Here is a 110925-nt window from a genome sequence, read left to right as displayed (position 1 = left end):
CAGCCGCAGGATGTTGTTGAGCATGGCGCGTTCGCCCGGCGAAAAGGATTCGACATCGCTCGTCGTCTCGGCGAGCGCGCCGGCGATCTCCTCGCGCAGGCTGGTTCCGTTGCGTTGCCTGAACAGGCCCAGAACGCGGTTGAACAGGGAAGGCCCGGCAGGCGACGGCTCACTGGCAGCGCTGCCGGTGTTGGCAACGCCAGGGGTAATGGTACTCGGACTTGATCCCTCTTCCGACGTATCGGAAGCCTTGGTCGCACTGCCGGCGTCGGGGCGGACGGCAGTTTCAGGTTTGTCGTTCATCTTCGTCCGTCAATTGGTGTTTTGTAGTTACGCGTAGGGATCGGGAATGGCAAGTCTGGCGAGCGCGGCGCGCTCGACGGCCTCCATCTCCTCGGCCTCGGCATCGGTCTCGTGATCATGGCCCATGAGATGCAGCAGGCCGTGGATGACGAGATGGGAAATATGGTTCTCCAGCGGCTTGTCTTCCAGTCCCGCCTCGCGCGCCACCGTCTCCGCGGCCAGCACGATATCGCCGAGCATCGGCGGCAGGGGACCGCCCTTGGGGAAAGGAAAAGCCGGAAAAGACAAGACGTTGGTCGGCTTGTCCTTGCCGCGCCAGCCGGCATTGAGCGCCTGGACATGGGCATCGTCGGAAAAAACGACGCTGAGTTCGGAATGGCCAGCCGCACCCGTCTCGGCGAATGCCGCGGCGGCGGCGGCGCCGACCAGCCGGACAAGCTCGGCTTCGTCCGGCCAATGCCCGGCCTCGACCGTCAGATCGATGTCGATGGGCAGCGGCGGAGCCGGCCCGTTCGGCGTTTCGGGCTCAACCATGAGGTCGCTCGATCAAATCAGCCTTCGGTCCCCAGGCCGCGGGCGAGCTTGCCGTCACGGTCGTAGGCCTTGACGATCTCGGCGACCAGAGGATGCCTGACGACGTCGCCTTCATTGAAGCGGACCGTCACCATGCCGGTCACACCGTCGAGGATCCGGAGCGCCTCGACAAGGCCGGACTTGGTGTTCTGCGGCAAATCGATCTGCGTTGGGTCGCCGGTGACGATCATGCGCGAATTCTCGCCCAGACGGGTCAGGAACATCTTCATCTGCATCGGCGTGGTGTTCTGCGCCTCGTCGAGAATGACGGCGGCATGCGCCAGCGTGCGGCCGCGCATGAAGGCGAGCGGTGCGATCTCGATCACCTCAGCGGCGATGGCGCGTTCGACCTTGTCGGCCGGCATCATGTCATAGAGCGCGTCGTAGAGCGGCCGCAGGTAGGGATCGACCTTCTCCTTCATGTCGCCCGGCAGGAAGCCCAGCCGCTCGCCGGCCTCGACGGCAGGCCGCGACAGCACGATGCGCTCGACCATGCCGCGTTCGAGCAGCATCGCCGCATGCGCCACCGCCAGGTAGGTTTTGCCGGTACCGGCCGGGCCGATGCCGAACACCAGTTCCGAGCGCTCCAGCGCCCGCATATACGCGTCCTGCGTGAGCGAGCGGGCGTAGATCGTCTTCTTGCGCGTCGATATCTGGGCGGCCGAAACCTTGCCCTTGCGCTCCAGCGTCGGCAGCGTGAGCTGGTCATCGGCGGCGACCGCCATGCGCACGGCGCCGTCGACATCGGACTGGCCGATATCCACCCCCTTCTGGAGGATGCCGTAGAGGTTGTCCAACGCGCGGCGGGCCTGCTCGGCGGCGGAAGCCGACCCCTTGATGGTCAGCTGGTTGCCGCGCGAGCGGATGTCGACGCCCAGTTTCTGCTCGAGCCGGGCGAGGTTCTCGTCGAACTGGCCGTAGAGGGCGCTGGCAAGCTTGTTGTTGTCGAAAGTCAGTACGATGTGCGCCATGTCAGAAGCCCCAGATGCCGGTACCGGGGGCAGGTTCTTCAGCTCCGCTGCGCTCAACCGTCTCTCCTCATCTGCCGAGGTCATCAGACCAATTCGGCGAACAGGCTATTGTAACCCGTCTTCGTGATTCGCACCTGGATAATGTCACCGATTTCGCCGGCCTTTTCATCAACAATAACGGGCTGAAGCCAAGGTGAGCGTCCGACCTTCTGGCCGGCCTGGCGACCGGGCTTCTCGATCAGCGTATCTATGGTGCGGCCGACGAGACTCAAGCCGAAATCCTGCTGCTGCTTCAAAAGCAGCGCCTGGAGCCGCTGCAAACGCTCGTCCTTGACCGCTTCCGGCACATGGCCGGCCATCTCGGCGCCCGGCGTGCCGGGGCGCGGCGAATATTTGAACGAGAAGGCCGAGGCGTAGTTCACCTGGCGCACCAGCTCCATCGTCGCCTCGAAATCCGTCTCGGTCTCGCCGGGGAAACCGACGATGAAATCGCCCGACAGCGCGATATCGGGCCGCACGGCGCGGATGCGGTCGAGCAGCGCCAGATAATCAGCCGCCGTGTGCCTGCGGTTCATCGCCTTCAGGATGCGGTCGGACCCGGATTGCACCGGCAGATGCAGATACGGCATCAGTGCCGGCAGGTCGCGATGGGCCGCTATCAACTCGTCGTCCATGTCGCGCGGGTGGCTCGTGGTGTAGCGCAGGCGCGCCAGCCCGGGAATTTCGGCCAGCCTGAACAGAAGGCGGCCAAGGCCCCATTCCTCGCCGTTTTCGCCTTGTCCATGCCAGGCATTGACGTTCTGGCCAAGCAGCGTCACCTCACGCACCCCGGCTTCGGCCAGGCGCTCGGCTTCGGCGACGATCTGTGCCACCGGCCGCGACACTTCGGCCCCCCTGGTGTAGGGCACGACGCAGAAGGTACAGAACTTGTCGCAGCCCTCCTGGACGGTGAGAAAGGCGGTGACGCCGCGCTTGATCACCTCGGCGCGCTTCGGCTGCGGCAAGTGCTCGAACTTGTCCTCGATGGCGTAGTCGGTCTCGACGATCTTCTCGCCGCCGCGCACCCTGGCCAGTACGTCCGGCAGCCGGTGATAGGTCTGCGGGCCGATGACCAGGTCCACGGCGGGCGAGCGGCGGATGATCTCGGCCCCTTCGGCCTGCGCCACGCAACCGGCGACGCCGATTAGCAACTCGCGGCCGGCGGCGGCGCGTTCGGCCTTCATCTCGCGAATGCGACCGAGCTCGGAATAGACCTTTTCAGCCGCTTTTTCCCTGATATGGCAGGTGTTTAGCAGCACCAGGTCGGCTTCGCCGATGGTCTGCGTCGCCGTGTAGCCGTCGGCGGCCAGCGCATCTGTCATGCGCTGCGAATCATAGACGTTCATCTGGCAGCCATAAGTCTTGACGAAGACCTTTTTCGCCGCCGCGGAAATTACTGCCTGCTCTCCAGCCGCAGTCCCGATGTCGTGGCTTTCAACCGTGTTCAAGTCCATCCGGCGGCTTCTAACGCCTTTCCGCGACAAAAAACAGACGATTCTGCCTGGGGGCCTTCGGGATTCAGCGGCTCGGGCGCGGCGCGGCCAGTGCCGCCTGCATCATTTCGCGCACGCGGCTTTCCATCAGCTTCGCCGTTTCCTTCCGGTTCGACCCCTTGGCGAAGGCAATCGGTTCGCCGAAATGCACCTCGACATCGAGCGCGCCTTCCGCCATCAGCACTTTGAGATGCGGCATCAGGTCCTCGTCGCCGATCCACGCCGCGATCGGCCGGTGCCGGCGGCCGAGCGGCACGCCATGCAACCGGGTATAGGCGATCGCTACCGGCTGGATGAAGACCTGCTCCGCCGCGCCCTCCGAAATCGCCATCGAGGCGGCACCGAACAGCGTGCTCTTGAAGGGCAGGACGATGTTGCCGTCGCCCGTCGAGCCCTCGGCAAACAGCACCATGGCATCGCCCTTGGCCATGCGGTTGGCGATCTCGCTCGCCTGGTCGCCGGACGAGCGCTTGCGCTCACGCTCGATGAAGACGGTGCGCTGCAGCTTCGACAACATGCCGATCAGCGGCCAGCCTTCCATGTCGGCCCTGGCGATGAACTTCACATCGGCAAAAGAACCCAGCACCATGATGTCGGTCCAGGAGATGTGATTTGAGGCAATCAACAAGGGGCGCTGGTTGGACATCGTGCCGTTGACATGGATGCGCATGCCGAGCGCCCTGACGATCAGCCTGTGCCAGATCTTGAGGATGAAGGTTTCCGGCCACCAGCCGGTCTTCATCGACAGGACCTGCAAAGGCACTAGGATCAGCGAACCGGCGACGACCAGCCCTATCGCCAGGAAAACCCTGATTTTTCCGATCATCGCTCCACCCCGAAAACCTGGCTAGCGAAGATCGCGGCGCATGACAAGCGCGCCGGTCGGTCCATGCTCGGGCGACCTGTAATAGTTGGGGCGCTTACCGACCTCGCGGAATCCGAGACGCCTGTAGAGGGCGATCGCGGCGACATTGGTCTCGTCGACCTCGAGGAAGAGCGCTTCGGCGCGTTGCGCGTGCAGTTCGCGCAGCACCGCGTCCATCAACTGCCAGCCGAGCCCCTGGCGGCGATGCGACCGCGCCACCGCGACGGTCAGGATCTCGCCCTCGCCGGCCGCCAGCCGGGCCAGCACGAAGCCGACCGGCGGCTTGGCGCCCTGCCCGGTTTCGCGCGCGGCATAGCCGAACACGGTGTCCTGTTCGAGCAAGGCCGCGAACTCGCCATCGGTCCATGGGCGGACGAAGTCCTCGCGGTGCAGGAGCGAGACCGCCGGACTGTCGGTGGTCCTGAGCGGTTCGAGCGCGTAATCGCGGCGGCGCGGCTGGAGAAAAGGTATGCGCATTATTTCCCTTGCCTGGAAAGTATGAACCCGGCCTGCGGCTTGGCGTCGGCGCCGCGCAGATAAAGAGGTTTCGGCCTCTCGCCGTCGCCCTTGGCGACCGCCAGGCGGGCGTAAGTGAGAATGTCCGCGGTCGCCGTCTCGGGTCCGATGTCGAAGGAGCGTCCGGCGGATGCCGCGATCCGCGTCGCGGCGGTTCCGGCGAGCACCGAAGACCGCTCGCTCGCCATGGCCACGGCATCCGCCAGCGTGACCACGGCCGGACCGTAAGTCAAAACCGACATCTCATCATAGAGAGCGGCATGGATCTCCTCGCGTCCGGCATCGAGTGCGGCCAGCACGGCGCGCCCGGGAAATGCCCGTGCCGCCTCGGCTGCCAGCGCCTCGAGCGTCGTCACGCCGATTGCAGGCACCTTGAGCGCCAGCGCCAAGCCGCGCGCCGTGGAAACCCCGACGCGCAGGCCGGTGAAGGAACCGGGGCCGACGGAGACGGCGATGGCGCCAAGACCGGCATAGGCGGTTGCACCGGCCTTCAGCGCCTCGGCGATGACGCCCATCAGATGCTCGGCATGGCCCTTGCCGAGATCGAGCACCGCGCGGCCGAGTTCCTGCCTCGCCCCGGCATCATAGACGCAGGCGGCGCAGAGGTTGGCGGCACAGTCGATGGCGAGCACTTTCATGAAACGACCGGTTCGAAAAACAATTCCCTGTGCCTGCCACAGCGCGCCACCGCAAGGGGATAGCGCATAATTTGTTAAGCGGCTTCGTTCCGGCACAGCGGGAACGGTGTCTATGCGGCAGGCGCTATGCGCAGCATGTGGTTGTCCCAGACATAGTCCGGTTCGGACCGTGTCGCGCCATTGCCCTCGACGATTTCGCCGGCTCCGGTGGTAGCCATGAAACCCGTCCCGTCGGGCGCCACGCCGCAGACCTCGACCAGTGCGCTTGACGAGACGAGCCGCCCGCTCGCCGCATCGATCACCACAAGCGAATTGCCTTCCGGCGAAGAGACGGCAATGGTGCCGGCAACCGGATTGGCGGCGACGGAACCGATATAGTTGCGGAAGCCGGACAGGACATCCCGCGGCATGTCGAGGAGCTGCAAATCCTTGCCGCGCGCCGCGCGGCCGACCAGCAGCGGACGGTCGGTGCCGGGTCCCCGGTACTGGCAGCCGAACCAGACGGTGCCGGTCTGGTCGGTGTCCATGTGGCGGATCGACAACTGGTGCAGCGCCGCCGGCAATTCGTGCTTCTCGACCAGATCGCCGGTGACACGGTCGATGAGTACATAGGATGGCTTCATGGTGGCGATGTTGAGCTCGGCGCGGCCATAATCGGGATGAGTCTCGATGCCGCCATTGGCAACGGCGATCGTCCTGCCGTCGCCCAGGAGCAGAAGCTCGTGGGGTCCCATGCCATAGGTCGGGAATTCACCAAGGCGCTTGAATTTCGCCCGCGCGTCGTAGACGCCGACGACGCCGGCCGCGTTGTCGAAATCGTTCTCGGTGGCATAAAGCAGGGCGCCGTCCGGGGAGAACACGCCATGGCCGAAGAAATGCCGGCCGGTGATGCTGGCGATGGTCAGCGGTTCATCGCGCCCGGCGTGATCGAAGACCACGGCGAAGGTGCCGGGCTGGCGGGCGAACACCACTGAGCGCTTCGATATGGGATCGAAGGTGACGTCGTGGCCGCGGTCGGGCAAGTCGATCGCGTGCAGGAGCTTGCCGGCCTCGGACAGGATTGCGGCGCCATAGCTGCCGTCGCGCTTGACGAAGGCGGTGGCGAAGACGGCATCGGCGGCAAGCGTATTTGCCCAGGCCGGCGGCGCCATCGCGGCGGCAAAACCGATGCCCGCGGCTCTCAGGAAATCGCGACGGTCAATGAGGGAGGTTTTCACGCTCAGTCCCCATCCAGCGAGGAAAAACCGGCGGTCAGGCCGAATTCGGCGGTCAGCCTGGTGCCGAACAGGGTCGACAGGCTGGAGGTGATCAGCGCGAGATGCTCGAGCTTTGCGCGCAGCGCCGGGTCGGCGAGCGCCATGTCGATCGGCCCCTGGACCGACTTCGCGGTGGCGAAGCCGTTGACCAGCTGGATACGGATCGATTCCGCCATCCAGCGCGCATCGGCCGGCAGCGCATCGCCGAGCTTCGAGGCCTCGAACAGCCCGTCGATGCCGGCAAGGTTTCCGGCCAGCGAATTGGTGGTGTTTTGCGAACGCCAGTAGATCGCCTGTTTCGGCTTGTCCGCCTCCGGCTTGCCGCCCAGGAAGCCTTTCAGGCGCACGTCGCGAACCATTTCCAGCTCGTTGATGAAGATGCCGACCAGTTCCGTCACCGCTTCCGTGCCGTCGCGATAGAGCGGATTCTGCGGCCCCGGATTGGCCCAGAGCGCCGCAAAGCCGTCCGACTTGTTCCAGGCGTCGGCGACATCGCCGGCCATGGTTTCGATGTTGCCGGCAACCGCCGCACCATAGGCGCAGCGATAGGGATCGTTCTTGCCGGCAAGCGCATCGGCGCCGTCACCGTAGAGCACGAACTCCAAGGCGCCGAGCCCCTGCATGGCGACGCTCTTGCCGGAAAGCTGTGCCGGATCGGTGGCGCTCGGGTCTTGGGCGGCCAACGCGGCCTGCACCTGTTTCAGGCCGATGCTTTTGCGATCCGGCCAGAACAGCATTCGCTCCAGCCGGTTGTTTTCCTTGACCGGGCCGAACCCGATGATCTCGGCCGAAGACCAGGCATCCACCGTGCGCGAGAATTCGGCGCGTGCCGCATCGAGATCGCCCTTTGAGGGTTTTTCGCAAAGCGCGTGCATCGCCTTGTTCAAGCCCGCCGCGCGGTCGTGCAGACTGGCGTAGGCCGGCCGGACAAAGCCGTCGATTGCCCGCTGGATGACGTCGGTGGCCTTCACCGCCGCCGATGCGGGGGTGGCGCCCAGCAGGGCCAGAGGAAGAAGGATTACCAGCGCGGAACGCTTCAACATCACAGGGACTCCAGGAATTTGACCAAGGCATCGCGGTCGGCCGCATCGGCGGCGGCGAAGCGGTCGCGCGATTTCTGGCCCTCGCCGCCATGCCAAAGAATCGCCTCGACCAGGCTGCGGGCGCGGCCATCGTGCAGATAAAAATTGTTGCCGTTGACCGTTTCGGTGAGGCCTATGCCCCATAGCGGCGGCGTGCGCCATTCGTTGCCCGTCGCCTCGCCCACCGCCTGGCCGTCGGCAAGGCCGGGGCCCATGTCGTGCAGCAGGAAGTCGGAATAGGGCCAGATAAGCTGGAAGGCCTGCGCCTTGTTGGGCGCGTCGCGGCGGGTTACGAATTTCGGCGCGTGGCAGGAAACGCAGCCGATCTCGTAGAAGAGTTTCTTTCCGGCGAGCACATCCGGGGCGCCGAGGTCGCGGCGCGCCGGCACGGCCAGGTTCTGCGAATAGAAGGTGACGAGGTCCATGACCGGCGCCGGCGCCTCGGCCGGACCGAGCCGCTCCTGCACGCCGTCCGGCATGGCAAGGCAATCCTTCTCGGCGGCGGTGCAGTCGCCCCAGTGTTTGGGCTCCTCCGGCGTCGAGATGCCGATGTCGCCGGCAAAGGCATCCGCGGCCTGCTGGCGGATTGACGCGGTCTGCGCCTTCCAGCCGAAACGACCAAGAGCGAGCGCGCCGCTTATGCCGTCGCGCACGATGTTCGGCCTGCCGGAAATGCCGTCGCCGTCCCGGTCGTCCGGATCGGCATGGGCGAGTATATCAGCAGGCGCGATCTGCTCGATGAGGCCGAGCCCGATCATCGGCGGCGTCAGACGCGGCGACAGCGTGGTGCGCGGATCGAGCGGGCCGTAGGCCAGATCATCGACCGCGTAAGCGGGCTTGCGCAGCGAAACCACGGCGCCGTCGCCGAGCCCGACCTTTTCCTCGATATAGTCGACGCGCATCCGGCCCTCGCCGCGCAGGCCGGGGACGGCCAGGTCCTGCAGCTGCGAACCGTAGACCGGATCGGGGATGTTGAGCAGCCTGTGGTCGGCAAGCCCAGCCTTCTCCTCCTCGGTGCTCGCCTCTCGCGCCAGCCGCAGGAACATCGACGTGCTGCCGGTGCCTTGCGGCGGACGGCCGCGGCCGTCCTTCAGATGACAGTTCTGGCAGGCGCGTTCGTTGAACAGCGGTCCGAGCCCGTCGGAAGCCTGCGTCGAGGACGGCGACGACACCCAATTCTTGCGAAACAGGGCGTTGCCCAGCTTGAAGGTGCCTTCCTCCTCGAAGGTGATGTTGGCCGACGATTGCGAGAAGGAATCGCGGTTGACGTCCTTCCTGGACGTGCCGGCGCCGCCTTGCATCAATTCGAACTGCTCGGGTTTCGAGAAGTCCTTGGTCGGCCTGGTAACGGCTGCGACGCGCGCCTGATCCTTCGGGCTGAGGTCGGTGCGCGTGGCGGCGAAATTGGCGGGCTGCTGCGAGCCGGACCCGCCCGTGGCGAAGGCCAAAAGGATGATGACGGCCGAACCGGAAAGCACGACGCTTCCCGGTTTTCTGTTTGACGAGAGGCCTTCGGCCCGCCGCCAGCGGCGCAGCAATGCTAGGGTGCGCCGCATTCCCGCATGCCCTTACTCCGCCTCGTCCGCCGATGCGGCATTGAGCTGGCCGTATTTTTCCTCGCCGATCGAGGCAAGCAGATCGAGCTGCGTCTCGAGGAAGTCGATGTGCCCCTCCTCGTCGGCCAAGAGTTCCTCGAACAGTTTCATGCTGACATAGTCGCCAGCTTCGTTGCAGACCTCGCGCGAGCGCTTGTAGGCGGTGCGAGCGTCATACTCGCCGGCAAGGTCGGATTCGAGCACTTCCTTCACGTTCTGTCCGATACGCAGCGGCGCCACGGACTGCAGATTGGGGTGGCCTTCCAGGAAGATGATCCGGGCCACGAGCTTGTCGGCATGGTGCATCTCCTCGATCGATTCGGCGCGTTCCTTTTTGGCGAGCTTGGCGTATCCCCAGTCCTCCAGCAGACGGAAATGGACCCAATACTGATTGACGGCACCAAGCTCCAGGAACAGAGCCTCGTTAAGCCGCTCGATGATCTGTGGTTCGCCTTTCATGGGTTCTGCTCCCGTATTGGACGCGCAGGCCTCTGACGCGATCCAGATGTGAAACGATGTCAACGCCGCTCGCCTGCGAGCGGGCGTGGTAGTTCTCGGTGACCCGAATGATCGTTTCGACCACATTTGGGAAGCAGCCGCAACAGCGACCGCGCTTGTGCATGGCGTGATAGACTTTTGCCGGCACGATGAGCTGCCAGGGATCCTGGTCCAGCAGCCCGACGATCGTCTGCTCAATCTCCTTCTCGGTGATGATGTTGCAATGGCAGATCAGCATAAACTTGCTCGGATGGCTGACGGCGCCTTCCGCGCCGTGTGGCTTGACCCTATCTTCACCGCGCCGAAGCCTTTGTGACTTCGGCCCGGGCTTCCAGGCTTCGACGCTTACTGGAACACCTTGTCCGGCGCATCAAGGCTGTCTGAACCCTCAAAGGCTATGGCGTTGAGCTTCAGCGCGCCGACGGCGCGTTCGACCGATTTGGTCTGGTCGATCAGTGCGTCGATTGCCGCCTGCACTGTGGCGTTGCCCTCGGTGTTGCCTTCGGCGATCTGCTGGTCGTAAGCCTCGCCACCTTCGGCGCGGGCCTTGATCGCCTCCATCTTGGCGACGGTGACATCGAGCTTGTCAGACAGTTCCTTGTCGATGGCCGGATCAGCCGCCTTGACCATGTCCGCCACCGACGGCCCTGAAATAACGGTGCCGTCCAGCCTGGTGTAGCTGGCGTGATAGGCGGCGCGGATGCCGACGGCGTCATAGAGATGGGAATTGTAGGTGTTGTCGGAGAAGCAGTCATGCTCCTCTTCCGGATCGTGCAGCAGCAGGCCGAGTTTCATGCGCTCGCCGGCGAGTTCGCCGTAGGAGAGCGAGCCCATGCCGGTAAAGATGGCCGAAATGGCGGCGTTCGGCTCGCCGTCGACCAGGTTCCTGCGCGCAGCGCCGCCTTCCTTCCAGTCGCCGACCATCTCCTGGAGGTCGGACACCAAAAGCGTGCTGGCTGACTTCAGATATTCCGCGCGGCGGTCGCAATTGTCGCCGGTGCAGTTCTTGAGATCATAGTCGGTGTAGGGGCGCTCGCCGGCGCCCGGTCCGGTGCCGTGCAGGTCCTGACCCCAGAGCAGGAACTCGATGGCATGGTAGCCGGTGGCGACATTGGCCTCCACGCCGCCGGCCTCCTGCAGCGTGCCGGAGAGGAATTCCGGCGAAAGCTTCGAGGCGTCCACCTTCTTGCCGTTGATCTCGATCTCCTTGTTGGCGATCACATTGGCCGTGTAGAGCGAATTCGCGTCGGATTCTGTGCCGTAGCTCTTGGCGACATAATCGATCAGGCCTTCGTCCAGCGGCCAGGAATTCACCTTGCCTTCCCAGTCGTCGACGATCTTGTTGCCGAAGCGGTAGACCTCGGTCTGCTGGTAGGGAACGCGCGATGCCTTCCAGGCCTCGCGGGCGGCATTGAGCGTCTCGGCCGAAGGCTTGGCCAACAAGGTATCGACCGCCTTGTCGAGCGCCTGCGCGGTGGTCAGCGAATCCTCGTATTTGGCAAGCGCGATGTCGGCATAGGTCTTGATGACCGACTTGGGATCGCTCTCGGCCTTGGCCGGCAGCACGAACACCGCCGCCGTCAGCAGCGCCGTGGCACTGACCGCCGCAAGCCTGCTGCCATGTCGTGCCGTCATTATCACTCTCCAGTTTTTCGGGAATTTTGTGAACGGCGCGCGCGACAACCGGCGCCAGGCCATGTGCAGGCCGTCATTCGCGGGGCACGCCGCGCTGTCGCGCGGATCGAAGAAGAAAGACACCAAAATGCCTCCAATCGAAAGGGTTCAAGGCCCAGACATCAAAGGGATGCGCCGATGCGCGAGGCCCCATAAAGCTTCAGGACCGATGGAAGTCAACGAAAATCGACAGGAAAACTCAATCTAAACAACAGTTTAGAATTATTCTAAACTGCGATAGTCAACTTTAGCCGCCTGCACCGTGTGCCGAGTTCGTCACCGAACTGTCCGATTGACAGCCGCCGTTCCGGGTGCGACCCGCAAATGCCCCCTTGCGGCGGCGCCGAGACAATTGCCACGTGGCGAGACATCCTAAAATCAAGTTCGGGATCGGAATGCGATGAAGAACGGCGTGGTCATTGTCGGTGCGGGACATGCGGGCGTGCAGTCGGCGGCAAGCCTGCGCGAGGACGGTTATGACGGGCCGGTGATCCTCGTCGGCGATGAGAACGAGCTGCCCTATCACAAGCCGCCGCTGTCGAAGACCTTCATCAAGGATACCGAGGCCAAGCCACAACCCTTGCGTGGCGAGGCATTTTACACCGGCAGCGCCGTCGACTACCGGCCGGGCGTTCGGATCGACCGCATCGATGCCGGACGTCGCCGTTTGGAGATATCAGGCGGCGGCGAACTTGCCTTCGATCATCTGATCCTCGCCACCGGCTCGCGCCCGCGCCTGCTGCCGCTGCCCGGCGCGGATCTGTCCGGTGTAGTGTCGCTGCGCTCGCTTTCCGATGCGCGGCTGATCCGGGACTTGAGCGCACGGAGCGAAGACGTCGTCATCCTCGGCGGCGGCTTCATCGGGCTGGAGATCGCGGCGACGCTGCGCGCGGCCGGCCGCACCGTAACGGTCGTGGAAGCGGTCGACCGGCTGCTTGGCCGCGCCGTGGCGCCGATCGTGGCGGGCCATGTCCGCCAACGGCTGGAAGCGACCGGCGTGCACATTCTCACCGGCACCACGATCGCAAGGCTCGAAGGCGAAAACGGCCATGTCACGGCAGCGATCACCTCGTCTGGCGAAAGGCTGCCGGCGCGCATGGTCGTCGTCGGCATCGGCGCCGTGCCCAATGTCGAATTGGCGCAGCAAGCCGGCCTCACCATCGCCAACGGCATTCGCGTCGACCACCAGATGCGGAGCTCGGTGCCGGAAATCCTCGCCATCGGCGACGCCGCCTCCTATCGACACTGGTTCACCGGGGGCGACGTGCGGCTGGAATCGGTACAGAACGCTACCGACCAGGCGCGGCTTGCCGCGCGCACCATAACGGGCCATGCCGACGCCTATTCGGCCGTGCCCTGGTTCTGGTCCGACATCGGCGACATGAAGCTGCAGATGGTCGGTCTGACATCCGGCGGCGACAGCCATGTCGTGCTGGGCGATCTCGCCGACAACAAGTTCTCGATCTACCACTATGCCGCAGACAGGCTGCTCGGCATCGAATCGGTCAACCGCCCCGGCGACCACATGCTCGGCCGCAAGATGCTGAGCGCCGGCTTCTCGCCGGCGCCACAGACGGTGGCAGCGGGGCCGGACGGATTGAAAGCGGCGCTGGTCGCGTTCCAGAACAAAGAGTCAGCCGAGGCCAGTGCCTAAGATTGCCAATTTTTGCCATAGGCTATAAAATGCCTGAATGAGCACCATGAACATCTCCCTGCCGGAAAGCTTGAAGCATTTTGTCGATCAGCAAGTGACCGATCGCGGCTATGGCACGAGCAGCGAGTATGTGCGTGAATTGATCCGCCGCGATCAAGATCGTCAGCTTCTGCGCGGCTTGCTCCTTGAGGGCGCATCGTCCGCCCCGGGCGCTCCGGTTGACGACGACTATTTCGCCGCGCTGCGGAAACGGGCGCAGGGCCAATAGAGTAAGTGCCCATAAAGGCGATCATTCCTCGAAAACTAGCCCTGCGGGATGTCGAGGATGCTGTCGATTACTATACGCGAGAAGCTGGTTCGCGCGCGGCATTGGGCTACATCGAGGAGCTTCAAAACGCCTACAAACTGCTAGCCAGCCATCCCGCATCGGGCTCTCTGAGATATGGCTACGAAATTGGATTGCCTGGTCTGCGTAGCGTGCAAGTCAGGCGCTATCCATACCTGATTTTTTATCTTGAACAGACCGACCATATCGATGTTTGGCGGGTGCTGCACGCCAAGATGGACATTCCAGCCTGGTTACAGAATCCGAGCTCCTGACGGCACGTTCACCGGGCTCAGTGTAAGCCGTCAGGAGAAATGGGCGCCGGCCCTTCAGGCAGCGCGAACCTCGCGGATCGAGCTTTCCAGAATGTCGAGCGCCTCGGTCATGATGCCGTCCTGGATGGTGAGCGGCGCCAGGAAGCGGATGACGTTGCCGTGGACGCCGCAGGTGAGCAGGATCAGCCCCTTGTCGAGTGCCTTCAGCCTGACCGCATTGGCCATCTCCGCCGATGGCAAGCCCTTCCTGACGTCGTTGAACTCGACCGCGTTCATGAAACCGGGGCCACGGATGTCGACGATTTCCGGGACGTCGTCGCGGATCGATCCCAGACGCTGCTTCAGCCTGGCGCCGAGCGAGTTGGCGCGGTCGCACAGCTTCTCTTCCTCGATCACGTCAAGCACCGCGTGCGCGGCGGCAACGCCGATCGGGCTGCCGCCATAGGTGCCGCCCAGCCCGCCGGGGCCAGGCGCATCCATGATCTCGGCGCGGCCGGTGACCGCCGCCAGCGGAAAGCCGCCGGCCAGGCCCTTGGCCATGGTGGTGATGTCGGCGGTCACCTCATGATGCTCCATGGCGAACATCTTGCCGGTGCGGGCAAAGCCGGTCTGCACCTCGTCGGCAATGAGCAGGATGCCGTGCTGATCGCAGATCTTGCGCAGCGCGGTCATGAAATCGCGCGGCGCCTCGTAGAAGCCGCCCTCGCCCTGCACCGGCTCGACGATGATGGCCGCGACCCTGGCCGGATCGACGTCGGCCTTGAACAGGCGATCGAGCGCGGCAAGCGAATCGGCCACCGACACGCCGTGCAGCGGCACCGGGAACAGGGCGTGGAAAACGTCGGCCGGCATGGCGCCGAAGCCGACCTTGTAGGGCACGACCTTGCCGGTCAGCGCCATGCCCATGAAGGTGCGGCCATGGAAGCCGCCGGCAAAGGCGACGACGGCCTGGCGGCCGGTGGCATTGCGGGCGATCTTGATGACGTTCTCGACCGCCTCGGCGCCAGTGGTGACGAAGATCGTCTTCTTCTCGAACTTGCCCGGAAGCATGCCGTTCAGCCGTTCGGCCAGCCTAACATAGCTCTCATAGGGCACCACCTGGTGGCAGGTGTGGGTGAAGCGGTCGAGCTGCGCCTTGACCGCCTCGATGACCTTGGGGTGGCGATGGCCGGTGTTGACGACGGCGATGCCGGAGGAGAAATCGATGTAGCGGCGGCCCTCGACATCCCAGATCTCCGAGTTCTCGGCCCGGTCGGCGTAAATCTGCGTGGTCATACCGACGCCGCGCGAGATCGACTGGCTCTTGCGTTCGGAAATGGCTGAGTTCTTCATGATGTCCCTCATAGGGCCGGCGCCCGTTCTGCTTGATCAGATGTCTTCTGGGCTTATTTCATGCTTTCCTCAAGTCGGCACCGCCGGCAGGCGATTGGGCCTGAGGTATCGCGCCTGACCAGCCGGCGATATCCGTACCAGGCAACGGACTGCGTAAACGGGTTCGGAGCCTTCGCGGCGCGCTGTTGAGGATCATTGAGCGGAAAAACCGCCTGTGCGGCGGGTCCCTTGGCGCAACTCAGCACCATGGCTGAATATCTACCATAGTTGCCTTCACCCCGTCAAGAAAAAATTCCTATCAGCAGAAACCGACACAGCCGGACTGGCCGTCGTCAGGCCTTTGTCAGTCCGAAATTCGGAGCCCTGATGCGTGTGCGAGACCGGTTTTCTTTTTCGGGAGATCGACTATCGTGCCGGGATCCGCGAGGCATCGCGATCGGCGAGCGGCCCGCGGCTGAGGGAGCCCATGAGCAGGAACGCTACATCGTCTGTCTCGCCGCCATCGGCCAAACCTTCCAATTTTTTGACCTTTCCCATCGGCGCAGCGCTTTTCACTTGCATGGCCGCCCTGCTTTTGGCCGGCTGCCAGAAACAGGAAGCCGCCGCAAAAAAACTGCCGATCATGGTGCGCACCGAGACCGTTGCTATGGCCGACTATGCGCCGAGAACCGCGCTGACCGGGGTGATCGCGGCGCGCACGTTGAACAATCTGTCGTTCCGGGTCGGCGGCCGCGTCGCCGAACGGCTTGCCGATGTCGGCCAGCATGTCGACAAGGGCGCGGTGCTTGCCCGCATCGACCCGCAGGAGCAGGAATCCGATTTGCGCTCGGCGCAGGCCGATCTCGACGCGGCGCAAGCGCAGTTGACCCAGTCCGCCGCCGCGTTCGAGCGGCAAAAGACGCTGCTTGCCCAGGGTTACACCACCAGGCGCGACTATGACGCCGCCGACCAGGCATTGAAGGTGGCGCAGGGCAGCCTCGAAGCGGCGCAGAGCGCGCTCGCCAATGCCAAGCAGAACCTGTCCTTCACCGAACTCAAGGCTGGCGCCGCGGGCGTCATCACCGCCCGCCAAGTCGAAACCGGCCAGGTGGTGCAGGCTGCGCAGACCGTCTTCACCGTCGCCGAGGACGGCGACCGCGACGCGGTGTTCAACGTCCAGGAGACGTTGGTCGCCAGGACCCCGACCTCGCCGGCGGTGACGATCACGCTCCTGTCCGACCCGCAGATCAGGGCAACGGGCAAGGTGCGCGAAATCTCCCCGGCGGTCGATCCGGCGTCGGGCTCGATCCGGGTGAAGGTCGGCATTGCCGATACGCCCGCCGGCATGCCGCTGGGCGCGGCCGTCATCGGCTCGGTCGGCGCCAAACCGGCCAAGGCGATCCTGCTGCCCTGGCAGGCATTGACGTCCAGCGCCGGCAAGCCGGCGGTCTGGATCGTCGATCCCTCGACCGGTACGGTGACGATGGCACCGGTCGAGGTGCTGGCTTTCAATTCCGGCACCGTCGTCATCGCCAGGGGATTGGAGGAGGGCCAAAGCGTCGTCACCGCGGGCGGACAGCTGCTCAGTGCGGGTCAGAAAATCGAGATATCGGGAGCGGGCCAATGAGCCGGCTGCCGCGCCTCCTGCTTGGCGTGATCGCGCTTGGCGCGCTCGCCGCCTGCTCGAAATCGGAGGAGAAGCCGCCGGAGATCATCCGGCCGGTGCTGTCGGTGGTGGTCGAGCCGCGCACCACGCAGGTCTTCGGCTTCGCCGGATCGGTCGAGCCGCAGGTCAGCGCCGATCTCGCCTTTCGCCTGCTCGGCCGGGTCGTGTCCCGCGACGTCAATGTCGGCGACATCGTCAGCAAGGGCACGACGATCGCGGCACTGGACCCGACCGCCTTGGAGCTGTCCGTCCAGGCGGCCAAGGCCGAGCTCTCCAATGCCGAGGCACAGTTTGCCAACGCCGCCGCCAGCGAGGAGCGCCAGCGCCAATTGCTTGCCAGCGCCAACACCACGCAAGCCGTGTTCGATGCCGCGCAGCAGGCGAGGAAGGCGGCCGAGGCCAGTGTCGAGCGGGCCAGGGCCTCGCTGGCCAAATCGCAGGAGCAGCTCGGCTATGCCAGGCTGTTCTCGGATTTCGACGGCGTCGTCACCGCTGTCGGCGCCGAGGTCGGCCAGACGGTCTCCCCCGGCCAGACGGTCGTCACCGTGGCGCGCTCGGACCCGCGCGAAGCGGTGGTCGATATTCCCGACCAGTTGACCGGCGATCTCACGGCCGGCACGCCGTTCCAGGTCATCCTGCAATCGCTGCCGACGATCCGGACCGAGGCCAAGCTGCGCGAGATCGCGCCGCAGGCCGAGGGCTCGACGCGCACGCGGCGCGTGCGGCTGACGCTCACCGATCCGCCGCAGGCCTTCCGGCTCGGCTCGACCGTGACGGCAACGCGCATGACCACGGTGGAGCCGACGATCGAACTGCCGCTGTCGGCGCTCTTCCAGAGGAACGGCTCCGACAGGGTGTGGGTCGTCGATGCGCAGACATCGAGCGTGAGCACGCGCGAGATCAAGGTTGCCTCCAGGAACGGCGGAACCTTCACGGTGGCTCAGGGGCTGGAAGCGGGAATGCGCGTCGTCACCGCCGGCGTCCACAGCCTGACCGAAGGTCAGAAGGTCAAACTGCCCGCGGGAGGGGCCTCATGAAGGGCTTCAACCTTTCCGACTGGGCGCTCAACCACCGCTCGATGGTCTGGTATTTCATGCTGGTCTTCGTTGCGGCCGGCATCTTCTCCTACCTCAACCTCGGCCGCGAGGAAGACCCCGCCTTCACCATCAAGACCATGATCATCCAGGCCAATTGGCCCGGCGCTTCGGTCAAGGAGACGGTGCAGCAGGTGACCGACCGCATCGAGAAGAAGCTCGAGGAACTCGACAGCCTCGACTACACCAAATCCGTCACCACAGCCGGCCAGACCGTCATCTTCGCCAACCTGAAGGACACCACCAAGGCGCGCGACGTCGTGCCGAACTGGATTCAGGTGCGCAACATGGTCAACGATATCAAGGCGCAGTTCCCGCAAGGCGTCCAGGGACCGTTCTTCAACGACCGTTTCGGCGACGTCTACGGCAACATCTATGCCTTTACGTCGGACGGGCTGACGCCGCGCCAGCTGCGCGACTATGTCGAGGATGTCAGGACAAAAATCCTGACCGTGCCGAATGCCGGCAAGGTGGACCTGGTCGGTGCCCAGGACGAGGCGATCTACCTTGAATTCTCGACCCGCCAGATCGCGGCCCTCGGCCTCAACCAACAGGCGATCGTGGCAAGCCTGCAAGCGCAGAACGCGATCACGCCGTCCGGCGTCATCCAGTCCGGCCCGGAACGCATCAGCGTGCGGGTCGGCGGCCAGTTCACCTCCGAAGACAGCCTTCGCGCGATCAATCTTCGCGTCAACGACCGCTTCTTCCGGCTGAGCGACGTGGCGACGATCACGCGCGGCTATGTCGATCCGCCAACGGCACTGTTCCGCTTCAACGGCCAGGACGCGATCGGGCTCGCCATCGGCATGAAGCCCAACGCCAACCTGCTCAAATTCGGCGAGGCGCTGCATGAGGCGATGAACAAGGTGCTGGCCGACCTGCCGGTCGGCGTCGGCGTGCATCTGGTCGCCGACCAGCCGGTCATCGTCGAGGAAGCGGTCTCGGGCTTCACGCGCGCCTTGTTCGAGGCGGTGGCCATCGTGCTGGCCGTGTCCTTCATCAGTCTCGGCATGCGCGCCGGCTTCGTCGTCGCGCTGTCGATCCCGCTGGTGCTGGCCATCACCTTCACGGTCATGTCCTATCTCGGCATCTCGCTGCAGCGCATCTCGCTCGGTGCGCTGATCATCGCGCTCGGGCTTCTGGTCGACGACGCGATGATCGCGGTCGAGATGATGGTGGCGCGGCTGGAGGTCGGTGATAGCCTGCGCAAGGCGGCGACCTATGTCTACACATCGACCGCCTTTCCGATGCTGACCGGCACGCTGGTGACCGTCGCGGGCTTCATTCCGATCGGCCTCAACAACAGCGCCGCCGGCGAATACACCTTCACCCTGTTCGTCGTCATCGCCGTGTCGCTGCTGGTGTCGTGGATCGTGGCGGTGCTGTTCGCGCCGCTGCTCGGCGTCACCATCCTGCCGGCGGCGATGAAGACGAAGCATCACGACCAGCCGGGCCGCTTCACCTCGCTGTTCCGGCGTGCCCTTGTCGGCTCGGTGCGCCATCACTGGCTGACCATCATCGCCACGGTGCTGTTGTTTGCCGCGTCGATCGCCGGCTTCGGCCTGGTGCAGCAGCAGTTCTTCCCGCCCTCGGACCGGCCGGAGCTGATCGTCGACTGGAACCTGCCGCAGAATTCCTCGATCGCCGACACGCGCGAGCAGATGGAGCGGTTCGAGCAGCGGGCGCTGGTCGGCAATCCCGACATCGACCATTTCTCGTCCTATATCGGCCAAGGCGCGGTGCGGTTCGTGCTCGCCTATGACGTGCAACCGGCCAATCCCTATTTCGGCCAGACGGTCATCGTCACCAAGAGCATCGAGGCGCGCAACCGGGTGAAGCCGGCGCTGGAAAAGCTGCTGCGCGAGGAATTCGTCGGCACCGATGCCTTCGTCAAGCTGCTCGAACTCGGACCGCCTGTCGGCCGCCCCGTGCAGTACCGCGTCAGCGGACCCGACATCCAGACGGTGCGCGCGCTGGCGCAGCAATTCGCCGGCGTCATCTCGGCCAATCCCAAGCTCGCCGCGCCGACCTTCGACTGGAACGAGCCGCAGCGCGTGCTCAGGGTCGACGTGCTGCAGGACAAGGCGCGGCAGCTCGGCATCACCTCCTCCGACATCGCCAGCGCGCTCAACAGCACCGTCGGCGGCGCCACCATCACGCAAGTGCGCGACGCCACCTACCTGATCAACGTCGTGGCGCGCTCGCGCGAGGCCGAACGCGGCTCGATCGAGACTTTGCAGAACATGCAGCTGCCGACCAGCACCGGCGAGGCCATCCCGCTCGCGGCGGTGGCCAACTTCCGCTACGAGCTCGAACAACCGACGGTATGGCGGCGCGACCGCATCCCGACCATCACCGTGCGGGCCGGCCTGGTCGGCGACGTTCTGCCGGCAACAGTGGTCAACGAACTGAAGCCATCGGTCGATGGCTTCATCGCCAAGCTGCCGCCGGGCTATTCCGTCGAGACCGCCGGCTCCGTCGAGGAAAGCGCCAAGAGCCAGGGGCCGATCGCGGCCGTCGTGCCGCTGATGCTGTTCGTGATGGCAACCATCCTGATGGTCCAGCTGCAGAGCTTCCAGCGCCTGTTCCTGGTCGTTGCGGTGGCGCCGCTCGGGCTGATCGGCGTGGTGGCGGCCCTGGTGCCGAGCGGCGCGCCGCTCGGCTTCGTCGCCATCCTCGGCGTGCTTGCCCTGATCGGCATCCTGATCCGCAACTCGGTCATCCTGATCGTGCAGATCGAGGACCTTGTCGCGGAGGGCAAGGACCGTTGGGCCGCCGTCATCGAAGCGACGGAACACCGCATGCGGCCGATCGCGCTGACGGCCGCCGCCGCCAGCCTGGCGCTGATCCCGATCGCGCGCGAAGTGTTCTGGGGACCGATGGCCTACGCGATGATGGGTGGCATCATCGCGGGTACTGCGATCACGCTGCTGTTCCTGCCGGCGCTTTACGTGACGTGGTTCAGGATCAAGGAGCCGAAGCGTCGGGATGAGCCGCCCGCCCTGGAGACCGGCGAACCGGTGCAAGCTCAGACCTGAGACATTGCCGAGTCATTCGTTGTCGTTGGTGGGTGTGGGACGCGATTTGGCCCGCTGCCAAGGTGACGATTTTGAGCTGCGCCAGGCATGCCAGCCTTCGGGCAAGTCGGCCAAGATCTGGATGCTTTCATCCCGCTGCAAAACGCTTTGCAGGCTCACGATCATTATGTCGCCTTCTTCAACAGGTCCGGTTTCGCTGTTGTGGAATTGCCAACTGCCGTCGTCATCGTCATACGAGACATATGCGATCCAGTCGCCCCGGGTTACTATGCCCCTGTCCAAAAACACCCCGACGTTAGGAGGATCTGCAAACTGCCATTCCTTCATGACGTCCCCTAAGACGATCGGTTCGCAAGACAAGCGAATTCAAATAGCTCTCACAAACCCGTCGCTGGCCCGCAAGAGATTGCGCGTGTAATCCTTCGTCACGCGCCGCTCGACCAAGTCACCCGCCGTCAAATTCTCCACCGCCTCGCCGCTTTGCATCACCATCAGGCGCTCGCACATATGGGTGATGATGGCGAGGTCGTGGCTGACCATCAGGAAGGTCAGCTTGCGCCGCCGGCGTACCTCCTCGAGCAGGTTGAGCACCTCGGCCTGCACCGAGGCATCGAGCGCCGAGGTCGGCTCGTCGAGCAGCAGGATCGACGGTTCGAGGATCAGCGCGCGCGCGATCGCCACGCGCTGGCGCTGGCCGCCCGACAATTGATGCGAGTAGCGGAAGCGGAAGCCGTTGCCGAGGCCGACCTCGTCGAGCGCCCGCTGGATGCGCTTTTCGCCGTCGGCAAAGCCATGGATGGCGAGCGGCTCCTGCAGCAGGCGGTCGATGGTCTGGCGCGGGTGCAGCGAACCGTACGGATCCTGGAACACCATCTGCACTTCGCGGTAAAAGGCCTTGTCGCGGCGCGCGCCGAGCTTCTTGCCGTTGACCGCGATGCTGCCCGAAGCGACCGGCGCAAGGCCGGCGATCGCCCTGAGCAGCGTCGATTTGCCGGAGCCGGATTCACCGACCAGGCCGAAGGATTCGCCCGGCTGCACGTCCAGGCTGACGCCCTTCAGTGCGCGAAAGCGGTCGAAGATGACCTCCAGCCCGTCGACGGCAATTGCTGACGTCATGCCGCCCACTCCGGCTTGCGGTCGAGCACCGGCAGCGGGTGACGATCGGCGCCGATCTTGGGCATGCAGTTGAGCAGGCCGCGCGTGTAGGGATGCTGGGCGCGACCGAGTTCGGAGGCCTTGAGCTGCTCCACCACCTTGCCGGCATACATGACGATGACGCGGTCGCAAAAGGACGAGACCAGGCGCAGATCGTGCGAGATGAAGATCAGCCCCATGCCGCGCTCGCCGACCAGCCGGTCGAGAATGCCGAGCACGTCGAGTTGCACGGTGACGTCGAGCGCCGAGGTCGGCTCGTCCGCGATCATCATTTCCGGCCCGGCGATCAGCATCATGGCGATCATGGCGCGCTGGCCCATGCCGCCGGAGACCTCGTGCGGATGCAGGTCGAAGACACGCCGGGGGTCGCGGATCTGCACCGCCTCCAGCATGGCCAGCGCGCGCTCCCGCGCCTCGGCCTTGGAGACCTTCTCATGGGTGCGCAGCGTCTCGACGATCTGGCGGCCGATGCTCATCACCGGGTCGAGCGAATATTTCGGATCCTGCAGGATCATGGCGATGCGATTGCCCCGCAGCGCGCGGCGCTCGCGCGCCGAGACGCCGAGCAGGTCGATGCCGTCGAAGGCCAATTTATTGGCTGATATCCGCGCCTGTGGCGGCGTCAGCCCCATGATGGCACGGCCGGTCTGCGACTTGCCCGAGCCGCTCTCGCCGACAATGCCCAGCCTTTCGCGGCCGAGCGAGAAAGAGACGCCGCGCACGGCCTCGATCAGCCCGGTGCGCGTCGGGAAGGTGACGCGCAGATCGTCGACTTCGAGCAGAGTCTTGCTGTCAGCGTTCATTGGTCGCCGCTCCGGGGGTCGAGCGCGTCGCGCAGGCCGTCGCCAAGCAGGTTGAAGCCGAGGCTGACGATCAGGATGGCGAAGCCAGGCGCGCCGGCCACCCACCATTGGTCGAGCACGAAACGGCGGCCCGAAGCGATCATCGTGCCCCATTCGGGCAGCGGCGGCTGCGCGCCGAGCCCGAGGAAGCCGAGGCCGGCGGCGGTGAGGATGATGCCGGCCATGTCGAGCGTCACGCGGATGATCAGCGAGGAGATGCAGAGCGGCATGATGTGGCGCAGCACGATGCGGAAGGGCGAGGCGCCCATCAGTTCCACTGCCTTGATGTAATCGGAATTGCGCACGGTCAGCGTTTCGGCACGCGCGATGCGGGCATAGGGCGGCCAGGAGGTGATGGCGATGGCGAGCACCGCGTTCTCGATGCCGGGGCCGAGGGCCGCGACAAAGGCCAGCGCCAGGATCAGCTTGGGGAAAGCGAGGAAGATGTCGGTGATGCGCATCAGTATGGCATCGGTCCAGCCGCCGGCATAGCCGGCGACGGTGCCGACCACGAGGCCGATGGGGGCGGCGATGATGGCGACCAGGATAACCACATAGAGCGTCCAGCGCGAGCCGTAGAGAATGCGCGAGAGGATATCGCGGCCGAGATCGTCGGTGCCGAACCAGTGCTCAGCACCTTGGCGCTAGCAGGCGCGCATTCTTCAGATCGCCGAAAGTCGGCGAATAAGGCGCCAGCACCCCTGCAAGGGCGGCAATGACCAGCAGCGCGATGATGATGAGCAGGCCGAGAAAGGCCAGCCGATTGGCGGAAAAACGCCGCCACGCGACATAGGCGCGGCCGAGCCTCGCCTGCATGCGCGAGGCCGGCCGCTCGCTGAGCAGCCAGTCGCGGCGGGAGAGGGGGCGGCGTCGGAGGCGGTCATGACGATGCCTCATGGCGCTGTCGGCCCCCACTCCGGTCTGCTTCGCAGACCAACTCTGCCCCGTTCGACGGGGGAGAGGAAAGGTGGCCCGAAGGGCCGGGGTGGGCCGCAGCCGAGCCTGAAAGTGGGATTCCTCTGCTCATCTTACCTTGGTCCTCGGGTCGAGCACGCGGTAAAGCAGGTCGGACAGAAGATTGATGGCTATGAACACCGAGCCGATGACGATGGTGCCGCCGAGCACCGCGTTCATGTCGGCATTCTGCAGCGAATTGGTGATGTAGAGGCCGATGCCGGGCCAGGAGAAGACCGTCTCGGTCAGCACCGAGCCTTCCAGCAGCCCGGCATAGGAGAGCGCGATCACGGTCACCATCGGCACGGCGGCATTGCGCAATGCATGAGCCCAGATGATGCGGGTTTCCGACAGGCCCTTGGCGCGCGCGGCGACGATGTATTCCTGGGTGAGTTCGTTGAGCATGAAGGAGCGCGTCATGCGGCTGATATAGGCGAGCGAGAAATAGCCGAGCAGCGAGGCCGGCAGGATGATGTGGCGGAAGGCGTCCCAGAAGACATCCCACTGCCCCTGCATCGCCGAGTCGAGAAGGTAGAAGCCAGTGATCGGCGTGAAGGTGTATTCGTAGACGACGTCGAGCCGTGCCGGGAAAGCAACCCATTGCAGCTTGGCGTAGAACAGGACGAGCCCGAGCAGGCCAAGCCAGAAGATCGGCACGGAATAGCCGATCAGGCCGATGACGCGGACGACCTGGTCGATGAGGCTGCCGCGCCTGACGGCGGCCAGCACACCCAGCGGCACGCCGAACAGCGCGCCGATCAGTGTCCCCAACGTCGCCAGTTCCGTCGTTGCCGGAAGGGCGCGGCGGATGTCGGTCATGACCGGATTGGTGGTCAGCACCGAGGTGCCGAAATCACCATTGAGGGCATTTTTGACGTAAATGTAGAACTGCTCGACCAGCGGCAGGTCGAGACCCATCTCGCGGCGCGTGCGTTCCACGACATTGGCCGGCGCCCGGTCGCCGAGCACGGCCAACACCGGGTCGATGGGGATGACGCGGCCAATGAAAAAGGTCACCGCGAGCAGACCGAGATAGGTCGTGATCGCGATCACCAGGAAGCGGCCGATCGATGAGAAAATGGCGACGGCACGGGCGCTGCCGCGCCCTGCCGCCGCCTGATTTTCAGCTACGCTCATCCGCCGGCGCTATTCCTTGGAAACCGGCCCAACGAAATTGGTGTCGAAGCTCGGGCCGAGCGCGAAACCCTTGAGGTTCTTGCGCAACCCGGCGACTTCCAGCTGCTGATGGATGATGACGAAGGGACTGGTGTCCAGGATCTTCTGCTGCAGATCCTTGTACATGTCGGCGCGCTTGCCCGAATCCTTCTCCAGCAAAGCGGCTTCGGTTTGCTTGGTCAGGTCCGGAATATCCCAGGCGTTGCGCCAGGCCAGCGTCTTGGACTTGCCCTCATCCGAATTGTCCGGGTTCGAGGCAAAGGTCTGGGCATTGGAGTTCGGATCGAAATAGTCCTGGCCCCACTGACCGATATAGATGTCGTGGTTGCGGGCGCGGTACTTGGTCAACGTCTGCTTGCCGTCGCCGGGAATGATCTCAAGCTTGATGCCGGCCTGGCCGAGCGTCTGCTGGATCGATTCCGCCATGCCGGTTGTCGGCTGGCCGGTGCGCACATCCATGGTCACGCTGAAGCCGTCGGGCAGGCCTGCCTTGGCCAGCAGTTCCTTGGCCTTGGCGACGTCGAGCTTGAACGGGTTCTTGTCCAGTTCTCCGAGCACGCCCTTGGGCAGGAAAGTCTGGTGGATTTCACCGATGCCCTTGAGGATGGTCGAGCTCAGCGCGTCATAGTCGACCAGATATTTGAAGGCCTGACGGACTTCGGGCTTGGCGAGGTTCTGGTTCTTCTGGTTGAGGCTGATGTAGTAGACAGTTCCCTTCGGCGCACTGGTTGTGGTGAGGTCGGCGTTCTTGGCAATGGCGTCGAGGTCGTTCGGCTCGAGATTGCGGGCGACGTCGATGTCGCCGGCCTCAAGCGCCAGGCGCTGTGCCGAGCTTTCCTTCATGTTGCGGTAGATGACGCGGGCAAGCTTTGCCTTTTCGCCGTAGTAATTGTCGTTCCGTTCGAGCACGACGGCCTCGTTGGCGCGCCACTCACGCAGCTTGTAGACGCCCGAGCCGGCATAGCCGGTCTTCAGCCAGGCATTGCCGAAATCATTGTCCCATTTGTAGTCGGCGCTCGGCGTGACCGCCGCGACATGTTCCTTGACCAGCTTGGCGTCGACGACCGAGGCGACGGTGGCCGACAGGCAGTTCAACACGAAGCTCGGCGCATAGGCCTTGTCGACGATGAACTGGAAGGTGGTGTCATCGACCGCCTTGGCCTTTTCGGCGACATTGTCGCCGCTGATCCCGAACTGGTCGATGATGAAGGCCGGGCTCTTGTCCAGCTTGACGGCGCGTTCGAACGAATAGGCGACGTCGGCCGCGGTGATCGGGTTGCCCGAGGCGAATTTCAGGCCGGGCTTGAGCTTGAACGTGTAGGTCAGGCCATCGTCCGAGACGGTCCAGCTTTCGGCGAGGTCGCCCTTGACCTTGGAGGTGTCGCTGAGGTCGAGCCGGACCAGCAGGTCATAGGTGTTGCCGGTGACCTCGGCGGTCGACAGCTCGAATGCCTCGCCCGGATCCATGGAGATGATGTCATCGATGGCGAAGCCTTCGACCAGCGTGTCGGCTGGCGTGACTGCGCCAGCCGGCGCTCCCGCCAGAAGCAGCGCCGACATTGCGGCACCCGCAAGCAGAATGCGGGATCGTAGAGCAAGCTTTTCCATCATCATGGTGATTGTTCCCTGTTTTGTTGACCTGAGTTCCCGGCTCAGGGTTGCGGTGTTTTTCCAGGCCGACAAGGGCCCCCTTTGACCACTTACCGTCGTGGTTTTTGTCCAGTTGGTCAACAGCATATCCGGCGGCCTCGCGGCGGGCAACGAGCATTTATGCGTCGGCTCACTGGATCATAGTGGCAGGCGGGCGAGCCGGAGCATGCGAAGGCCAACAGAGGCCCGCGTTCGAGAAAAACCCTGACGTGGGAGTTACTTCAGAGCAGCGATCAGGCCGGCATCGGGGAAGCAGGTGGCGGGCTTGCCGTTCTTTTCCTGCCAGGCGCCGATCGAGCGGCGGGTCTTGAAGCCGGGCAGTCCGTCGGCACTGCCGACATCGTAGCCCTTGGCCTCCAGCGCCCGCTGCAGGGCGGCGATGTCGGAGCGGTGGAGGTCACCGACCGCACCCCAGCTGCCGGAAAAATTCGCATCGCCATGGGCGATGCGGTCGGCGCCATGGCCGATGAAGAGGGCATAGAGGTCGCTGGTGTTGTATTGCTTCAGCACGTAGAAATTGGGCGTGGCGATGAAGGCTGGGCCGCTGCGGCCGGCCGGCATCAGCAGGAAGCCCTCGGCCTTCAGCTCGCTCGCCGGGAATGGCTTGCCGCCGACAGGCTTGATGCCCATTGCGGCCCATTGCGAGATTGTCTTGCCCTGGTCGGGGCCTTCGAGCGAACAGGAGACGCTCTCGGGCACGGTCACCTCGAAGCCCCAGCCACGTCCCCTCACCCAGCCATAATGGACGAGATAGTTGGCGATCGAGGCGAGCACGTCAGGCGTCGAGCTCCAGATGTCGACACGCCCGTCGCCATCGAAATCCACCGCATGCTTGAGAAACGATGTCGGCATGAACTGCGGTTGGCCGAGCGCGCCGGCCCACGACGATTTCATCGCATCCACCGGGGCCAGCCCACGCTCGACGATCTCGAGCGCCGCCAGCAACTCGGTGCGGAAGAAGTCCTTCCTCGTCGACATGAACGCCTTGGTGCCCAGCACCTCGAAGGCGTCGTAAGGCATCTTCGCCGCGCCGAACCCTGTTTCGCGGCCCCAGATCGCCAAAAGGACCTCGCCCGGCACGCCATAGCGCTTTTCGATCGCGGCGAGCGTCCTGGCGTTGGCCGCCTCGCGCGTCCGCCCGCCCGATGTGACCGCGCGGATGGTCTTCTCGGCGAAATAGGCGCCGGGCGAGCCGAACTCGGCCTGATGCTGCTTCTGCGGCGTCTTCGGCTTCTCGCCGGGCATGACAAGATCGGGCAGCTTGAGATTGGGGTTGACGCCGTCGAAGGCGGCATCGAAGGTCTGCTTGGAAATGCGCTTGGCCTTGGCGTCAGGCCACAGATCGCTCCGGAGCCAGGCGCGGAACTGGTCGTCGATCTTGGCGGCCGAGGCGGGGGTGGAGAGGAACAGTGCAGCCAGTATCGCCAGGAAAAACGCAAAGCAGAACTTGCGGAGGCCGCGTTCCTTGGCGCCCCCTCTGGCCTGCCGGCCATCTCCCCCTCAAGGGGGAGATCGACTGTTGTCTCTGCCTTCGCCAAACACCGCCGTTGAAAAGGAGATGCCGGCTGCGAAATTGCCAATCTCCCCCTTGAGGGGGAGATGTCCGGCAGGACAGAGGGGGCGCCACGGAACGCCAACTTTTGAGGATGCGGGATCATCGTGACAAGCATCCTTCCCCGCAATCGCGTCAAAACGCCGTCCTGGAGCGCAGCGCTGCCGCCAGCGTGCCTTCGTCGAGATAATCGAGTTCGCCACCGACCGGCACGCCGTGGGCCAGCCGCGTTATCTTCACCTCGAAACCGGACAATTGATCGGTCAGGTAATGGGCCGTGGTCTGGCCCTCCACAGTAGCATTGACGGCCAGGATGATCTCCTTGACCTCGCCGCCGGCGACGCGGTCGACCAATGAGCGGATGTTGAGCTGATCGGGGCCGATGCCGTCGAGCGGCGACAGCGTGCCGCCCAGCACGTGGTAGCGCACGTTCATCGCCGCCGCCCGCTCCAGCGCCCACAGATCAGAGACGTCCTCGACGACGATCAGCGTGCCGGCGTCACGGCGCGGATCGGTGCAGATCATGCAGGGGTCCGACGTGTCGACATTGCCGCAGGTGGAGCAAATGCGCACCTTGTCGGCCGCCTCGCCCATGGCGGCGGCGAGCGGCGACAGCAGCTGTTCCTTCTTCTTGATCAAATGCAGCGCGGCGCGCCTGGCCGAACGAGGACCAAGCCCCGGCACTTTGGCCAGGAGCTGGATCAGGCGTTCGATCTCGGGACCCGCGATTCGCTTGGACATTGCCCTGATCTAGAGCAATTCCGCGAAAAGTGCGAAGCGGTTTTGCGTCCGGACCGCATCTCCAACCAGCACCGGCAGGCCGTCAAGTGCGGCCCGCCTCAGTTGGTTTCGAGCGGACGGCTCTGGCTGACGATCATCGCGCCGATGGCATCGGTGTTCTCAGGCGTCGACTGGAATCCCATCGCCGCTTCCTGCGGCGCGCCCTGCACCGAGGAAATGACCTTCGTGTTCAAGGTCCCGCCAAAACGAGCGGCGTCCGGTTCCTCCATCGGCTCCTGCATCGCCACCATCGTCGGCTTTTCCTGGACGCGCGCAGACTTTGCGGCCGGCGCAGCCGATGCCGTCACGTAGGTCTGCTGGGCCGCCTTGCCGGAGCGCATCGGCTCCGCCGCGGCAGTCACGTAGGCCGCAGCGGTGCGATCGGATGTCTTGGCCGCCGGCTCGGCGGAAGCAACACGAGTCGCGGCAACTCCGGGCAGGGCTGCTGGCTGCTCGGCCGAGGCGACCGCGACCGTCGGCTCGTCCGGCAGCGGCTGCCAGTTGCGGCCGCGCTTCTCGTAGAACGCATTGCCGCCGGCGACCATGGTGTAATGCATGTTCTTGTAGGGGAAGCGCAGGCCCGCGGTGTGGAAATACATCGTGTTCTTGAGCTTGGCCTTGCGCTCGCCCTTGAGCACGGCGTCGGCGGCTTCCTCGACATCGGGCATGGCACGCGAATTCATCGGCCTGGTCATGACGCCGGGCGCGAACTGGCCGCGCTCGCCCACCACCGCGCAGATGGTGTCGCCATGCTTGCCGGAGCGCAGCCGGTTCATCACGACAGTGCCGACGGCGATCATGCCATCGCGGCTCGACCGGTTGGATTCGAAGAACATCGCCCTTTCCAGGCATTCCCTGTCCTTCGGCGTGTGGTAGCCGCGGGAGCTCAGGAAACTCGGCGTAATGGCGTCGGTCAGGCTGGACATGCCGTGTGACGCGGTCTGGCTGCAAGCGGCCAGGAACAGGGGAGACGTGACGACGCCGAGCAACAGCGGCGTCTTCCATCGCGTGGCAATCAACAGGTAACCCTCTCACTTCGATGCCCGCCCCCAGGCTGCGGCAAGAATGAGACACTTTCGGGCAAAATGATGGCTAAAACGTTATTGGTGAGATGCTGTTGCCAAACTGGCACAGTTACGTGGCAAGATCCGGGCTTCAAGCCTTTGTTTTATGCACGCCCTTGTCCAGGCCGAGACCGCTTTTGGACGACATGCATTATCGCCCGGCTGAAATCGCTGCCGGCCGTCCTGGCTCAATTTCTTCGAATTTCTCCGAGAACAGCCCGCGCTTCAGGAACAATGCTCGCGCATTGCGGGCGACCGGCGCGATCTTTCCCGGCCAGTCGCTGTCGATGAACTCGGACCTGGTGAAATCGGGGTTGGCCTCCCCGGCAGCCTCCAGGAAATCCGCGATCTCCAGCACGATGGCGCGTTCTTCCTTCGAGAGCGCCGAAGTGCCCGCTTCGATCGAGGGGCGATGCACGAAATCCTCGAACAGGTTGAAATAGCCCTTGATGCCGACGAGATCGACGCCGGCATCAGAATCGGCCAGGATTTCCAGGATCTCGTAGATCCTGTTGCGGATACGCTGCTCGATCAGCCTTTCGGACGGCTCTTCGGCCATGGCCAACTAGTCTTTGGCTTTATGCATGTCGTTATCCCCAAAACCGTCGCACACTCTTGGGCGACATGCATCTAGAACGGCAGTTTCATTCCCGGCGGAATCGGCAGGCCGGCGGTCAGCGCCTTGGTCTTTTCCTGCATGATCTGCTCGACCTTGGCCTTGGCGTCATTGTGAGCGGCCAGAAGCAGGTCTTCGAGGATCTCGACCTCATCCTCCTTGAACAGAGACGGGTCGATCTTCAGCGACTTCATCTCAAACTTGCCGGTCAACGTGACAATGACCAGGCCGCCGCCGGCCTGGCCGACGGCTTCGACCGTGGCGATCTCGTCCTGCATAGCCTGGAACTTGGCTTGCATTTCCTTCGCCTTGCCCATGAGGCCGAGAAGATCTTTCATGGTCCGATCCTTTGCAGAGTCGTGGTTTCGTCAGGGTTCGTCGTCGTCCGCCGGCGGCTCGACCGGCACTTCGGCTTCGACCGCGTCGGCTTCCGGCGCGTCGGGAATGCGCACGTCGATGATCCTGGCACCGGGAAACCGCGCCAGGATGGCGGCGACCGTCGGATCGCTCTTGGCATCGAGCAAAGCGTTCTCGCGCCTGGTCGATTCCATTTCGGCCAGCGTCTGGCCGCCCTCTTCCTTCGACAGCGACACCAGCCAGTTGCGACCGGTCCAGGCGCGCAGCTTGGTCGTCAAATCGTTGAGCAGCATTTTGGGCGCATCGTCGGTCAGGCTGACGTCGATGCGGCCGGGCTCGATGCGCACGAGGCGGATGCAGCGCTTGACCAGCACCTTGAAGGCGATGTCGCGCTGCGCGTCGGCAAGGGCGACAATATCGGCCAGCGATTTCAGCGATATTGGCTGCGCCTCCGGCGCCGGCTGCACAGGCGCAATGAAGGCGGCCGGAGCGGGCGCGGCTTCGACCAGCCGCATGGTCTGCGCGCCGCCCGACCCGCCGGGCATGCGCGCCTGCGTCACTGCGCTGGCGCCGTTGCCACCAGGAGCGCCGCCATTACCGGGGCTCGCCGGCGCGCCGTTCGAACGCGGCGCGGCGCCCGGCGCCGGCAGGCCGTTCTCCAGCGACCTCAATGCCTCGTCCAGCGTCGGCAGGTCGGCCGCGTGTGCCAGCCGGATCAGCACCATCTCGGCAGCACTTACCGGGCGGTTGGAGGACTGCACCTCCGGGATGCCCTTGAGCAGCATCTGCCACGTCCGCGACAGCACCTTGATCGAGAGCGTCCGCGCGAAATCTGCGCCGCGCTCGCGCTCGTCCTGCGACAGCGCCGCGTCGTCGGCGGCGGCCGGCACGAAACGCAGCCGGGTGACGAGATGGTTGAATTCGGCAAGGTCGGTCAGCACGGCGGCCGGATCGGCGCCGGTGTCGTATTGCGCGCGCAATTCCGCCAGTGCCGCGGCAACGTCACCTTTCATGACATGTTCGAACAAATCGACGACGCGGGCGCGATCGGCGAGACCCAGCATCGCGCGCACGGCTTCGGCGCTGACCGCACCGCCGCCATGCGCGATGGCCTGGTCGAAAATCGATTGAGCATCGCGCATCGACCCCTCGGCCGCGCGCGCGATCATCGCCAGCGCGTCGTCTTCCGCCTCGATGCCTTCCAGGCCCGCTATCCGGGCGAGATCAGCCTTCACCACAGCCGCATCGATGCGCCTCAGGTCAAAGCGCTGGCAGCGCGACAGCACGGTGATCGGCACCTTGCGGATTTCGGTGGTGGCGAAGATGAACTTGACGTGCGGCGGCGGCTCTTCCAGCGTCTTCAACAGGCCGTTGAAGGCCTGCGTCGACAGCATGTGCACTTCGTCGATGATGTAGACCTTGTAGCGGGCCGAGACCGGCGCGTAGCGCACCCGTTCGATGATGTCCCTGATGTCGTCGATACCGGTGTGCGAGGCGGCATCCATCTCGATGACGTCGACATGGCGGCCTTCCATGATCGCCTGGCAATGCTCGCCGAGCACGGCAAGGTCGACGGAAGGCTGGTCGATTGTTGCCGTTTTATAATTCAGGGCCCGCGCGAGAATGCGCGCCGTCGTGGTCTTGCCGACGCCGCGCACGCCGGTCAACATCCAGGCCTGGGCGATGCGGCCGGTGGCGAAAGCGTTGGTGAGCGTGCGCACCATCGGCTCCTGGCCGACCAGTTCGGAGAAATTCGCCGGACGGTACTTGCGCGCCAGCACGCGATAGGCGCCAGCCTTGCCTATCTCCAGGCTTTTTGGTCCCGAATTTCCGGCTTCGCTCATTCGCCCGCAAAACTCCAAATGGCCGCGCCAAAAGGCGGCCGATTCCTGCGCATAGTTTCGCCCGCGCTGCAATGCGTCGTCAACGTCGCGAGAAGGGCCGATGAGGTGGGAGGCTGGAACAATGACCCGTTCCGGGCTCGTTAGGGCTGCTTCCTTCCGGACCTGACCCGGTTGGCGAGTGGATCGTCCACCACCAACCTCCCGCCGTCCATATCGGCAATTCGGCGACGAAATGCAAGGGCGCAGGCAAATCGGCTGCACCAGCCACGAGATTCGCTTGCAGCCTCGATGCAGCCGCTCTAGCGTTCATGACTCTGAGGAAAACACCAAAAGCAAGGGAAACGCCGATGCTGCCGGGCCTGAAGGCCGGATTCACGCTGGATACCCGGCTGGAGGCGGACAGCGAGCAGTTGATGTGGCTTGGGCTGTGTGAACTGCGCGTGATGAACGACCGCCGCTGGCCATGGCTGCTTCTGGTGCCGCAGCGGCCGGGCGTGGAGGAAATCCACGACATGACGCCGCTCGACCAGACAATGCTGACCTTCGAGACCAATATGGTGGCGCAGGCGCTGAAGAAGGTGACCGGCTGCACCAAGATCAACACCGGCGCGCTCGGCAACATGGTGCGCCAGCTGCACATCCACGTCATCGCCCGTTCGGAAGGCGATCCCGGCTGGCCCGGCCCGGTGTGGGGACACGGCCTGCGCGAGCCCTATCAGCGCTCCGAGCTGCGCCAGTTTGCCGAAACGATAAGGGCGGCGCTATAAGCCTTCCCGTGTCCATCCCGAACGTGTCCATCCCGAACGCCCAGAGTCCGCATGAGCTTTAGCCTGTTTGACGCGCCCTTGCGCGAGCCGAGCCAATTCGTCGGCTTCGCCGGCAACAGTATCGACCGACAATCCGAGAACCGCGCCGACGATTCGGTCGACAAAGCGCTCGCCGATCCTGGAACCAGGCTGCTTTTGATGCAGGGCGGCCGGCTCTACCTGAAGGTTCGTGACGGCAGCTTCGACCCCTGGTTCGGCGTCGCCGAAAGCCTGCCCTTCCAGACCTTGCCCGGCAGCGGCGTGCTGCTTGGATTCTCCGACCAGGGCCCGGTGCTGGCGGTGACCGCCGGCCTCGAGCCGGAACAGCTTCCCGAAACGGTCAAGGCCATCGACTACCGCTCGGTCTATATGCAAGGCCTGATCGACGAAGCGGCCGCCGGAGCGATGGCGCAGGGCGCCGCGCTGCTCGCCTGGCACGCCAGCCATCGTTTCTGCAGCAAATGCGGGACCGAGTCACAAATGCGGGCCGGCGGCTACAAGCGCCATTGCCCGAATTGCGGCACCGAGCATTTTCCGCGCACGGATCCGGTGGCGATCATGCTGACGGCGACGCGCGAGAAATGCCTGCTCGGGCGCGGCCGGCATTTCGCGCCGGGCATGTACTCCGCCCTTGCCGGCTTCATCGAGCCGGGCGAAACGATCGAGGCGGCGGTGCGCCGCGAGACGCTGGAGGAGGCGGGCATCCGGCTCGGCCGCGTCGTCTACCACGCCAGCCAGCCTTGGCCATTCCCCATTTCGCTGATGATCGGCTGCTTCGGCGAGCCGCTCAATGAAGACATCCAGGCCGACCTCAACGAGCTGGAAGACTGCCGCTGGTTCTTGCGCGACGAGGTCCGCCTGATGCTGGCCAGGGAGCATCCGGGCAATCTGATCACGCCGCCGAAGGGAGCCATAGCGCATCACCTGATCCGCGCCTGGGTCGACAGCGAATAAGGGAAATCAGGAGAGGGAAATGATCCGCCATACCGTCGTCTTCACGCTGAAGCATCCGCCGCACTCGCTGGAGGAAAAAAGGTTCCTGGTCGACGCCAGGAAAATCCTCTCGGCGATCAGGGGCGTCACCCATTTCGAACAGCTGCGTCAGGTCAGCCCCAAGAACGACTACCAGTTCGGCTTCTCCATGGAATTCGCCGACCAGGCCGCCTATACCAGGTACAACGACCATCCCGACCACGTCGCCTTCGTGCGCGACCGCTGGATTCCTGAAGTCGAGACCTTCATGGAGATCGACTATGTGCCCCTTGGCTGGTAGCTCAATCCGCTACCTTCCACTGCTCGCGTGACTCACTCGCCGGATAGACGCCGAGGATCCGCACCTCGCGCGAGAAGAAGCGAAGCTCGTCCAGCGCCAGCTCGACCAGCGGATCGTCGGGGTGGCCCTCGATGTCGGCATAGAACAGTGTCGCCGTGAAGGCGCCGAGTTGGTAGCTCTCGAGCTTGGTCATGTTGATGCCGTTGGTGGCGAAACCGCCCATCGCCTTGTAGAGCGCGGCCGGCACGTTGCGGACGCGGAAGATGAAGGTCGTCATCATCTTGGCGTCAGGCGACGGGCGTTCGGCCCACTGCTTGTTCTTGGTCAGGACGACGAAGCGCGTGACGTTGGAATCGGTGTCCTCGACATTCTCCTCGATGATGTCGAGTTCATAGAGCGTTGCGGCCAATGCCGGGGACAGGGCGGCCATGGTGCGGTCCTTGACCTCGGAGACCATCTTGGCCGCGCCCGCCGTGTCGCCGGCGACAACCGCCTTCCAGCCATTTTTGCGGACGTATTTGCGGCACTGGCCGAGCGCATGGATGTGGCTGTGCACGGTTTTGATCTCGTCACGCTTCACACCTGGCAGCACCATCAGCTGGAAATGGATGGGCAGGAAATATTCGCCGACGATGTGCAGCCTCGATTCCGGCAGCAGATGGTGAATGTCGGCGACGCGCCCGGCGATGGTGTTCTCGATCGGGATCATGGCGAGATCGGCCTTGCCGGTTTCGACCGCGTTGAACGCGTCCTCGAAGGTCGGGCACGGCAGTGGCTGCATCGAGGGATAGACGTTGCGGCAGGCGGTGTCGGAATTGGCGCCGGGCTCGCCCTGGAAGGATATTCTGTTGGTCTTTTCAGGCATGGCCAATTCTCGATTGAAGGGGGTCTTGGCTTCGAAGCTCAGTTTGACAGGATCGTCCTGGCACGTTCCAGGTCTTGCGGCGTGTCGACGCCGAGCGGCAGCGAACGCACGATCTCGGCGTCGATGCGCATGCCGGCCTCCAGCGCCCGCAGCTGCTCCAGCCGCTCGCGGCGTTCCAGCGGCGACGGCTTGAGCGCCACGAAGCGCTCGAGCGCCGAGCGGCGATAGGCATAGAGGCCGATATGATGATAGAGCGCGCCCTCGCCCCAGGGCGCGGTGGCCCTGGTGAAATAAAGCGCCCTCAGCCTGGTGGCCGACAATGGCGAGCCAACGATCTTGACCACGTTGGGATTGGTCTTTTCCTCGTCGCGCTCGATCTCGACGCCGAGCGTTGCGATGTCCACCGCCTTGTCCTCGAACGGCCTGAGCGAGGCCACGATGATCGCGGGATCGATGGTCGGCAGGTCACCCTGCACATTGACGATGGTTTCGACCTTGTTTGCCGGATCCAGCACCGTCAGGGCCTCGAATATCCGGTCCGAACCCGATTCGTGGTCCGAGCGCGTCATCACCGCCTCGAAACCATGCGCGCGCACCGCTTCCGCCACGCCTTGCGTGTCGGTCGCCACCACCACACGGCCAAGCCCGGCCTCGGCGGCGCGGCGCGCGACATGGACGATCATCGGGGCGCCGGCAATGTCGGCCAGCGGCTTGCCCGGGAGCCGGGTCGAGGCCATGCGGGCGGGGATCAGGATCAAGGTGGACATCGGTTTGGCGGGCGTTCGAAACGAGGAGGGGAAAGTGGCAAAAGGTCTCACTGGAAGCGCCCTTATAGGTGTTGCAACGCCGGAGCAAAAGACCTAGTTTCCGCGCGATTTGACCGGCTCTGGAGGGCAGGTCTCGATACCGACGGACGGAGTGGACGGATCGGTCCGCCGGAAAAGGGAGCAAGGGGCGTATGGATTCCAACGAAGTCAACAAGCTGCTCGCCGGATTGCTCGGAACCGTTTTCGTGGTGTTCTCGGTCGGCATCGTGTCGGACGCGCTGTTTGCCTCGCCCGCTCCGGAAAAGCCCGGCTTCGCCATCGAGGCCGCCGAGCCCGCCGAGGGCGGCCCCGCCGCTCCGGCAGCCGCCGAAAAGCCGATCGCGGATCTTCTGGCCAACGCAAGTGCCGAACAGGGCGCTGCCATCTTCAAGAAATGCCAGGCCTGCCACTCCGGCGAGAAGGGCGGCCCCAACAAGGTCGGCCCGGATTTGTGGGATCTCATCGACCGTCCGGTCGCCGAGCATGAGGGCTTCGCCTATTCGGCCGGCATGAAGGAGTTTTCCAAGGGCGGCACCGAGAAGTGGACCTACGACAACATCAACCACTTCATCACCTCGCCGAAAAAATTCGTGAAAGGCACGGCGATGGGCTTTGCCGGCCTGCCGAAGGAAGAAGACCGCGCCAACGTCATCGCCTATCTGCGCACGCTGTCGGACAATCCCAAGCCGCTGCCCGCGCCGGGCGCTGCCGCCGATGCATCCGCCCCCGCCAAGCCCGCCGAAGGGGCCGCACCGGCCAAGCCGGCCGAAGGCGCAGCTCCCGCCAAGCCGGCGGCGCCTGCGGCTCCCGCCGCACCAGCTCCGGCCGCCCCGGCACCGGCGCCTGCTCAATAAACCGGATATAGTCTCGACGACCTTGAAAAGCCGGGTTCAGCCCGGCTTTTTCGTTAGGAAAACCGCCTCTACGGCGACAAAGCCGCGCATGGCGGTTTTCACGCGCGGCAAATCATCTAGATTGCCTTTCTGGATGATGGCACGCATCGCGAAGAGGACAGTGGATGACGCTTGGCCGAGTGCTTCTCAAATCGTTGCTGGCGGCGGCCCTGCTGGCCGCGGGGTTGCAGGCGGCCCTGGCCGATGAGTGGCGCACCACTTCATCGCTGATCGGCGAATCCAAATATGGCGACAATTTCCAGCACTACGACTACGTGAACCCCAACGCACCCAAAGGCGGCACGCTGAATTCGGTGGTACTGGGCACTTTCGACAGCTTCAATCCCTATGTCGTGCAGGGTTCACCGGCCGCCGGCCTGGTCGGGTTCGGCGGCGGCCTGCTCTACGACACGCTGATGGAGCAGGCGACCGACGAGGGCAGTGTCAGCCATCCGCTGATCGCCGACGCCTACAAATACCCGGCCGACTTTTCCTCGGCGACTTACCGGCTCGATCCCCGCGCGAAATGGCATGACGGCCAGCCGATCACCGTCGATGACGTGATCTGGTCATTCCAGGTGCTGAAGGCCAACAGCCCGATGTACAGCCGCTATTTCGAGAACGTCACGGATGCCGTGGCCGTCTCGGATCGCGAAGTCGAGTTTCATTTCAGCCAGAAGGGCAACCGCGAGCTGCCTAAAATCCTGGGTGACCTCGCCGTGCTGCCGAAACACTGGTGGGAAGGCACGGATGCCAACGGCAAGAAGCGCGACGTCACCAGGCCGACGCTGGACCCGCCGCTCGGCTCCGCCGCCTACAAGATCGCCAGCTTCAAGCCTGGCTCGGAAATCGTCTGGCAGCGCGTGCCGGACTATTGGGGTGCCAAGCTGCCGGTGAAGGTCGGCCGCGAGAATTTCGACAGGCAGCGTTTCACCTACATCCTTGATGACAATGCCGCCTGGCAGGCCTTCACCAAAGGCGGACTTGACGACATCAAACCGGAAAACAGTTCGAAGCGCTGGAAAACATTCTATGATTTCCCGGCGGTCAAGTCCGGCGATGTCATCAAGCAGGAATTCAAGACCACCTCGCCAGAGCCGATGCAGGCTTTCATGCTCAACCAGAGGCGCCCGCTGTTCCAGGACCGCCTGGTGCGGGCCGCGCTGACCTATCCTTTCGACTTCGAGACGATGAACCGTACGCTGTTCTACGGGTTCAACACCCGCACCAGCAGCTATTTCCAGGGAACTGAACTGGCCTCCAGCGGCTTGCCGCAAGGCAAGGAGTTGGAAATTCTTGAACAGTATCGCGACAAGCTGCCGCCCGAACTGTTCACCCAGGAATTCAAGCTGCCGGTCTACGATTCGCCGCAGGCCGAGCGGAAATACCTGAAGCAGGCAGTCGACCTCTTCGCCAAGGCTGGATGGGTGATCAAGGGCGGCAAGATGATCAATGCCAAGACCGGCGAGCCGTTCAAGTTCGAGATACTCGGCTGGAACGACACCGACCAGGTCATCTCCAGCCCCTATATCGCCAATCTGCGCAAGATCGGCGTCGACGCCACGTTGCGCATCATCGACCAGACCCAGTACGTCAACCGCGTCAACAATTTCGACTACGATGTCATTATCGGGCAGCTCGGCCAGTCGGAATCGCCTGGCAATGAGCAGCGCGACTTCTGGAGTTCCAAGGCCGCCGACCGGCCGGGGTCGCGCAACTACGCCGGCATCAAGAACCCGGTCGTCGATGCCCTGGTCGATCGCATCATCTTCGCCACCGACCGCGAGGACCTGGTTGCCGCCACCCACGCGCTCGACCGCGTGCTGCTGTGGAACTACTACGTCGTGCCGCAGTACTATCGAGCCGTGGTCTGGCTGGCTTACTGGAACAAATTCGGAATTCCCGCCAAACAGCCGAGCTATATCGGCGCCGACCAGAATTCCTGGTGGATCGATCCGGAGAAGGAAAAGGCGCTGGCGGCCAAATACAAGGGCGACAATTGATGGCGGTGCTGCCCCGTCGCGATTTCCTGGGCCTGGGCAGTGCCGCCGCTGTCGCCGCCCTGTTGCCCGGAAAAGCCTTTGCCAATATTGCGACCGGCACCAGACTGCACGGCCTGTCCGCTTATGGTGACCTCAAATACAAAGCGGATTTCGCGCATTTCGACTACGTCAATCCGGACGCACCCAAGGGCGGCCAGATGAATTTCGCGCCGCCGAACGCCACGCTCAACCAAAGCTTCCTGACCTTCAACACGTTGAATTCCCTGGTGTTGAAAGGAGATGCGCCGCCGCGCACCGAACTCTGTTTCGATTCCTTGATGGCAAGCGCGCTCGACGAGCCGGATGCGGTCTACGGCCTGCTTGCCGAGTCCGTCACCTTGTCGCAAGACCGCAACGGCTTCCGCTTCGCGCTGCGACCGCAAGCGCGTTTCCACGACGGCTCGCCGCTAACCGCCGAAGACGTCGTCTTCGCGTTGAAGCTTTACAAAGAGCAAGGGCATCCGAACCTTTCCCAGGCGTTGCGGTATATGACCGACGCGGTCGCCGAGGATCCGCTCACCCTCAACCTTACCTTCAACGGCGAACAGTCCGCGCAAAACATCCTCAGGATCGTGGCGATGCCGATCGTGTCCAAGGCCTTTTATGCGGTCAATGATTTCAATGCCTCGACGATGACGCCGCCGCTCGGCTCGGGACCATACAAAATGGGGCGAGTGGCCGCGGGACAGACAGTCGAATATGAGCGCGTGGCCGACTATTGGGGCCGCGACCTCCCGGTGAATCGCGGCCAGTATAATTTCGACCGTATCCGCATCGACTTCTATCTCGACCGGCAGGCGGCGTTCGAAGCCTTCAAGAAGGGCGACACCCATTTTCGCGAGGAGTTTACCGCGCGGGTCTGGGCGACCGGATACGACTTTCCGGCGCTCAAGGACGGCAAGGTCGTCAAACGGGAATTTCCCGGCGAGAAGACGCCAGACATGCAGGGCGTCGCACTGAACCAGCGTCGTGCGCAATTCCGCGATGAGCGGGTGCGACGGGCGATCGCCCGGTGTTTCGATTTCGAATGGATGAAGCGGGCGTTGTTTTATGGCTCTTACGAGCGCTCTCAATCGAACTTCGAACGGTCGGATTACAAGGCCGAAGGCTTGCCCTCGCCTGAGGAATTGGTCCTGCTGGAGCCATTCCGGGCCGAGTTGCCACCGGAGGTTTTTGGCGAAGCCGTGACGCAGCCTCTGTCCGACGGGTCAGGCCATGACCGCAAGCTGCTGGGCGAGGCTTCGAGATTGCTCGCGCAAGCCGGCTGGAAGCGGGCGGGCAATTTCGTCGTCAACGACAAGGGCGAGCGGCTGCGGGTGGAAATGCTGACGGAGGATGACGGCATCGTTCGCATCTACACCCCATGGTCCGAGAATATGAAGGCGATCGGGATCGACGCTTCGATCCGACAGGTCGATTCGGCGCAATATGAACAGCGGCAGAGCGATTTCGACTTCGATCTTACCGTGCTGCATTGGTCGATCGGGGCGACGCCGACTGACGACAGCCTGGAGATGCTCTATGATTCTCGAATGGCGAAAATCCCGGGGCAGCGCAACTACCCCGGAACAGAAAGCAAGGCCATCGACGCGTTGATCGTGGCAGCCGGCAAGGCGCAAAGCCGGTCCGAACTCGTCACCGCGCTCAGAGCGCTCGATCGGGTCTTGCGCGCGCGGCTGGACTGGATTCCAACATACTATCTGGCGAATCACCGCGTCGCCTATTGGGACATGTTCGGCTTCGTCGAGCAAAAGCCCGATTTCGGCTTTCCGGTCGAGACGCTGTGGTGGTTCGACAAGGGCAAGGCGGCAAAAATTGGCAAAGGCTGAATTTCTTGCGGGCGTAAGCACCGCCCCTCACCTGCCTGCCCGTCCTCCGCAGCAGCTGCGCCGCAGCTGCGGAGGGTGGACCGGCATCCTCGGCCCGTATAGTGACGGGGAAAGAGGCGCGTTCATCGACGGTTTCGTCAATCACATGCGTCGGGAGGGCACCATCTGATGGGCGCCTATATCCTGCGCCGCATCCTTTTGATGATCCCGACCCTGTTCGGCATCATGGCGATCTCGTTCGCCGTCATCCAGTTTGCCCCCGGCGGCCCGGTCGAGCAGGTCATCGCCAAGCTGACGAACCAGGGCGGCAGCGATCGTCTGGGCGGTGGCGGCGGCGATGCGGGCGGTGGTAATTTCGATGCCGCCGGCGACGTCGGTTCAAAATATCGCGGCGCGCAGGGGCTCGATCCGGAATTCATCAAGAAGCTGGAGAAGCAGTTCGGCTTCGATAAGCCGCCGCTCGAGCGCTTCGGCCTGATGCTGTGGAATTATATCCGGTTCGATTTCGGCGACAGTTATTTCCGCGACATTTCGGTGCTCAACCTGATCCTGGAAAAAATGCCGGTGTCGATCTCGATCGGGCTGTGGATCACGCTCCTGTCCTACCTGATCTCGATCCCGCTCGGCATCCGCAAGGCGGTGAAGGACGGCAGCCCCTTCGACATCTGGACCAGCGGCGTCGTCATCGTCGGCTATGCCATTCCGGGTTTCCTGTTCGGCATCATGCTGATGGTGCTGTTTGCCGGTGGTTCGTTCTGGGACTGGTTCCCGCTGCGCGGCATCGTCTCGGACAATTGGGACCAGTTGTCATGGCCGGCCAAGATCGGGGACTATCTCTGGCACATGACCTTGCCGCTGACGGCGCTGGTGCTGTCGGCCTTCGCCACGACGACGTTGCTGACCAAGAATTCCTTCCTGGAGGAAATCCGCAAGCAGTATGTGGTGACCGCCCGCGCCAAGGGCCTCTCGGAACGGCAGGTGCTCTATGGCCATGTCTTCCGCAACGCCATGCTGATTGTCATCGCCGGTTTTCCCGGCGCCTTCATCTCGGCCTTCTTCACCGGTTCGCTGCTGATCGAAAACATCTTCTCGCTCGATGGGCTCGGCCTGCTCGGCTTCCGGTCGGTGGTCGAACGCGACTATCCCGTGGTGTTCGCCAACCTCTACATCTTCTCGCTTCTCGGCCTGTTCGTCGGATTGCTGTCCGACCTCATCTACACCTGGGTCGATCCGCGCATCGATTTCGAGCGGAGAGACGTTTGATGTCGGAGGCAAGTGTTACCGCCGGGGTCGTGCCGGAGCGGATGCCGCGGCCGTTTCTGTCGCCGCTCAACAAGCGCCGCCTGGAGAACTTCAAGGCCAACCGGCGCGGCTACTGGTCGCTGTGGATCTTCCTTGTCCTGTTCGTGCTGTCGCTGTTCGCCGAATTCATCGCCAACGACAAGCCGATCATCGCCTCCTACAAGGGCGAGATCCTGTTTCCGGTGCTGGTCGCCTATCCCGAAGAGAAGTTCGGCGGCTTCTATGCCGTCACCGACTATCGCGACCCGGTGATCCAGGACGAGATCAACGCCAATGGCTGGATGATCTGGCCGCCGATCCGTTATTCCTACCAGACCGTCAACAACGCCATTCCCGAAGCAGCCCCGGCCAAGCCGTCCTGGCAGTATGACGCCAAGACGCGCTGCAACCAGTACCCGAAAGGGGCTGATGATCCGGCTTGCACCATCGGTAACTGGAACTGGCTGGGCACCGACGACCAGGCGCGCGATGTGCTGGCGCGGGTCATCTACGGTTTCCGCATCTCGGTGCTGTTCGGACTGATCCTGACCGCCGGCTCGGCTCTGATCGGCGTCGCGGCCGGCGCCCTACAGGGCTATTTCGGCGGCTGGACGGACCTGCTGTTCCAGCGCTTCATCGAGATATGGTCGGCGATTCCCGTGCTCTACCTCCTGCTCATCGTCGCCGCCATACTGCCGCCGGGCTTCTTCATCCTGCTCGGGCTGATGCTGCTGTTTTCCTGGGTGGCGTTGGTCGGCGTGGTGCGGGCCGAATTCCTGCGCGCGCGCAATTTCGAGTACGTCAACGCGGCGCGCGCGCTCGGCGTGCGCAACCGCACCATCATGTTCCGGCACCTGTTGCCCAACGCCATGGTGGCGACACTGACCTTCCTGCCGTTCCTGCTCTCAGGCTCGATCTCGACGCTGACCTCGCTAGACTATCTCGGTTTCGGCCTGCCGCCGGGCTCGGCCTCGCTCGGCGAATTGCTCAAGCAGGCGCAGCGCAATCTGAACGCGCCATGGCTCGGCATTTCCGGTTTCGTGGTCATCTCGCTGATGCTGTCGCTGCTGGTCTTCGTCGGCGAGGCGACACGCGACGCCTTCGATCCGCGCAAGACGTTCCGATGAGCGAGCCTCCCCTGCTCTCGGTCCGGGACCTCAGCGTCGCCTTTGCGCAAGGCGGACAGCAGTCGCTGGCCGTCGATCACATCTCCTTCGACATCGCCAAGGGCGAGACGGTGGCGCTGGTTGGCGAATCCGGCTCCGGCAAATCGGTCTCGGCGCTGTCGGTGCTGAAGCTCTTGCCCTACCCCAGCGCAAGCCACCCCTCGGGCAGGATCCTGTTCCAGGGCGCCGACCTGCTCGCCATGAACGAGAAGCAACTGCGGCAGGTGCGCGGCAACAAGATCACCATGATCTTCCAGGAGCCGATGACCTCGCTCAATCCGCTGCACACGATCGAGCAGCAGATCGTCGAGATCCTGAAGCTGCATCAGGGCATGGCCGACCGCCCGGCCAAGGCGCGCACGCTGGCCCTGCTCAACGAGGTCGGCATCCGCGATCCGCAGAAGCGGCTCGACGCCTACCCGCACCAGCTCTCCGGCGGCCAGCGCCAGCGCGTCATGATCGCCATGGCGCTGGCCAACGAACCGGAACTCCTGATCGCCGACGAGCCGACGACGGCGCTCGACGTCACCGTGCAGGCTCAGATCCTCGAGCTGCTGGCCGGCTTGAAAAGCCGCAAGGGCATGTCGATGCTGTTCATCACCCATGATCTCGGCATCGTGCGCAAGATCGCCGACCGGGTGTGCGTGATGACCAAGGGCAAGATCGTCGAGATGGGGCCTACCAAGGACATCTTCGCCAATCCGCAGCACGCCTATACGCGCCATCTTCTGGCGGCCGAGCCCAAGGGCAAGCCACCCGCGGCCAACAGCGCCGCGGCGCCCGTGATGACCGGCAAGGACATCAAAGTCTGGTTTCCGATCAAGCAGGGCTTCTTCCGGCGCACCGTCGACCATGTGAAGGCGGTCGACGGCATCGACGTCACCGTGCGGGCCGGCCAGACGCTGGGCGTGGTCGGAGAGTCCGGGTCGGGCAAGACCACGCTCGGCCTGGCGCTGGCGCGGATGATCTCGTCGAGCGGAACCATCCAGTTCAACGGGCGCGACATCAACCAGCTCTCGTTCAACGCCATGCGCCCGCTCAGGCGCGAATTGCAGATCGTCTTCCAGGATCCTTTCGGCTCGCTCAGTCCCCGCATGTCCATCGCCGAGATCATCGAAGAAGGCTTGAAGATCCACGAGCCGAAGCTGTCGCTCGACGAGCGCGACGACAAGGTGGTCGACGTGCTGAAGGAAGTCGGGCTCGATCCGGCGACGCGCAACCGCTATCCGCACGAATTCTCCGGCGGCCAGCGCCAGCGCGTCGCCATTGCTCGCGCCATGGTGCTCAACCCGCGTTTCGTCATGCTGGACGAGCCGACCTCGGCGCTCGACATGAGCGTGCAGGCGCAGGTGGTCGACCTCCTGCGCAGCCTGCAGGCCAAGCATGACCTCGCCTATCTCTTCATCAGCCACGACCTCAAGGTCATCCGGGCCCTGGCCAACGATGTCATCGTCATGCGCAATGGCCAGATCGTCGAAGCCGGTCCTTCCGAACAGATTTTTGAAAAGCCGCAAACCGACTATACTCGGGCGCTGATCTCGGCCGCCTTCAAGATAGAAACCGCCCCGACGGGGGTCGTCAGCGAGTGACTCCTTCCTTCGCAATTCCGGTCGGAAAGCCGCCTTGCGCCTTTCCCGCAATTGCTCCAAACCGAACAACAGGACAAAATCCATAAATGGAAAAAGGCAAAATCCTGCTTGCCGTCACCGGCTTTCACCCGCAGCGCTGGCGCGAACTGCTGTCCGCAGAGCGCGAGGTGGTGCTCGAGCCGGACGGCGCCAGCGATCCTTCGATCACCTATGCGGTGGTGTGGAAACAGCGGCCGAACCTGTTGGGGTCGCTGCCCAATCTGCGCGCCATCTTCTCGATCGGCGCCGGTGTCGACCACATCTTCTCCGATCCCAGCCTGCCGGACGTGCCGATCGTCAAGGTCGTCGCCGGCAACCTGGCCCAGCACATGACCGAATATGTCGTCTGGCGGGTGCTCGATCATCACCGCCAGGGCCTGCTGTACCGGTCGCAGCAGCCGAAGAAGATATGGCGCGAGCCGGCGCAGCGCACCGCTGAAGATATCTCTGTCGGCATCATGGGGCTCGGCAGTCTCGGCCGCGCGGCGGCGTCGGCGCTGCTGTCGCTCGGCTTCGCGGTCAATGGCTGGTCGCGCACCGACCGGCCGATGGAAGGTGTCGCGACCTATTGCGGCGAGGCCGGGCTGATCCCGTTCCTCAATGCCACAGACATACTGGTCGTGCTGCTGCCGCTGACGCCGGATACCAAGGGTATCATCAATTACGGCGTGCTGAAGGAATTGCGCAAGCGCAACGGTCTTGGCGGCTCGGTGCTGATCAATGCCGGTCGCGGCCGCCTGCAGAAGGATGCCGACATCGTGCGCGCGCTGGACGACGGCACGCTGAAGGAAGCGAGCCTCGACGTGTTCGAGGTCGAACCGCTGCCGAAGACCAGCCCGCTATGGGCCCATCCGAAAGTATTCGTGACGCCGCATGCCGCGGCCACGTCCGATCCCGTCCACCTGGCGCCGATCATGCTGCGCCAGATGGACGCCTTCGAGCGGGGCGAAAAGCTGGAGAACCTGGTGGACCGCAAAGCGGGATATTAGGCCGCTGGCATGTGGTCATCGGGATCGCCTTAGGCGACATGCGTCAGCCGGGCAGAGCGAACTTCTTCTGCTTGTCCGGCTTGCCGCAATCGCGGCGCTCGATAGACCGGTTCATGGCGTCGATCTCGCCGCTTGCCTTGTCGGCATCGCGCTTGGTCTTGGAGCGGATATCCGGAATGAACGGGCCGAAGCCCATCGCGGGGTTGGAGAATGTCGGCTTGGCCTGCTGGGACAGATTGTATTGCCGAGCCAGGGCGTTGCGTTGCGCCAGCAACTGGCCGCAAGGCACGCTGTCATATTGCAGTGAAGACTGGACGTTTTCGTCCTGGCGCTCGGACATGGAGTTGCCGACACAGCCCGCCATAACGAGGCAAGAGGCCAAGGCCATCATGTTCCAGCGCATGGAAAATCCCTCCGTACGACACTGCCCCGACATAATCCGGCATGCGATTGGGGCTTTTTCGCAGCAGAGGCACCCACAGGCCTCAGACCGCGTCGCCTGACTGCTGCCCGGCGCTTGGCTGTAGGCCGAGTCAGCAGTCTCTTGCAACAGGCTTCCCGCGCCCGAATTAGCCACTATCTTGGAACAATGAGCGCCAGCGACCTGCTCCATCCCCGGCCCGAGGGGCTTTACTGCCCGCCGGGCGACTTCTTCATCGACCCGGTGCGGCCGGTCAACCGGGCGCTGATCACGCACGGCCATTCCGACCACGCACGCTCCGGCCACGGGTCGGTGCTGGCGACGCAGCAGACGCTGGACATCATGGAACTTCGCTATGGCGAGGGTTTTGCAGGCACGACACAGACGGCAGGACTGGGCGAGCGAATTGCCCTCAACGGCGTCGACATCAGCTTTCATCCGGCCGGCCATGTGCTGGGCTCGGCGCAGATCGCGGTCGTGCATCAGGGCATGCGCATCGTCGCCTCCGGCGACTACAAGCGGCAGCAGGACGCGACATGCCTGCCGTTCGAGCCAATCGCGTGCGACGTCTTCATCACCGAGGCAACATTCGGCCTGCCGGTGTTTCGCCACCCGCCGGACGAGGAGGAGATCGCGCGGCTCCTGAAATCGGCGGCGCAGTTCCCCGAACGCTCGCATCTCATCGGAGCCTACGCGCTGGGCAAGGCGCAACGGGTGATGCGTCTGTTGCGCGACGCCGGCTACAACAGGCCGATCTATATCCACGGCGCGCTGGCCAAGCTCAGCGACTACTACCAGAGCCAGGGCATCGATCTCGGCACGCTGGAGCCGGCGACAGTGGAGAGCGCCAGCAAGGATGATTTCACCGGCGCCATCGTCGTCGGTCCGCCGGCCGCCTTCGCCGATCGCTGGGCGAGGCGCTTTCCCGATCCGATCTCCTGCTTCGCCTCGGGCTGGATGCGCATCCGCCAGCGCGCCAAGCAGGGCGGCGTCGAGCTGCCGCTGATCATTTCGGATCATGCCGACTGGGACGAACTGACCGCCACGATCAAGGAGACCGGCGCAGAGGAAATCTGGGTGACACACGGCCGCGAGGAGGCGCTGGTGCGCTGGTGCGAACTCGAAGGCATCGCGGCGCGGCCACTGCATCTGGTGGGGTATGAGGACGAGGGCGATTGATGGCATGAATCGCTTCGCCGAACTGCTCGACCGCCTTGTGCTGACGCCGTCGCGCAACGGCAAGCTGACGCTGCTGACTGATTATTTCCGCAGCGTCGAGGATCCCGATCGCGGGCTGGCGCTGGCTGCTATCACCGGCGATCTCAACATCGCCGCGATCAAGCCGGCGATGCTGCGCATGCTGGTGACCGAACGCATGGACCCGGTGCTGTTCGGCTATTCCTACGACTATGTCGGCGATCTCGCCGAGACCGTGTCGCTGGTCTGGCCGCAGACGCCCGGAACCATACCGAACCGTGAGCCGACGCTCGGTGAGGTGGTCGCGAAGCTGCAGGCGGCGAGCCGCTCCGACGGCCCGAAAGTGCTGTCAAACCTGCTCGACAGTGCCGGCATCTCGGCCCGCTTCGCCATCATCAAGCTGGTCACCGGCGGGTTGCGCATCGGCGTGTCGGCGCGGCTGGCCAAGCAGGCACTGGCGGATTTCGGCAAGGTCGACGTCGCCGAGATCGAGGAACTCTGGCACGGGCTGTCGCCGCCGTACACAGCCTTGTTCGCATGGCTGGAAGGCAAGGCCGCAAAGCCCGAGAGGGCCGCGCGGGCACTGTTCCGGCCGGTGATGCTGTCCAACCCGGTCGGCGACGGCGATCTCGAGAGGCTCGACCCCGCCGATTACGCGGCCGAGTGGAAGTGGGACGGCATCCGCGTCCAGGCGGTGTCGGAAGGCGGCATCCGCCGGCTCTATTCGCGCACCGGCGACGATGTCTCCGGCGCCTTTCCCGACCTCGCCGAGGCGATGATTTTCTCGGCCACGCTCGACGGGGAATTGCTGGTCGGCGATCCCCGGGAAGCGACAGGGACATTCTCGGATCTCCAGCAGCGGTTGAACCGCAAGACGGTGTCACTGAAGATGCAGCAGCAATATCCGGCTTTCATGCGTTGCTACGACCTTTTGCAGGTCGGCGCGGAGGATTTGCGGGGATTGCCCTTCCGGGAGCGGCGCGTCCGCCTCGAAAACTTCGTGAAAACGCTCGACCCGAGCCGCTTCGATCTTTCGCCATTCGTCGCGTTCTCGGACTGGCAGGCGCTGGAGGAACTGCGCCGGGCGCCGCCGCACCCGATCATCGAAGGCGTGATGCTGAAGCGCTGGGATTCGCCCTATGTCGCCGGCCGGCCGAAGGGGCCCTGGTTCAAATGGAAACGTGACCCGCACACGGTGGACGCCGTGCTCATGTACGCCCAGCGCGGCCACGGCAAGCGCTCGAGCTTCTACTCCGATTACACGTTCGGCGTCTGGTCCGGAGCGGAAGGCGAGGAGGAATTGGTGCCGGTCGGCAAGGCCTATTTCGGCTTCACCGACGAGGAATTGAGGCAGATCGACAAATATGTCCGCGACAACACGATCGAGCGTTTCGGGCCTGTGCGCTCGGTGCGCGCCGACCGTGACAACGGGCTGGTGCTGGAAGTCGCCTTCGAAGGGCTCAACCGTTCGACGCGTCACAAATCCGGCGTTGCCATGCGCTTTCCCCGCATCTCGCGGCTGCGCTGGGACAAGCCCGCCAACGAGGCCGACCGCATCGAGACGCTGCAGGCGCTGCTCGATCGTTGATCGCACCCTCTCCGGTGCCGGCGCTCAAGGCTCGACGGAGACGCGTATCTCGTAAATGTTGACCGCCTTGCCCTGCTTGTCGAAATCGGAGTTGATGGCGATCGTTCCGGCCGAGCCGGGCCGCTTGTCAGGGAATTTCACGTCGAAGAGATATTCGTTGCGCTGCTGGCCGACCGCATAGCGTTTGCGGCCGCAATCACCAAGCTCGCCGAAATTGCAGTCGACCGAGATCTGCGTGTCCTTGCCGTCCTCGGCGCGGGCGACGATATCGAACACGGCGTGCTTGCCGGCGAGCTTCTCCAGCACGCCTTGCCCGACATCGAAGCTGATCGCCGAACCGGAAGCGCCGGACTGGATGCGCAGGAATGGCCCGGAATCGTCCTTCATCGTTTCCGCCTTGGCGTCCGACGGAGCGCTGACATGCGCCGGGTCGGTGGGCGAAAACACGTTGATCCAGTTGCGCGCCTGATCGGCAGCGCCGGGCTTTTCCGGCCCGGTCTCGCCATCGGCCGGTGTGAAATCGTCGTCCTCGACGGTCGGCGGCGCTTCGGGCGGAGCGGTGTCGAGCTGAGCCTGGGTCTTGAAGACGCCGGTCTGCATGGCGAAAAACAGCCCGATGCCGACCGCGGCGAGCAGCGTCACGGTGAGGAAGATGGCGGTCAGCGGCAGCCGCCGGCCCCTGATGCGCCTCTCGTCGCGATCGGGCGCCACTTCAGCCGTCGCCTCGGACGAAGCGGGAGCCGACATGTCGATGGACGGCACGCCGGAAAGGGTCGCGTCGGGCATGATGTCTGGAACGACCGGCAAGACGCGTGAGCGCGGGGCATCGGCAGCCGGCTGCGCAGGCTCGTCGACGGAAACTGCGGGCGGTGCGGCGCTCTCGCCGGTTGCGGCGGGTGCGGCCGGGCTCGCCGGAAGCTCGACCGCCGGTGCATCGGACTCAGCCTGGGGAGCGACATCCGGCACCGCCGGCAGAAACTCGGATTCGATTTCGGTGATCTTGGCCTGGATCGCCTTGCGGCGCTTGATGGCGACTTCCACCGTCACGCCGGGATTGGCCTGGAGCGCACGGTCGAGCGCGGCGAAAGCCGAGCGATAGACCTTCTCGCGGTACGCGCGGTCCTCGGCATTGCCTCTTTCGAGGGCGTTCCGGATCGCTTTTTCGATCGCGTCCAAGCGAGATCCCTCTGTGCGTTGCCCAAACCTCGCCATGATCGTTAGCCGCAGCCGACCAATCAATCAACGGGCGAGCGTCCGCATTCTGCCTCGTTGGAGTGTCCAAAGTCCATCTTGGCGGTATTCCGGCAACGAAATCAACATGCTTCATTGATCTTTGCCGGCAGGGAGGCACGGGGCCAGGCGCAATGTCCCGGCCGATCGGTAAGGGCGTGGCAGCCGGCTTTGTCGGCGATGTGTCGGGGCGGAACGACGCGCAACACGAATTGCCGGGCCGCATCCTGAATTCGCGATCGCCCATCTTGAATTCGCCGTCGGTTGAGTCTATCACCCAGCCCATCTTGGAGGCCTAACGCTTCCCGGGCCGCTTTAGCTCAGTTGGTAGAGCACATCATTCGTAATGATGGGGTCGCGTGTTCGAGTCACGCAAGCGGCACCACTTCCCCAGCCCCTGCTGACGTCGCCGTCATGGCATCTGCCCCTGCCACAAGGGTAATCCACTTTCGGCCGCGAAGTCTTTATCCTCCGCGTAGATCGGTTCGCCTCTTCTCACCACCCGCCGAAGCAGGGCCGCATCTTCGTTGGCGTGATATCGAAAGGCGTTTCGGGTGTCGTATCCGTGCCCGGCCTGGGACAGGGAAAACCCGCTGACGACGACAGGGGCAAAACCGGCGAAACGCGCCAGTATGATCGCGAAGGCCCCGGTGGAGATCTTCCGGTGCCAGCCGCGGAACATATGATACTTGCCGCTAAGCTGCCAGACGACGCTGGCAAGCTGCCATTTGGTAAGCGCCTGCAAGGTCTCATAATGATAGTCGAAGGTGCGACAACCGGCTTTCAGCTTGTCCTCGACATCAGGCCAAACCGGGATGATCAGGTGCTTTGCCTGCCGTCCTCTCAACAAATCACGCTTGTAGAAATCCTGTTCGCTGGCGTCGACAAAAATGCCGCGGCGGATCACGGCGATATCAGGAACGGGGAGGCCGACGGTTTCCGCCAAAAGCTGGGAAGCATTGACGGTCACAAGTGCCCAATCGGCATCATGTCCCTGCGGGAGGCGAAAATTCGGCGCCGACCCCATCACCAAGGCGGGACCCGTGGCCCTGGGCAGGCGAAGAATTGGCTTTGAGAAGGCTGGCAAGAGATCCGAAAGCGGAGTTTTCATCCGGGAATCTGAACCGCCTGTTCCTCAAACGCGCGCAGGATGCTCTCTTCCCGGCTCCACAATTCGTCCCATTGCGTGGTGCCGGACCAACCCGCAAACCAAGGGCCGCCGAGCGTATAATGCGCCAGCGAGACATCGGCGGGATCGAGTTCGGAAGCCGAAGCCCCGACGAGGTAGTTCCACGCCAGGGGCAATTCGCCGATCTCATGGTCCTCAAGCCATTTGAAGGCGTGGAGGTCACGTCCGGGCCACGTATTGAGCATCTCCTTGGTCAGCCGCTTGTTGGCGGGATGATCCAGATTCCATAAAACGACCGACGACCAGTTCTTGCGGCGATAGAACGTCTGCGTTTGTCCGTCCATCTTGACCGCTTCGGATTCGCGTTGCTGGTGCTTGACCGCCATGATCGCGTAGGAAGGATCGAGCAGATCGAGCAGTTTGACCGGATCCTTTAGAAACAGGACGTCGCAATCGCAGAACATGGCCCAGCCGCTTTGCCCCATGAACGGAACGGCAAAGCGCGATATGGCAAACTCGGTCGCCATCGGCGCCTCGGAAATCGGGCACCAGAGCTTACCGTCACGTACTTCCATCGGCCGCGTCATGATTCCTTGGGCTACAAGGTCCTTGAGCACGAGCGGCTGTATCTGCAACGGGGTGCTTGTCCGCCGATAGGCGCTCCATCGCGCCACGTCTAGAACTCGGGATTCGCGCGGATCATAGCCAATGTAGATTGGTATCATGTGGCAGTTCTGTAATCTGATGTGAATTTAGACGAATCTAGCATGGCAGCACTGCACGCGGAAGACCAGAAGCACATTCGCAATGCCGTGTGTCCGGGTTGCCACGAGCGTTTCATCTCTGAAGGTGTCGATGGTGTTTTTGCGCGACAAGAGCCAAGCAACCGGCATCGCACCTCTTCACGACGGAGCTGTCGAGCGGATCGTCGCGCTCACATTTGAGACAGCTCACCAGCAAGCCACATCGACCGTTGTTATTGGACCTCACATCTCCTGGCCTGGCCCGTCCAGAGTGGCAGACCGAGCGAGTCCGCCACGTGCGGATCGCTCGTATAAAGGGGAAACCGAGCGCCAACAGCGCCAGCAGGGTGGCACGATCGGAACCGACGTGCATCCGGTCGATGTTCAGTTTGTTGTACACATGGCCGTGCGAACCTGGGTCAATACCCGTGATGATCACGGCCGGCGCGCCGTTATGCAAGGCGTAAAGGACCGCCGTGATCCCGGTCGAGAACTTCTCCTCCAGATGCATCTCGAAATTGGGCACACCCATCACTGCTTCGTAGAGCGCCATGCGCTGGTGACGGGTCATCGTGCGCAGGTCGCGACAGCGGTAGTTGAAGGCCGCGATGTTGCAGCGCAATTCCTCCATCGTGCGGTGTGCACGCACAATCCAGAGCAGATCGGTCTCCTGGCCGGTCAAGACGGCGCGCACGGCCACAGCGTTGGGCTTGGTCGCGTCAAGTTGGTTGACGTAAAGAAATGTCGCGTCAGGGGTTCCCATCCCCCAGCGGGCAGTCACGGTCTGCGAGCCATTCACAGTGAAGAGTGTAAAAGCATCGCGCTGAAAACCCACCGGCGGATTCGAGACCGGCGCGGAGCCCACGACGAGGACCGGCTTTGTAAGCGGCACAGGGTGCCGTGGCGCCTGGGGATGCAGCAGGCGATATAACAGTTTCCGCTTAACCACCAGAAGCGGGTGATCGAACAAGCGCTTGCGCAGCGGCTTCTGTGCATCGGGATTCGCTGCGCTATGCTCTGCAATCTCCAGAGCGATCCCCTTGGCCTTCGCCAAACCGGCCTCCTCTCAATGCTTTCCCGGGCATGTACTCCCCCCTGCCAGCCGGCGTTGATCAGCGGCTTGATCGTTGGGGCAGGCAGCAACCATAACGTGACGAATCATTTCCTCCGGCGCTCTGATGGGACCCCTTCGCTTTTCCCCAAGCGCTTCAAGCCTCTCTCGCTCAATGTCGCAACTCTACTGTATTCGGCACGAGACTGCATGCGGGTTGCTGTTGTTTGTTGCTTCTGATCACGGTTCGATAGAACTCCGTCCGAAACTCATGGTGCCAGATCGGCAGCATCGCCGAAGCGATAGCCGCGCTCAATACTCGGCAGAGGGTCAATCTCCACCAGCCGAACAGGAATTTCAACATCCAATTTCGACAACCAACGGCAAGACACATTGCTGCAACTGCGACCGAATCTACAACTGGGACCGAGACCCGACCTCAAAACGCCGCCTGGCACTGTGGATCGCGATGCGGCCGAATGCATCCGCCATTGTCGAGACGGAGGTTTGATGTGAAACTCCCGGCGTCAGCATGGGAGGTCAAAATGCCCAACAGTTTCAAGACCGGAGACGTCGTCAAGCTGAAGTCCGGAGGCCCGAAGATGACGATAAGCGACGGTGCCGCCTCCGGCACATATATGTGTCATTGGTTCAACCGCGAGGGCGATGTATGGACCCCGCAGCATGCCGGCTTCAAGCCGGACCAGTTGGTGATGGCGGACCAATCGACATAGAGCGGTTCACCGTTTCGCGGAAACGGCGAAACGCTCTATCTCTTTGTTTTTGCGCAATTCCCAACGAAAAGCGCTACGCGCTTTTCCCGGGAAAACCGTACACATTTTTCTTGGAATTGCTCAAGTTCCTGCCCTTCAGCTGAAGGGTTCGAACAGGGCGCAAGCAGCGCCCGATCGGGCGCGTTGTTGCGGCATGCGCCTGCTGGCCCAAAAGTCACCGACGGATTTCTACCGCCGCTGCGTTTAACGGGAGAAGCGTCGCCACGGCACAATGCCATGGCAGCGCGCCAACCGGAGACGCCAGCATGATACGCCGTTCGATCCTTGCCGCTGCCTTGAGCCTGCTGACCGCCACGGCGTTCGCCCAGACGGCGACACAGCCTCCGGCCGCGACGTCCCCTTCTGCACCGCCCCCCGCTGCCGCGCCAGCCACGTCAAAGACCAGGCCCGACATCACGCTGGCCAAGTTCCAGAAGCGGCGTGAGAAGGCGATCATGGCCGCCGACACGGATGGCGACGGCAAGATCAGCCTGCTGGAATGGGAGGCCCTCCAGGCAAAGCGCGGCACCAAGGGCGACCCGACACAGTCCTTCGCGCGCGCGGACTCGAACCATGACGGCTTCATCGACCGCGCCGAGCTCGATGCGTTCTTCGCCCAGCGCTTCGCCAGGCTGGACAAGAATGGCGACGGCGTTCTGAGCGTCGACGAAATGCCGGGCCATAAAACCGCTCCCAAGGCGGAGCAATGAACGGGGGTAATGGCACGCGATGACCATCAGGGGTGCGCCAGCCGATGAGCGCGGATCCGGACGAGGATCTGGTTCGTCGTATCGGCGCCGGCGATCCGGCGGCCGTGCAAACGCTGGTCGCGCGCAAACTGCCGCGTATCCTGGCGCTTGCCGTGCGCATGCTGGGCGACGCGGCGGAAGCCGAGGATGTCGCGCAGGAGACCTTCGTCCGACTCTGGCGCCATGCCTCGGGCTGGCGGCGCGGCAATGCCCGCTTCGACACCTGGATCCACCGGGTGACGCTGAACCTCTGCTACGACCGGCTGCGCCGCCGCCGCGAATGGGTGACAGACGATCTGCCGGAGGTGATGGACCCGGCGCCGCTTCCGGATACCCAGCCGCGGGAAGACACGTGGCGCGTCGAACAGGCCTTGCGAGCCATCGCGCCGCGGCAGCGCGAAGCCATCATCCTGGTCTACTATCAGGACATGTCGAACATCGAGGCGGCCACGACCCTGGAGATCAGCGTCGATGCCCTGGAGAGCCTGCTTTCGCGCGGGCGCAGGGCGCTGCAGGCGATCCTGGCCAGGGACGATGTCCATGAATGAGAACCGCGCCGCCATGAAAGCGCAGCGTTCGCGCCTTGCCGACACCGCCTGGCAGCCGGCTCCGATGATCGCCGCGCCGTGCGGGCACGCGATGCCAGCGGGCAAGGGGCCAACAGGCAAGGGAAAGACCGATGTCTGACCGATCCAGGGACGCACCGACGATGGATGCCGAACGCTTTGCCGCGCTGGCGTCAGCCTATGGCGGCGACTTGCGGCGATGGCCACAGGCCGAACGCGCGGCGGGCAGCATCCTTGCCGCAAGCGACGCGGGCGCGGCCATTCTGAGGGATGCCGGCAAGCTCGATGCCCTGCTCGACAGCTATCGCGTCGAAGCGCCCGGCAAAGCGCTGCACGGCGGCATAGTGAGGGCTGCCGACGGTCATCTCACCCAACGCTCGCGCCAGCGCTTGTGGTGGCTGGGACTGGGACTTGCCGGCATCGGCCTGGCCGGCGCGGTTGCCGGATCGGCTTTGGTGATCGTCGCCACGCCTGAGGTTCAGCCCGATCAGGATGTGCTGGACGCCAATGCGACGGCGTTCGGCGATGCCGGTCCCGACGACACCATCGAGGAAAACCTATGAGCACGGGCCGCAAGCTCCTCATCGCGTCCGTGGCGCTGAACGTCTTCCTGGCCGGCGCCCTTGCCGGCGGGGCCGTCTGGCTGAGAAGTGGCAAGGGGGGCCAGGGCTATTCGCTGGAAGCGGCCGGAGGCCGGCTTCCGGACCAGGAACGCAGGATATTCCGCAAGGCGTTGCGTGAGGTCCGGCGCGAATCCCGCCAGGTCATCCTCGACGGCCAGCAGGCCAGGCGCGAGGCCGCCGACCTGCTGCGGCAGCCCACCCTCGACACGGCAGCGCTGACGGCCGCGCTCGAGCGGGCCCGCAACGCCGACGTCACCATGCGCATGCGGCTGGAGCAGCGCATCGTCGAGTTTGCCGCGGCAAGTTCGGCCGAGGATCGCGCCGTGCTGGCTGAGGCGCTGACAAGACGCGCCGGGTTGCCGCCGGCGCCAAAAAAATCGCCATAAGCACCGACGGAATGCGCCGAAGCCGCCGTTTAAGGCAAGAAGGGCACACCTGCCGGACCGCCTAGTGCGAACAGGTTTTCAACTTCGAGACCATTTGGAGTATCTCATGAACCGTCTGACACAATACGCGGCCGCCGCCGCGCTTGCCTTGACCGGAACGGCCGCGACCGTTGCGGCGGCATCCGCCACGCCGATGCTGGCCCAGCCAAGCGCCCCGGCGCTGATCGAGCATGTGGCATGGGGTTGCGGCCCCGGCTGGCATCCCAACCACTGGGGGCGCTGCGTGCCCAATCGGGGGGTTGTGTATCCGCGTTATTACCGGCCCGGCCCGGTCTTCCACGTCTGGCACCCCCATCCTGTCTGGCACCCACATCGGGTCTGGCACCGCTGGCGTCACTGGTAAGCGTGCGCGGGGGCCAGCCGCTTCACCGGCCTGGCCCCCTCGACCGCAGCAACCGATCCGACCTGAGCGCATCGCGCCGAAAACGGGTTCATGCGCCGCGCTGGGCCTGAACAAGGAGCTGACGTGGCTATCCCGGCCAAAGGCTCCATGCCGCCGGATGCCGCCCTGGTCGGTGGTGCTGCTCGCCGGCGGCGCGATCAAGGGCGGCCGCATCATAGCCGACTGGCCGGGCCTGAAGCCGGGCCAGCTCTACGACCAGCGCGATCTGGCGCCGACCAGCGATGTCAGGGCGGTGCTGAAAGGCCTGCTCGCCGACCAGTTCGGGCTTTCGGCGGCGGTGCTCGTCGACAAGGTGTTCCCGGAGTCCGCGACGGTGAAGCCGATGCGCGATCTGGTCGTCTGAATTCCCGTTGCACACCGCGATTAAGGTTAAATTTACTATGGAATTGTTCGAAAGCTGCAAATGACACAAAGCTCCCCCAAAGGAACGCACAGACATGTTCGTGGGGAAAGCCATATCTCGACTTCAAGGGCCTTTGCGGGCCTTCTGCCATCCGCTGGCGCTGGTGCTGATCAGTCTTGCGGGCGTTTTTGGCGCCGGCCGGGCCGAGCATGAATGGCTGTCGGTGCCGTTCTCGCTGACATTGGTGGCGGCGCTCGCGGGAGCGGTGTTCCTGACATCGGGGCGCCTCGCCTTTTCCGTCTATCTCGCCTGGATGGCCGTTGCCCTGGTGACGCTGATCTCGGCGGTCAAGTTCCGGATGAAGGGGTTCTCGCTGCACTTCTACGACACGATCTTCGTGTCCTCGGATCCGGGAGTGTATCGCTTCCTGCTCGGCTCCTATCTCCACCTCATCCTGCCTGTCGCCGCGGCGTTGGTGGTTGGCATCGCCGCAGCGATCCTGATCTTTCGCGCCGACCGGAAGCTTGGCTGGCCCGCATCGGCGCGCGCCCTGCTTCTGGCCCTCCTCGTCACGCTGGTGCCGCTGACCTTTCCAGCCGAGGCTTCGAAGGACCGGTACTTCTATTATATGCAGGGCCGGCACATGTCGGCCTTCTTCATCTCACTGATGGATCTGCGCAACCTGGTCGTCGAGCCGGCGTTCGAGCAGCGGCTGCAGGCCGTCGCGCCACAGCCACCCTTTCGCCGACACGGTCGACTGCGGCGACCGGGCAGCGCTTCCCGATATTTTCTTCGTGTTGAGCGAAAGCCAGTCTGATCCAAGCTATTTTCCGCAGATCGCCAGCGGTGCGGGATTCCTGCAGCGATTTGCACCTGCCGCCGGCGAGCCCCGCCCGATGCAGGTCGAGACGTTCGGCGGCGGCACCTGGATCAGCAATTTGTCCTTGATGACCGGGGTTTCGGCCACCGATTTCGGCTGGCGAAGTCCCTATCTGACGATCACGCTACAGGATAAGGTCGCCGGCGCGTTGCCGGAGTTGCTGGCGCGCTGCGGCTATCGAACGGCCGTCATGACGCCGATGGACTTTACCTTCGTCAACGAGGGGCCTTTCTTGAAGTCGATCGGGTTCGAGAACGTCCTCGACATCAAGGATATCGCCGCGCCCTTCTACCATCTGCGCGACCGTTTCTATTATCACGCGGCGGAGGCATTCATCGCCAAGCACCGCCGGGAAGACGGCCGGCCACTGTTCCTCGAAATCCAGACCATGTTTCCGCACTCGCCCTATGAGGGGCGGATGGAGCCGGGATTGAAGATGGAAGGCGAGCCTTTCGCGGACGATTTCCAGGTCGGCGAATATCTGCGCCGCATGGCGATCGCGCGCGGCGACCTTCAGGATTTTCTCAAGCAACGGGAAGCGGAGGCCGGCACGCGCGGCGCCGTGGTGCTCGAATTCGGCGACCACCAGTCCTCGGCAACCAAACCGTTTGTCGATGCGACCGCAGGCAGTGACGCGCTGGCCAAGCTTGACTCGCTCGCCTATCGCACCTTCTACACCCTCACGACGTTCCATCATCCACTGCGTCACCCGATGCCCGATATGGCGTCGCTCGATATTGCCTTTCTCAGCGCAAGCCTGCTCGATGCCGCCGGCCTGCCGATGTCACCCGTCATGTCTGATCTGGTGCGGTTGCGTGACCATTGCGGCGGCAGGTTCCATGGCTGTGCTGACCGGGCCGAGGTGGATGCACATCTGCGCCGCCGCGCCGATTCAGGACTGCTGCATCTTTTCCCGCAAGCTGCGCCGCTTCATTCACAAGTCGAAACACAGTGACGGCGCGACGCGGCCTCAGTGTGTCGGCCCGGCTCCCAGCGTCGCCACCGTCTTGAGGGCACCGTCGAGCATGTCGCCCTTCTCGTCCTTCAGCGCCGCCTCGCGCAGCCGCCTGATCCAGTCAGCGGCGTCGGCGCGCCCCTTGAGCAGGTCGAGCGCCGACAGCACGCGGTCGAACTTCGACTGGGCACGGACATGGGTGTCGCTGTAGCCCTTGATCAGCCGGCGGCAGTTCAGGATCTCGACGGCCAACGCATAGTCCTCACGCGCATGGCCCAGCGCCAGCGCGTACCAGCTCTCCAGATGCGCGGCTTCCACCTTGTGGCGCAGCAGGCGGCGGCGCCAGCGGCGCAGGCCGCCGATGAACCACAGAGCGGTGAAACCGGCAAAACTATCGGTACGGATGCGCCGGCCGCGATTGATGCGACGGTCAAGGAAGGCGGCGAGCTTCGGCCGGTTCTCGATGTAGCTGCCCAGCCCCGCCGGCAGCGTGCCGCAGAACTCCTCGATGCGCGGATGGAAATACTCGGTCACCTGCAGGACCGAGCCATCCCTGACGCCGACCTCCTTGCGCACGCGCCTGTCGCGGGTCGAGCGCGTCTTCAGGTCGGCGACGCGGATCATGTCGTCGTAGCATAGGGCGTTCGCCAAATGCTTGGCGGCGGCGATCGAGAGGGCATAGGCTCGATCAGGCCCGTCCAGCACGACGGCTTTGTCCAGGCGGTCGAGATATTCGCGTCCGTAGGCAATGTCCTGATAGTCCACGACCTTTCGCAGACCGCGCAGCGCCATGTCGCGCACCGCCACGGGCATCACGTCGATGCGGGCGGCCAGGGCCTGCCAGCCTCGCAGGAGGTCTTGCGGGCCACTCACCTGTCCAGCGGCCAGGGCGGAGCCGACGACAGCCGCTTCTGCCGACTTTGGCGCAGCCGATGATGCCGTGCCGCGCGCGCGATCATAGGCGGCGGCGAAGGCGGCGAGGCTGGCCTTGACGCCGCGGCCACCGGCGCCGATCGCCTCCTGGTAGCTTTCGCGCGTGAACGGCAGAGCGTCGGAGCCGGCCAGCGCGCCAAGCAGACTGGCCGAGATCATCGAGCCGCTGTCGGCGGCGATCTTTTCCATATCGAAAGCGATGAAGCGCTTCGATGCGGCTTCAGCCGTCGCGTGCACCTTCGACGACGACGCCCTGCCGTCGCCGGGCTCGATCTTTTCCGATACGGCGGCGATGCGGTGCGAGGAAGTGATCAGCGTCGTGCGGTCGGGAGTGACAAAGCCGCGGATAATGGCGCGGCCGGCTTCCATCAGCTCGGCAGCGATCAAAATGTCGACGTCGCCTTGTGAGGGCGACAGCGCGAAGACCGGCAGGCGGCCGGTGTCACGGGCCATCTCGACATAGTAGATGGTGGCGCCGGTGCGCTGGGCGACGCCGGCCACCGAGGTCGATTGCGCGACGTAACCGTTGCGCTCCGCGACGTCGGTGATCCAGTCGGCAAGGACGCCGCCGCCCTGGCCGCCGACGGCAAGCACCGCAAGCTTGATAACGCGTTCGTCGTCGGCGGCGCCTGTCTTCGGGCGCAGTGAGGCGTTGTGATCAAGCATCGGCGAACACCAGACGGCGGCCTTCGCGGCGACGCTGCAAAAGCCCGATGACCGCGCGCCGGGCGCTCTCGAGGAAGCGGTCCCAGCGGCTCGGATTGTGCACGACATCGGCGCGATAGAAGGACGGGCACAGCACCGCCGCATCGGCGACTTCGCCGCAATTGCCGCAGCCGACGCAGTTCTGATCGATGCTCGCGACAGGATCGTCGCGCAGCGGATCGTCGAGCGACTTCACCGACAGCGACGGGCAGCCGGACAGCCGCATGCAGGCGTGGTCGCCGGTGCAGATATCCTCGTCGACACCGAACTTCGGCTTGACGACGCGCGTCCCACCCTTGATCGCCTTGTCGACCAGGGGCTTTTCGCGGCGCTGGCGGTTGAGCATGCATTCCGACGAGGCGACGATGACTTTCGGGCCTTTCTCGTCCGTGGTCAGCGCCTCGCGCAGCGTGTCCTGCATCTTGCCGACGTCATAGGTGCGGTCGACATGGCGCAGCCACTTGACGCCCATGCCTTTCACGGCCTCGGTGATGGGATGCTTGGTCGACTTGGTCTTGTTGCCGGCGCGGGACGACAGGATATCCTGTCCTCCCGTGGCGGCCGAGTAGAAATTGTCGACGATGACGATGACGCCGTCGTTCTTGTTGAACACCGCATTGCCGATCGAGGAGGTCAGGCCATTGTGCCAGAAGCCGCCATCGCCGACGAAGGAGATCGAGCGGCGCTTGGCGTCGGGCGAATTGAAGGCCGAGGCCGAGGCCGGGCCGAGCCCGTAGCCCATTGTGGTGGCGCCGAGTTCGAAGGGCGGCATGATCGAGAACAGGTGGCAGCCGATGTCGGACGCGATGTGGTGCTTGCCGAGTTCCTGTTCGACCAGTTTTGTCGCGGCAAAGATCGGCCGCTCCGGGCAGCCGATGCAGAAACCGGGCGGTCGACCTGGAACGACATTGATCAGGTCCGCCGTGTCGACGCCGTCGCCGACCTTGTTGGGAGCCCGCACTTCGCCGGGCAGAAGATGCGGCGCCTCGGTGCGCAGGAAGGCGCCGATGCCGTCGAGCATGACCTGGCCGGTATATTCGCCAGCCATAGGCAGGTGCTCCTTGCCGACCAGGCGGGTGCCACGCCCGGCCTTGTGCAGCATGGCGGCAAAGGCCTGTTCGATGTAGTTGGGCTGGCCTTCCTCGACGACCAGCACCGCCTGCTTGCCTTCGCAGAAAGACAGGAATTCGTCGTCGATCAACGGATACACGGCATTGAGCACGTAGAGCGGCACGTCGGTCTCGCCATAGGTATCGGCAAGGCCGAGCCGCTGCAAAGCGCGGATGACGGAATTGTACATGCCGCCCTGCATGACGATGCCGATGGAGCCGTGATCGGAACCGAAGAACTCGTTGATCTTGCGGCTCTTGATGAAATCCGCCGCCGCCGGCCAGCGCTTCGCGACCTTCTCCTTCTCGTGCAGGAAGGAAGCGGGCGGCAGCACGATGCGGCCGGTGTCGCGGCGCGGCGCCTCCAGCGCATCGGCCACCGTCATCGGCGGCCGCTTGTTGTCCTTGGCGATGAAATGGCCATGGACATGGCAGCAGCGGATGCGCACCTGCAGCATGACAGGCGTGTTGGAGGCCTCGGACAGCTCGAAGCCGTCTTCCACGGCCTTGACGATCGAGGGCAGGTTCGGGCGCGGATCGAGCAGCCAGACCTGGCTTTTCATGGCGAAGGCATGGCTGCGCTCCTGCATGATCGAGGAGCCCTCGCCATAGTCCTCGCCGACGATGATCAGCGCGCCGCCGGTGACGCCGCCAGATGCCAGATTAGCGAGCGCGTCGGAGGCGACATTGGTGCCGACCGTCGACTTGAAGGTTGCCGCGCCGCGGATCGGATAATGCACCGAGGCCGCCAGCATGGCGGTGGCGGTGGCTTCCGAGGCGCTCGCCTCGAAATGCACGCCGAGTTCGCCCAGAATGTCCTGCGCGTCGGCCAGCACATCCATCAGATGACTGATCGGCGCACCCTGGTAGCCGCCGACATAGCCGACGCCGCATTGCAGCAGCGCCTTGGTAATGGCGAGGATGCCTTCGCCGGCAAATTCCTCGCCGGCGCCGAGCCTCAGCTTTTCGACTTCCTTGGCAAAAGACCGTTCGGCCATTTTTGGCCTCCTTCCGTTGCCGCCCGGCTTCGGCGGCGCGTAGCTCTAGATGTCGTGCTTGCGAATGTTCTTCAGCATCTTCTGCAATGTCGCGATCAGCGCGGCGTATTCGGCGTCGTCGACATCGTCGAACATGGCCTCGAAAGCGTCATGCATGGCCGGCCACGCGCGGGTGAACTCGGTGCGGCCTTCGTCGGTCAGGAACACATGGCGGATGCGACTGTCGCTAACCCCCTGCTCGCGCCGCACAAGCCCCTGCCCCTCAAGGGTATCGAGCGTGCGGCTCAAGGTCGACTGCTCGATCACCGTGTAGACCGAGAGGTCGTTGACGGTGACGCCGTCGGTGACCGACAGCACCGCGAGCGCCCGCACCTGCGAAATGGTCAGGCCCTGCTTGCGGAAATCGTCGCGCAAGGTGGCGTTGTAGCGGCCCATGATGCGGTTCATCAGATAGGGCGCGAATTGCTGCAGGCCGATCTGACCCAAGGTCGATATGCGCTGGCGCTTTTCCGCGATTTTCTGCTCCATCATAGTCTCCCCGCCAGGAGAAAGCCGGAGCCGCCGCCGAGGCCCGCGCCCGGATGGGTCGAGGCGCCGATATGGTAGAGGTTCTTGATGCCGGTCTGGTGATTGCGGCTGGTCTTGAACGGCCGCCACAGGAAGGACTGGTCGACGGTCGAGGACCCGCCATAGGGGTCGCCGCCGACCAGATTGATGTTCATCGCTTCGAGATCAGCAGGCGAATAGGCGCGGCGCGCGATGACGCTGTCCTTGAAGCCATCGATATGACTGGCAAGGATCGCTTCGGCGCGATCGGCATAGGCCTCGCGCAGCGCGTCGGTCCATTGCCCGTCCGCCGGCGCCTGCAGCTTGCCGGCGGCATCACCCTTGATGTGACGGGGCGCCTCGGGCAGTTGCAGCCACAGGATCGCCTTGCCTTGCGGGCAACGCGAGGGATCGAGCGCGTGCGGCTGGCCGACGCAGATGGTCGGCACTTCGGGCAGCATGCCCCGCACCGCCTCGTTGCAGGCCTTCGATACCCCGTCCAACCCAGGCGTCAGATGCAGCAGCGCCACCTTGTCCAACCCCTGGCCTCGCCATGAAGGCGGCTTGTCGAGGGCATAGTGGATCTGGAAATTGCCTTTGCCGTAGCGGTATTTTTGCGTCGCTTCGACGTCGGTTTTGGGGCCGTCACTGCCGAGCAGCCGACCGTAAAGCTGCGTTGGCGTGACCGAGCAGATGACGCTCTTCTTCGCATGGACGGTTTCGCCCGAGGCCAGCCGCACGCCGGTGGCGCGACCTTCGGTCAGGATGATCGAGGCAACGTCGGCCTCGGTGAAGATGACCCCGCCGCGCTCTTTGACAAGCGCCTCGAAGGCCGACAGCAGGTTCTTCGCCCCGCCCTTGACGATCGGCGCGCCCGCAGCCTCCAGCGCGAAGGCGATGACCTTGGCGATCTGGCCGGAGAAAGCATCTTCCGGCCCAAGTCCGGCATGCAGGACCCACGGTGCCCACAGCGCGCGTATGGTTTCGGACCGATAGGTGCTTTCCAGCCATCCGCGCGCCGGCACCAACGCATCGCCGAGAAAGGCGGCCAGCCCGCGCGGGCTCCGCCGCCAGGCATCACCGGCGAGCAGCTTCGCCGTCGGGTAGGTCCACAGGCTGCCGCCGAGCAGGCCGAACAGCAGCCCGGCATTGCGCTCGATGCCGCCGACATCCTCGGCGTGCTGGTCGCCGTCGCCTGCGGCGATCGCATTGAAGGCGGCGATGTTGGCGGCGCGGTCGGTGCTGAGCACGGCATGGCTGCCGTCGGGCCGCAGCACCCCCGTCGGGGTGGCCGCGTGACAGAACTCCAGGCCATGCCGGGCCAAGTCCTTGCCCAGCGCCGCGTAAGCCGGCGAGGTAATGAACAGCACGAATGTCGTCGCCATCACATCATGGATGAAACCGAGCGCGGTGATTTCCTCGGTGCGCATGCAGCCGCCAATGCGGTCGTTGCGCTCCAGCACGAGTACCTTTGCGCCCTTGCCGCCCAGCATCGCCGCGCAGACCAGCGCGTTGATGCCGCTGCCGACGATGATGTGGTCGGGGGCGTTCATTGGCGGTTCCCCGTGGGCAGCGGATAGGCTTGGGAGGTCAGTCCTCTACGGCGCTCCCCTCTGTCCTGCCGGACATCTCCCCTTTTGGGGGGAGATTGGCTGTCATCACCGCTTTCGCCAATCTCCAACGTTGCAGGAATGAGAGGGGCGCCGAAGCTGCCAATTTCCCCCTTGAGGGGGAGATGTCCGGCAGGACAGAGGGGGCGCCGTAGGGCGCGAGTGCCGCCAACCTGCCTCCCTATCGCATCGCCCGCGCGCATGATCTTCTCCCGAAGATCCACTTCGCCCTATTTGCCCGGCACCAGCGCCAGGGCGCGGATCGGGCTGCCGGTGCCGTGCTCGATCTTGAGCGGCGCGGCGATCAGGATGGCGCCCTTCGGCGGCAACTGGTCGAGGTTGCACAGGCTGGCCAGACCATAGCGGTTGGCCTTGTGCATCAGCGTGTGGGCCGGGAATGGCGGCTCCATGCCGCCGGCCTTGCCGGCATCGGTGCCGATCGTCTCCGAGCCCCAGCCCTTGATGTCCTTGCTGATCAGGAACTGGATTGCTTCCGCCGTCGGGCCGGGCGTGTGTGGGCCGGTCTCGTTGGCGTTGAGGAATTCGGCTTCCGAGCCGTTGCGCTTGTACCAGTCGGTGCGCATCACCACCCATTCGCCGGCGTTGATGGCGCCATGCTTGGCTTCCCACGCCTTGATGTGATCGACGGTGAGCAGGAAATCATGGTCTGCGGCGGCTTCCTTGGAGCAGTCGATGACATTGACCGGACCAATAAAGTTCTGCGCCGGAATGGTGTCGGTGGCGCCATCCGGATAATCCTTGCCGCTGATCCAGTGCTGCGGCGCGTCGAAATGCGTGCCCGAGTGTTCGCCGAGCTTCAGCCAGTTCCAGGCCCACCAGGGACCATTCTTGTCGTAACGGGAGATGTTATGGATCTCGACCTTCGGCGTGTCGACGGCAAGTTCCGGCGGCAGCTTGATCAGCGGCGTGTCAGGACCGAGCGGCGCCGACAGGTCGACCACCTTGATGGCGCCTGAAAGAAGCTGGCCGGCGACTTCGCCGAGGAGTTGTTGCGTGTCCATGGTCTCTGTTCCCTCTTGTCTGATGTGCTGAAGGCTCGTCTCGGCCCTTAATATCCTACTAGACGAAAACATATGCATCTGCAATTATCTTTAAGCATAAAGGAAATGGGTGCGGGGCGTGAGCGAGTTCGACGCCATCTTTATCGGGGCGGGCCACAACAGTCTGGCTTGCGCCGCGCATCTGGCACTCAAAGGCTGGAAAACTGGGATTTTCGAGGGCGGCGCAACGATCGGCGGCGCCGTCCAGACCCGCGAGTTCACGCTGCCGGGTTTTCGGCACGATTTCGGCGCGATGAATCTGAGCCTGTTCGCCGGCTCGGCCTTCCACCGGAAATATGCAAATGAATTGAACGCCCACGGGCTGGAATTCGCGCCGGTCGCCGACTGTTTCGCCAGCGCCTTCCCGGACGGACGCTGGTTCGGCGTCAGCAACGATCTGGAAAAGACGGCCGCGCGCATGGCTGCCTTCTCCGCCGCCGATGCCGCCACGTGGCGCAAGCTGGTCGCCGCCTTCCCGGCGGAAGCAGAGCATCTGTTTCGCCTCTTGGGATCACCGATGAGCGCCCGCGCCCTTGCCGGCACGGCGTGGAACCTTTGGCGCAAGAAGGGCCTCGCCGGCGCGCTCGACACCGGGCGCCTGCTGCTTTCCTCGCCCCGCGCGTGGCTGGAGGAGACTTTCGAGTCGCCCCATGTGCGGGCGACGCTCGCCACCTGGGGCATGCATCTCGACTTTGCGCCCGACATCGCAGGCGGTGCCGTGTTCCCTTATCTGGAATCCATGGCCAACCAGAGTTTCGGCATGGTGCTGGGCAAGGGCGGCGCCCACACCATCATTCGTGCCTTATCGGGGATGGTCACGGGCGCCGGCGGCAAGATCTTCACCAACGCCGAGGTGGCCGAAATCACGGTTTCGGCCGGCAAGGCGACGGGTGTGCGGCTCAAGTCCGGTGAGACGCACACGGCCACCAGGGCGGTCATTGCCGGCGTTGCACCCAAGGCGTTGGCCGGCACGCTTTTGCCCAACGGTTCCGGCGACGCCGGCTTCGACACGGCGATGCAAAAATTCCGCCACGCGCCGGGCACCATGATGATCCATCTGGCGCTGGACGATCTGCCGGACTGGCGCGCCGGCGCCGAGTTGCGGCAGTTCGCCTATGTGCATCTGTCACCGTCGCTCGACGCCATGTCGCGCACCTATCAGCAGGCGATGGCGGGCGTGCTGCCGGACGAGCCGGTGCTGGTCGTCGGCCAACCAACCGCGGTCGATCCGTCGCGCGCGCCTCAAGGCAAGCATGTGCTGTGGGTGCAGGTGCGCATGCTGCCGGCAGAAATCCTTGGCGACGCCGCCGGCAAGATCACGCCCGCGCATTGGGATCAGGTCAAGGATCGCTATGCCGAGCGCGTGCTCGACATCGTCGAAACCTACGCGCCCGGCCTGCGAGCCAAGATCCTTGGCCAGGCCGTGTTCTCGCCCATCGACCTCGAGCGCGAGAACCCGAACCTCGTCGGCGGCGACCAGGTTTGTGGTAGCCACCACCTGGCACAGAATTTCCTGTTTCGCCCGGCACGCGGCTACGCCGGTTGGAACACGCCTGTGGCCAATCTGCATCTCACCGGTGCCGCCACATGGCCGGGCGCCGGCACGGGTGCCGCCTCGGGCTTCATGCTGGCGCAACAGCTTGGCGGGAGGTAGCAGCCGAAAGGCATTGGGGTGGAGCAAGGCAAGGTACGGTTGCCCAGGGAACCCACTGATCAAACAACGAAGCCGTGCACGGAAAACAGAAAAACCAACAAGGGGAACGACCATGACAATCAACAGACGCGAATTGCTCGGATACGGTGCCGCCGCACTCGGGGCGACGGCCATCGGCCTGCCGAAGATCGCCGGGGCGGCGGCCGGCGAACTGACCATCGCCTACAATGTCAACCTGCCGTCCTGGGATCCGACCACCGGACCTTCGGCGGTCAACCCGACCATCCAGGGCCTCTACCAGTCGGTGTTCGATCAGTTCATCCCGCAGAAGCCGGACCTGTCCTTCGCGCCGGGGCTGCTCACCGAGTGGGGCTGGAATGACGACCGCACCAAGATCATGATGACGGTGCGCGAGGGCGTAACCTGGCATGACGGCTCGCCGTTCACGCCCGAGGACGTGGTCTGGTCGTTGCAGCGGGCTGGCGATGAAAAGACCGGCAACCCGATCCAGTTCGTGTGGAAGAACGTCAACAACTTCAAGATCGAGGGCAACAAGATCACGGGCGATGTCGTGCAGTTCGACCCGGTCTACTTCAAGTGGATGTCGTTCCTCACGGGCTACATCATGCCGAAGGCCTATTACGAGAAGGTGGGCGCCGAAGGTTTCGAAAAGGCTCCGATCGGCACCGGCCCGTACATGGTCGAGAAGTTCGAACGCAACGCCTTCCTGCGGCTGAAGGCCAATCCGAAGTACTGGGGCGGCAAGCCGGCATTCGAGAACGTGACGATCAAATTCGTCACAGACGCGGCGAGCCGTGTCGCCGAAATCGAGTCCGGCTCCTCGCAGGTGACGCTCGAGATTCCCTATGAGGAGTATGACCGCCTGATCGCCAAGGACGGCCTTGCCGGCTCGATCAAGAATGTTTCCGACATCGGCATGATCTTCTTCAACGACGTCGAGGCGATGCTGGACAAGAACGTGCGCCAGGCAGCCGTCATGGCGGTCGACAAGGAGCTTCTGGTCAAGCGGCTGCTGCGCGGCTACGGCCAGCCGCTCGCCACGTTGGAAACGCCGGAATACGCGGCCTACGACGCGTCGATCAAGGTCGAGCACAATCCGGAAAAGGCCAAGCAATTGCTGGCCGCTTCCGGCTATTCGCCGGAAAAGCCGGTCAAGTTCACCATCCAGACGACCAAGGGCTTCAAGCCCAAGGACTACGAGATGATCCAGGCGATCGTCGGCATGTGGCGCAAGGTCGGCATCGAGGCCACCATTGAAGTCTACGAGATCGCCAAGCATTACGAATTGCGCGCCGCCGACAAGCTGGCGCCGGCGGCCTTCTACAACTGGGGCAACGCCATCGGCGACCCGACCACCTCGACCGGCTTTGCCATGTATGGTCCGAGCCCGCACTCGGTGTGGGACAGCCAGGATCTGATCGACATGATCAACCCGCTGTGGGGTGAGAAGGACGAGGCCAAGCGCATCGCCGGCTGGAAGGCGGTGGACAAATACATCGCCGAGCAAGCCTATGTGCTGCCGCTGATGCAGTATGCGCAGCCGATCGTGCATGCCAAGGGCGTCAACGTCGTGCAGCATGTGTCCGGCGCGCTGTTGCCGGCCCTGATGACCCCGGCCTGATATCGGCCGGGCTTGCCGCGCGCCGTCCATAGCGACGGCGCGCATCTTCTTTCGGCATACGAGCCTCCGGGCTCCAGCAAAGATTTACATGCTCCTGCAACGATTCCTGATCCGTCTTTTGACGATGCTGATCACGCTGTTCGGCGTGGCCGTCGTCGTCTTCGTCGTGATCCGCATCGCTCCCGGCGATCCGATCGCCATGATGCTGCCGCCCGGCGCGACCGATGTCGACATCGCCCGGCTGCGGGCGCTCTACGGCCTCGACAAGACGATTGTCGAGCAGTTCTTCATCTGGCTGTCCGGCGTCGTCAAAGGCGATTTCGCCACCTCGATCTCGCTGCGGCAAGACGTGCTCGGGCTTGTCTTCAACCGGCTGCCGGCAACGCTGGAACTCGCCATCGTCGCGCTTATCATGGCGGTGGCGATCGGGGGGACGATGGCCATCCTCGGCGCCCGCGAACGAGGCACGGCGGTGGAAGCCGGCATCGACATCGCCAGCGGGGCGGCACTTTCCATTCCCGACTTCCTCTGGGGCCTGGTGCTGATCCTGCTGTTCGGGGTGCTGGTGCCGATCTTCGACATTTCCGGCCGGGTCTCGCCGCAACTCGACCTGCCCTTCGTCAGCCAGTTCTATCTGTTCGAAAGCTTGCTTCGGCTCCGCCTCGATCTCACATGGGATCTCCTGAAGCACATGCTTATGCCGGCAGTGGCGTTGGCATTGCCGCTGGCGGCGATCATCTCGCAGCTACTGAAACAATCGCTGAAGGAAGTGCTCGACCTCGACTATGTCGTGCTGGCGCGGGTGAAGGGTTTTTCGGAAACGCAGGTCATCCTGCGCGAGGCGCTGAAGAATGCCGCCCTGCCCACGCTGACGCTGGTCGGCGTGCAGTTCACCTTCCTGATCGGGGGCACGGTCATCGTCGAGCGGCTGTTTTCCTATGAGGGTCTCGGCAACATGGCGATCGACGCGGTCATCAACCGCGACCTGCCGCTGATCCAGGGCATCGTGCTGGTCTTCGCGCTGTTGTTCGTGCTGATCAATCTCGCGGTGGATATGATGTACGCCCTGCTCAATCCGAGGCTGCGCCATGGATGAGAGCCGCATCTCGAGACACGGCTCAAGCGCCAGGCTTTGGCTGGCCGGCGGCTGGCTGCTGCTGGTGCTGCTGGCGGCGATCCTGGCGCCGCTGGTCGCGCCGCGGGACCCGCTCGCGCAGGATCTTATGCTCGAACGTTTGCCGCCGTTCTGGCTCGATGGCGCGGAGCCCGGCTATTGGCTGGGCACCGACAGCCTCGGCCGGGATCTCTTGTCACGCCTGATCTTCGGCGGGCGCATCGCCTTCATCGTTGCGTTCGCCGCCGCCAGCGCCGCCTGCCTTGTCGGCTCGACCCTGGGTTTGATCGCTGGCTATTTCGGCGGCTGGGCCGACCGCATCATCTCGCGCATCGTCGATGTCTGGATGGCATTCCCGCCGGTGCTGTTCGCCATCCTTTTGGTTGCCGTGCTCGGCACGGGTTTGAGCTCTGTCATCCTGGCGATCGCGATCATCGACTGGACGCGTTTCTGCCGGGTCATCCGCGCCGAGGCGATGGGCCAGTCGCGCATGGACTATGTCGAGAACGCCCGCATCGCCGGCTATGGCCGCATCGGCATCATGCTGCGCGAAGTGCTGCCCAATGTGGTGCCATCGATCGTGGCGCTGCTGTCGCTGGAAATGGGCATCGCCGTCATCGTCGAGGCGATCCTGTCCTTCGTCAACCTGTCGATCTCGACCGACGACCCGACCTGGGGCGGCATCATCGCCGAGGGCCGGCTGTCGATCCACCAGGCCTGGTGGGTGCTGGTATTCCCGCTGATCACGCTGATCCTGACCGTGCTGTCGTTCAGCCAGTTCGGCGAGGCGCTGAAGACACGTTTCGATCCGGTGCTGCGATGAGCGCCTGTCTCGATATCAAGGAGTTGAGCGCCGTGCTGCCGAACGGCCAGCGCGTGCTGCGCTCGGTGTCGCTTGCCGTGCAGCCCGGCGAAGTGCGAGCACTGGTCGGTGAAAGCGGCGCCGGCAAGACGATGATCGGCAAGGCGGTACTTGGCGTCTTGCCGTCGAACGTGCGCATCGTCGAGGGCGATATGCGGCTCGAGGGCGAAGACCTCGGCAAGCTCAACCCGAAGGCACGGCGCACGCTGATCGGCGCGCGCACCGCACTGATCCCGCAGGATCCGCTGACCGCGCTCAACCCGTCGCGCCGCATCGGCCCGCAAACGACCGACCGGCTGGTGCGCATCCTCGGCTGGAGCGGCGAGAGGGCCGAAACCCGCATCCGGCAATTGCTGGACGAGGTGCAGATCCGTGACCCCGACCGGGTACTGAAAAGCTACCCGCACGAGCTTTCCGGCGGCATGCGCCAGCGCGTGCTGATCGCCGCAGCCTTCGCCGCCGAGCCCCGGCTGATCGTCGCCGACGAGCCGACCACGGCGCTCGACGTCACCGTGCAGAAGCAGATCCTGCGGCTCATCGCTGCGTTGCAGCGCGAGCACGGCACGGCGATCCTGTTCGTCACCCACGACCTCGGCGTCGTCGCCAAGATCAGCCAGAAGGTCTCGGTGCTCTATGCCGGCAAGGTCGTGGAAGAGGCCGAAACAGCTGCCCTCTTCGCGGCACCGCAGCACCCCTACACACGGGCACTGATGGCGGCAACGCCGCGCTACACCGATCCCCTCGCCTCGCTAAAGCCGGTCGACGAGGCAGTGCTGGCCGGGCTTGCCACGGAGATTGCGGCCGCGGACCAGGCGTGGAGGCGACCGCATGGCTGAGCCGCTGTTTTCCGTGCGCGGTCTGAAAGTCGCGCTGCCCGACATGACCCGCAAGCCGCTGATCGGCCGCGCGCCGCTGGCGGAAATCCTAAAAGGCCTGGACTTCGACCTGCCCAAGGGATCGGTGACCGGCATCGTCGGCGAGTCCGGATCCGGCAAGTCGACGCTCGGCCGTGCCCTGGTACGACTGCTGGAGCCCAGCGCCGGCAGCATCAGCTTCGACGGCATAGACATCACACATCTGCCGGAGGCGGAGTTGCGGCCGCTGCGCCGCGATCTGCAGATGATCTTCCAGGATCCTATGTCGTCGCTCAACCCGCGCCGCACCATTGCCAGCATCATTGCCGCGCCGCTGAAGCAGAACGGGCTTGGCGACAATCTCAGGGACCGCGTGGCCGAGGCCTTGCAGCGCGTCGGCCTGCCGCAGAGCTTCGCCGGCCGCTACCGCCACGAACTGTCGGGCGGCCAGCGCCAGCGCGTCGGCATAGCGCGCGCGCTGGCGCTGGCGCCGAAATTCGTGCTGGCCGACGAGATCGTCTCCGGCCTCGACGTCTCGACGCAGGCGCAGATCCTCACCCTTCTGGAGAAACTGGCGGCGGAGATGGGGCTGACGGTCGCCTTCATCAGCCACGATCTGTCGGTCATCCGGCGGCTGTGCCGGCAGGTCATCGTCATGCGCGAAGGCAGGATCGTCGAAGCGAGCGCGACGGACGCTCTCTTCGAAAATCCCCGACAGACCTACACGCGCGACCTGATCGCGGCCATCCCACTGCCCGAAATCGACGACGGCTGGCTGGATATTCCTTCCGCTGCCAAGGCTCCGACATGAATGCATACGCACGCCGAAAAGCGGGCTCGGATGTGCGACCGGCCAATGAAAAAGCCCCGCCAAATGGAGGAGAAACTGACATGAAGACAACAATTCGAAATGCAGCACTCGCTGCCGCCATCCTCGGCAGCACCGGTATGGCGGCAGCAAGCTCGATCCCCGGTATGCGCGGGCACGACCACACCGGCATCACGGTTCCCGACATGAAGCAGGCGGTCGATTTCTTCACCGACGTGGTCGGCTGCAAGAAGGCGATGTCGTTCGGCCCGTTCGCCGACGACAAGGGCACCTTCATGCAGGATCTTCTCGGCGTCGATCCGAAGGCTGTCATCGAGCAGGTCACCATGGTTCGCTGCGGCACGGGGTCGAACATAGAGCTGTTCAAATACACCGCGCCGGACCAGAAGGACCTGACACCGAAGAACAGCGACATTGGCGGTTTTCACATCGCCTTCTATGTCGACGACGTCGCGGCGGCGAAAGCCTATCTCGAGGCCAAGGGCGTAAAGACCAGGTTGGGGCCGCTGCCGGTCAAGGAAGGACCCGCCGCCGGCCAGACCATCCTTTACTTCCAGGCGCCTTGGGGCTTGCAACTGGAAGCGATCAGCTATCCCGACGGCATGGCTTACGAGAAGAGTGCCGAGACGGTGCTGTGGAGCCCGAAGAACCCGGAAAAGTGACCCCACGGACCGCGCGTGCGGCGATGCGCGAGCGCGCGGTCCGCTATTTCGCATAATCGTTTCGGCATAAAACTTTAAGCTTGAAATACCTTGGCCCCGGCGCGATACTGAAATCAAGCAAGCGAAGAGGAGATCGCACAGATGAAGGTTGCGGTTCTCGGCGGCGGACCAGCCGGCCTTTACTTCGCCATTTCGATGAAGCTGAGGGACGCCGCGCACGATGTGACGGTTTTCGAGCGTAATCGCGCCGACGACACGTTCGGCTGGGGCGTCGTTCTGTCAGCCGAAACGCTTGAGAATCTGGCCAGGAACGATCCGGTCAGCGCCGTCTGGATCAAGAAGCATTTTGCGTATTGGGACGACATCGCCGTGGTCCATGACGGCGTGCGCACTGTATCCTCAGGCCACGGCTTCTGCGGCATCGGCCGCAAGCGGCTCTTGATCCTGTTGCAGCGGCGCGCACGCGAGCTCGGTGTCAAGCTGATGTTCGAGACCGACATCGCCGATCCCCGGCCCTATATGGAGACGCATGACCTGGTCGTCGCCGCAGACGGGCTGAATTCCAGGGCGCGCAACAGCTTCGTCGACATCTTCAAGCCCGACATCGACACGCGCAAATGCAAGTTCGTGTGGCTCGGCACCCACCAGAAATTCGACGACGCCTTCACCTTCATCTTCGAAAAGACCGAGCATGGCTGGGTGTGGGCGCACGCCTACCAGTTCGACAGCGACACCGCGACCTTCATCGTCGAGTGCAGCGAACAGACCTGGGCCGCCTTCGGCTTCGGCGCCATGACGCAGCAGGAATCCATCGCCGTCTGCGAGCGCATCTTCGAAAAGCATCTTGGCGGCCACAAGCTGATGACCAATGCCAACCACATCAGGGGTTCGGCCTGGATCAATTTCCCGCGCGTGCTGTGCGAGCGCTGGTCGTTTGAGAATCTGGCGCTGATGGGCGACGCGGCGGCTTCAGCGCATTTCTCGATCGGCTCCGGCACCAAGCTGGCGCTGGAAAGCGCGGTTGCGCTGGCCGAGTATGTCGAAACCGAACCGGACCTCGACGCCGCCTTCCGCAAATATGAAGACGCACGCCGCACCGAGGTGCTGAAGCTGCAGTCGGCGGCACGCAATTCGCTCGAATGGTTCGAGGAGGTCGAGCGCTATCTCGGCCTCGATCCGGTGCAGTTCAACTATTCGCTGCTGACCCGTTCGCAGCGCATCAGCCACGAAAACCTACGGCTGCGCGACGCGGAGTGGCTTGAAAGCGCGGAGGAATGGTTCCAGCGCCAGGCGGGCGCCGGCGCCAACAGGCTGCGCCGCGCGCCAATGTTCGCGCCCTTCAAGCTGCGCGACATGCGGCTCAGCAACCGCGTGGTCGTCTCGCCGATGGCGCAGTACAAGGCCGTCGACGGCTGCCCGACGGACTGGCATTTCACGCACTATGCCGAGCGTGCCAAGGGCGGCGCCGGGCTCATCTATATCGAGATGACCTGCGTCAGCCCCGAAGGGCGGATCACGCCCGGCTGCCCGGGCTTCTATGCGCCCGAACATGAGGGGGCGTGGAAACGGCTGGTCGATTTCGTCCATACCGAGACCGAGGCGAAGATCTGCGCACAGATCGGCCATTCCGGCGCCAAGGGTTCGACCCAGGTTGGGTGGGAAGGCACGGACGTGCCGCTCGCCTCGGGTAACTGGCCAGTCATGGCGGCATCGGCGGTCGCTTGGTCGCCGCGGAATCAGGTGCCGAAGACCATGGATCGCGCCGACATGGACAGAGTGCGCGACGAGTTCGTGGCTTCGGCTGAGATGGCCGACCGCTGCGGCTTCGACATGCTCGAGATCCACGCCGCGCACGGCTATCTCCTGTCGTCCTTCATCACGCCGGTCACCAACCGGCGCACGGATGCGTATGGCGGTTCGCTGGAAAACCGCATGCGATATCCCCTTGAAATCTTTCGCGCCGTACGCGCCGCCTGGCCGGCGCAGAAGCCGATCTCAATGCGCATTTCGGCCAATGACTGGGTCGGCATCGAAGGCGTAACACCCGCCGACGCCGTCGAGATCGCGCGGCTGTTGCATGAGGCCGGCGTCGACATTTGCGACGTCTCGGCAGGACAAACTTCGGTGCTGGCAAAGCCGGTCTATGGCCGCATGTTCCAGACGCCGTTTTCCGACCGCATCCGCAACGAGGTCGGCATGGCGACGATGGCGGTCGGCAACATCTATGAGCCGGACCATGTCAATTCGATCCTGATGGCCGGCCGCGCCGACCTGGTGGCGCTGGCACGGCCGCATCTGGCCGATCCCTACTGGACGCTGCATGCGGCGGTGGCGCTCGGCGACCGTGGCGTGAAATGGCCGGATCCTTATCTGCCGGGGCGCGACCAGATCTACCGACTGGCCGAACGCGACGCCGCAGCGGGGCTGAAAGTATGACGGCCGCCGCGATGATCGCCGGCAGCCATGCCCTTCTCACCGGCGGCGGGTCTGGTGTCGGCCGAGCGATCGCTCTGGCGCTGGCTGGTGCCGGCATCGACGTCACCATATGCGGCCGCCGCGAGGCGGAGCTGGCCAAGGTGGCTGGCGAAAGCAAAGGCGTTTTCGCCATCACTGCCGATGTCACCAATGAGGCGGCGATGGCATCGCTTTACGAGACGGCGGAGGCCGCGCGCGGGCCGTTCGACATCGTCGTCGCTAATGCCGGCATGGCGGGCAGCACGCCGGCGCACAAGACCGCGCTGGCCGACTGGCAGCGGACGCTGGATGTCAATTTGACCGGGGCCTTCCTGACCGTGAAGCCGGCATTGGCGAGTATGGTTGCGCGGAAGGCAGGCCGCATCGTCTTCATCGCGTCCACCGCCGGACTGAAGGGCTATGCCTATGTCGCGCCTTACGTGGCGGCCAAGCATGGTGTCGTCGGCCTGATGAGGGCGCTGGCCGCCGAGACGGCGAAGTCCGGCGTGACCGTCAATGCGGTGTGCCCGGGGTTTGTCGAGACGGACATGTTGGACGAGTCCATCGAGCGGATCGTGGAAAAAACCGGCCGCTCGACTGAACAGGCGCGGGCGAGCCTTGCCGCGACCAATCCGCAAGGCCGCTTCATCCAGCCGCAGGAAATTGCCGCAGCCGTGCTGTGGCTGTGCGGCGATGCGGCAGCGTCGATCACCGGACAGGCAATTTCGATCTCAGGAGGCGAAACATGGTAGCCGGCCCCCTGCCCGCGCCGTCGGGACCCGGCAAGGACCGCTTGCGGCTGTGGATCAGGCTCCTGCGCGCCTCGCGCACGATCGAGGCCGAACTGCGCGAGCGCCTGAAGAAGGAATTCAACACGACGTTGCCGCGCTTCGACGTGATGGCCGCGCTCTACCGTGCGCCCGAAGGCATGCTGATGAGCGATCTGTCGCGCTTCCTGCTGGTGTCCAACGGCAATGTCACGGGCATCGTCGATCGGCTCGTATCCGAGGGGCTGGTCGCCCGCGCCCGCCGCAATGGCGACCGCCGCACCTCGATGGTGCGGCTGACGGATGAAGGCTCCAAATCCTTCGCCGTCATCGCTGCCGCTCACGAGGGCTGGGTCGGCGAATTGCTGGGCAAGGTGAGCGAGGACGACGCACGCCGGCTGACCGGCATGCTGACCTCGTTCCGCAGCAACTGGGAGGGACGCGAATGAGCAAGATGGCCGGCTTCAAGCCGAAGCATTTCCTCTGGCAGGTCGAAGGCCGGATCGCCAAGGTCCGGCTCGACCGGCCGGAACGCAAGAACCCGCTGACCTTCGACAGCTATGCGGAACTGCGCGATACATTCCGCGACCTCGTCTATGCCGACGATGTCGATGCCGTGGTGTTCCTGTCCAATGGCGGCAATTTCTGCTCCGGCGGCGATGTCCACGACATTATCGGCCCGCTGGTCAAGATGGACATGAAGCAACTCTTGGCCTTCACCCGCATGACCGGCGATTTCGTAAAGGCGATGCTGAATTGCGGCAAGCCGATCATCGCGGCGGTCGACGGCGTGGCGGTCGGCGCCGGCGCCATTATCGCCATGAGCTCCGACATCCGCATCGCTACGCCGGACGCCAAGACGGCATTCCTGTTCACCCGCGTCGGTCTTGCCGGCTGCGACATGGGAGCCTGCGCGATCCTGCCGCGCATCATCGGCCAGGGCCGCGCCGCCGAACTGCTCTACACCGGCCGCACCATGACCGCCGCCGAAGGCGAGCGCTGGGGGTTCTACAACAGGCTTGTAGAGGCAGCTTCCTTGGAAGCTGACGCGCTCGACATGGCGGCGCGCATCGTTTCAGGCCCGACCTTCGCCCATGGCATCACCAAGACGCAGTTGAACCAGGAATGGTCGATGGGCCTCGACCAGGCGATCGAGGCGGAAGCGCAGGCGCAGGCAATCTGCATGCAGACGCGCGATTTCGAGCGGGCGTACAAGGCGTTCGTGGCCAAGGAAATGCCGGTGTTCGAGGGGAATTGAGGATGAGCGGGTTGATGGAGACGTTGGCGGGACAGCGCCCCCCTCTGGCCTGCCGGCCATCTCCCCCTCTAGGGGGGAGATTGGCAGCTTCGGCGGCGGCAGCCATCCTGCGGCGCAGGCGATTCGCGAAAGCCGAGATGAGGATCGATCTCCCCCTTAGAGGGGGAGATGTCCGGCAGGACAGAGGGGGGCGCCGTAGAGCACGGACTCTGGAGAATAGCGGAGGCAGAAATGCCTGACCGCTCCTTCCTCGACTGGCCGTTCTTCGAAGACCGTCATCGCGAACTGGCCGGGCACCTCGAGGCATGGTGCGCGAAGAACCTGCCCGTCGATCACCATGACGTCGACACTGCCTGCCGCGAGCTGGTGCAAAAACTCGGCCGGGACGGCTGGCTGAAGCCGACGGCGCTCGACACCGACAATCCGGGACCGCTCGACGTGCGCACCTTGTGCATCACGCGCGAGACGCTGGCGCGGCATGACGGGCTCGCGGATTTCGCCTTCGCCATGCAAGGGCTCGGCACCGGAGCGCTCAGCCTGTTCGGCACGCCGGAACAGCAGCAATGGCTGGCGAAGACGCGCGCCGGCAAGGTCATTTCCGCCTTTGCGCTGTCGGAACCGCGCTCGGGATCGGATGTCGCCAATATGGAGATGACCGCGACCCGCGATGGCGACAGCTATGTTCTGTCGGGCGAAAAGACCTGGATCTCCAATGGCGGCATCGCCGATCTCTATGTCGTCTTCGCCCGCACAGGCGAGGCACCCGGCGCCAAGGGGCTATCAGCCTTCATCGTGCCGGGGGATAGCAAGGGCCTCGACATCGCGGAGCGCCTGGAAGTCATAGCGCCGCATCCGCTGGCACGACTGTCTTTCGATCAGGTCCGCCTGCCGGCCGCCGCACTGATCGGCAAACCGGGCGACGGCTTTCGCATCGCCATGTCGGTGCTCGACGTGTTCCGCTCGACCGTCGGCGCGGCGGCACTCGGCTTTGCACGCCGCGCGCTCGATGAAAGCATCAAGCGGGTGGCCGAACGCAAGCTGTTCGGCGCGCCGATGGCCGAGCTGCAGATGGTGCAGGGCCATATCGCCGACATGGCGCTCGACGTCGATGGCGCGGCGCTTTTGGTCTACCGCGCCGCCTGGACCAAGGACATGGGCGCGGCGCGGGTGACGCGCGAGGCGGCGATGGCCAAACTGTTCGCCACGGACAAGGCGCAACAGGTGATCGATAAAGCGGTGCAACTGCATGGCGGCGACGGCGTCCGCAAGGGTCATGTCGTCGAAAGCCTGTATCGCGAGATCCGCGCGCTGCGCATCTACGAGGGTGCTTCCGACGTGCAGAAGGTGGTGATCGCGCGTCAGGTGATGGGCGCTGCCTGAACAGGGCGCGTCGTCGAACTGGACTGTTTTCGAACGCGGATATTGCGGACCGATATTGGAGAGTTGAAATGCACGAGATCCTGCAGCCGGAAGGCTGGGCAAAACCGGTCGGCTATGCCAATGGCGTTGCAGCGCGCGGCAGGCTCGTGTTCGTCGGCGGACAGGTCGGCTGGAATGGCCAGTGCCAGTTCGAGACCGACGATTTCGTCGGCCAGGTGCGGCAGACGCTTCAGAACATCGTGGCTGTTCTGGCGGAGGCCGGCGCGGAGCCACGGCACATCACGTCGATGACATGGTATTTCACCGACAAGAGCGAATATCTGGCCAATCTCAGGGGCATAGGCGAGGCCTATCGCGAGGTGATCGGCCGGCATTTCCCGGCGATGGCCGCGATGCAGGTGATGGCGCTGGTCGAGGACCGCGCCAAGGTGGAGATCCAAGCCACCGCGGTTATTCCGGAATAATCGGCCGTCGCCCGTCATCCTGGGGCGCAGCAAGGGCGTAGCGATACGGCGCAGACCCCAGGATGAGAAATCAGGAAGGCATCGGCCAGACTATTTTCCGCGAAGGCCGGCCCGCTCCAGCAGCGGCAGCACGTGATCGCAGAAATAGGGGAGTTCCTGCGTGTAGTTGACGAAGGACAGCGCAATGCCCTGGTAGCCATGCCCGGCAATGGCGACCATATCGGCGGCGATCGTTTCGGGCGTTCCGACCAAGGGATAGGTGCCGGCGCCGCCGGCGAAACGCTGGCGGTAGCGGTCATAGGCATACGGGTCGTGCGACCGCGAGAACTCCTTCTTGCCGGCCATATGGGCATCGACCGCCTCACGGTCGGCCAGATCGACGGCATAGCGCGTGTAATAGGCCTGCGCCTCCTCCATCGTCGGCCGGCAGACGACATGCGCCACGGTGTAGACGCCGACCTCGCGGCCAGCCTTGTCGGCCCGCTCGCTGATATCGGCGACATGTTTGCCGGCATCGGCCATCTCGGAAAAGGTCGTGAACAGATAGTCGCATCTGGCGGCAGCGAAATCGCGGCCCGGACCGCCGAAAGCCGCATTCATCGTCACCGGTCGCGGAACTTGCAGGCTGGCCGGCCGGCTCACGGCTTCCTTGAGACGATAATAAGTGCCCTCATAGTCGAGAGGTTCAGCCGACGCATAAAGCCTTTCCAAAATTTCGATCCATTCGGCGGCCTGATCATACCCCTTCTCGACCAGCGGCGTGCCGAACATGCCGAATTCCTTCGGGTTCCAGCCGCAGACGATGTTGAGGCCGGCACGGCCCTGGCTGATATGATCGACCGTCGCCAGCGCCTTGGCAGCGTACAGCGGATGCACGAGCGGCACATGCACGGTCATGAACAGCCCGATCTGCTCGGTGGCCACACTGAGCGCCGCCGCCCAGGTGAAGGTCTCGAACGACCATTCGCGCACCTTGTTGCGGCCGCCAAAGCCGCGCCAGCGCGCGATCGGCAGCAGGAATTCCAGCCCCGCACGGTCGGCGATCTGCGCCGCCGTCAGATTGTCGTGCCAGCTTGCCGTCCAGCGTTCAGGCACATCCGATATGGCAAGGCCGCCGTCGGCATTGGTCGAGAAGACGCCGAGCTTCAGTCTGTTTGGGCCGTGCAGGGGATGCGCTTTGATCATGTCCGGAACTCGCGGCGGGAGATCGACACGCTAGGCCCGCGCGAAAATATTTCAAGCCTGAAATAGCTTCGCCTCGCCGCTGTTTGCGGATATGAATTCCGGCACGACAACAAGGGGATGGAACGATGAGCGGGTTTCGCCACAAATGCATCTGTAGGGAAAGCCTCGTCGGTTCCTTTGCCGCCATTCCGCATCCCGTTGCGGTCGAGGTGATGGCGCAGTCCGGTCTCGATTTCCTCTGCATCGATTGGGAACATGCCCAAATTTCGCGCGACATGATCGAGGCGATGGTGCGCGCGGCCGACATCCATCGCGTGCCGGCCATTGTGCGCGTGCCCGGCCATGCACCGGAAGCGATCGCCGCGGCATTGGACAGCGGCGCGCAAGGCGTGCTCGTCCCGCGCGTCTCGACCGCCGCCCAGGCGCAGGCGGCGGTGAAGGCCTCGCGTTATCCGCCGACCGGCGAGCGCGGCGTCGGGCCCGGACGGGCCGCCGGCTATGGCTACCGCATCTCCGAATATCTCGCTCAAGCCAATGACAGCATCGTCGTGGCGGTTCAGGTCGAGACATCGGAAGGGCTGGCCAATATCGAGGCGATCGCCGCCGTCGAGGGCGTCGACGTGATTTTCGTCGGGCCCGGCGATCTCTCCGTATCGATCGATGCGATCGGCCCGAAAGGCGCCGACAAGCTCGCGCAAGCGATCCGCAGGATCATCGATGCGACAATCGCGCATGGCAGGACATCCGGGATCTTCTGCGCGAAGCCGCAGGATGTCGCCCGATGGGCAGCACTCGGCGCCAGTTTCTTCATCCTGGCCAGCGACACGATGCTTCTGGGGGCTGGCGCTGCTGCCGGCAAAGCCAGCGCGGATGCCGAACTGGGCAGGAGCGGCCGCAGCTAGCGCTATCGAAAGGTATGCCAGGCGCCGCCGCCGCCAGCTTTTTAAGCTTAAAACTTTTGCCTTGAAAACTGCCGCGGTTTGGATAAGCATTCCTCGATCGATGGCGACTGCCGTTCCGGACGGGCTTGCCGGATATCCATCGTGGTGCATCGGGTGGGATCAAAGGGTTTCAGTCCTTGTCGTTCATGCTGCCCCCAGTCATCCTCCGACACGCGCCATGCGTGCGATGGCGTGCGCGCGCCAGATCCGCGATCCGCATACCGAGAGCATCGCCAACCTTGCCTTCCCGCCCATGTGCGTCTGCCGCGACCGGACAGCGCCCGACCGTATGGCGGCGAGCATGAATTGACGCCCCGCTGGGAGGTGGGGCGGCAAGAAACCGTGCGGGCATCAGCCCGCCCGATCAACAACCAGAGGGAACACCCCAGAGGGACCAACAATGAGCCTGACCCGTCGCAATCTCATCCTTCTCGCGGCCGCCATCGGCATCGCCGCCGGACCGGCAACCGCCTATGCCGCCGATGTGCTCAATGTCGGCGCCTACCCGACCAACCCTCCGTTCGAGTACAAGAACGAGAGCGGCACTTTCGAGGGCTTTGAAGTCGACATCGTCAACGAAGCGGCAAAGCGCGTCGGCATGACCACCGACATCGCCGATCTCGGCTTCCAGGCGCTGTTCGCCGCCACCACCTCGAAGCGCATCGATGTCGCCATCTCGTCGATCACCATCACGCCGGAGCGGCTGAAGTCGCAGTCGTTCACGCAGCCTTACTATGATTCCGACATGGGCATCGCCACCAAGACCGACAGCCCGATCAAGGCCGAGGCCGACCTCAAGGGCAAGATCGTCGGCGTGCTGTCCGGCTCGACCGGCGAGACCTGGGTCAAGGCGCATCAGGAGGCCGATGGCCTCAGCGACGTAAAGGGCTATGACACACAGCAGAACCTTTTGCTCGACCTCAGCGCCGGGCGCATCGACGCGGCTGTCAGCGACATTCCGGGCATGCAGTACTCCTTCACCAAGATGAAGGATCTCACCGTCAAGGAACGCATCAAGACCGGCGAACAGTACGGGCTGATGATGACCAAGGACCACCCGCTGCTCGGCAAGCTCAACGACGCGCTGACGGCAATGAAGAAGGACGGCACGCTGGCCGCGATCCACAAGAAGTGGTTCGGCAGCGACGCGCCCGCCGATTCCTCGACCGCCAAGGAAATGCCGGTGCCGAAGGCCTGAGCGGCGGCCGCCAAGGAGAACGTGCCGGCTCGAAAGGCCGGCACGTTCCGTTTGATACATAGTCTCCCGGAACCAGCGCGGCGCGGCAAAACCGCTTTCGCTGTTCCGGACCTCTGCTCCGGCGTCAAGGGACGCCAAACGGTTCGGGAAAGCCTCCCATGTCGCTGCTCGATACCTTCTTCAACGCCGACGTCATCGCGTCCAGTCTGCCGGCGCTGCTGCGCGGCTTTCTCAACACGCTGCTGCTCGGCCTGCTCAGCATCGGCATCGGCATCCCCATCGGCCTGGTGATCAGCCTGTTGCGGCTTTATGCGCCGAAGCCGCTCAGATGGCTGGCGGTCGGCTACACCGACATCTTCCGCGCGCTGCCGGTGCTGGTGGTGCTGATCCTGATCTACTATGCGCTGCCCTTCCTCGGCATCCGCCTGTCGTCCTGGGCTTCCGCCGTGACGGCCTTCGCCATCATCATGTCGGCCTATTCGGCGGAAGTGTTCCGCTCCGGCATCGAAAGCATTCCGCGCGGCCAGTTCGAGGCGTCGCAGGCGCTCGGCCTGCCGTTCCTTTTGACCTTGCGCAAGGTGGTGCTGCCGCAGGCGGTGCGCGTCGTCATCCCGCCGATGACCAGCAACTGCGTCTCGATGTTCAAGGACACCTCGCTCGCCTCCACCGTGGCGCTGCCGGAACTCCTGAAGGAAGCGACCAATGCACAGTCGCTCTACGCCAATCCCTCGCCGCTGATCGGCGCAGCGCTGGTCTATCTCATCTTCCTGTGGCCGATGGTTCGCCTCGTCAGCCTGCTTGAAGACCGTTTCAAAACCGAGAAGACGCGCTGACCGCGCCTACAATTTCCCCTCTACCGAGCACTTCGCAGGAGACGACCATGAACAAGCATCAAGCCGCCAATGCGACCGGCACTTCCGGCGCGTTTCCTGTTGAACGAATCCGGGCGATGTTCCCGGCCTTGCAGCGGGCAGGCGACTTCATCTTCCTGGACAACGCCGCCGGCGCGCAGATTCCGCAGAGCGTGCTCGATGCGGTGACCAACCATCTGGTATCGCACAATGTGCAGCGCGGCGGCCGCTATGGCCGCAGCGTCACTGTCGATCAGTCGGTCGCCGATGCGCGGACAAGCGTGGCACTGCTGATCAATGCCTACAGCCCATCCGAGATCTGCTTCGGCATGAACGCCACCTCGTTCATCCGCCTGGTCAGCCTCGGCATCGGCCAGATGCTTGGAGAGCGCGACGAGATCGTCGTCACCGACATGGACCACGACGCCAACATCGCGACATGGCTGGCGCTCGAATCCGCCGGCGCCAAGTTCAAATGGTGGCGCATGCGCGAGGACGGCAATCTGCATGTCGACGATCTGCGCCCGCTGGTTTCAGAACGCACCCGGCTTGTCGCCTGCACGGTGACGGCGCATTCCATCGGCTCGATCGTCGACGTGGCTTCGGTGGCAGGGATCGCGCACGCCGCCGGCGCCGAAGTGTTCCTCGACTGCGTGCATTACGGGCCGCATGGGCTGATCGATGTACAGGCCTGGGATTGCGACTATCTCGTCTGTTCCGGCTACAAGAATTTCTCGCCGCATATGGGTTTCCTGTGGGGCCGCTTCGAAACGCTGAAGCGACTGCCGACCTTCCGCGAGGACTTCATCCCCGACGAGCCGCCCTACAAGGTCGAGGCCGGCACCTTCATTTACGAGAACGTGTCGGGCATGGATGCGGCCGTGCAGTATCTCGAGCTCATCGGCCGCAATCTTGCTCCGTCCAACAACCGCTCGCGGCGCGAAAACATCGTCGCCGGCATGGGCGCCATCCGCGACTACGAGCTGGTGCTGGCGCGCGAGATGCTGGCTGTGCTGAAGAGCTGCGGGGCAACGATCTACGGCGTTTCCGAGGAGGCCCGGATCAACGAACGCGTGCCGACCTTCTGTTTCAACATCGGCAAATTGTCGCCGCAGCGGATCGTTGAGGAAATGGCCGAATTGCAGATCGGCATCCGCGACGGCCACATGTACGCCCCGCGCCTGATGAAGCGCCTTAACCTGTCGATGGACAGCGGCGCCATCCGCGCCTCGCTGGTGCACTACAATACGGTAGACGAGGTCAGGCGTTTCGGTGAAGCGCTGCGGGCTGTCATCGCGAAGCTGTCGTAAGCGCTCGACCCTTTTCGCGAGAGAAACCGGAGGCTTGACTGCCTCCGTTTCGTCATCCACGGGCGGAGCAAGGAGCGGAGCGACGCGGCGCAGACCCGAGGATGACGACCACCGCGGCTTAAGCCGCTTTCTTCTTCGCCAGCCTCGCCTTGATGCTGGCGACGTCGGCGCGCGGCGTGGCGGCGAACAGGGTCCTGGTGTAGCTGTGCTTGGGGTCTGAAAAGACCTCGTCGCGCGAGCCGTATTCGACCGCCTCGCCGAAATACATCACCATCACATCGTCGGCGATGTAGCGCACCACGGAGAGGTCGTGGCTGATGAAGACATAGGTCAGCTGGAACTCGTCCTGTAGGTCGGCGAGCAGGTTGAGCACCTGCGCCTGCACCGAAAGATCGAGCGCCGAGACCGGCTCGTCCAGCACCAGAAGGCTCGGGTTCAGCATCAGCGCACGGGCGATGGCGATGCGCTGGCGCTGGCCGCCCGAGAACATGTGCGGATAGCGGTTGTAGTGCTCGTGACCGAGGCCGACCTTCTTCAGCATCTTCATGGCGAGGTCGCGCCGCTCGGCGGCCGTCTTGTCGGTGTTGATCAGCAGCGGTTCGCCCAGCACGTCGCCGATCTTCTGGCGCGGGTTGAGCGATCCGTAGGGGTTCTGGAAGACGATCTGCACCTTGCGGCGCATCTCCTTGGTCAATCCGCCCCTGGCGATGTCGACCTTGTTGCCGTCGATGAACAGCTCGCCCGATGTCGCCGGATCGATGAGCGTGATGATGCGGGCGAGCGTGGACTTGCCGCAGCCGCTTTCGCCGACGATGGCGAGCGTCTTGCCCTTGTCCACGGTGAACGAGACGCCCTTGACCGCGTGCACCGTGCGCGGCCCGCTGAACAGGCCGCCGCCGATATGGTAGTCGCGAACGATGTTCTTGCCTTCGAGGACGGTGGTGCTCATGCGGAGGCTCCCGCGGCTGAGGGCGCCGGCTCGAACAGCATGTCGGAAACGGTCGGCAGCCGGTCGCCGACCGCGTTCTCCGGCAGCGCCGACAGCAGCGCGCGCGTGTAGTTGCTTTTCGGGCTCTCGAACAGCGACAGCACGTCGGCCTCTTCCATCTTGCGGCCCTTGTACTGGACGATGACGCGGTCGGCTGTCTCGGCCACCACGCCCATATTGTGGGTGATCATGATCAGGCCCATGCCGTATTTGGCCTGCAGCGAAACCAGGAGATCAAGGATCTGCTTCTGGATGGTGACATCGAGCGCGGTGGTCGGCTCGTCCGCGATCAAGAGCTTCGGATTGCAGGCGATGGCGATGGCGATCATGACGCGCTGGCACTGGCCGCCCGACATCTGGTGCGGAAACGAGCTCAGCCGTTCTTCCGGATCGGCAATGCCGACGAGCTTCATCAATTCGATGGCGCGCGCGCGGCGCTGGGCGCGGTCCATGCCCATGTGGAAGCGCAGCACCTCCTCGATCTGGAAGCCGACGGTGAAGCACGGGTTGAGGCTGGCGATCGGCTCCTGGAAGATCATGGAGATATCCTTGCCGACGATCTTGCGCCGCTCGGACGGGCTGAGCTTCAGAAGATCGACGCCGTCGAAGGCCATGCGGTCGGCCTTGACGGTCGCGGTGTTGGGCAGCAGCCCCATCACCGCCAGCATCGCCACCGATTTGCCGGAACCGGATTCGCCGACGATCGCCAGCACCTCGCGCGGCTCGATCGACAGGTCGATGCCCTGCACGGCCATGAACGGACCGGCGGCGGTGTCGAAGGAAACGGTGAGATTCTTGATCTCGAGCAGGGACATGCTCACGACCTCTTCAGCTTGGGGTCGAGCGCGTCGCGCAGGCCGTCGCCGATCAGGTTGATGGCAAAGACGGTGATCAGGATGGCAAGGCCCGGGAAGGTCACCACCCACCAGGCGCGCAGGATGAACTCGCGTGCTTCGGCCAGCATCGTGCCCCATTCCGGGGTCGGCGGCTGCGCGCCCATGCCGAGGAAGCCCAGCGCCGCGGCCTCGAGAATGGCGTTGGAGAAGGACAGCGTCGCCTGCACGATCAGCGGCGCGATGCAGTTGGGAAGGATGGTGACCAGCATCAGCCTGAGATGGCTGGCGCCGGCGACCTTGGCCGAGATGACGTATTCGCGGTTCTTTTCCGCCATCACGGCGGCGCGGGTGAGGCGGGCGAAGTGCGGCTGCAGAACGAAGGCGATGGCGATCATGGCGTTGACGAGGCCCGGGCCAAGCACGGCGACCAGAACCAGGGCCAGCAGAAGCGACGGGAAGGCCAGGATGATGTCCATGATGCGCATGATGAGCGTATCCACCCAGCCGCGGCAGTAACCGGCAAGCAGGCCGAGGATGACGCCGGAGATCAGCGCCGTGGTGACGACGACGAAGCCGATGGCGAGCGAGAAGCGCGAGCCGTAGATCAGGCGCGAGAGAATGTCGCGGCCGACGGCGTCGGTGCCGAGCAGGAACTGGGCGTTGCCGCCCGCCTGCCAGGCCGGCGGCGTCAGGAAGAAGTCGCGGAACTGGTCGTCGGGCGAATGCGGGGCGAGCAGCGGCGCGAAGACGGCGATCAGGATCAGCAGCGCGAAGACGAAGAGGCCGATCACCGCGCCCTTGTTGATCGAGAAATAGTGCCAGAACTCGGCGAACATCTGCAGCCGGGCGTCCTGCGGCCTGACGACGGTCGCGGCTTCGATTGTGGCAGGGCCTTCGTTGGTCATGTCAATTCGCCCGGATACGCGGGTTGATGACGGCATAGAGCACGTCGACGATGAGGTTCACCGACATGACGATGAGCGCGATCAAAAGCAACCCGCCTTGCACGGTGAAATAGTCGCGCTTGGAAATAGCGTCGATCATCCATTTGCCGATGCCTGGCCACGAAAAAATGCTCTCGGTCAGGATGGCGCCGGTCAGGAGCGTGCCGACCTGCAGGCCAATGGTGGTGACGACCGGGATCAGCGCATTGCGGAAAGCGTGCAGCCCGATGACGCGGCGAGGCGCCAGGCCCTTGGCGCGCGCGGTGCGCACATAATCCTCGCCGAGGACCTCGAGCATGGCCGACCGCGTCTGCCTGGCGATGACGGCAAGCGGAATGGTGCCGAGCACGATGGTGGGCAGGACGAGGTGCGACAGGGCCGAGCGGAATGCACCCTTCTGTCCGGAGATCAGGGAATCGATGGTCATGAAGCCGGTTACCGGCTTGAAGAAATAGAGAAGGTCGATGCGGCCGGAAACCGGTGTCCAGTGCAGCATGCCGGAGAACACGATGATCAGCAGCAGCCCCCACCAGAAGATCGGCATGGAATAGCCTGCCAGCGCCGTTCCCATGGTCAGTTGGTCGAACCAGGAGCCGCGGCGGATCGCGGCGAAGATGCCGAAGGCGACGCCGATGACGATGGCGAAGATCATGGCGAAGATGGCAAGTTCGACCGTCGCCGGGAACCGCACCAGGAAATCCTTGAGCACCGGCGTCTTGGTGGAAAACGAGGTGCCGAAATCACCGCTGAGGATATTGGCCAGATAGGTCAGGTACTGTCGCCAGATCGGCAGGTCGAAGCCGAACTGGTGCATCAGCGCAGCGTGACGTTCGGGCGACAGGCCGCGTTCGCCCGCGAGCACCAGCACCGGATCACCGGGCAGGATGCGCACGAAGCCGAAGGCGAGGATGGTTATCCCGATGAAGGTCGGGACGATGAGGGCGAGCTTGCCGAGGATATAACGCAGCATGGCGGGCGAGGTGGGACGGCGCTGTGGCGCCGCCCCGTTTCGCGAACCTTATTCGGCGATATCGACGCCGTCGAAGCGATGGATGCCGAGCGGATCCATCGCAAAGCCGGAGACGGTCTTCTGCATCGGCATGAACACCTTGGAGTGTGCGAGCGTCGCCCACGGTGCCTGTTCCTTGAAGATGACCTGCGCCTGTTCGTAGAGCTTGGTGCGCTCGGCCTGGTCGGAAACCGTCTTGGCCTTGTTGATGAGCGCATCGAAGTCCTTGTTGCACCATTCCGCGCGGTTGTTCGAACCGACGGAAGCGCAGCTCAAGAGCACACCGAGGAAGTTGTCCGGATCGCCATTGTCACCGGTCCAGCCGACGATGACGGCGCCGTCGTGATCGACCGCCGAAGCGCGCTTGAGGTATTCACCCCAATCGTAGCTGACGATGTTGACTGTGACGCCGACCTTGGCGAAGTCGGCCTGGATCAGCTCGGCGGTGCGGCGCGCGTTCGGCATGTAGGGGCGCGACACAGGCATGGCCCAGACATTCATCTTGAGGTCCTTGACGCCGGCCTCTTCGAGCATCTTCTTGGCCGCATCCGGATCGTACGGATCGTCCTTCACGTCCTTGTTGTAGGACCACATGGTCGGCGGGATCGGGTTGACGGCCACCTGGCCGGCGCCCTGGAAGACCGCGTCGATGATAGCCTTCTTGTTGATGGCCATGTTGAGCGCCTTGCGCACGCGCACGTCGTCGAACGGCTTCTGCTGGGTGTTGTACATCAGCGCACCGACATTGAGGCCTTCCTGCTCGTCGACCTTCAGGTTCGGATCGGCCTGCAGGCCGGCGATGTCGGCCGGCGCCGGGTAGGACATGATGTTGCATTCGCCGGCCTTCAGCTTCTGCGCACGGACCGCCGGATCGGTGGTGATGGCGAAGACAAGGTCGTCGATCTTCTGCTTGCCGCCCCAATAGTCGGGGTTGGCCTTGTAGCGGATGGCAGCGTCGGTCTGGTAATCGACGAAGATGAACGGGCCGGTGCCAATCGGCTTCTGGTTGAACAGTTCAGGCGTCTTGTCCGCCTGCAGCTTGTCGGCATATTCCTTGGAAACGATTGAGGCGAAGTCCATGCCCAGCGTCGGGATCAAAGTGATCGCCGGCTCCTTGAGGGTGAACTTCACCGTCAGGTCGTCGACCTTCTCGACCTTGGTGATGTTGTCGCCGAACTGGTCATTGTAATACTGGTAGGCAATGCCCGGTATGTACTGGAACCAGGGGCCGTTCTTGTCGACCTGACGCTGGAACGAGAACACCACGTCGTCGGCGTTGAAGTCGCGCGTCGGGGTGAAATAGTCGGTAGCGGCGAACTTCACACCCTTGCGAAGCTTGAACGTGTATTCCTTGCCATCGTCGGAAATGGACCAGCTTTCGGCCAGGCCCGGCGAGACCGTTGTCTTGCCATGATCGAATTCGACGAGGCGGTTGAAGACCGTACGCGAAGACGCATCGAACGTCTGTCCCGCGGTGTAGGGCGCCGGGTCAAAGCCTTCCGGCGAAGCTTCGGCGCAGTAGACCAAGGTTTTTGCGTTGGCCACGCCGCCCAGGACGCTTGCAGCCAGCAACGCGGCTGCAAAAGTCAGTTTCTTCCTCATTGAGCACTCCCTGATGTTTTTCCAAGCCCCTCTATCAGGCTCGCGAAGCGCGCATATAAGCACCGTTTCTCCGGCTTTGGAACACCCAGTTTGCCTACCCCATGGTAAGCGGGAAAAAAATCCTCCTCTCCGCAAAAAAATGGGAAAATTCAGTATTTTTTTCTATTCACAACATTATTAACGACCGCATTTTTTTATTGATCACCAATCTTACGAGATCAACGTCGCGCCCGCTTTCATATGACCGGGGATGCCGGACGATGCAGGGCCGCTGCGCCCGTGGCGGGAAAGATTTTCGGCGGCAAATCTTTCGACGGCTTGCCGCTGGGGCAAGGCTTGCACGCCCGCCGATAGAGGCCATACATAGACAAGGCACCGTCGGCAGCGGGGGACGCCTCTCTTAGCAGGACGCGAGCGCGGCAGGGGCGAACAAAACAGGGAGGGACGGTTGGCAAAAGCATCGAACAGGACGGCTCCGCCGAAGACGGCCAAGGCGACCCTGAAGCCGGCCGCGGGCGCCGACAAGCAGCCAACGCCCTCCGCCAAGAACGCAAAGGGCGCAAAGAGCACAAAGGCAAAGGTCGCAGGGAAACCTTCCGCCGGCAAGGCGGACGCTGTTGTCAAACCGGCCGCGAAGCCGGCGGCCAAAGCCGTCCCCGCAAAGACGTCGGCGAAGGCCGGAACTGCTAAAACCGGGACGACAAAGACCAGTTCGACCAAGGCCGGGACGACGAAGACTGGCGCGAGCAAGACCGGGGCGACCCGGACTAGCAAGACTGGGGCCGCACAAGCCGCATCCGTGGCCAAGCCGGCACCGGCGGCCTCGAGACCGGCGGCCGCCAAGCGATTGCCGAAAGCGCTCACCGCCCTTGCCGCAGGCTTGCCGGAAAAGCCCTGGCTGGAAAGCTACCCGAAGAACATGCCGGCCGAGATCGGCGCCCTGCCCTACAGCTCCATCGGCGATTTCCTCGTTGCCGCCTGCAAGCAATTTGCCGGCCAGCCGGCCTTCACCTGCATGGGCAAGTCGATCACCTATGCGGAACTCGAACGGCTTTCGGCGGCGTTCGGCGCCTACCTGCAATCGACCGGGTTGCCCAAAGGCGCACGCGTCGCCCTGATGATGCCGAACGTGCTGCAATATCCGGTGGCGATGATGGCGGTGGCGCGCGCCGGCTACACGGTGGTCAACGTCAACCCTCTCTACACGCCGCGCGAGCTGGAACACCAGCTCAAGGATTCCGGGGCACAAGCGATCATCATCCTGGAGAACTTCGCCAGCACCTTGCAAGCGGTGATCGCCAGGACGTCGGTCAAGCACGTCGTCGTCGCGGCCATGGGCGACATGCTCGGCGGGCTCAAGGGAAGCATCGTCAATCTGGTGGTGCGCCGCGTCAAGAAGATGGTGCCGGCCTGGTCATTGCCCGGCCATGTCAAGTTCAACGCGGCGCTGAAGGTGGGCAGCGGCATGGGTTTCAAGCCGGCCAAGGTGGCGGCCGACGATATCGCGTTCCTGCAATATACCGGCGGCACCACGGGAATCTCGAAGGGTGCTATCCTGCTGCACAGCAACGTGCTGGCCAATGTCGCGCAGAATTCGCTGTGGCTGCAGGACGCTTACACGGTCAAGCCAAAACCCGCCCATCTCAACCTCATCTGCGCACTGCCGCTCTATCATATCTTCGCGCTGACCGTGAATGCGCTGATGGGCATGCAAATGGGTGGACAGAACATACTGATCCCCAACCCGCGCGACATCCCCGGCTTCGTCAAGGAAATGGGCAAGTATCCGATCCATATCTTTCCAGGCCTCAACACGCTGTTCAACGCGCTGCTCAACAATGAGGATTTCCGCAAGCTCGACTTCAAGCCGCTGCTCCTGACGCTGGGCGGCGGCATGGCGGTGCAGAAGGGCGTCGCCGAGCGCTGGAAGGCGCTGACGGGCTGCCCGGTCAGTGAAGGCTACGGCCTGTCGGAGACGTCGCCCGTGGCAACGGCCAACAAGTTCAGCTCCGGCGAATTCACCGGCACGATCGGCCTGCCGCTGCCGTCTACCGAGATCGCCATCCGCGACGAGGAGGACAACAATTTGCCGCTCGGCGAGGTCGGCGAAATCTGCATCAAGGGGCCGCAGGTGATGGCGGGCTACTGGAACCGGCCTGACGAGACCGCCAAGGTGATGACCAAGGACGGCTTCTTCAAGTCGGGCGACATGGGCTTCATGGACGAGCGCGGCTACACCAAGATCGTCGACCGCAAGAAGGACATGATCCTCGTTTCCGGCTTCAACGTCTATCCGACCGAGCTCGAGGAAGTCGTGGCGCTGCATCCCGGCGTGCTCGAAGTGGCGGCAATCGGCGTGCCGGACGAGCATTCGGGCGAAGTGCCGAAACTGTTCATCGTCAAGAAGGACCAGGCGCTGACCGCCGAGGCCATCACCGCCTATTGCCGTGAGAACCTGACCGGCTACAAGCGGCCCAGATACATCGAATTCAGGACAGAACTGCCGAAGACGCCGGTCGGAAAGATCCTGCGGCGCGCATTGCGCGAATAGGAGCCGGCTTGGACCACGATCTTGCCGGCGACGATGCGCCGGACCGGCGCCAGCGCCTCGACCCGGCCGAGTTCATCAAGGCCAACATGCGCCTTGTCCCTGCGCCTGCGCTTCCAGAAATCCGGTTTTACACGGCGCACCCCAGCAGCGGATTGAGACGGCTCGTCGAGCCCGAAGGCGATGCGGAAGATGCACCGGAGCCACAACCGCCCTACTGGGCCTACGCATGGGCCGGCGGCACCGTGCTCGCGCGCTATGTCCTCGACCATCCGATGACCGTGGCGGGACGCCGCGTGCTCGACCTTGGTGCCGGTTCCGGCATTGTCGGCATCGCTGCCGCGAAGGCCGGGGCCCGCGAAGTGATCGCCGCCGAGATCGACCGAAACGGCGTCGCCGCGCTCGGTCTCAATGCAAAAGACAACGGCGTCACGATCTCGGTGATCTGCAAAGACATTACCACCGGTCCGCCACCGGCGGTCGACCTTGTGCTGGCCGGCGACGTGTTCTACGGACCCGATGTCGCCGAACGCATGATCCCCTTCCTCGACCGCTGCCTTGCCGATGGCGTCGAGGTCCTGATCGGCGACCCGCGCCGCGCCGATCTACCATTGTCGCGGCTCAGGCTGCTCGCCGAATATCAGGTGCCGGATTTCGGCGACGCGAAGGGCGCCGCAAGCAGGCCGAGCGGCGTCTTTTCCTTCGAAGCCGAGACGCCGCTAGCGACGAGATCAGATCGTCTCCTTGACCCGCGCTGAAAGGAAATCCGGCAGGTCGACAACCGAATCCAGGATCACGTCGGCAATTCCGGCCAGAGATTCACGCGTGCCGGTGCCCGAGAGCACGCCGACCGCCAGGCCGCAGCCGCCGGCACGCGCCATTTCGAGATCGTGGCGGTTATCGCCGATCATGGCGACCTGCGTCGGCTTCAGGCCGGTGAGATCGCAGAAGGCCTGGATCGTATCCGGCGCCGGCTTGGGATTGGCCACCGCGTCATAGCCGTAGGCGGCGTCGAACAGCTGCGCGACGCCGAGCGTCACCAGCGTTTTTTCCGCGCCGCTGGTCGAATCGTTGGTGGCGACGCCGAGCCGATAGGACCTTGCGTGCAAGGTGCCGAGCGTTTCGACGATGCCCGGCAGAGCCACCGCCATCGCCGAGCCCTGCACCGAGGTGATCTGGTTGAAGCGGGCGACGGCCAGCATCTGGTCTTCATCGGACAGGCGCGGAAACCACAATTCGACGACGTCGAGATTGGTGCCGGAGGCAAAGATGGAGTCGGGCTTGAAGCGCCTGTTGGCGAAATCGAAGCCCGCGGCCGCAAGCAGCCTGTCGGCCTTCCAGCGGTCGCCTTCGGAGGCGTCCATGGCCATGAAGTCGGCAACCCCGAGCCAGGTCGCATTGAAGTCGACAAGCGTTCCGTCCTTGTCGAACAATATTCCCTTGATGTCTGCCAACTCAGTCACTCCGAACCACGCAAATGGTGGATGTGTTCCACCAGGCCGGCGGTCGAGGCATCCCGCTTTGCGGCACTTTCCTTGCCTTCCACGACTGGCAGAAGGCCGGTGGCCAGTTCCTTGCCGAGCTCGACGCCCCATTGGTCGAAGGAGTTGATGTCGAACAGCGTTCCCTCGACGAAGACGCGGTGTTCGTAGAGAGCGATCAGGCGGCCGAGCGTGCGCGGGTCGAGCTTGCGATAAAGAATGGTCACCGAGGGCCGGTTGCCGGAGAAGACGCGGTGCGGGGCAATGCGATCGACATCGGCCGGCTTCATGCCCTTGGACAGCATCTGCGCGCGCGCTTCCTCCAGCGTGCGGCCCCTCATGAAGGCTTCCGACTGCGCCAGGCAGTTGGCGAGCAGCAGGTCGTGATGGTGCTTCAGCTCCGGCTCGTGGCCGTTCGCCGCGGCGAGGAATTCGACCGGAATGAAATCGGTTCCCTGGTGCAGGAGCTGGAAGAACGCATGCTGGCCGTTGGTGCCGGGCTCGCCCCAGACCAGCGGCCCGGTCGGCGTCGCCACGGGGCCGCCGTCCAGGGTGACGCTCTTGCCGTTCGATTCCATGTCGAGCTGCTGGAGATAGGCCGGCAGCCTGGACAGGCGCTGGTCATAGGGGATGACCGCGCGGGCCGGGTATTTGCAAACGACGCGATGCCACCAGCCGACAAGGCCAAGCAGCACCGGCAGGTTTTTGGCCAGCGGCGCTGTGCGGAAGTGTTCGTCCATTTCGTGCGCGCCATCGAGGAAGGCGCGGAAATCGCGTGGACCAATGGCGATCATCACGGGAAGGCCGATGGCGCCCCACACAGAATAGCGGCCGCCGACCCAATCCCAGAAGCCGAAGACGCGGTCCGGCTCGATGCCGAACTTCGCCACCAGGTCGAGTGCCGTCGAGACAGCGGCGAAGTGCTTGCCGATCGCTTCCTTGCCGAGCGCCTTTTGGACCCAGTCGCGCGCCGTCTGCGCATTGGTCATCGTTTCGACCGTGGTGAAGGTCTTGGAGGCGACGATAAAAAGCGTGCTCTCGGCGGAAAGGCCCTTCAGCGTGTCGTGGATATGGGCGCCGTCGATGTTGGAGACATAGTGCGCGCGCGGACCGTCATGATAGGGCGCCAGCGCCAACGTCGCCATGGCCGGGCCGAGATCGGAGCCGCCGATGCCGATATTGACGATGTCGGTGATCTTCTTGCCGGTGGCGCCTGTCGCCTTGCCGGAACGCACCGCGTCGGCGAAGGCGCCCATCGCGTCCAATACGGCGATGACCTCCGCCTTCACATCCTGCCCGTCGAGCACGATGCCCTTGCCGGTCAGGTTGCGCAGGGCGGTGTGCAGAACAGCGCGGCCCTCTGTAACGTTGATCTTCTTGCCGGCGAACATGGCGGCGCGGCGGCCTTCGAGATCGGCGGCGTCAGCCAGATTCTCCAGCAGGTCCATCGTGCGCGCATCGACGGCGCATTTCGACCAGTCGAGCAACAGGTCGCCGTCGCTGGCGGAGAACGTCTTGAACCGCTGCGGATCGGCGGCGAAGGCCTGGCGCATATCGCCGGCTGCCGCGGCGCGATGGTCGCGCAAGGCGGCAAGCTGTTTTTGGAAGGCTGACTGATCCACCGGCGGGCTCCTGGGACTGTTAAATTATCTTAGCAGACCGGATGTTTCCGGCGCGTGTCGTCGCGCCAAACTATTGAGCCGAATTCCGTCCGGTCAATACGCGGCGATGACGCACTGCGTTACACGGGATGCGAAGGCCGAAAGATCACTGGCATAAATCCCAAAGATCAGAAAAATTGATTGGCGCAACCCCTTGTGCCACCGTTACATTCGACTGGTCCAGCCAAACGAAAAAAGCTGGCCATCGAGGAACATTTCCCATGCCACAGCGCAACGACACGGCCATATGGTCCGGCCTGTTCCGGATTTCGGCCGAATCCGGCCAGACTTTGCAGGCACAGATCCGCCAGGCGATCGTGGCCGCCATTCTCGACCGCCAGATCGCCGCTTCCATGCCGCTTCCCTCATGCCGGATATTGGCAGAAAAACTCGGCGTGGCGCGCGGAACCGTGGTGCTGGCCTTCCAGCAACTGGTCGACCAGGGCTTCCTGGTGGCGCGCGAGCGGCGCGGCCATTTCGTCAATCCCGACGTTTTGGCGACGCCGGCCAAGCCGCACCAGAAGGCGCCCGACCAGGCCAACGAGATCGACTGGAAGGCACGCCGGCAGATCGCGGCCAGCGACATGCCGCCGCCGGCCAAGCACGAGAACTGGATCAAGTCGTCCTATCCCTTCGTCTATGGCCAGTTCGATCCGGCGCTGTTCCCGACCGCCGAGTGGCGCGAGTGCAACCGCATGGCGCTTGCCGTGCTGGAGATCCGCAACTGGGCCTCCGACATGGTCGATCGCGACGATCCGCTGCTGATCGAGCAGATCCAGGCGCGGCTGCTGCCCAGGCGCGGCATCTTCGCCAACCCCGACGAGATCATCGTCACGCTGGGCGCCCAGAACGCGCTCTACATGCTGGCGACGCTTTTGATGACCAAGGGCTCGAAGGTGGCGATGGAGGATCCGGGCTACCCCGACGCACGCTCGATCTTCCGGCTCGCCGGCGCCGACATCCAGCCGGTGCCGGTCGACCAGTCCGGCATCGTAACCTCTTCGATTCCCAACGATTCCGGCTTTGTCTTCGTCACGCCTAGCCATCATTGCCCGACCATGGTGCCGCTGTCGGCGGAGCGCCGGCAGGACCTTCTGGCGCGCGCCAACCGCTACAACCAGATCATCATCGAGGACGGCTATGACAGCCAGCTTCTGGACGAGGCGCCGCAGCAGGCCTTGAAGAGCCTCGACCGCTCGGGCCGCGTGATCTATGTCGGCTCGATGTCGAAGACGCTGGCTCCGGGCCTGCGGCTTGGCTACATCGTGGCCTCGGCTGGACTAATCGCCGAACTCAGGGCGCTGCGCCGCTTCATGCTGCGCCATCCGCCGGCCAACAACCAGCGCGCGGTCGCGCTGTTCCTGTCGCTCGGCCACCACGAGGCGCTGGTGCGGCGGCTGTCGAGCGCCTTCGACGAGCGGCGCAAGCGCCTGGTCCATGCGATTTCCGCTTTCCTGCCCGAGTGGCGTTCGACCGACTCGGCCGGCGGCACGTCGCTGTGGCTGGAGGGACCGCGCGGCACCGATTCCCGCGGACTGGCCGAGGCCGCCGCCTCGCGCAGCGTCATCATCGAGCCGGGCGACCGCTTCTTCGACCGCACCGAAAAGCCTTCGCGTTTCATGCGCTTGGGCATCTCCTCGATCGCGCTGCAGCATATCGAGCCCGGCATCCGCGAACTTGCAACCGCCGCGGGCCGCAGGCCGGCCGCCGCCTGATCACCTGGGCCTGACCACCTCCCGGGAGCCGCGCAACAGCGGCTCCTGCTTCTTTAGCACTGGCATATGCAACCGGACCGGCTGGCTCATAGGCTGTGCCAATGCCGGCGGCATAGTCGAGGCCTAAAGGGGACGAAGCAGCCGATGGTGGACCAACCGCCGCCCTGCTTCCGAGAAAAGGTGGAGTGCTTCCATGTCAGTGGCTGTCGAAAAGCAGGAAGCGGCCGACCAGCGTTCGCGCCGCTCCGGCGGACGCGAAGCGCGTCGCGCCATGCGGGCGGCGCCGCTCGCCGACGACATCAGGCCGGTTCGCGCCGGCCTTGAGGGGGAAGCTATGGCCCCCTGCGCGGCACTGATTGCGAGCGCATCCACGAAGCGGTGCTGACCCTGCTGGAGACGGTCGGCTTCGCCAACGCAATCCCGTCCTGCATCGAGGCGCTGACCAAGGCCGGCGCCAGCCATGGCGATGACGGCCGTATCCGTTTCCCGCGCGCACTGGTGCTCGACACGATCAAGCGGGCGGCGCGGCATTTCACGCTGCACGGCCAGGACCCGAAGCACGACATGGTGATCCAGGGCAAGCGCGTGCATTACGGCACGGCGGGTGCTGCCGTGCATCTTGTCGACGTCGAGAAGCGCGAGTATCGCGAATCCTTGCTGCAGGACATCTATGATGCCGCGCGCATCGTCGACGGGCTCGACAACATCCATTTCTTCCAGCGGCCCATGGTGCCGCGCGACATTCCCGATCCGCTCGAAATGGACTTCAACACGCTCTATGCCTGCGTGATGGGTACGTCCAAGCATGTCGGCACGTCCTTCACGGTGCGGGAGAACGTGCAACCGGCGCTCGAAATGCTCTACGCGATCGCCGGCGGCGAGGAGAATTTCCGGGCCCGGCCGTTCGTGTCGAACTCCAACTGTTTCGTCGTGCCGCCGATGAAATTCGCCGAGGACGCCTGCGGCGTGCTCGAGGCCTGCGTCGAAGGCGGCATCCCGATCCTGCTGCTTTCGGCCGGACAGGCCGGGGCCACCGCTCCGGCGGCGATCGCGGGTGCGGTGGTGCAAGCCGTGGCCGAAGTGCTGGCCGGCCTTGTCTATGTCAACACCATCAAGCCGGGCCATCCGGCGATCTTCGGTACCTGGCCGTTCGTGTCGGACCTGCGCACCGGCGCCATGTCCGGCGGCTCGGCCGAACAGGCGGTGCTGACCGCGGCCTGCGCGCAGATGGCGCAGTTCTACGACCTGCCAGGGGGTTCGGCCGCCGGCATGACGGATTCGAAACTGCCCGACATCCAGTCCGGCTACGAAAAAGGCATCACCAATGTCATGGCCGGCCTTTCCGGCCTCAACCTGGTCTACGAATCGGCCGGCATGCACGCCTCCCTGCTCGGCTTCTGCCTGGAAAGCCTGATCATCGACAACGACATGCTGGGCCATTGCCTGCGCTGCGTGCGCGGCATCGAGGTGACGGACGACGCGCTGTCGATCGACACCATCGCCGATGTCTGCCTGAAAGGCCCGGGCCACTATCTCGGCAACGAGCAGACGCTGAAGCTGATGCAGACCGAATATTTCTACCCCGCCGTCGGCGACCGGTTTTCGCCGAAGGAATGGAACGAGAAGGGCCGGCCCGACATATTGCAGCGGGCGATCGTCGAGAAGAAGCGCATCCTCGCCGAACGCTTCCCGCGCCATGTGCCGAAGCCGCTCGACGACAGGCTGCGCGCCCGCTTCGGCGACATGATCAAGCTGCCGCGCAACGGCATGGGCGGCTGAGAACGCCCCCCTTTGAAAATAGGTTAATCCGCGCTCAGCCCATAATGTTCGACGACCTCGGTATTGACCAGCTTGGCGTGTAGCGCCATCAGCACGATCTGGGCGTCGAAACTGTCTCCGGCATCGACCGCGGCCTCTATCCGACGCTCCACGTCCTGCCGCGGCTGCGCGCCATGAGAGCGCTCGAATGCCTCAGGCCCAGCAATACAATAGCTGAACAAACACGCCACTTGCGCATAAGCCTGCGGCGGCGGCTCGTCGGGCCAGTGATCCTTCATCAGGTTGACGATGGTGAGCTTTACGCCCTCCGGCACAAGGGCGGGATGCAAGTCGGCTCCGCGCAATGCGGCATCGAGCTGCCTGAGGTCGCTTGAACGGCCGAACATGCCGAGGAAACCGAGGGAAGAGCGCCGTGCGGCCATGATATTCCGATCCCGTTTTCAACCAATTAGGTGGTTCGCCAGCGGAATACAAAGGGAGGGAGATATTAGCCAGTTGCCGCCAAAAGCAGAACACCCGCCAGGGCCGATCCGGCAAGCGTCGGCAGCATGCCGATTTTCAGTTTGAGGATGGCGATCATGGCAGCGCAGGACAGCAGCGCGGCACGCCAGTCGATCGAGGACAGTACCGGCATCTCCGTTCCGAGCCCCGTCGCGCGCACGTCGCGGAAGATGACGTGCAAGGCGAACCACAGGGCGAGATTCATGATGACGCCGACGACCGCCGCGGTGATCGCGCCCAATGCCGCCGACAATGCCTTGTTGCCGCGCAGCGCCTCGATGTAGGGCGCGCCGAGGAATATCCAGAAGAAGCACGGCGTGAAGGTAACCCAAAGCGTAAGCAACGCTCCAAGCGATCCGGCAAACAACGGATATGGCGATCCGGAATGGCGCAAGCCTGCAAGGAAGCCGACGAACTGCAGGACCAGGATGAGCGGTCCAGGCGTGGTTTCGGCAAGGCCCAGGCCATCGACCATTTCGCCTGGCGCAAGCCAGCCAAGAGAGCCGACGGCCGCTTGCGCGACATAGGCCAGAACGGCATAGGCGCCGCCGAAGGTGACGACCGCCATGAGGCTGAAGAAGCCGCCGATCTGCGTCCAGACGCTGTTTGCCGATGTGAACGCCCAGATCAGCAGAACCGGTCCAAGCCAGATCGGCAGCCAGATCGCGATGGTGCGCGGCGCGTGCCATCGCGTCGGCCTGGTGTGGGCCAGTTCGCCGCGCTCGAACATCAGATCGACCGCGCCCGTGGCGTCGGGAGCTTCGTCCCTGCCATGCGCGGCGCCAGAAAACAGGGCCGGCGCGATGCCGTTTCCGACCCACCCCACCAGTCCTGCAAACAGGACGAGGAGCGGAAAGGGGACGTTGAGCACGTAGATGCCGACAAAGGCGCAAAGCGCGATCGCCGCCATCACCCGGTTCTTCAAGGCGCGCCGGCCGATGCGGATCACGGCCTCGACCACGATCGCCAGCACCGCCGCCTTCACCCCGAAAAACAGCGAGTCGACCAGCGGCGCATCACCATAGAGCGCATAGAGAATGCTCAAGGTCAGCATGACGAGCGCGCCGGGCACGACGAAGAGGACGCCGGCGACAAGACCGCCGACCGTCTTGTGCAGCAGCCAGCCGATGTAGATAGCGAGTTGCTGGGCCTCGGGACCAGGCAGCAGCATGCAGTAGTTCAGCGCATGCAGGAAACGCTGCTCGCCGATCCAGCGCTTTTCCTCGACCAATTCCCTGTGCATGAGCGCGATCTGCCCAGCCGGTCCGCCGAAACTGAGCAACCCGATCTTCGCCCAGAGTTTCGTGGCCTCGCGGAAGCTCGGGACCGCAGGCGCCTCGATGAGGTCGGCACTTTCCTCGGAAAGGAGGGAGCTCATGACGCCTTCGCCCCGGCCGGCCAATTGTGCGTCTCGTCGGTGGCGTCGCGGCACCAGCGGAAGAACGCGTCGTAAAGCAGCATGCCGGCATCCAATTGTTGCAGGTCATCGCGAAACATGCGCGACAAGCCAAGCGAGGCGGCGAGAAATCCCGCCGCCTGCGGAACTAGGTCGAGGCTCGCCGTGTCGGCTGCGCGCACGATCACGGCGAGGCGGTCGAGCGCTTCGGATTCGAGCCCGAACTCCTCGAGCATCGTGTCGAAGGTGCAGCGCTCGCCGCGATGGCTCCAGAACGCATTGTCGATGTCGAAAGGAACGGCCTGAAAACGATTGGCGACATCGGGCACTTCCGCCGCGTCGACGAACAGGAAGACCGCTTGGGGATCGAGGAAACGGCGGATCAGCCAGGGGCAGGCGATGCGATCGACTTTGGGCCGGGCCCGCGTCACCCAGACGGTGCGGCCCTTGTCGTCACGAGGCGGCATCCTGTCGGCACGGACCAGAAGGCCGTGGGCGTCCCGCCAGGCTTCGAAGCCGCCTTCGAGCGATTCGGCGGCGATCCCTTCATGGCGCAACCATGCGGCGACGCCTTGCGAGAGCTTTTTTCCCTGCTGGCAGACGACCGCCACGCGGCCACCGGCGAAGTCGGCTGCCCAAGTCTGGACGGTTTTGAAATCGCGCCGGTACGACGCCGGCAGCAAACGTGGATCGGCGTTGTAGTCGTCCTCGGTACGGATATCGAGGATTGCAGGCGCGCCCGGCAAACCGACCATACGGATCAGTTGCGGCACGGTGACAGCGGTTGTTGACGGCATGGCGTCCACCTCCTGAAAGAGAAGCCTGGACGCGAACGTTGGGCTGACGCCTCACGGGGTCGTCGCGATGAACCCCTTGCAGCGATGGTGGATTTGTTGGGCAGGCTTGTCAAGGACGCAATGTCCTCGGTCCATAGCGGGCCACGAAACGAAAAAACGACCGGCGGCCGATCAGGCCGCCGATCGTCGATCGCTATCCGTCAATTGTCGCTTCAAACAATCGATGAATGTCCCGGGGAATAATCAGTGATTGTCCCGGGGCACGCCCTTCGTATGAGCGACGTCCTGGTATTTCACCGCCGGTTTCAGCACCATGCCGCCCGAGAACTGGTCGACCATACCGCGCTGGATTTCCTGCCATGGCGTCTGGTGCTCGGGATAATGGTAGCCGCCATTGTTCTGCAGCTCGGCGCGGCGGCGGGTGATCTCGTCATCGGTGACGAGAATGTTGGCCGTGCCCTTCTTCAGGTCGATGCGAACGCGGTCGCCTGTCTTGAGCAATGCAAGCCCGCCGCCGATGGCGGCTTCCGGCGAGGCGTTGAGGATGGAGGGCGAGCCTGACGTGCCGGACTGGCGGCCGTCGCCGATGCAGGCCAGCGCGTGGATGCCCTTCTTGATGAGATAGGCCGGCGGCTGCATGTTGACGACCTCGGCGCCGCCGGGATAGCCGACCGGACCGGCGCCGCGCATGAACAGGATGGTGTGCTCGTCGATCCCTTGCGCCGGGTCGTCGATGCGGGCGTGGTAATCCTCCGGACCGTCGAAGACCATCGCATTGCCCTCGAAGGCCTCGGGGTCCTTCGGGTTGGAGAGATACCGCTCGCGGAATTCGGGCGAGATGCCGCTGGTCTTCATGATTGCCGAATCGAACAGATTGCCCTTGAGATTGATGAAGCCGGCATTGGCCTTCAGCGGATCGGCGACAGTGCGGATGACTTCGCGGTTCTCGTTGACGGCATCGCGGCAATTGTCGCCCATTGTCTTGCCGTTGGCGGTCAGAGCATCCGGATGCGGCAGCAGCCCGGCTTTCATGAGCTCCGCCACCACGGCCGGCACGCCGCCCGCGTGATGGTAGTCCTCGCCCAGATATTCGCCCGTCGGCTGGAGATTGACGATGAGCGGCACGTCGAGGCCGATCTTCTGCCAGTCGTCATTGTCGAGCGGCACGCCGAGATGGCGGGCGATGGCGTTGAGATGGATCGGCGCGTTGGTGGAGCCGCCGATCGCCGAATTGACGACGATGGCGTTCTCGAAGGCCTTGCGCGTCATGATGTCGGAGGGCTTCAAATCCTCGTGCACCATATCGACGATGCGTTTTCCCGTCTCGTGGGCGATCTGGCCGCGCTCGCGATAAGGAGCCGGAATCGCGGCCGAGCCCGGCAGCTGCATGCCGAGCGCCTCGGCCAGCGAGTTCATGGTGGTGGCGGTGCCCATGGTGTTGCAGTAGCCGGTGGACGGCGCCGAGGAGGCGACGATGTCCATGAACTCGTCGTAGCCGATCTCGCCGGCCGACAGGCGCTGGCGCGATTCCCAGACGATGGTGCCCGAACCGGTGCGCTTGCCCTTGTGCCAGCCGTTAAGCATCGGACCGACCGACAGCGCTATGGCCGGAATGTTGACGGTCGCCGCCGCCATCAACAGCGCCGGCGTCGTCTTGTCGCAGCCGATGGTGAGCACGACGCCGTCAAGCGGATAGCCATAGAGCACTTCTACCAGGCTGAGATAGGCAAGGTTGCGGTCGAGAGCTGCGGTCGGGCGCTTGCCGGTCTCCTGGATCGGGTGGCACGGGAATTCGAAAGGAATGCCGCCCATCGAGACGATGCCTTCGCGCACGCGTTTGGCGAGCTCGATGTGGTGGCGATTGCAAGGCGACAGGTCGGAACCGGTCTGGGCAATGCCGATCAGCGGCTTGCCCGACATCAGTTCGGCGCGCGTCAGCCCGTAATTCAGGTAGCGCTCCAGATAAAGTGCCGTCATGCCCGGATTGTCGGGGTTGTCGAACCACTCCTGCGAGCGAAACTTTTTCTTTCCTGTGGGGGCGCCAGCCATCATGGTCTCCGTATTTGTATGACAAATCGATATGACAACGCGCGGATGCAGGCAAGGGGCACGCGTGATCTGAATCCGGACTTTGGTGCGATAGACATCAATCGGGCCGCACGCTACCAACAATCCGACATTGGTCGTCCGGGAGGTTCTGATGGCTTTGGTGATCGAGGGCGAGGAGCGCATCGCCGCACCCCTCCAGAAAGTTTGGGAAGCGCTGAACGATCCGGCGGTGCTGAGAGAAAGCATCCCCGGCTGCCAGAGCCTGGAAATGAAGTCGCCGACCGAGATGGCGGCGACGGTGGTGCTGAAGATCGGCCCGATCAAGGCGACCTTCAACGGCGAGGTGACGCTGAGAAATCTCAATCCCCCGCATGCCTACACGATCCAGGGCGAAGGCAAGGGCGGCATCGCCGGCTTCGCCAAGGGCGGCGCCGACGTGACGCTGACCGAGGATGGGGCGGACGCGACGGTGCTCAAATACGCCGCCAAGGCCGAAGTCGGCGGCAAGATTGCCCAGCTCGGCAGCCGGCTGATCGAATCGACCTCGAAGAAACTGGCGGGACAGTTCTTTTCGAGCTTCGGCGAGAAGGTGGGTGCTGCTTAGGCTGGTCTATCCAGCGTTGGCGCCGCCTGGACGAAAATTACTCGAAGACGATGCTCGGCACGGCGTCCGCGGCCGCGCCGCGCTCTTCGTTGACCCTGTCCCAGACCTTCGAAGCGATATCGCGATAGATCTTCGCTTCGGCACTGTCGGGCTTCGATGCCACCACCGGCGCACCTTCATCCGAGCTTTCGCGGATGCCCATCTCCAGCGGCACCTCGCCAAGAAAGGTGACGCCGAGGCGCTCGGCCTCGCGGCGTGCGCCGCCGTGGCCGAAGATGTCGTAGCGCTTGCCGGTGTCGGGGGCGAGGAAATAGCTCATGTTCTCGACGATGCCGAGCAGCGGCACGTCGACCTTCCTGAACATGTTGAGGCCCTTGCGAGCATCGATCAGGGCCAGATCCTGCGGCGTCGAGACGATGACCGCGCCGGCCAGCGGCACCTGCTGGGCCATGGTGAGCTGGGCGTCACCGGTGCCGGGGGGCATATCGACGACGAGCACGTCGAGCGGCCCCCATTCGACTTCGCGCAGCATCTGCGTCAGCGCCGACATCACCATCGGACCGCGCCAGATCATCGGCGTTTCCTCGTCGACGAGGAAGCCCATCGACATCACCTTGAGACCGTAATTCTGCATCGGTTTCAGGATCTTGCCGTCCACGGTCTGCGGCCGGCCGTGAATGTTGAGCAGCCTTGGCATGGACGGGCCATAGATGTCGGCATCGAGCACGCCCACCTTCAGCCCGTTGGCGGCGAGGCCGAGGGCCAGATTGACGGCCGTGGTTGACTTGCCGACACCGCCCTTGCCGGACGCAACCGCGATGATCGCCTCTATGCCGGGCACGCCGCGCTTGCCCTGGCTGTGCGAGGCAGGCGCATGGGGCGCCGGGCGCGGCGCGGCAACGGGCGGGGCGGGACGTGGCGCCGGGCGCGCCGCGACAGGCGCCTCCATGCCGCCGCCCTTCTTCTCCGCCGTCAAGGCGACGACAGCGCCAGCGACACCTGGAATAGCTTTCACGACACGCTCGGCCGCGGCGCGCAATGGCTCCATCTCCTGCGCCCTGGCGGCCGGAACGGTGATCGAGAAGAACACTTTCGAATCGGCGATGAAAATCTCGGAAACCATGCCGAGGTCGACGATGTTGCCGGTGAAATCGGGGCCATTGACCGTTTTCAGGCGCTCGATGACGGTTTCCTTGGTGACGGACATGGCTGTTGCTTCCCTGGCGTTCGGCTGCTGCTCACATAGTGCAGATCGCCGGCGGCTCCAAGCGCCAGGCCGCGACATCAGCCTGCCAGGCGAACCGCCAGATAGGTCAGTGCCGAAATCGCCGCCGTCGCCGGCAAAGTGACGACCCATGCGATGACGATGTTGCCGGCTATGCCCCAGCGCACCGCCGAGACACGGCGGGCGGCGCCGACGCCGATGATGGCGCCGGTGATGGTGTGCGTGGTCGAAACCGGAACACCGAGCCATGTCGCGGCGAAGAGGGTGATGGCGCCGCCGGTCTCGGCGCAGAATCCCTGCATCGGGTTGAGCCTGGTGATCTTCGAGCCCATCGTGTGGACGATGCGCCAACCGCCGAACAGCGTGCCCAGCGCCAATGCCGACTGGCAAGTCAGGACCACCCAGAGCGGCACGTAGAAATCCGTTCCGAGCATGCCTTGGGAATAGAGCAGCACGGCGATGATGCCCATGGTCTTTTGCGCATCGTTGCCGCCATGACCGAGCGAATAGAGGGAGGCGGAAAAGAACTGCATGACACGGAAGGTACTGTCGACGGCGAACGGCGTCTGGCGCACGAACAGCCAGGAAACCACCAGGATCAGGAGAAGCGCCAGGACAAAGCCCGTCGCCGGCGACAGGACGATGGCGGCGACCGTCTTGCCGAGCCCCGCCCAGACGATGGCACCCGTGCCGGCCTTTGCGACGCCTGCCCCCACCAATCCGCCGATCAGCGCATGCGAACTGCTCGACGGGATGCCGGCGATCCAGGTGACGATGTTCCAGACGATGGCGCCGACCAGGGCGGCGAAGATCACCGCCGGGGTGACGATGCTTGCATCGATGATACCCTTGCCCACGGTTTCGGCGACATGAAGGCCAAAGAACATGAAGGCGATGAAATTGAAGAAGGCCGCCCAGAACACCGCGTAATGCGGTCTCAGCACCCGGGTCGAGACAATGGTGGCGATCGAGTTGGCGGCGTCGTGCAGGCCGTTGAGGAAATCGAAGAACAGCGCGACGGCGACGAGGCCGACCAGCAGGGGAAAGGCGATCGCGACTTCCATCGCCTAGACGTTCTCGATGACGATGCCGCTGATCTCGTTGGCCACGTCCTCGAAGCGGTCGACCACCTTCTCCAATTGGCCATAGATCTCCGAGCCGATCAGATAGGCCATCGCATCGCTGCGGCCGTGCCGCCTGAAGAGATCCTTCAGGCCCTGCTCATGCAGATCGTCGGCTCGGCCTTCGGCACGCATGACTTCCTCGGCGAGTTCGTTCAGGCGCGCACTGTTGGCGCCGACCTTGGCCAGCAGCGGGATCGCCTCCGCGACGAGCCTGGCGGCATCGACAATGACGGCGCCCATTTCCTGCATCAGCGGATCGAATTCCCTCTTCTCGAACAGCCGCACCGTCTTGACGGTCTTGTGCATCATGTCGATGGCGTCATCCATCGACTGGATCAGGTCCTTGATATCGCCGCGGTCGAAAGGCGTGATGAATGAGCGCCGCACGGCAAGCAGGACTTCGGCGGTGATATGGTCGGCTTCGTCCTCGAGATCGACGATCTTTTCGCACCAATGCTCGATGTCCTTGCCTAGGAGGAGCTGCTGCAGGGCCTCCGCGCCGCCGACCACCGTGCGGGAATGCCGCTCGAACAGGTCGAAGAAGCGATCTTCGCGCGGCAACAGCTTGCGGAACCAGCCCAGCATGTTCGTCCCTCCCGGCGCACCAGTTCCATCCACATAGCGCCGCATGCGCCCATGGGGAACAGTAAGCCGGCTGAAAGATGTGGATGCAGCCAATTGCAGGCACCGCTCGCGAACGGCAATTGGCGGCCATCGCCGGCAAAGCGGGGCTCGTCAAGCGACGGGGGCGACCTATTTCCAAGGAGACGCCGGGGACGACAAGCAGCGAAGGAGAAACGATCATGCTTGCAAACAGCAACGCGACGGCCAACCTCGCGGTGAAAGACCTGGCGAAGGCAAAGGCTTTCTATGAGGGGACGCTCGGCCTGAAACAGGTGCATGACGAGGGTGGCGAACTGATCGTGTACAAAAGCGGCGACACCACGATCAACGTCTATCGCTCTCAGTTCGCCGGAACCAACAAGGCGACGGCGGTGACGTGGACGGTCGGCGATGAGATCGACACCGTCGTCAGCGGGCTGAAATCGAAGGGCGTTGCCTTCGAACACTACGAGATGCCTGGCCTGACACTGGAAGGCGACATCCATGTCGGCCACGGCATGAAGGTCGCCTGGTTCAAGGATCCGGACGGCAACATCCTCAATCTCGTCGACCGATAGGTTTCTGCGATCAAGCATCGGCTTGGGGCGATCGACATCGCAGTGGCCGGCAGCCCTCTGGCGCGGTGCGGCGGCGGCGGCTAGCTTCAGATATGATCGACAAGCTGGAATTTTTCATCGCGCTGGCCAAGGAAGAGCATTTCGGGCGGGCTGCCGAAGTGTGCGGCGTCACCCAGCCCACCTTGTCGGCCGGCATCAAGCAACTTGAGGGTCAGCTGGGCGTGATGCTGGTCCTGCGCGGCTCGCGCTTCCAGGGCCTGACCCCGGAGGGCAAGCAGGTGCTGGTGTGGGCGCGCCGCATCGTCGGCGATACCAGAACCATGCGCGAGGAGATGCGGGCGGCGCGGCACGGCTTGTCGGGACGTATCCGCATCGCCGCCATTCCCACCGCGCTCGCCATGGTGGCGCGGCTGACGACGCCATTCCGCGAAAAACACCCCGGCGTCACCTTCTCGGTACTGTCCCGGACCTCGATCGAAGTGCTGTCGCTGCTCGGCAATTTCGATATAGACGCCGGCATCACCTATCTCGACAACGAACCGCTCGGACGAGTGACCAGCGTACCACTCTACGATGAGCGCTATCAGCTGATCACCGCCATCGGAAACCCCTATTCCGACCGCGACAAGGTGACATGGGCCGAGATCAGCCACCTGCCGCTCTGCCTGCTGACCCCGGACATGCAGAACCGCCGCATCATCGACCAGCACCTGGCCGAGGCCGGCGTCGAGGTGCGGCCGACGCTGGAATCCAATTCGATGATCGTGTTGTTCTCGCATATCCGCACCGGGAAATGGTCCTCGATCATGCCGCTCAACCTCACGGAAACGTTCGGCTTTTCCGAGCCTATCCGAGCCATCCCGATCGTCGAGCCGGACGCCAGCCACACGGTCGGGCTGGTGGCCGCGTTGCGCGAACCGCATACGCCGCTGGTTTCGGCGCTGCTGGACGAGGCGATGGCGCTTGCAGACGATTTCCGCGCCCGCCGCTAGGTTAGGGAATACAGGTGCTGGAGCTCGATAGAAAATTTCTATCGAGCGACGGATCAGCTTTATTGATTTCAGGGGTTTCTCCTGATTTTGTAAAGGCTTAGCGATAAAGCCACCGACCAGGGAGGGCGCTGCGTGACGATGCAGCCTGCAAGTACCGAGATCGCATCGCGCACGGCCGCGATCATCCAGGAGCTGAAAGACCTCGAAGGTCCGCTGCTGCCGATCCTCCATAACATTCAGGAAGAGTTCGGCCATGTGCCGCAGGCAGCACTCCCGGTCATTGCCGACGGACTGAACCTTTCCAGAGCAGAGGTGCACGGCGTCGTCACCTTCTATCACGATTTCCGCGCCCGCCCGGCAGGCCGGCATGTGCTCAAGCTCTGCCAGGCCGAAGCTTGCCAGTCGATGGGTTCCGACGTGGTAGCCGCCAGGATCAAGCAATTGCTCGGCATTGATTTCCACGAGACGGCGAAAGACGGTTCGGTGACCCTGGAGCCGGTTTATTGCCTCGGGCTGTGCGCCTGCTCGCCCTCGGCGATGCTCGATGGCGAGGTGATCGGGCGGCTCGACAACGA

At 64.0% G+C, this 110925-nt stretch carries 105 protein-coding genes, 1 tRNA gene, 1 other RNA gene and 3 pseudogenes (2 of these 110 running past the window's edge); 54 read left to right on the top strand and 56 right to left on the bottom strand.

The genetic code is table 11. From position 1 onward, the window contains the following. The 13 genes from ACIU1A_RS31600 to ACIU1A_RS31540 form a co-directional block, all read right to left on the bottom strand. A protein-coding gene (locus ACIU1A_RS31600; RefSeq protein WP_404926129.1) for a hemolysin family protein crosses the window boundary here: on the bottom strand, positions 1–303 show its beginning. Its footprint begins 792 nt before the window's first position; only the first 303 of its 1095 coding nucleotides appear in the window; the start codon lies at positions 301–303; its stop codon lies off the left edge, out of view. Positions 304–330: 27 nt separating this feature from the next. Continuing rightward, a complete protein-coding gene (gene ybeY, locus ACIU1A_RS31595) occupies positions 331–837 on the bottom strand; it encodes an rRNA maturation RNase YbeY (RefSeq protein ID WP_404926128.1) in 507 nt (168 codons plus the stop codon). A gap of 17 nt (positions 838–854) precedes the next feature. Continuing rightward, a complete protein-coding gene (locus ACIU1A_RS31590) occupies positions 855–1847 on the bottom strand; it encodes a PhoH family protein (RefSeq protein WP_224518987.1) in 993 nt (330 codons plus the stop codon). 83 nt (positions 1848–1930) lie between these two features. After that, positions 1931–3340 carry a tRNA (N6-isopentenyl adenosine(37)-C2)-methylthiotransferase MiaB gene (gene miaB, locus ACIU1A_RS31585; protein WP_404926127.1) on the bottom strand — a complete coding sequence of 470 codons (1410 nt, stop codon included), beginning with the start codon at positions 3338–3340 and terminating at the stop codon, positions 1931–1933. A 64-nt stretch (positions 3341–3404) separates the two neighbouring features. After that, a complete protein-coding gene (locus ACIU1A_RS31580; RefSeq protein WP_404926126.1) occupies positions 3405–4205 on the bottom strand; it encodes a lysophospholipid acyltransferase family protein in 801 nt (266 codons plus the stop codon). Positions 4206–4226: 21 nt separating this feature from the next. Further along, positions 4227–4721, bottom strand: coding sequence for a ribosomal protein S18-alanine N-acetyltransferase (gene rimI, locus ACIU1A_RS31575; protein WP_140496816.1), 495 nt, complete (start codon positions 4719–4721; stop codon positions 4227–4229). Continuing rightward, positions 4721–5398 (bottom strand): tRNA (adenosine(37)-N6)-threonylcarbamoyltransferase complex dimerization subunit type 1 TsaB, encoded by a 678-nt coding sequence (tsaB, locus tag ACIU1A_RS31570; RefSeq protein ID WP_140580435.1) that lies wholly within the window; start codon positions 5396–5398, stop codon positions 4721–4723. Before tsaB ends, rimI begins: the two co-directional genes overlap by 1 nt. A gap of 110 nt (positions 5399–5508) precedes the next feature. After that, positions 5509–6615 carry a DUF1513 domain-containing protein gene (locus ACIU1A_RS31565; protein WP_140559680.1) on the bottom strand — a complete coding sequence of 369 codons (1107 nt, stop codon included), beginning with the start codon at positions 6613–6615 and terminating at the stop codon, positions 5509–5511. A gap of 2 nt (positions 6616–6617) precedes the next feature. Continuing rightward, positions 6618–7697, bottom strand: a complete 1080-nt coding sequence (locus ACIU1A_RS31560) for an imelysin family protein (protein WP_404926125.1) — start codon at positions 7695–7697, stop codon at positions 6618–6620. Continuing rightward, a complete protein-coding gene (locus ACIU1A_RS31555; RefSeq protein WP_404926124.1) occupies positions 7697–9292 on the bottom strand; it encodes a di-heme oxidoredictase family protein in 1596 nt (531 codons plus the stop codon). The genes ACIU1A_RS31560 and ACIU1A_RS31555 overlap by 1 nt, the downstream gene beginning before the upstream one ends. Before the next feature lie 12 nt (positions 9293–9304). Beyond that, a complete protein-coding gene (gene bfr / locus ACIU1A_RS31550) occupies positions 9305–9790 on the bottom strand; it encodes a bacterioferritin (RefSeq protein WP_140496826.1) in 486 nt (161 codons plus the stop codon). Continuing rightward, positions 9756–10067 carry a (2Fe-2S)-binding protein gene (locus tag ACIU1A_RS31545; RefSeq protein ID WP_140523850.1) on the bottom strand — a complete coding sequence of 104 codons (312 nt, stop codon included), beginning with the start codon at positions 10065–10067 and terminating at the stop codon, positions 9756–9758. Before ACIU1A_RS31545 ends, bfr begins: the two co-directional genes overlap by 35 nt. Positions 10068–10174: 107 nt before the next feature. After that, positions 10175–11464, bottom strand: a complete 1290-nt coding sequence (locus ACIU1A_RS31540) for an imelysin family protein (protein ID WP_404926123.1) — start codon at positions 11462–11464, stop codon at positions 10175–10177. A 439-nt stretch (positions 11465–11903) separates the two neighbouring features. Between ACIU1A_RS31540 and ACIU1A_RS31535 the strand changes: the two genes are divergently transcribed. The 3 genes from ACIU1A_RS31535 to ACIU1A_RS31525 are packed head-to-tail and all read left to right on the top strand — an operon-like array spanning position 11904 to position 13757. Continuing rightward, positions 11904–13157 carry an NAD(P)/FAD-dependent oxidoreductase gene (locus ACIU1A_RS31535; RefSeq protein ID WP_404926122.1) on the top strand — a complete coding sequence of 418 codons (1254 nt, stop codon included), beginning with the start codon at positions 11904–11906 and terminating at the stop codon, positions 13155–13157. Positions 13158–13194: 37 nt separating this feature from the next. Next, entirely contained in the window at positions 13195–13425 is a 231-nt protein-coding gene (locus ACIU1A_RS31530) for a type II toxin-antitoxin system ParD family antitoxin (protein WP_140496834.1), read from the top strand. 11 nt (positions 13426–13436) lie between these two features. After that, positions 13437–13757, top strand: coding sequence for a type II toxin-antitoxin system RelE/ParE family toxin (locus tag ACIU1A_RS31525; RefSeq protein ID WP_181167355.1), 321 nt, complete (start codon positions 13437–13439; stop codon positions 13755–13757). A gap of 54 nt (positions 13758–13811) precedes the next feature. Here the strand turns inward: ACIU1A_RS31525 and ACIU1A_RS31520 are convergent, their stop codons facing one another. Both ACIU1A_RS31520 and ACIU1A_RS31515 read right to left on the bottom strand, forming a co-directional pair. Then, positions 13812–15089 carry a 4-aminobutyrate--2-oxoglutarate transaminase gene (locus ACIU1A_RS31520; RefSeq protein WP_404926121.1) on the bottom strand — a complete coding sequence of 426 codons (1278 nt, stop codon included), beginning with the start codon at positions 15087–15089 and terminating at the stop codon, positions 13812–13814. Between the two features lie 405 nt (positions 15090–15494). Further along, entirely contained in the window at positions 15495–15650 is a 156-nt protein-coding gene (locus ACIU1A_RS31515; RefSeq protein WP_404926120.1) for a hypothetical protein, read from the bottom strand. On the opposite strand from ACIU1A_RS31515, the gene ACIU1A_RS31510 reads away from it, so the two are divergent. Genes ACIU1A_RS31510 through ACIU1A_RS31500 form a run of 3 tightly spaced genes read left to right on the top strand, consistent with a single transcriptional unit; the run spans position 15649 to position 20866 of the window. Next, positions 15649–16695 (top strand): efflux RND transporter periplasmic adaptor subunit, encoded by a 1047-nt coding sequence (locus tag ACIU1A_RS31510; RefSeq protein WP_404926119.1) that lies wholly within the window; start codon positions 15649–15651, stop codon positions 16693–16695. The genes ACIU1A_RS31515 and ACIU1A_RS31510 overlap by 2 nt on opposite strands. After that, entirely contained in the window at positions 16692–17771 is a 1080-nt protein-coding gene (locus tag ACIU1A_RS31505) for an efflux RND transporter periplasmic adaptor subunit (protein ID WP_404926118.1), read from the top strand. The genes ACIU1A_RS31510 and ACIU1A_RS31505 overlap by 4 nt, the downstream gene beginning before the upstream one ends. Beyond that, complete coding sequence (locus ACIU1A_RS31500) at positions 17768–20866, top strand: efflux RND transporter permease subunit (RefSeq protein WP_404926117.1); 3099 nt, start codon at positions 17768–17770, stop codon at positions 20864–20866. Before ACIU1A_RS31505 ends, ACIU1A_RS31500 begins: the two co-directional genes overlap by 4 nt. 12 nt (positions 20867–20878) lie before the next feature. On the opposite strand, the gene ACIU1A_RS31495 is transcribed toward ACIU1A_RS31500, so the two are convergent. The 13 genes and pseudogenes from ACIU1A_RS31495 to ffs all read right to left on the bottom strand — a co-directional run bounded on the left by ACIU1A_RS31495 (position 20879) and on the right by ffs (position 33058). After that, complete coding sequence (locus ACIU1A_RS31495) at positions 20879–21193, bottom strand: hypothetical protein (RefSeq protein WP_404926116.1); 315 nt, start codon at positions 21191–21193, stop codon at positions 20879–20881. A 39-nt stretch (positions 21194–21232) separates the two neighbouring features. Continuing rightward, entirely contained in the window at positions 21233–21982 is a 750-nt protein-coding gene (locus ACIU1A_RS31490; RefSeq protein ID WP_404926115.1) for an ABC transporter ATP-binding protein, read from the bottom strand. Beyond that, the gene (locus ACIU1A_RS31485; RefSeq protein ID WP_140523825.1) at positions 21979–22824 is read right to left on the bottom strand and encodes an ABC transporter ATP-binding protein; all 846 of its coding nucleotides are present in this window, start codon (positions 22822–22824) and stop codon (positions 21979–21981) included. The genes ACIU1A_RS31490 and ACIU1A_RS31485 overlap by 4 nt, the downstream gene beginning before the upstream one ends. Next, positions 22821–23760: pseudogene (locus tag ACIU1A_RS31480) on the bottom strand (ABC transporter permease). The gene ACIU1A_RS31485 and the pseudogene ACIU1A_RS31480 overlap by 4 nt, the downstream one beginning before the upstream one ends. Positions 23761–23886: 126 nt before the next feature. After that, a complete protein-coding gene (locus ACIU1A_RS31475; protein WP_140496853.1) occupies positions 23887–24954 on the bottom strand; it encodes an ABC transporter permease in 1068 nt (355 codons plus the stop codon). Positions 24955–24963: 9 nt separating this feature from the next. Then, positions 24964–26607 carry an ABC transporter substrate-binding protein gene (locus ACIU1A_RS31470; protein ID WP_140496855.1) on the bottom strand — a complete coding sequence of 548 codons (1644 nt, stop codon included), beginning with the start codon at positions 26605–26607 and terminating at the stop codon, positions 24964–24966. A gap of 252 nt (positions 26608–26859) precedes the next feature. Further along, positions 26860–28071, bottom strand: a complete 1212-nt coding sequence (locus tag ACIU1A_RS31465) for a lytic murein transglycosylase (protein WP_404928043.1) — start codon at positions 28069–28071, stop codon at positions 26860–26862. Positions 28072–28330: 259 nt separating this feature from the next. Continuing rightward, positions 28331–28936 carry a recombination mediator RecR gene (gene recR / locus ACIU1A_RS31460; protein WP_140513120.1) on the bottom strand — a complete coding sequence of 202 codons (606 nt, stop codon included), beginning with the start codon at positions 28934–28936 and terminating at the stop codon, positions 28331–28333. Between the two features lie 98 nt (positions 28937–29034). Continuing rightward, positions 29035–29994 (bottom strand): cell wall hydrolase, encoded by a 960-nt coding sequence (locus tag ACIU1A_RS31455; protein WP_140523817.1) that lies wholly within the window; start codon positions 29992–29994, stop codon positions 29035–29037. Positions 29995–30190: 196 nt separating this feature from the next. Beyond that, positions 30191–30598: a hypothetical protein gene (locus tag ACIU1A_RS31450; RefSeq protein WP_140496863.1), complete on the bottom strand. Its 408-nt coding sequence runs from the start codon at positions 30596–30598 to the stop codon at positions 30191–30193. 71 nt (positions 30599–30669) lie between these two features. Beyond that, positions 30670–30993 carry a YbaB/EbfC family nucleoid-associated protein gene (locus ACIU1A_RS31445; RefSeq protein WP_140496865.1) on the bottom strand — a complete coding sequence of 108 codons (324 nt, stop codon included), beginning with the start codon at positions 30991–30993 and terminating at the stop codon, positions 30670–30672. 30 nt (positions 30994–31023) lie between these two features. Continuing rightward, positions 31024–32856: a DNA polymerase III subunit gamma/tau gene (locus ACIU1A_RS31440; RefSeq protein ID WP_404926114.1), complete on the bottom strand. Its 1833-nt coding sequence runs from the start codon at positions 32854–32856 to the stop codon at positions 31024–31026. A gap of 105 nt (positions 32857–32961) precedes the next feature. After that, an RNA gene (ffs, locus tag ACIU1A_RS31435) (signal recognition particle sRNA small type) lies at positions 32962–33058 on the bottom strand. Positions 33059–33203: 145 nt separating this feature from the next. On the opposite strand from ffs, the gene ACIU1A_RS31430 reads away from it, so the two are divergent. From ACIU1A_RS31430 to ACIU1A_RS31420, 3 genes are read left to right on the top strand one after another with little or no spacing between them, the layout of a single operon-like run. Next, on the top strand, positions 33204–33623 hold the full coding sequence (locus tag ACIU1A_RS31430) for an HIT family protein (protein WP_140664007.1): 420 nt from the start codon (positions 33204–33206) through the stop codon (positions 33621–33623). A gap of 51 nt (positions 33624–33674) precedes the next feature. After that, positions 33675–34616, top strand: a complete 942-nt coding sequence (gene nudC / locus ACIU1A_RS31425; RefSeq protein ID WP_404926113.1) for an NAD(+) diphosphatase — start codon at positions 33675–33677, stop codon at positions 34614–34616. Positions 34617–34635: 19 nt separating this feature from the next. After that, the gene (locus tag ACIU1A_RS31420; protein WP_140496873.1) at positions 34636–34935 is read left to right on the top strand and encodes a Dabb family protein; all 300 of its coding nucleotides are present in this window, start codon (positions 34636–34638) and stop codon (positions 34933–34935) included. 1 nt (position 34936) lies between these two features. Here the strand turns inward: ACIU1A_RS31420 and ACIU1A_RS31415 are convergent, their stop codons facing one another. Continuing rightward, positions 34937–35800, bottom strand: a complete 864-nt coding sequence (locus ACIU1A_RS31415) for a prephenate dehydratase (RefSeq protein ID WP_404926112.1) — start codon at positions 35798–35800, stop codon at positions 34937–34939. A gap of 38 nt (positions 35801–35838) precedes the next feature. Beyond that, positions 35839–36567, bottom strand: a complete 729-nt coding sequence (locus ACIU1A_RS31410) for a 3-deoxy-manno-octulosonate cytidylyltransferase (RefSeq protein WP_140496878.1) — start codon at positions 36565–36567, stop codon at positions 35839–35841. A 191-nt stretch (positions 36568–36758) separates the two neighbouring features. Between ACIU1A_RS31410 and ACIU1A_RS31405 the strand changes: the two genes are divergently transcribed. From ACIU1A_RS31405 to ACIU1A_RS31375, 7 genes are all read left to right on the top strand, one after another. After that, entirely contained in the window at positions 36759–37460 is a 702-nt protein-coding gene (locus ACIU1A_RS31405; RefSeq protein ID WP_140496880.1) for a cytochrome c family protein, read from the top strand. 164 nt (positions 37461–37624) lie between these two features. Continuing rightward, entirely contained in the window at positions 37625–39502 is a 1878-nt protein-coding gene (locus tag ACIU1A_RS31400) for an extracellular solute-binding protein (protein WP_404926110.1), read from the top strand. Further along, on the top strand, positions 39502–41370 hold the full coding sequence (locus ACIU1A_RS31395; RefSeq protein ID WP_404926109.1) for an extracellular solute-binding protein: 1869 nt from the start codon (positions 39502–39504) through the stop codon (positions 41368–41370). Before ACIU1A_RS31400 ends, ACIU1A_RS31395 begins: the two co-directional genes overlap by 1 nt. Positions 41371–41538: 168 nt before the next feature. Then, positions 41539–42633, top strand: a complete 1095-nt coding sequence (locus ACIU1A_RS31390; protein ID WP_140496886.1) for a microcin C ABC transporter permease YejB — start codon at positions 41539–41541, stop codon at positions 42631–42633. Then, the gene (locus tag ACIU1A_RS31385; protein WP_140624845.1) at positions 42633–43778 is read left to right on the top strand and encodes an ABC transporter permease; all 1146 of its coding nucleotides are present in this window, start codon (positions 42633–42635) and stop codon (positions 43776–43778) included. The genes ACIU1A_RS31390 and ACIU1A_RS31385 overlap by 1 nt, the downstream gene beginning before the upstream one ends. Further along, on the top strand, positions 43775–45406 hold the full coding sequence (locus tag ACIU1A_RS31380) for an ABC transporter ATP-binding protein (RefSeq protein ID WP_404926107.1): 1632 nt from the start codon (positions 43775–43777) through the stop codon (positions 45404–45406). The genes ACIU1A_RS31385 and ACIU1A_RS31380 overlap by 4 nt, the downstream gene beginning before the upstream one ends. 86 nt (positions 45407–45492) lie before the next feature. Next, positions 45493–46434, top strand: coding sequence for a glyoxylate/hydroxypyruvate reductase A (locus ACIU1A_RS31375; protein ID WP_140496893.1), 942 nt, complete (start codon positions 45493–45495; stop codon positions 46432–46434). A gap of 43 nt (positions 46435–46477) precedes the next feature. On the opposite strand, the gene ACIU1A_RS31370 is transcribed toward ACIU1A_RS31375, so the two are convergent. Continuing rightward, on the bottom strand, positions 46478–46774 hold the full coding sequence (locus ACIU1A_RS31370) for a hypothetical protein (RefSeq protein WP_224655872.1): 297 nt from the start codon (positions 46772–46774) through the stop codon (positions 46478–46480). A gap of 249 nt (positions 46775–47023) precedes the next feature. Between ACIU1A_RS31370 and ACIU1A_RS31365 the strand changes: the two genes are divergently transcribed. Both ACIU1A_RS31365 and ACIU1A_RS31360 read left to right on the top strand, forming a co-directional pair. Then, positions 47024–48034, top strand: a complete 1011-nt coding sequence (locus ACIU1A_RS31365) for a ligase-associated DNA damage response exonuclease (protein WP_404926106.1) — start codon at positions 47024–47026, stop codon at positions 48032–48034. Between the two features lie 4 nt (positions 48035–48038). Continuing rightward, positions 48039–49640, top strand: coding sequence for a cisplatin damage response ATP-dependent DNA ligase (locus tag ACIU1A_RS31360; RefSeq protein ID WP_140580457.1), 1602 nt, complete (start codon positions 48039–48041; stop codon positions 49638–49640). Positions 49641–49664: 24 nt separating this feature from the next. Here ACIU1A_RS31360 and ACIU1A_RS31355 read toward each other — a convergent pair whose 3' ends face one another. Next, on the bottom strand, positions 49665–50816 hold the full coding sequence (locus ACIU1A_RS31355) for a hypothetical protein (protein WP_140496901.1): 1152 nt from the start codon (positions 50814–50816) through the stop codon (positions 49665–49667). Between the two features lie 363 nt (positions 50817–51179). Here ACIU1A_RS31355 and ACIU1A_RS31350 point away from each other — a divergent pair. Beyond that, positions 51180–51255, top strand: a tRNA-Thr gene (locus ACIU1A_RS31350). Positions 51256–51282: 27 nt separating this feature from the next. Here ACIU1A_RS31350 and ACIU1A_RS31345 read toward each other — a convergent pair. The 3 genes from ACIU1A_RS31345 to ACIU1A_RS31335 form a co-directional block, all read right to left on the bottom strand. Next, positions 51283–51981: a hypothetical protein gene (locus ACIU1A_RS31345; RefSeq protein ID WP_404926105.1), complete on the bottom strand. Its 699-nt coding sequence runs from the start codon at positions 51979–51981 to the stop codon at positions 51283–51285. Further along, positions 51978–52574 carry a hypothetical protein gene (locus ACIU1A_RS31340; protein WP_224646591.1) on the bottom strand — a complete coding sequence of 199 codons (597 nt, stop codon included), beginning with the start codon at positions 52572–52574 and terminating at the stop codon, positions 51978–51980. Before ACIU1A_RS31340 ends, ACIU1A_RS31345 begins: the two co-directional genes overlap by 4 nt. 262 nt (positions 52575–52836) lie before the next feature. Continuing rightward, positions 52837–53796: a hypothetical protein gene (locus tag ACIU1A_RS31335; RefSeq protein WP_404926104.1), complete on the bottom strand. Its 960-nt coding sequence runs from the start codon at positions 53794–53796 to the stop codon at positions 52837–52839. A gap of 542 nt (positions 53797–54338) precedes the next feature. Here ACIU1A_RS31335 and ACIU1A_RS31330 point away from each other — a divergent pair. The 10 genes and pseudogenes from ACIU1A_RS31330 to ACIU1A_RS31285 all read left to right on the top strand — a co-directional run bounded on the left by ACIU1A_RS31330 (position 54339) and on the right by ACIU1A_RS31285 (position 59531). After that, the gene (locus ACIU1A_RS31330) at positions 54339–54527 is read left to right on the top strand and encodes a YodC family protein (RefSeq protein ID WP_140550142.1); all 189 of its coding nucleotides are present in this window, start codon (positions 54339–54341) and stop codon (positions 54525–54527) included. A gap of 305 nt (positions 54528–54832) precedes the next feature. Then, positions 54833–55276, top strand: coding sequence for an EF-hand domain-containing protein (locus ACIU1A_RS31325; protein ID WP_404926103.1), 444 nt, complete (start codon positions 54833–54835; stop codon positions 55274–55276). Between the two features lie 44 nt (positions 55277–55320). Beyond that, entirely contained in the window at positions 55321–55863 is a 543-nt protein-coding gene (locus ACIU1A_RS31320) for an RNA polymerase sigma factor (protein WP_404926102.1), read from the top strand. Further along, complete coding sequence (locus tag ACIU1A_RS31315) at positions 55856–56002, top strand: hypothetical protein (protein ID WP_181171798.1); 147 nt, start codon at positions 55856–55858, stop codon at positions 56000–56002. Before ACIU1A_RS31320 ends, ACIU1A_RS31315 begins: the two co-directional genes overlap by 8 nt. Continuing rightward, positions 55995–56444 carry a hypothetical protein gene (locus tag ACIU1A_RS31310; protein WP_404926101.1) on the top strand — a complete coding sequence of 150 codons (450 nt, stop codon included), beginning with the start codon at positions 55995–55997 and terminating at the stop codon, positions 56442–56444. The genes ACIU1A_RS31315 and ACIU1A_RS31310 overlap by 8 nt, the downstream gene beginning before the upstream one ends. Next, positions 56441–56890 carry a periplasmic heavy metal sensor gene (locus ACIU1A_RS31305; RefSeq protein ID WP_404926100.1) on the top strand — a complete coding sequence of 150 codons (450 nt, stop codon included), beginning with the start codon at positions 56441–56443 and terminating at the stop codon, positions 56888–56890. Before ACIU1A_RS31310 ends, ACIU1A_RS31305 begins: the two co-directional genes overlap by 4 nt. 106 nt (positions 56891–56996) lie before the next feature. After that, on the top strand, positions 56997–57293 hold the full coding sequence (locus tag ACIU1A_RS31300; RefSeq protein ID WP_140496949.1) for a GCG_CRPN prefix-to-repeats domain-containing protein: 297 nt from the start codon (positions 56997–56999) through the stop codon (positions 57291–57293). 169 nt (positions 57294–57462) lie between these two features. Further along, positions 57463–57696 (top strand): annotated as a pseudogene (locus ACIU1A_RS31295) (hypothetical protein); the annotation flags it as partial. Between the two features lie 94 nt (positions 57697–57790). Then, positions 57791–58513 carry a hypothetical protein gene (locus ACIU1A_RS31290; protein ID WP_404926099.1) on the top strand — a complete coding sequence of 241 codons (723 nt, stop codon included), beginning with the start codon at positions 57791–57793 and terminating at the stop codon, positions 58511–58513. Continuing rightward, entirely contained in the window at positions 58491–59531 is a 1041-nt protein-coding gene (locus ACIU1A_RS31285; RefSeq protein ID WP_404926098.1) for a sulfatase-like hydrolase/transferase, read from the top strand. The genes ACIU1A_RS31290 and ACIU1A_RS31285 overlap by 23 nt, the downstream gene beginning before the upstream one ends. A gap of 15 nt (positions 59532–59546) precedes the next feature. On the opposite strand, the gene ACIU1A_RS31280 is transcribed toward ACIU1A_RS31285, so the two are convergent. The 5 genes from ACIU1A_RS31280 to ACIU1A_RS31260 all read right to left on the bottom strand — a co-directional run bounded on the left by ACIU1A_RS31280 (position 59547) and on the right by ACIU1A_RS31260 (position 66454). Next, positions 59547–61130: an indolepyruvate oxidoreductase subunit beta family protein gene (locus ACIU1A_RS31280; RefSeq protein ID WP_404926097.1), complete on the bottom strand. Its 1584-nt coding sequence runs from the start codon at positions 61128–61130 to the stop codon at positions 59547–59549. Beyond that, positions 61123–63276, bottom strand: a complete 2154-nt coding sequence (locus ACIU1A_RS31275; RefSeq protein ID WP_404926096.1) for a thiamine pyrophosphate-dependent enzyme — start codon at positions 63274–63276, stop codon at positions 61123–61125. Before ACIU1A_RS31275 ends, ACIU1A_RS31280 begins: the two co-directional genes overlap by 8 nt. Positions 63277–63321: 45 nt before the next feature. Continuing rightward, on the bottom strand, positions 63322–63804 hold the full coding sequence (locus ACIU1A_RS31270) for a MarR family winged helix-turn-helix transcriptional regulator (RefSeq protein ID WP_140496955.1): 483 nt from the start codon (positions 63802–63804) through the stop codon (positions 63322–63324). Further along, positions 63804–65375 carry a phytoene desaturase family protein gene (locus tag ACIU1A_RS31265; RefSeq protein WP_404926095.1) on the bottom strand — a complete coding sequence of 524 codons (1572 nt, stop codon included), beginning with the start codon at positions 65373–65375 and terminating at the stop codon, positions 63804–63806. Before ACIU1A_RS31265 ends, ACIU1A_RS31270 begins: the two co-directional genes overlap by 1 nt. Before the next feature lie 287 nt (positions 65376–65662). Continuing rightward, entirely contained in the window at positions 65663–66454 is a 792-nt protein-coding gene (locus ACIU1A_RS31260; protein WP_140496959.1) for a cyclase family protein, read from the bottom strand. Between the two features lie 118 nt (positions 66455–66572). Between ACIU1A_RS31260 and ACIU1A_RS31255 the strand changes: the two genes are divergently transcribed. From ACIU1A_RS31255 to ACIU1A_RS31195, 13 genes are all read left to right on the top strand, one after another. Beyond that, positions 66573–68147 carry a phytoene desaturase family protein gene (locus ACIU1A_RS31255; RefSeq protein WP_404926094.1) on the top strand — a complete coding sequence of 525 codons (1575 nt, stop codon included), beginning with the start codon at positions 66573–66575 and terminating at the stop codon, positions 68145–68147. A 112-nt stretch (positions 68148–68259) separates the two neighbouring features. Beyond that, positions 68260–69789: an ABC transporter substrate-binding protein gene (locus ACIU1A_RS31250; protein ID WP_140556779.1), complete on the top strand. Its 1530-nt coding sequence runs from the start codon at positions 68260–68262 to the stop codon at positions 69787–69789. 88 nt (positions 69790–69877) lie between these two features. Then, a complete protein-coding gene (locus tag ACIU1A_RS31245) occupies positions 69878–70885 on the top strand; it encodes an ABC transporter permease (protein ID WP_404926093.1) in 1008 nt (335 codons plus the stop codon). Next, positions 70878–71726, top strand: a complete 849-nt coding sequence (locus ACIU1A_RS31240; RefSeq protein ID WP_140496967.1) for an ABC transporter permease — start codon at positions 70878–70880, stop codon at positions 71724–71726. Before ACIU1A_RS31245 ends, ACIU1A_RS31240 begins: the two co-directional genes overlap by 8 nt. Further along, positions 71723–72601 (top strand): ABC transporter ATP-binding protein, encoded by an 879-nt coding sequence (locus ACIU1A_RS31235; protein WP_404926092.1) that lies wholly within the window; start codon positions 71723–71725, stop codon positions 72599–72601. Before ACIU1A_RS31240 ends, ACIU1A_RS31235 begins: the two co-directional genes overlap by 4 nt. Further along, positions 72594–73430: an ATP-binding cassette domain-containing protein gene (locus ACIU1A_RS31230; protein WP_404926091.1), complete on the top strand. Its 837-nt coding sequence runs from the start codon at positions 72594–72596 to the stop codon at positions 73428–73430. Before ACIU1A_RS31235 ends, ACIU1A_RS31230 begins: the two co-directional genes overlap by 8 nt. A gap of 80 nt (positions 73431–73510) precedes the next feature. Beyond that, positions 73511–74110, top strand: a complete 600-nt coding sequence (locus ACIU1A_RS31225; protein WP_140629986.1) for a VOC family protein — start codon at positions 73511–73513, stop codon at positions 74108–74110. 141 nt (positions 74111–74251) lie between these two features. Continuing rightward, on the top strand, positions 74252–76546 hold the full coding sequence (locus ACIU1A_RS31220) for a bifunctional salicylyl-CoA 5-hydroxylase/oxidoreductase (RefSeq protein ID WP_404926090.1): 2295 nt from the start codon (positions 74252–74254) through the stop codon (positions 76544–76546). Continuing rightward, the gene (locus ACIU1A_RS31215) at positions 76543–77316 is read left to right on the top strand and encodes an SDR family oxidoreductase (RefSeq protein WP_404926089.1); all 774 of its coding nucleotides are present in this window, start codon (positions 76543–76545) and stop codon (positions 77314–77316) included. The genes ACIU1A_RS31220 and ACIU1A_RS31215 overlap by 4 nt, the downstream gene beginning before the upstream one ends. Further along, positions 77310–77780 carry a MarR family winged helix-turn-helix transcriptional regulator gene (locus tag ACIU1A_RS31210; RefSeq protein ID WP_140513060.1) on the top strand — a complete coding sequence of 157 codons (471 nt, stop codon included), beginning with the start codon at positions 77310–77312 and terminating at the stop codon, positions 77778–77780. Before ACIU1A_RS31215 ends, ACIU1A_RS31210 begins: the two co-directional genes overlap by 7 nt. Continuing rightward, positions 77777–78589, top strand: a complete 813-nt coding sequence (locus tag ACIU1A_RS31205; RefSeq protein ID WP_404926088.1) for an enoyl-CoA hydratase family protein — start codon at positions 77777–77779, stop codon at positions 78587–78589. Before ACIU1A_RS31210 ends, ACIU1A_RS31205 begins: the two co-directional genes overlap by 4 nt. A 231-nt stretch (positions 78590–78820) precedes the next feature. After that, positions 78821–79969: an acyl-CoA dehydrogenase family protein gene (locus ACIU1A_RS31200; protein ID WP_404926087.1), complete on the top strand. Its 1149-nt coding sequence runs from the start codon at positions 78821–78823 to the stop codon at positions 79967–79969. Between the two features lie 68 nt (positions 79970–80037). Continuing rightward, the gene (locus ACIU1A_RS31195; protein WP_404926086.1) at positions 80038–80433 is read left to right on the top strand and encodes a RidA family protein; all 396 of its coding nucleotides are present in this window, start codon (positions 80038–80040) and stop codon (positions 80431–80433) included. Positions 80434–80523: 90 nt separating this feature from the next. Here the strand turns inward: ACIU1A_RS31195 and ACIU1A_RS31190 are convergent, their stop codons facing one another. Further along, positions 80524–81618, bottom strand: coding sequence for an LLM class flavin-dependent oxidoreductase (locus ACIU1A_RS31190; protein ID WP_404926085.1), 1095 nt, complete (start codon positions 81616–81618; stop codon positions 80524–80526). A 125-nt stretch (positions 81619–81743) separates the two neighbouring features. On the opposite strand from ACIU1A_RS31190, the gene ACIU1A_RS31185 reads away from it, so the two are divergent. The 4 genes from ACIU1A_RS31185 (at position 81744) to ACIU1A_RS31170 (ending at position 85918) form a co-directional block, all read left to right on the top strand. Beyond that, positions 81744–82520: an HpcH/HpaI aldolase/citrate lyase family protein gene (locus tag ACIU1A_RS31185; RefSeq protein ID WP_404926084.1), complete on the top strand. Its 777-nt coding sequence runs from the start codon at positions 81744–81746 to the stop codon at positions 82518–82520. 439 nt (positions 82521–82959) lie between these two features. Further along, entirely contained in the window at positions 82960–83757 is a 798-nt protein-coding gene (locus ACIU1A_RS31180; RefSeq protein WP_140496991.1) for an ABC transporter substrate-binding protein, read from the top strand. A gap of 158 nt (positions 83758–83915) precedes the next feature. Next, on the top strand, positions 83916–84590 hold the full coding sequence (locus ACIU1A_RS31175; RefSeq protein ID WP_140496993.1) for an amino acid ABC transporter permease: 675 nt from the start codon (positions 83916–83918) through the stop codon (positions 84588–84590). A gap of 47 nt (positions 84591–84637) precedes the next feature. Further along, a complete protein-coding gene (locus tag ACIU1A_RS31170; RefSeq protein ID WP_404926083.1) occupies positions 84638–85918 on the top strand; it encodes a cysteine desulfurase-like protein in 1281 nt (426 codons plus the stop codon). Positions 85919–86036: 118 nt separating this feature from the next. Here ACIU1A_RS31170 and ACIU1A_RS31165 read toward each other — a convergent pair whose 3' ends face one another. The 6 genes from ACIU1A_RS31165 to ACIU1A_RS31140 all read right to left on the bottom strand — a co-directional run bounded on the left by ACIU1A_RS31165 (position 86037) and on the right by ACIU1A_RS31140 (position 92047). Beyond that, positions 86037–86867, bottom strand: a complete 831-nt coding sequence (locus tag ACIU1A_RS31165) for a dipeptide ABC transporter ATP-binding protein (RefSeq protein WP_140556803.1) — start codon at positions 86865–86867, stop codon at positions 86037–86039. Further along, on the bottom strand, positions 86864–87721 hold the full coding sequence (locus tag ACIU1A_RS31160; RefSeq protein ID WP_140497000.1) for an ABC transporter ATP-binding protein: 858 nt from the start codon (positions 87719–87721) through the stop codon (positions 86864–86866). The genes ACIU1A_RS31165 and ACIU1A_RS31160 overlap by 4 nt, the downstream gene beginning before the upstream one ends. 2 nt (positions 87722–87723) lie before the next feature. Beyond that, on the bottom strand, positions 87724–88578 hold the full coding sequence (locus ACIU1A_RS31155; protein WP_181171799.1) for an ABC transporter permease subunit: 855 nt from the start codon (positions 88576–88578) through the stop codon (positions 87724–87726). 70 nt (positions 88579–88648) lie between these two features. After that, the gene (locus ACIU1A_RS31150) at positions 88649–89656 is read right to left on the bottom strand and encodes an ABC transporter permease subunit (RefSeq protein WP_140497004.1); all 1008 of its coding nucleotides are present in this window, start codon (positions 89654–89656) and stop codon (positions 88649–88651) included. Between the two features lie 48 nt (positions 89657–89704). Beyond that, positions 89705–91297, bottom strand: coding sequence for an ABC transporter substrate-binding protein (locus ACIU1A_RS31145; protein WP_140497006.1), 1593 nt, complete (start codon positions 91295–91297; stop codon positions 89705–89707). A gap of 210 nt (positions 91298–91507) precedes the next feature. Further along, positions 91508–92047 (bottom strand): hypothetical protein, encoded by a 540-nt coding sequence (locus ACIU1A_RS31140; protein ID WP_404926082.1) that lies wholly within the window; start codon positions 92045–92047, stop codon positions 91508–91510. Between the two features lie 169 nt (positions 92048–92216). On the opposite strand from ACIU1A_RS31140, the gene ACIU1A_RS31135 reads away from it, so the two are divergent. Continuing rightward, positions 92217–93848: a long-chain-fatty-acid--CoA ligase gene (locus ACIU1A_RS31135; RefSeq protein WP_404928042.1), complete on the top strand. Its 1632-nt coding sequence runs from the start codon at positions 92217–92219 to the stop codon at positions 93846–93848. A gap of 8 nt (positions 93849–93856) precedes the next feature. Then, positions 93857–94603: a methyltransferase gene (locus ACIU1A_RS31130; protein WP_181175315.1), complete on the top strand. Its 747-nt coding sequence runs from the start codon at positions 93857–93859 to the stop codon at positions 94601–94603. Here ACIU1A_RS31130 and ACIU1A_RS31125 read toward each other — a convergent pair. Further along, on the bottom strand, positions 94577–95299 hold the full coding sequence (locus ACIU1A_RS31125) for an HAD family hydrolase (protein WP_140497010.1): 723 nt from the start codon (positions 95297–95299) through the stop codon (positions 94577–94579). The genes ACIU1A_RS31130 and ACIU1A_RS31125 overlap by 27 nt on opposite strands. A 5-nt stretch (positions 95300–95304) precedes the next feature. Continuing rightward, positions 95305–96948 (bottom strand): glucose-6-phosphate isomerase, encoded by a 1644-nt coding sequence (gene pgi, locus ACIU1A_RS31120; RefSeq protein WP_404926081.1) that lies wholly within the window; start codon positions 96946–96948, stop codon positions 95305–95307. Between the two features lie 260 nt (positions 96949–97208). Here pgi and ACIU1A_RS31115 point away from each other — a divergent pair, with 260 nt between their 5' ends. After that, on the top strand, positions 97209–98702 hold the full coding sequence (locus ACIU1A_RS31115; RefSeq protein ID WP_140497014.1) for a PLP-dependent aminotransferase family protein: 1494 nt from the start codon (positions 97209–97211) through the stop codon (positions 98700–98702). Between the two features lie 193 nt (positions 98703–98895). Continuing rightward, positions 98896–100481 (top strand): annotated as a pseudogene (locus tag ACIU1A_RS31110) (trimethylamine methyltransferase family protein). A 23-nt stretch (positions 100482–100504) separates the two neighbouring features. On the opposite strand, the gene ACIU1A_RS31105 reads toward ACIU1A_RS31110, so the two are convergent. The 4 genes from ACIU1A_RS31105 to ACIU1A_RS31090 form a co-directional block, all read right to left on the bottom strand. After that, positions 100505–100903: a hypothetical protein gene (locus tag ACIU1A_RS31105; protein WP_404926080.1), complete on the bottom strand. Its 399-nt coding sequence runs from the start codon at positions 100901–100903 to the stop codon at positions 100505–100507. Positions 100904–100968: 65 nt separating this feature from the next. Continuing rightward, on the bottom strand, positions 100969–102360 hold the full coding sequence (chrA, locus tag ACIU1A_RS31100; RefSeq protein WP_404926079.1) for a chromate efflux transporter: 1392 nt from the start codon (positions 102358–102360) through the stop codon (positions 100969–100971). Continuing rightward, a complete protein-coding gene (locus ACIU1A_RS31095; protein WP_404926078.1) occupies positions 102357–103175 on the bottom strand; it encodes a chromate resistance protein ChrB domain-containing protein in 819 nt (272 codons plus the stop codon). Before ACIU1A_RS31095 ends, chrA begins: the two co-directional genes overlap by 4 nt. Before the next feature lie 243 nt (positions 103176–103418). After that, complete coding sequence (locus ACIU1A_RS31090; protein ID WP_404928041.1) at positions 103419–105224, bottom strand: IlvD/Edd family dehydratase; 1806 nt, start codon at positions 105222–105224, stop codon at positions 103419–103421. Between the two features lie 151 nt (positions 105225–105375). Here ACIU1A_RS31090 and ACIU1A_RS31085 point away from each other — a divergent pair, with 151 nt between their 5' ends. After that, a complete protein-coding gene (locus ACIU1A_RS31085; RefSeq protein ID WP_140497026.1) occupies positions 105376–105828 on the top strand; it encodes a carbon monoxide dehydrogenase subunit G in 453 nt (150 codons plus the stop codon). 37 nt (positions 105829–105865) lie between these two features. Here the strand turns inward: ACIU1A_RS31085 and ACIU1A_RS31080 are convergent, their stop codons facing one another. From ACIU1A_RS31080 to ACIU1A_RS31070, 3 genes are all read right to left on the bottom strand, one after another. After that, positions 105866–107035, bottom strand: coding sequence for an Mrp/NBP35 family ATP-binding protein (locus ACIU1A_RS31080; RefSeq protein ID WP_140728839.1), 1170 nt, complete (start codon positions 107033–107035; stop codon positions 105866–105868). Between the two features lie 77 nt (positions 107036–107112). Continuing rightward, complete coding sequence (locus tag ACIU1A_RS31075; RefSeq protein ID WP_140497030.1) at positions 107113–108117, bottom strand: inorganic phosphate transporter; 1005 nt, start codon at positions 108115–108117, stop codon at positions 107113–107115. Between the two features lie 3 nt (positions 108118–108120). Further along, complete coding sequence (locus ACIU1A_RS31070; RefSeq protein ID WP_140497032.1) at positions 108121–108762, bottom strand: DUF47 domain-containing protein; 642 nt, start codon at positions 108760–108762, stop codon at positions 108121–108123. Positions 108763–108980: 218 nt separating this feature from the next. Here ACIU1A_RS31070 and ACIU1A_RS31065 point away from each other — a divergent pair, with 218 nt between their 5' ends. The 3 genes from ACIU1A_RS31065 to ACIU1A_RS31055 form a co-directional block, all read left to right on the top strand. Further along, positions 108981–109358 carry a VOC family protein gene (locus ACIU1A_RS31065; protein ID WP_140556809.1) on the top strand — a complete coding sequence of 126 codons (378 nt, stop codon included), beginning with the start codon at positions 108981–108983 and terminating at the stop codon, positions 109356–109358. Between the two features lie 92 nt (positions 109359–109450). Then, entirely contained in the window at positions 109451–110350 is a 900-nt protein-coding gene (locus ACIU1A_RS31060; RefSeq protein WP_224624859.1) for a LysR family transcriptional regulator, read from the top strand. Between the two features lie 132 nt (positions 110351–110482). Beyond that, positions 110483–110925 carry the 5' portion of a formate dehydrogenase subunit gamma gene (locus tag ACIU1A_RS31055; RefSeq protein WP_404926077.1) on the top strand. It continues 37 nt past the right edge of the window, so 443 of the gene's 480 nt are visible here — the first part of the coding sequence; it begins with the start codon at positions 110483–110485; its stop codon lies beyond the right edge, outside the window.

The sequence above is a fragment of the Mesorhizobium maamorense genome (assembly GCF_044998965.1).
GTDB lineage: Bacteria > Pseudomonadota > Alphaproteobacteria > Rhizobiales > Rhizobiaceae > Mesorhizobium.
Note: the sequence above shows the minus strand (reverse complement) of the source record. Positions and strands in the feature narration are given on the sequence as shown.

What these genes read in the sequence shown, in the direction of transcription:
- ybeY (WP_404926128.1), bottom strand. Translation starts at nt 837, where the DNA reads ATGGTTGAGCCCGAAACGCCGAACGGGCCGGCTCCGCCGCTGCCCATC.
- ACIU1A_RS31590 (WP_224518987.1), bottom strand. Translation starts at nt 1,847, where the DNA reads ATGGCGCACATCGTACTGACTTTCGACAACAACAAGCTTGCCAGCGCC.
- miaB (WP_404926127.1), bottom strand. Translation starts at nt 3,340, where the DNA reads ATGGACTTGAACACGGTTGAAAGCCACGACATCGGGACTGCGGCTGGA.
- ACIU1A_RS31580 (WP_404926126.1), bottom strand. Translation starts at nt 4,205, where the DNA reads ATGATCGGAAAAATCAGGGTTTTCCTGGCGATAGGGCTGGTCGTCGCC.
- rimI (WP_140496816.1), bottom strand. Translation starts at nt 4,721, where the DNA reads ATGCGCATACCTTTTCTCCAGCCGCGCCGCCGCGATTACGCGCTCGAA.
- tsaB (WP_140580435.1), bottom strand. Translation starts at nt 5,398, where the DNA reads ATGAAAGTGCTCGCCATCGACTGTGCCGCCAACCTCTGCGCCGCCTGC.
- ACIU1A_RS31560 (WP_404926125.1), bottom strand. Translation starts at nt 7,697, where the DNA reads ATGTTGAAGCGTTCCGCGCTGGTAATCCTTCTTCCTCTGGCCCTGCTG.
- ACIU1A_RS31555 (WP_404926124.1), bottom strand. Translation starts at nt 9,292, where the DNA reads ATGCGGCGCACCCTAGCATTGCTGCGCCGCTGGCGGCGGGCCGAAGGC.
- bfr (WP_140496826.1), bottom strand. Translation starts at nt 9,790, where the DNA reads ATGAAAGGCGAACCACAGATCATCGAGCGGCTTAACGAGGCTCTGTTC.
- ACIU1A_RS31545 (WP_140523850.1), bottom strand. Translation starts at nt 10,067, where the DNA reads ATGCTGATCTGCCATTGCAACATCATCACCGAGAAGGAGATTGAGCAG.
- ACIU1A_RS31540 (WP_404926123.1), bottom strand. Translation starts at nt 11,464, where the DNA reads ATGACGGCACGACATGGCAGCAGGCTTGCGGCGGTCAGTGCCACGGCG.
- ACIU1A_RS31535 (WP_404926122.1), top strand. Translation starts at nt 11,904, where the DNA reads ATGAAGAACGGCGTGGTCATTGTCGGTGCGGGACATGCGGGCGTGCAG.
- ACIU1A_RS31530 (WP_140496834.1), top strand. Translation starts at nt 13,195, where the DNA reads ATGAGCACCATGAACATCTCCCTGCCGGAAAGCTTGAAGCATTTTGTC.
- ACIU1A_RS31520 (WP_404926121.1), bottom strand. Translation starts at nt 15,089, where the DNA reads ATGAAGAACTCAGCCATTTCCGAACGCAAGAGCCAGTCGATCTCGCGC.
- ACIU1A_RS31510 (WP_404926119.1), top strand. Translation starts at nt 15,649, where the DNA reads ATGGCCGCCCTGCTTTTGGCCGGCTGCCAGAAACAGGAAGCCGCCGCA.
- ACIU1A_RS31515 (WP_404926120.1), bottom strand. Translation starts at nt 15,650, where the DNA reads ATGCAAGTGAAAAGCGCTGCGCCGATGGGAAAGGTCAAAAAATTGGAA.
- ACIU1A_RS31505 (WP_404926118.1), top strand. Translation starts at nt 16,692, where the DNA reads ATGAGCCGGCTGCCGCGCCTCCTGCTTGGCGTGATCGCGCTTGGCGCG.
- ACIU1A_RS31500 (WP_404926117.1), top strand. Translation starts at nt 17,768, where the DNA reads ATGAAGGGCTTCAACCTTTCCGACTGGGCGCTCAACCACCGCTCGATG.
- ACIU1A_RS31495 (WP_404926116.1), bottom strand. Translation starts at nt 21,193, where the DNA reads ATGAAGGAATGGCAGTTTGCAGATCCTCCTAACGTCGGGGTGTTTTTG.
- ACIU1A_RS31490 (WP_404926115.1), bottom strand. Translation starts at nt 21,982, where the DNA reads ATGACGTCAGCAATTGCCGTCGACGGGCTGGAGGTCATCTTCGACCGC.
- ACIU1A_RS31485 (WP_140523825.1), bottom strand. Translation starts at nt 22,824, where the DNA reads ATGAACGCTGACAGCAAGACTCTGCTCGAAGTCGACGATCTGCGCGTC.
- ACIU1A_RS31475 (WP_140496853.1), bottom strand. Translation starts at nt 24,954, where the DNA reads ATGAGCGTAGCTGAAAATCAGGCGGCGGCAGGGCGCGGCAGCGCCCGT.
- ACIU1A_RS31470 (WP_140496855.1), bottom strand. Translation starts at nt 26,607, where the DNA reads ATGATGATGGAAAAGCTTGCTCTACGATCCCGCATTCTGCTTGCGGGT.
- recR (WP_140513120.1), bottom strand. Translation starts at nt 28,936, where the DNA reads ATGTCCAAGCGAATCGCGGGTCCCGAGATCGAACGCCTGATCCAGCTC.
- ACIU1A_RS31450 (WP_140496863.1), bottom strand. Translation starts at nt 30,598, where the DNA reads ATGGCCGAAGAGCCGTCCGAAAGGCTGATCGAGCAGCGTATCCGCAAC.
- ACIU1A_RS31445 (WP_140496865.1), bottom strand. Translation starts at nt 30,993, where the DNA reads ATGAAAGATCTTCTCGGCCTCATGGGCAAGGCGAAGGAAATGCAAGCC.
- ACIU1A_RS31440 (WP_404926114.1), bottom strand. Translation starts at nt 32,856, where the DNA reads ATGAGCGAAGCCGGAAATTCGGGACCAAAAAGCCTGGAGATAGGCAAG.
- ACIU1A_RS31430 (WP_140664007.1), top strand. Translation starts at nt 33,204, where the DNA reads ATGCTGCCGGGCCTGAAGGCCGGATTCACGCTGGATACCCGGCTGGAG.
- nudC (WP_404926113.1), top strand. Translation starts at nt 33,675, where the DNA reads ATGAGCTTTAGCCTGTTTGACGCGCCCTTGCGCGAGCCGAGCCAATTC.
- ACIU1A_RS31420 (WP_140496873.1), top strand. Translation starts at nt 34,636, where the DNA reads ATGATCCGCCATACCGTCGTCTTCACGCTGAAGCATCCGCCGCACTCG.
- ACIU1A_RS31415 (WP_404926112.1), bottom strand. Translation starts at nt 35,800, where the DNA reads ATGCCTGAAAAGACCAACAGAATATCCTTCCAGGGCGAGCCCGGCGCC.
- ACIU1A_RS31410 (WP_140496878.1), bottom strand. Translation starts at nt 36,567, where the DNA reads ATGTCCACCTTGATCCTGATCCCCGCCCGCATGGCCTCGACCCGGCTC.
- ACIU1A_RS31405 (WP_140496880.1), top strand. Translation starts at nt 36,759, where the DNA reads ATGGATTCCAACGAAGTCAACAAGCTGCTCGCCGGATTGCTCGGAACC.
- ACIU1A_RS31400 (WP_404926110.1), top strand. Translation starts at nt 37,625, where the DNA reads ATGACGCTTGGCCGAGTGCTTCTCAAATCGTTGCTGGCGGCGGCCCTG.
- ACIU1A_RS31395 (WP_404926109.1), top strand. Translation starts at nt 39,502, where the DNA reads ATGGCGGTGCTGCCCCGTCGCGATTTCCTGGGCCTGGGCAGTGCCGCC.
- ACIU1A_RS31390 (WP_140496886.1), top strand. Translation starts at nt 41,539, where the DNA reads ATGGGCGCCTATATCCTGCGCCGCATCCTTTTGATGATCCCGACCCTG.
- ACIU1A_RS31385 (WP_140624845.1), top strand. Translation starts at nt 42,633, where the DNA reads ATGTCGGAGGCAAGTGTTACCGCCGGGGTCGTGCCGGAGCGGATGCCG.
- ACIU1A_RS31380 (WP_404926107.1), top strand. Translation starts at nt 43,775, where the DNA reads ATGAGCGAGCCTCCCCTGCTCTCGGTCCGGGACCTCAGCGTCGCCTTT.
- ACIU1A_RS31375 (WP_140496893.1), top strand. Translation starts at nt 45,493, where the DNA reads ATGGAAAAAGGCAAAATCCTGCTTGCCGTCACCGGCTTTCACCCGCAG.
- ACIU1A_RS31370 (WP_224655872.1), bottom strand. Translation starts at nt 46,774, where the DNA reads ATGTCCGAGCGCCAGGACGAAAACGTCCAGTCTTCACTGCAATATGAC.
- ACIU1A_RS31365 (WP_404926106.1), top strand. Translation starts at nt 47,024, where the DNA reads ATGAGCGCCAGCGACCTGCTCCATCCCCGGCCCGAGGGGCTTTACTGC.
- ACIU1A_RS31360 (WP_140580457.1), top strand. Translation starts at nt 48,039, where the DNA reads ATGAATCGCTTCGCCGAACTGCTCGACCGCCTTGTGCTGACGCCGTCG.
- ACIU1A_RS31345 (WP_404926105.1), bottom strand. Translation starts at nt 51,981, where the DNA reads ATGAAAACTCCGCTTTCGGATCTCTTGCCAGCCTTCTCAAAGCCAATT.
- ACIU1A_RS31340 (WP_224646591.1), bottom strand. Translation starts at nt 52,574, where the DNA reads ATGGAAGTACGTGACGGTAAGCTCTGGTGCCCGATTTCCGAGGCGCCG.
- ACIU1A_RS31330 (WP_140550142.1), top strand. Translation starts at nt 54,339, where the DNA reads ATGCCCAACAGTTTCAAGACCGGAGACGTCGTCAAGCTGAAGTCCGGA.
- ACIU1A_RS31325 (WP_404926103.1), top strand. Translation starts at nt 54,833, where the DNA reads ATGATACGCCGTTCGATCCTTGCCGCTGCCTTGAGCCTGCTGACCGCC.
- ACIU1A_RS31320 (WP_404926102.1), top strand. Translation starts at nt 55,321, where the DNA reads ATGAGCGCGGATCCGGACGAGGATCTGGTTCGTCGTATCGGCGCCGGC.
- ACIU1A_RS31315 (WP_181171798.1), top strand. Translation starts at nt 55,856, where the DNA reads ATGAATGAGAACCGCGCCGCCATGAAAGCGCAGCGTTCGCGCCTTGCC.
- ACIU1A_RS31310 (WP_404926101.1), top strand. Translation starts at nt 55,995, where the DNA reads ATGTCTGACCGATCCAGGGACGCACCGACGATGGATGCCGAACGCTTT.
- ACIU1A_RS31305 (WP_404926100.1), top strand. Translation starts at nt 56,441, where the DNA reads ATGAGCACGGGCCGCAAGCTCCTCATCGCGTCCGTGGCGCTGAACGTC.
- ACIU1A_RS31300 (WP_140496949.1), top strand. Translation starts at nt 56,997, where the DNA reads ATGAACCGTCTGACACAATACGCGGCCGCCGCCGCGCTTGCCTTGACC.
- ACIU1A_RS31290 (WP_404926099.1), top strand. Translation starts at nt 57,791, where the DNA reads ATGTTCGTGGGGAAAGCCATATCTCGACTTCAAGGGCCTTTGCGGGCC.
- ACIU1A_RS31280 (WP_404926097.1), bottom strand. Translation starts at nt 61,130, where the DNA reads ATGCTTGATCACAACGCCTCACTGCGCCCGAAGACAGGCGCCGCCGAC.
- ACIU1A_RS31275 (WP_404926096.1), bottom strand. Translation starts at nt 63,276, where the DNA reads ATGGCCGAACGGTCTTTTGCCAAGGAAGTCGAAAAGCTGAGGCTCGGC.
- ACIU1A_RS31270 (WP_140496955.1), bottom strand. Translation starts at nt 63,804, where the DNA reads ATGGAGCAGAAAATCGCGGAAAAGCGCCAGCGCATATCGACCTTGGGT.
- ACIU1A_RS31265 (WP_404926095.1), bottom strand. Translation starts at nt 65,375, where the DNA reads ATGAACGCCCCCGACCACATCATCGTCGGCAGCGGCATCAACGCGCTG.
- ACIU1A_RS31260 (WP_140496959.1), bottom strand. Translation starts at nt 66,454, where the DNA reads ATGGACACGCAACAACTCCTCGGCGAAGTCGCCGGCCAGCTTCTTTCA.
- ACIU1A_RS31250 (WP_140556779.1), top strand. Translation starts at nt 68,260, where the DNA reads ATGACAATCAACAGACGCGAATTGCTCGGATACGGTGCCGCCGCACTC.
- ACIU1A_RS31245 (WP_404926093.1), top strand. Translation starts at nt 69,878, where the DNA reads ATGCTCCTGCAACGATTCCTGATCCGTCTTTTGACGATGCTGATCACG.
- ACIU1A_RS31240 (WP_140496967.1), top strand. Translation starts at nt 70,878, where the DNA reads ATGGATGAGAGCCGCATCTCGAGACACGGCTCAAGCGCCAGGCTTTGG.
- ACIU1A_RS31235 (WP_404926092.1), top strand. Translation starts at nt 71,723, where the DNA reads ATGAGCGCCTGTCTCGATATCAAGGAGTTGAGCGCCGTGCTGCCGAAC.
- ACIU1A_RS31230 (WP_404926091.1), top strand. Translation starts at nt 72,594, where the DNA reads ATGGCTGAGCCGCTGTTTTCCGTGCGCGGTCTGAAAGTCGCGCTGCCC.
- ACIU1A_RS31225 (WP_140629986.1), top strand. Translation starts at nt 73,511, where the DNA reads ATGAAGACAACAATTCGAAATGCAGCACTCGCTGCCGCCATCCTCGGC.
- ACIU1A_RS31220 (WP_404926090.1), top strand. Translation starts at nt 74,252, where the DNA reads ATGAAGGTTGCGGTTCTCGGCGGCGGACCAGCCGGCCTTTACTTCGCC.
- ACIU1A_RS31215 (WP_404926089.1), top strand. Translation starts at nt 76,543, where the DNA reads ATGACGGCCGCCGCGATGATCGCCGGCAGCCATGCCCTTCTCACCGGC.
- ACIU1A_RS31210 (WP_140513060.1), top strand. Translation starts at nt 77,310, where the DNA reads ATGGTAGCCGGCCCCCTGCCCGCGCCGTCGGGACCCGGCAAGGACCGC.
- ACIU1A_RS31205 (WP_404926088.1), top strand. Translation starts at nt 77,777, where the DNA reads ATGAGCAAGATGGCCGGCTTCAAGCCGAAGCATTTCCTCTGGCAGGTC.
- ACIU1A_RS31200 (WP_404926087.1), top strand. Translation starts at nt 78,821, where the DNA reads ATGCCTGACCGCTCCTTCCTCGACTGGCCGTTCTTCGAAGACCGTCAT.
- ACIU1A_RS31195 (WP_404926086.1), top strand. Translation starts at nt 80,038, where the DNA reads ATGCACGAGATCCTGCAGCCGGAAGGCTGGGCAAAACCGGTCGGCTAT.
- ACIU1A_RS31190 (WP_404926085.1), bottom strand. Translation starts at nt 81,618, where the DNA reads ATGATCAAAGCGCATCCCCTGCACGGCCCAAACAGACTGAAGCTCGGC.
- ACIU1A_RS31185 (WP_404926084.1), top strand. Translation starts at nt 81,744, where the DNA reads ATGAGCGGGTTTCGCCACAAATGCATCTGTAGGGAAAGCCTCGTCGGT.
- ACIU1A_RS31180 (WP_140496991.1), top strand. Translation starts at nt 82,960, where the DNA reads ATGAGCCTGACCCGTCGCAATCTCATCCTTCTCGCGGCCGCCATCGGC.
- ACIU1A_RS31175 (WP_140496993.1), top strand. Translation starts at nt 83,916, where the DNA reads ATGTCGCTGCTCGATACCTTCTTCAACGCCGACGTCATCGCGTCCAGT.
- ACIU1A_RS31170 (WP_404926083.1), top strand. Translation starts at nt 84,638, where the DNA reads ATGAACAAGCATCAAGCCGCCAATGCGACCGGCACTTCCGGCGCGTTT.
- ACIU1A_RS31165 (WP_140556803.1), bottom strand. Translation starts at nt 86,867, where the DNA reads ATGAGCACCACCGTCCTCGAAGGCAAGAACATCGTTCGCGACTACCAT.
- ACIU1A_RS31160 (WP_140497000.1), bottom strand. Translation starts at nt 87,721, where the DNA reads ATGTCCCTGCTCGAGATCAAGAATCTCACCGTTTCCTTCGACACCGCC.
- ACIU1A_RS31155 (WP_181171799.1), bottom strand. Translation starts at nt 88,578, where the DNA reads ATGTTCGCCGAGTTCTGGCACTATTTCTCGATCAACAAGGGCGCGGTG.
- ACIU1A_RS31150 (WP_140497004.1), bottom strand. Translation starts at nt 89,656, where the DNA reads ATGCTGCGTTATATCCTCGGCAAGCTCGCCCTCATCGTCCCGACCTTC.
- ACIU1A_RS31145 (WP_140497006.1), bottom strand. Translation starts at nt 91,297, where the DNA reads ATGAGGAAGAAACTGACTTTTGCAGCCGCGTTGCTGGCTGCAAGCGTC.
- ACIU1A_RS31135 (WP_404928042.1), top strand. Translation starts at nt 92,217, where the DNA reads ATGCCGGCCGAGATCGGCGCCCTGCCCTACAGCTCCATCGGCGATTTC.
- ACIU1A_RS31115 (WP_140497014.1), top strand. Translation starts at nt 97,209, where the DNA reads ATGCCACAGCGCAACGACACGGCCATATGGTCCGGCCTGTTCCGGATT.
- ACIU1A_RS31105 (WP_404926080.1), bottom strand. Translation starts at nt 100,903, where the DNA reads ATGGCCGCACGGCGCTCTTCCCTCGGTTTCCTCGGCATGTTCGGCCGT.
- chrA (WP_404926079.1), bottom strand. Translation starts at nt 102,360, where the DNA reads ATGAGCTCCCTCCTTTCCGAGGAAAGTGCCGACCTCATCGAGGCGCCT.
- ACIU1A_RS31095 (WP_404926078.1), bottom strand. Translation starts at nt 103,175, where the DNA reads ATGCCGTCAACAACCGCTGTCACCGTGCCGCAACTGATCCGTATGGTC.
- ACIU1A_RS31090 (WP_404928041.1), bottom strand. Translation starts at nt 105,224, where the DNA reads ATGGCTGGCGCCCCCACAGGAAAGAAAAAGTTTCGCTCGCAGGAGTGG.
- ACIU1A_RS31085 (WP_140497026.1), top strand. Translation starts at nt 105,376, where the DNA reads ATGGCTTTGGTGATCGAGGGCGAGGAGCGCATCGCCGCACCCCTCCAG.
- ACIU1A_RS31080 (WP_140728839.1), bottom strand. Translation starts at nt 107,035, where the DNA reads ATGTCCGTCACCAAGGAAACCGTCATCGAGCGCCTGAAAACGGTCAAT.
- ACIU1A_RS31075 (WP_140497030.1), bottom strand. Translation starts at nt 108,117, where the DNA reads ATGGAAGTCGCGATCGCCTTTCCCCTGCTGGTCGGCCTCGTCGCCGTC.
- ACIU1A_RS31070 (WP_140497032.1), bottom strand. Translation starts at nt 108,762, where the DNA reads ATGCTGGGCTGGTTCCGCAAGCTGTTGCCGCGCGAAGATCGCTTCTTC.
- ACIU1A_RS31065 (WP_140556809.1), top strand. Translation starts at nt 108,981, where the DNA reads ATGCTTGCAAACAGCAACGCGACGGCCAACCTCGCGGTGAAAGACCTG.
- ACIU1A_RS31060 (WP_224624859.1), top strand. Translation starts at nt 109,451, where the DNA reads ATGATCGACAAGCTGGAATTTTTCATCGCGCTGGCCAAGGAAGAGCAT.